This window comes from Deltaproteobacteria bacterium RBG_16_64_85 (assembly GCA_001798885.1).
GTDB lineage: Bacteria > Desulfobacterota > Deferrimicrobia > Deferrimicrobiales > Deferrimicrobiaceae > FEB-35.
In genome coordinates, this window is record MGQW01000092.1 from 1 (window position 1) to 86,283 (window position 86,283).

83 protein-coding genes, 3 tRNA genes and 2 pseudogenes are annotated in these 86,283 nt (G+C 62.5%); 73 read left to right on the top strand and 15 right to left on the bottom strand.

Annotated features, from left to right (window positions below; translation table 11 throughout):
- Positions 1 to 52: 52 nt before the first annotated feature.
- The 5 genes from A2Z13_05870 to A2Z13_05890 form a co-directional block, all read right to left on the bottom strand.
- Positions 53 to 128, bottom strand: a tRNA-Glu gene (locus A2Z13_05870).
- A gap of 9 nt (positions 129 to 137) precedes the next feature.
- Positions 138 to 211, bottom strand: a tRNA-Gln gene (locus A2Z13_05875).
- A gap of 52 nt (positions 212 to 263) precedes the next feature.
- On the bottom strand, positions 264 to 2,636 hold the full coding sequence (locus tag A2Z13_05880; GenBank protein ID OGP76022.1) for a glutamine--tRNA ligase: 2,373 nt from the start codon (positions 2,634 to 2,636) through the stop codon (positions 264 to 266).
- A gap of 13 nt (positions 2,637 to 2,649) precedes the next feature.
- The gene (locus A2Z13_05885; protein ID OGP76023.1) at positions 2,650 to 4,053 is read right to left on the bottom strand and encodes a glutamate--tRNA ligase; all 1,404 of its coding nucleotides are present in this window, start codon (positions 4,051 to 4,053) and stop codon (positions 2,650 to 2,652) included.
- Between the two features lie 41 nt (positions 4,054 to 4,094).
- Positions 4,095 to 4,898, bottom strand: coding sequence for an AmmeMemoRadiSam system protein B (locus A2Z13_05890; protein OGP76024.1), 804 nt, complete (start codon positions 4,896 to 4,898; stop codon positions 4,095 to 4,097).
- Between the two features lie 94 nt (positions 4,899 to 4,992).
- On the opposite strand from A2Z13_05890, the gene A2Z13_05895 reads away from it, so the two are divergent.
- The 19 genes from A2Z13_05895 to A2Z13_05985 all read left to right on the top strand — a co-directional run bounded on the left by A2Z13_05895 (position 4,993) and on the right by A2Z13_05985 (position 22,495).
- A complete protein-coding gene (locus A2Z13_05895) occupies positions 4,993 to 5,535 on the top strand; it encodes a hypothetical protein (protein ID OGP76025.1) in 543 nt (180 codons plus the stop codon).
- A 202-nt stretch (positions 5,536 to 5,737) separates the two neighbouring features.
- Complete coding sequence (locus tag A2Z13_05900) at positions 5,738 to 6,760, top strand: phosphate acyltransferase (GenBank protein ID OGP76026.1); 1,023 nt, start codon at positions 5,738 to 5,740, stop codon at positions 6,758 to 6,760.
- 5 nt (positions 6,761 to 6,765) lie between these two features.
- Positions 6,766 to 7,773 (top strand): 3-oxoacyl-ACP synthase, encoded by a 1,008-nt coding sequence (locus A2Z13_05905; GenBank protein OGP76027.1) that lies wholly within the window; start codon positions 6,766 to 6,768, stop codon positions 7,771 to 7,773.
- 59 nt (positions 7,774 to 7,832) lie between these two features.
- A complete protein-coding gene (locus A2Z13_05910) occupies positions 7,833 to 8,744 on the top strand; it encodes a [acyl-carrier-protein] S-malonyltransferase (GenBank protein ID OGP76094.1) in 912 nt (303 codons plus the stop codon).
- A 35-nt stretch (positions 8,745 to 8,779) separates the two neighbouring features.
- A complete protein-coding gene (locus tag A2Z13_05915) occupies positions 8,780 to 9,523 on the top strand; it encodes a 3-oxoacyl-[acyl-carrier-protein] reductase (GenBank protein ID OGP76028.1) in 744 nt (247 codons plus the stop codon).
- Between the two features lie 30 nt (positions 9,524 to 9,553).
- Positions 9,554 to 9,787: an acyl carrier protein gene (locus A2Z13_05920; GenBank protein OGP76029.1), complete on the top strand. Its 234-nt coding sequence runs from the start codon at positions 9,554 to 9,556 to the stop codon at positions 9,785 to 9,787.
- Between the two features lie 71 nt (positions 9,788 to 9,858).
- Positions 9,859 to 11,097, top strand: coding sequence for a beta-ketoacyl-[acyl-carrier-protein] synthase II (locus A2Z13_05925; protein OGP76095.1), 1,239 nt, complete (start codon positions 9,859 to 9,861; stop codon positions 11,095 to 11,097).
- A 13-nt stretch (positions 11,098 to 11,110) separates the two neighbouring features.
- Positions 11,111 to 11,572: a ribose 5-phosphate isomerase B gene (locus tag A2Z13_05930; protein ID OGP76030.1), complete on the top strand. Its 462-nt coding sequence runs from the start codon at positions 11,111 to 11,113 to the stop codon at positions 11,570 to 11,572.
- A 19-nt stretch (positions 11,573 to 11,591) separates the two neighbouring features.
- The gene (locus A2Z13_05935; GenBank protein OGP76031.1) at positions 11,592 to 12,854 is read left to right on the top strand and encodes a serine hydroxymethyltransferase; all 1,263 of its coding nucleotides are present in this window, start codon (positions 11,592 to 11,594) and stop codon (positions 12,852 to 12,854) included.
- A 48-nt stretch (positions 12,855 to 12,902) separates the two neighbouring features.
- Positions 12,903 to 13,328, top strand: a complete 426-nt coding sequence (locus A2Z13_05940; GenBank protein OGP76096.1) for a cytidine deaminase — start codon at positions 12,903 to 12,905, stop codon at positions 13,326 to 13,328.
- On the top strand, positions 13,325 to 13,801 hold the full coding sequence (locus tag A2Z13_05945) for a transcriptional regulator NrdR (GenBank protein ID OGP76032.1): 477 nt from the start codon (positions 13,325 to 13,327) through the stop codon (positions 13,799 to 13,801). The genes A2Z13_05940 and A2Z13_05945 overlap by 4 nt, the downstream gene beginning before the upstream one ends.
- Before the next feature lie 626 nt (positions 13,802 to 14,427).
- Positions 14,428 to 15,591: a riboflavin biosynthesis protein RibD gene (locus A2Z13_05950; protein ID OGP76033.1), complete on the top strand. Its 1,164-nt coding sequence runs from the start codon at positions 14,428 to 14,430 to the stop codon at positions 15,589 to 15,591.
- A 101-nt stretch (positions 15,592 to 15,692) separates the two neighbouring features.
- Positions 15,693 to 16,328, top strand: a complete 636-nt coding sequence (locus tag A2Z13_05955) for a riboflavin synthase subunit alpha (protein ID OGP76034.1) — start codon at positions 15,693 to 15,695, stop codon at positions 16,326 to 16,328.
- 13 nt (positions 16,329 to 16,341) lie between these two features.
- The gene (locus tag A2Z13_05960) at positions 16,342 to 17,547 is read left to right on the top strand and encodes a bifunctional 3,4-dihydroxy-2-butanone 4-phosphate synthase/GTP cyclohydrolase II (protein ID OGP76035.1); all 1,206 of its coding nucleotides are present in this window, start codon (positions 16,342 to 16,344) and stop codon (positions 17,545 to 17,547) included.
- A 12-nt stretch (positions 17,548 to 17,559) separates the two neighbouring features.
- A complete protein-coding gene (locus tag A2Z13_05965; GenBank protein ID OGP76036.1) occupies positions 17,560 to 18,021 on the top strand; it encodes a 6,7-dimethyl-8-ribityllumazine synthase in 462 nt (153 codons plus the stop codon).
- Positions 18,022 to 18,046: 25 nt separating this feature from the next.
- A complete protein-coding gene (locus tag A2Z13_05970; GenBank protein OGP76037.1) occupies positions 18,047 to 18,460 on the top strand; it encodes a transcription antitermination factor NusB in 414 nt (137 codons plus the stop codon).
- Entirely contained in the window at positions 18,457 to 21,039 is a 2,583-nt protein-coding gene (locus A2Z13_05975; protein ID OGP76038.1) for a leucine--tRNA ligase, read from the top strand. Before A2Z13_05970 ends, A2Z13_05975 begins: the two co-directional genes overlap by 4 nt.
- Positions 21,039 to 21,572, top strand: coding sequence for a hypothetical protein (locus A2Z13_05980; protein OGP76039.1), 534 nt, complete (start codon positions 21,039 to 21,041; stop codon positions 21,570 to 21,572). The genes A2Z13_05975 and A2Z13_05980 overlap by 1 nt, the downstream gene beginning before the upstream one ends.
- A complete protein-coding gene (locus A2Z13_05985; GenBank protein OGP76040.1) occupies positions 21,569 to 22,495 on the top strand; it encodes a hypothetical protein in 927 nt (308 codons plus the stop codon). Before A2Z13_05980 ends, A2Z13_05985 begins: the two co-directional genes overlap by 4 nt.
- A gap of 90 nt (positions 22,496 to 22,585) precedes the next feature.
- On the opposite strand, the gene A2Z13_05990 is transcribed toward A2Z13_05985, so the two are convergent.
- Complete coding sequence (locus tag A2Z13_05990) at positions 22,586 to 22,852, bottom strand: 30S ribosomal protein S20 (GenBank protein ID OGP76041.1); 267 nt, start codon at positions 22,850 to 22,852, stop codon at positions 22,586 to 22,588.
- A 66-nt stretch (positions 22,853 to 22,918) separates the two neighbouring features.
- Here A2Z13_05990 and A2Z13_05995 point away from each other — a divergent pair, with 66 nt between their 5' ends.
- Positions 22,919 to 23,107 (top strand): hypothetical protein, encoded by a 189-nt coding sequence (locus tag A2Z13_05995; GenBank protein OGP76042.1) that lies wholly within the window; start codon positions 22,919 to 22,921, stop codon positions 23,105 to 23,107.
- Between the two features lie 102 nt (positions 23,108 to 23,209).
- On the opposite strand, the gene A2Z13_06000 is transcribed toward A2Z13_05995, so the two are convergent.
- On the bottom strand, positions 23,210 to 23,998 hold the full coding sequence (locus A2Z13_06000; protein ID OGP76097.1) for a nucleoside triphosphate pyrophosphohydrolase: 789 nt from the start codon (positions 23,996 to 23,998) through the stop codon (positions 23,210 to 23,212).
- A 24-nt stretch (positions 23,999 to 24,022) separates the two neighbouring features.
- On the opposite strand from A2Z13_06000, the gene A2Z13_06005 reads away from it, so the two are divergent.
- The 30 genes and pseudogenes from A2Z13_06005 (at position 24,023) to A2Z13_06150 (ending at position 55,678) form a co-directional block, all read left to right on the top strand.
- A complete protein-coding gene (locus tag A2Z13_06005) occupies positions 24,023 to 25,933 on the top strand; it encodes a hypothetical protein (GenBank protein OGP76043.1) in 1,911 nt (636 codons plus the stop codon).
- A gap of 2 nt (positions 25,934 to 25,935) precedes the next feature.
- Positions 25,936 to 26,820: a hypothetical protein gene (locus A2Z13_06010; protein OGP76044.1), complete on the top strand. Its 885-nt coding sequence runs from the start codon at positions 25,936 to 25,938 to the stop codon at positions 26,818 to 26,820.
- A 25-nt stretch (positions 26,821 to 26,845) separates the two neighbouring features.
- A complete protein-coding gene (locus A2Z13_06015; protein OGP76045.1) occupies positions 26,846 to 27,817 on the top strand; it encodes a phosphate starvation-inducible protein PhoH in 972 nt (323 codons plus the stop codon).
- On the top strand, positions 27,792 to 29,303 hold the full coding sequence (locus A2Z13_06020) for a hypothetical protein (GenBank protein OGP76046.1): 1,512 nt from the start codon (positions 27,792 to 27,794) through the stop codon (positions 29,301 to 29,303). The genes A2Z13_06015 and A2Z13_06020 overlap by 26 nt, the downstream gene beginning before the upstream one ends.
- 160 nt (positions 29,304 to 29,463) lie before the next feature.
- Complete coding sequence (locus tag A2Z13_06025) at positions 29,464 to 29,784, top strand: rRNA maturation RNase YbeY (GenBank protein ID OGP76098.1); 321 nt, start codon at positions 29,464 to 29,466, stop codon at positions 29,782 to 29,784.
- A complete protein-coding gene (locus A2Z13_06030) occupies positions 29,781 to 31,349 on the top strand; it encodes an apolipoprotein N-acyltransferase (protein ID OGP76047.1) in 1,569 nt (522 codons plus the stop codon). Before A2Z13_06025 ends, A2Z13_06030 begins: the two co-directional genes overlap by 4 nt.
- Positions 31,321 to 32,434, top strand: a pseudogene (locus A2Z13_06035) (peptide chain release factor 2). The gene A2Z13_06030 and the pseudogene A2Z13_06035 overlap by 29 nt, the downstream one beginning before the upstream one ends.
- On the top strand, positions 32,431 to 33,918 hold the full coding sequence (locus A2Z13_06040) for a lysine--tRNA ligase (protein OGP76048.1): 1,488 nt from the start codon (positions 32,431 to 32,433) through the stop codon (positions 33,916 to 33,918). Before A2Z13_06035 ends, A2Z13_06040 begins: the two are co-directional and overlap by 4 nt.
- 7 nt (positions 33,919 to 33,925) lie before the next feature.
- A complete protein-coding gene (locus A2Z13_06045) occupies positions 33,926 to 35,161 on the top strand; it encodes an ABC transporter permease (protein ID OGP76049.1) in 1,236 nt (411 codons plus the stop codon).
- A gap of 10 nt (positions 35,162 to 35,171) precedes the next feature.
- On the top strand, positions 35,172 to 35,834 hold the full coding sequence (locus A2Z13_06050; protein OGP76099.1) for an ABC transporter ATP-binding protein: 663 nt from the start codon (positions 35,172 to 35,174) through the stop codon (positions 35,832 to 35,834).
- A complete protein-coding gene (locus A2Z13_06055; GenBank protein ID OGP76050.1) occupies positions 35,831 to 38,104 on the top strand; it encodes an outer membrane protein assembly factor BamA in 2,274 nt (757 codons plus the stop codon). The genes A2Z13_06050 and A2Z13_06055 overlap by 4 nt, the downstream gene beginning before the upstream one ends.
- Positions 38,105 to 38,122: 18 nt before the next feature.
- Positions 38,123 to 38,659, top strand: a complete 537-nt coding sequence (locus tag A2Z13_06060) for a hypothetical protein (GenBank protein ID OGP76051.1) — start codon at positions 38,123 to 38,125, stop codon at positions 38,657 to 38,659.
- A gap of 1 nt (position 38,660) precedes the next feature.
- A complete protein-coding gene (locus A2Z13_06065; GenBank protein ID OGP76100.1) occupies positions 38,661 to 39,683 on the top strand; it encodes a UDP-3-O-(3-hydroxymyristoyl)glucosamine N-acyltransferase in 1,023 nt (340 codons plus the stop codon).
- Between the two features lies 1 nt (position 39,684).
- Complete coding sequence (locus tag A2Z13_06070; protein ID OGP76052.1) at positions 39,685 to 40,146, top strand: 3-hydroxyacyl-[acyl-carrier-protein] dehydratase FabZ; 462 nt, start codon at positions 39,685 to 39,687, stop codon at positions 40,144 to 40,146.
- Positions 40,143 to 40,925 (top strand): acyl-[acyl-carrier-protein]--UDP-N-acetylglucosamine O-acyltransferase, encoded by a 783-nt coding sequence (locus A2Z13_06075; GenBank protein ID OGP76053.1) that lies wholly within the window; start codon positions 40,143 to 40,145, stop codon positions 40,923 to 40,925. The genes A2Z13_06070 and A2Z13_06075 overlap by 4 nt, the downstream gene beginning before the upstream one ends.
- A 6-nt stretch (positions 40,926 to 40,931) precedes the next feature.
- A complete protein-coding gene (locus A2Z13_06080; protein OGP76054.1) occupies positions 40,932 to 41,879 on the top strand; it encodes a hypothetical protein in 948 nt (315 codons plus the stop codon).
- Positions 41,876 to 43,030: a lipid-A-disaccharide synthase gene (locus A2Z13_06085; GenBank protein OGP76055.1), complete on the top strand. Its 1,155-nt coding sequence runs from the start codon at positions 41,876 to 41,878 to the stop codon at positions 43,028 to 43,030. The genes A2Z13_06080 and A2Z13_06085 overlap by 4 nt, the downstream gene beginning before the upstream one ends.
- Positions 43,027 to 44,787, top strand: coding sequence for a lipid A export permease/ATP-binding protein MsbA (locus A2Z13_06090; protein ID OGP76101.1), 1,761 nt, complete (start codon positions 43,027 to 43,029; stop codon positions 44,785 to 44,787). The genes A2Z13_06085 and A2Z13_06090 overlap by 4 nt, the downstream gene beginning before the upstream one ends.
- Before the next feature lie 7 nt (positions 44,788 to 44,794).
- Positions 44,795 to 46,129, top strand: coding sequence for a hypothetical protein (locus A2Z13_06095; GenBank protein OGP76056.1), 1,335 nt, complete (start codon positions 44,795 to 44,797; stop codon positions 46,127 to 46,129).
- On the top strand, positions 46,126 to 47,115 hold the full coding sequence (locus tag A2Z13_06100; GenBank protein OGP76057.1) for a tetraacyldisaccharide 4'-kinase: 990 nt from the start codon (positions 46,126 to 46,128) through the stop codon (positions 47,113 to 47,115). The genes A2Z13_06095 and A2Z13_06100 overlap by 4 nt, the downstream gene beginning before the upstream one ends.
- A complete protein-coding gene (locus tag A2Z13_06105) occupies positions 47,112 to 48,017 on the top strand; it encodes a hypothetical protein (GenBank protein ID OGP76058.1) in 906 nt (301 codons plus the stop codon). The genes A2Z13_06100 and A2Z13_06105 overlap by 4 nt, the downstream gene beginning before the upstream one ends.
- Complete coding sequence (locus A2Z13_06110; GenBank protein ID OGP76059.1) at positions 48,014 to 48,592, top strand: hypothetical protein; 579 nt, start codon at positions 48,014 to 48,016, stop codon at positions 48,590 to 48,592. Before A2Z13_06105 ends, A2Z13_06110 begins: the two co-directional genes overlap by 4 nt.
- Positions 48,593 to 48,975: 383 nt before the next feature.
- Positions 48,976 to 49,662: a hypothetical protein gene (locus A2Z13_06115; protein OGP76060.1), complete on the top strand. Its 687-nt coding sequence runs from the start codon at positions 48,976 to 48,978 to the stop codon at positions 49,660 to 49,662.
- Positions 49,663 to 49,823: 161 nt separating this feature from the next.
- Entirely contained in the window at positions 49,824 to 50,882 is a 1,059-nt protein-coding gene (locus A2Z13_06120) for a hypothetical protein (protein ID OGP76061.1), read from the top strand.
- A gap of 10 nt (positions 50,883 to 50,892) precedes the next feature.
- The gene (locus A2Z13_06125) at positions 50,893 to 51,441 is read left to right on the top strand and encodes a hypothetical protein (GenBank protein OGP76062.1); all 549 of its coding nucleotides are present in this window, start codon (positions 50,893 to 50,895) and stop codon (positions 51,439 to 51,441) included.
- A 2-nt stretch (positions 51,442 to 51,443) separates the two neighbouring features.
- A complete protein-coding gene (locus A2Z13_06130) occupies positions 51,444 to 52,316 on the top strand; it encodes a YicC family protein (GenBank protein ID OGP76063.1) in 873 nt (290 codons plus the stop codon).
- Positions 52,317 to 52,319: 3 nt separating this feature from the next.
- Positions 52,320 to 52,925, top strand: coding sequence for a guanylate kinase (locus tag A2Z13_06135; GenBank protein OGP76064.1), 606 nt, complete (start codon positions 52,320 to 52,322; stop codon positions 52,923 to 52,925).
- Between the two features lie 15 nt (positions 52,926 to 52,940).
- A complete protein-coding gene (locus tag A2Z13_06140) occupies positions 52,941 to 53,135 on the top strand; it encodes a DNA-directed RNA polymerase subunit omega (protein OGP76065.1) in 195 nt (64 codons plus the stop codon).
- Between the two features lie 14 nt (positions 53,136 to 53,149).
- Positions 53,150 to 55,294 (top strand): GTP pyrophosphokinase, encoded by a 2,145-nt coding sequence (locus A2Z13_06145; protein OGP76066.1) that lies wholly within the window; start codon positions 53,150 to 53,152, stop codon positions 55,292 to 55,294.
- Positions 55,295 to 55,297: 3 nt separating this feature from the next.
- On the top strand, positions 55,298 to 55,678 hold the full coding sequence (locus A2Z13_06150) for a reactive intermediate/imine deaminase (GenBank protein ID OGP76067.1): 381 nt from the start codon (positions 55,298 to 55,300) through the stop codon (positions 55,676 to 55,678).
- On the opposite strand, the gene A2Z13_06155 is transcribed toward A2Z13_06150, so the two are convergent.
- Positions 55,679 to 55,867, bottom strand: coding sequence for a 50S ribosomal protein L28 (locus A2Z13_06155; protein OGP76068.1), 189 nt, complete (start codon positions 55,865 to 55,867; stop codon positions 55,679 to 55,681).
- A 42-nt stretch (positions 55,868 to 55,909) separates the two neighbouring features.
- Between A2Z13_06155 and A2Z13_06160 the strand changes: the two genes are divergently transcribed.
- Positions 55,910 to 56,515 carry a hypothetical protein gene (locus A2Z13_06160; protein OGP76069.1) on the top strand — a complete coding sequence of 202 codons (606 nt, stop codon included), beginning with the start codon at positions 55,910 to 55,912 and terminating at the stop codon, positions 56,513 to 56,515.
- 1 nt (position 56,516) lies between these two features.
- Here A2Z13_06160 and A2Z13_06165 read toward each other — a convergent pair whose 3' ends face one another.
- Positions 56,517 to 57,173, bottom strand: a complete 657-nt coding sequence (locus A2Z13_06165; GenBank protein ID OGP76070.1) for a phosphoribosylglycinamide formyltransferase — start codon at positions 57,171 to 57,173, stop codon at positions 56,517 to 56,519.
- Entirely contained in the window at positions 57,170 to 58,228 is a 1,059-nt protein-coding gene (locus A2Z13_06170; protein OGP76071.1) for a phosphoribosylformylglycinamidine cyclo-ligase, read from the bottom strand. Before A2Z13_06170 ends, A2Z13_06165 begins: the two co-directional genes overlap by 4 nt.
- Before the next feature lie 127 nt (positions 58,229 to 58,355).
- Between A2Z13_06170 and A2Z13_06175 the strand changes: the two genes are divergently transcribed.
- Both A2Z13_06175 and A2Z13_06180 read left to right on the top strand, forming a co-directional pair.
- The gene (locus A2Z13_06175; protein ID OGP76072.1) at positions 58,356 to 59,114 is read left to right on the top strand and encodes a hypothetical protein; all 759 of its coding nucleotides are present in this window, start codon (positions 58,356 to 58,358) and stop codon (positions 59,112 to 59,114) included.
- Positions 59,101 to 59,820, top strand: a complete 720-nt coding sequence (locus A2Z13_06180) for a hypothetical protein (protein OGP76073.1) — start codon at positions 59,101 to 59,103, stop codon at positions 59,818 to 59,820. Before A2Z13_06175 ends, A2Z13_06180 begins: the two co-directional genes overlap by 14 nt.
- A gap of 13 nt (positions 59,821 to 59,833) precedes the next feature.
- On the opposite strand, the gene A2Z13_06185 is transcribed toward A2Z13_06180, so the two are convergent.
- Genes A2Z13_06185 through A2Z13_06200 form a run of 4 tightly spaced genes read right to left on the bottom strand, consistent with a single transcriptional unit; the run spans position 59,834 to position 64,478 of the window.
- On the bottom strand, positions 59,834 to 61,060 hold the full coding sequence (locus tag A2Z13_06185; GenBank protein OGP76074.1) for a multidrug ABC transporter substrate-binding protein: 1,227 nt from the start codon (positions 61,058 to 61,060) through the stop codon (positions 59,834 to 59,836).
- A complete protein-coding gene (locus A2Z13_06190; GenBank protein ID OGP76102.1) occupies positions 61,057 to 61,749 on the bottom strand; it encodes a macrolide ABC transporter ATP-binding protein in 693 nt (230 codons plus the stop codon). The genes A2Z13_06185 and A2Z13_06190 overlap by 4 nt, the downstream gene beginning before the upstream one ends.
- A gap of 9 nt (positions 61,750 to 61,758) precedes the next feature.
- Positions 61,759 to 62,943, bottom strand: coding sequence for an efflux transporter periplasmic adaptor subunit (locus tag A2Z13_06195; protein OGP76075.1), 1,185 nt, complete (start codon positions 62,941 to 62,943; stop codon positions 61,759 to 61,761).
- Complete coding sequence (locus tag A2Z13_06200; GenBank protein ID OGP76076.1) at positions 62,940 to 64,478, bottom strand: hypothetical protein; 1,539 nt, start codon at positions 64,476 to 64,478, stop codon at positions 62,940 to 62,942. The genes A2Z13_06195 and A2Z13_06200 overlap by 4 nt, the downstream gene beginning before the upstream one ends.
- A gap of 142 nt (positions 64,479 to 64,620) precedes the next feature.
- On the opposite strand from A2Z13_06200, the gene A2Z13_06205 reads away from it, so the two are divergent.
- The 3 genes from A2Z13_06205 to A2Z13_06215 all read left to right on the top strand — a co-directional run bounded on the left by A2Z13_06205 (position 64,621) and on the right by A2Z13_06215 (position 67,337).
- The gene (locus A2Z13_06205) at positions 64,621 to 65,211 is read left to right on the top strand and encodes a hypothetical protein (protein OGP76077.1); all 591 of its coding nucleotides are present in this window, start codon (positions 64,621 to 64,623) and stop codon (positions 65,209 to 65,211) included.
- Between the two features lie 338 nt (positions 65,212 to 65,549).
- Entirely contained in the window at positions 65,550 to 65,999 is a 450-nt protein-coding gene (locus tag A2Z13_06210) for a hypothetical protein (GenBank protein ID OGP76078.1), read from the top strand.
- A gap of 402 nt (positions 66,000 to 66,401) precedes the next feature.
- Positions 66,402 to 67,337 carry a hypothetical protein gene (locus A2Z13_06215; protein ID OGP76079.1) on the top strand — a complete coding sequence of 312 codons (936 nt, stop codon included), beginning with the start codon at positions 66,402 to 66,404 and terminating at the stop codon, positions 67,335 to 67,337.
- On the opposite strand, the gene A2Z13_06220 is transcribed toward A2Z13_06215, so the two are convergent.
- Positions 67,330 to 67,815 (bottom strand): hypothetical protein, encoded by a 486-nt coding sequence (locus tag A2Z13_06220; GenBank protein ID OGP76080.1) that lies wholly within the window; start codon positions 67,813 to 67,815, stop codon positions 67,330 to 67,332. The two genes, A2Z13_06215 and A2Z13_06220, sit on opposite strands and share 8 nt — an antisense overlap.
- A gap of 195 nt (positions 67,816 to 68,010) precedes the next feature.
- On the opposite strand from A2Z13_06220, the gene A2Z13_06225 reads away from it, so the two are divergent.
- The 17 genes and pseudogenes from A2Z13_06225 (at position 68,011) to A2Z13_06305 (ending at position 86,283) form a co-directional block, all read left to right on the top strand.
- Entirely contained in the window at positions 68,011 to 68,853 is an 843-nt protein-coding gene (locus tag A2Z13_06225; protein OGP76081.1) for an ABC transporter ATP-binding protein, read from the top strand.
- A 5-nt stretch (positions 68,854 to 68,858) separates the two neighbouring features.
- Entirely contained in the window at positions 68,859 to 70,766 is a 1,908-nt protein-coding gene (locus A2Z13_06230; GenBank protein OGP76103.1) for a long-chain fatty acid--CoA ligase, read from the top strand.
- 15 nt (positions 70,767 to 70,781) lie between these two features.
- Positions 70,782 to 71,672, top strand: a complete 891-nt coding sequence (locus tag A2Z13_06235) for an ABC transporter permease (protein ID OGP76082.1) — start codon at positions 70,782 to 70,784, stop codon at positions 71,670 to 71,672.
- Positions 71,673 to 71,704: 32 nt separating this feature from the next.
- A complete protein-coding gene (locus tag A2Z13_06240; GenBank protein OGP76083.1) occupies positions 71,705 to 72,751 on the top strand; it encodes an ABC transporter permease in 1,047 nt (348 codons plus the stop codon).
- Positions 72,752 to 72,891: 140 nt separating this feature from the next.
- On the top strand, positions 72,892 to 74,064 hold the full coding sequence (locus A2Z13_06245; GenBank protein ID OGP76084.1) for an ABC transporter substrate-binding protein: 1,173 nt from the start codon (positions 72,892 to 72,894) through the stop codon (positions 74,062 to 74,064).
- 72 nt (positions 74,065 to 74,136) lie between these two features.
- Positions 74,137 to 74,931, top strand: coding sequence for an ABC transporter ATP-binding protein (locus A2Z13_06250; GenBank protein ID OGP76085.1), 795 nt, complete (start codon positions 74,137 to 74,139; stop codon positions 74,929 to 74,931).
- A 53-nt stretch (positions 74,932 to 74,984) separates the two neighbouring features.
- On the top strand, positions 74,985 to 76,262 hold the full coding sequence (locus tag A2Z13_06255; protein OGP76086.1) for a hypothetical protein: 1,278 nt from the start codon (positions 74,985 to 74,987) through the stop codon (positions 76,260 to 76,262).
- A 20-nt stretch (positions 76,263 to 76,282) separates the two neighbouring features.
- The gene (locus A2Z13_06260; protein ID OGP76087.1) at positions 76,283 to 77,059 is read left to right on the top strand and encodes a hypothetical protein; all 777 of its coding nucleotides are present in this window, start codon (positions 76,283 to 76,285) and stop codon (positions 77,057 to 77,059) included.
- Positions 77,060 to 77,210: 151 nt separating this feature from the next.
- A complete protein-coding gene (locus tag A2Z13_06265) occupies positions 77,211 to 78,410 on the top strand; it encodes a hypothetical protein (GenBank protein ID OGP76088.1) in 1,200 nt (399 codons plus the stop codon).
- Positions 78,411 to 78,428: 18 nt separating this feature from the next.
- Positions 78,429 to 78,989, top strand: coding sequence for a hypothetical protein (locus tag A2Z13_06270; protein OGP76089.1), 561 nt, complete (start codon positions 78,429 to 78,431; stop codon positions 78,987 to 78,989).
- Positions 78,986 to 80,509 carry a hypothetical protein gene (locus A2Z13_06275; GenBank protein ID OGP76090.1) on the top strand — a complete coding sequence of 508 codons (1,524 nt, stop codon included), beginning with the start codon at positions 78,986 to 78,988 and terminating at the stop codon, positions 80,507 to 80,509. The genes A2Z13_06270 and A2Z13_06275 overlap by 4 nt, the downstream gene beginning before the upstream one ends.
- Before the next feature lie 31 nt (positions 80,510 to 80,540).
- A tRNA-Met gene (locus tag A2Z13_06280) sits at positions 80,541 to 80,617 on the top strand.
- A gap of 142 nt (positions 80,618 to 80,759) precedes the next feature.
- Positions 80,760 to 81,899, top strand: a complete 1,140-nt coding sequence (locus tag A2Z13_06285) for a hypothetical protein (protein OGP76091.1) — start codon at positions 80,760 to 80,762, stop codon at positions 81,897 to 81,899.
- Between the two features lie 237 nt (positions 81,900 to 82,136).
- Positions 82,137 to 83,609 carry a hypothetical protein gene (locus A2Z13_06290; GenBank protein OGP76104.1) on the top strand — a complete coding sequence of 491 codons (1,473 nt, stop codon included), beginning with the start codon at positions 82,137 to 82,139 and terminating at the stop codon, positions 83,607 to 83,609.
- 101 nt (positions 83,610 to 83,710) lie between these two features.
- Positions 83,711 to 84,325 (top strand): hypothetical protein, encoded by a 615-nt coding sequence (locus tag A2Z13_06295; GenBank protein OGP76092.1) that lies wholly within the window; start codon positions 83,711 to 83,713, stop codon positions 84,323 to 84,325.
- Positions 84,325 to 85,539: a hypothetical protein gene (locus tag A2Z13_06300; protein ID OGP76093.1), complete on the top strand. Its 1,215-nt coding sequence runs from the start codon at positions 84,325 to 84,327 to the stop codon at positions 85,537 to 85,539. Before A2Z13_06295 ends, A2Z13_06300 begins: the two co-directional genes overlap by 1 nt.
- A 27-nt stretch (positions 85,540 to 85,566) precedes the next feature.
- Positions 85,567 to 86,283: pseudogene (locus A2Z13_06305) on the top strand (hypothetical protein).

Below are 86,283 nucleotides of genomic sequence, written 5' to 3' on the forward strand. Positions count from 1 at the left end.
ATTGTGAAGCCGCCACGAATGAAAAGCCCCCTTGCGGGGGCTCGGGCATTCGTGGCGGTCCCAGCGGGGTTCGAACCCGCGTTTTCGCCGTGAGAGGGCGGTGTCCTGGGCCACTAGACGATGGGACCGCAAAAAGTTGGCTGAGGAGCCAGGATTCGAACCTGGAAAACCTGGTCCAGAGCCAGGTGTGATGCCGTTTCACTACTCCTCAACGGAAAAGCAGGTTAACCGATGCCGTGGCGGAGCGTCAAGAGCCAATCCGGCTAACCAAGCCTCTGTTTGAGCAGCTCCTGCACCGCGCGCGGAACGGCCTTGCCGCCCGTGGCTTTTATCACCTGTCCCATGAAAAGACCCAGCAGGCTGGTCTTCCCGGTGCGATACGCTTCCACCTTGTCCGGCAGCCTGGCCAGGACCGCGTCGACCGCTGCCGCCAATTCGGCGGCGGATAACGCCTGATCAAAACCAAGCCGCGCGACGATCTCTCGTGGCTTTCCGCCCCTGGTCAACATCTCCCCGAAGATGGTTTTTGCCGCCGGGTTCGTGATGGCCTGCCGATCGACCAGTTGGATCAGTTCCGCCAGCTCCGAAGCGGTAAACGGCAACTCGTCGATGCGGAGTCCCTTGAGCTCCCGCAGGACGTCGTTGGCCATCCAGTTGGCGACGGCCCTGGCGTTGGGGTAGGCCGCAACGGCCGCGTCGAAGAAATCGGCGACTGCCGATTCGCCCGTCAGCACATCGGCCAGCTCCGGGGTCAACCCAAGGACTTTGATGTAGTCGTCGTAACGGCGGGAGAGGGAAGCATTTGCGGCACGCGCACGCGAGCGCTCGTCCGAAATCGTGCCTGCGGCAACCGCGGGGGTGTCTTTCGCCTTCTCCGCCCGGCGGGCGGGCTTTGTGCCGCTCGTGATCCCACGGGGGGTATCGATGCCCTTGTCACTCTTGTAGGTGTCCCGCAGTTCGATGATGCGGTTGAACACGGGAGCGCCTGGTCTCGAGTCGACGGCATCGGCGATAAAGTAGCCGTGGCGCACGAACTGGAAGCGTTCGCCGGGCGGCGTGTCCGCCAGGCCGGGCTCGAGGAGGCAACCGCGTAAAATTTCCACCGAATCCGGATTCAGATAATCCTTGAAGGTCTTTCCATCCTCCGCCTCCTCGGGGTTGGCGACGGTGAACAACCGGTTATACAGGCGGATCTCGGCCGGCACGGCGTGCGCTGCCGACGCCCACTGGATGGCCGCGCTTTTCCTGCGCTTCGCTCCGGCCGCCTTGCCCAGCGAACCCGGATCGTATGTGCAGTGAAGTTCGATGACGTTCCCCGTGGCCGGGTCCTTGACGATCTCCTCGCACCGGATAAGGTATGCGCTCAACAGGCGCACCTCCCCCCCCGGCCGCAGCCGCATCCAATCGGCTGGAGGGTTCTCGCTGAAGTCGGTTCTTTCGATAAAAATCTCGCGGGTCAGCGGGAGACGGCGGGAGCCTTCCCGATCGATATCATGCGGCCAGTAGGGAGCTTCCAGCCACTCGACATTTCCCGCCGGGTAATTGGTGATCGTCACTTTCAGGGGCCGCAATACGGCCAAGACGCGCGGAGTGCGCGGGTTTAGGTCGTCGCGGATCGCGTCTTCGAACAGTTCCATGCTCACGCGGCTGTTGGCCTTGTCGACGCCGATGCGCGCCGCAAAAAGGCGGATGCCTTCCGGTGTGTAGCCCCGCCGTCGCATACCGGCGATCGTCGGCATGCGCGGGTCGTCCCAGCCGGAGACCAGGCCCTCTTCCACGAGCTGGAGCAACTTGCGCTTGCTCATGACCGTAAAGTCGAGGTTGAGCCGCGCGAATTCGTACTGGCGAGGCCGCGGTTCAGGGAACAGGTTGCCGACCAGCCATTCGTAGATCGCACGGTTGTTTTCGAACTCCAGCGTGCAGATCGAATGCGTGATGTTCTCGACGGCGTCCGACAGGGGGTGAGCGAAATCGTACATCGGATAGATGCACCAGGCTTCGCCTCTCCGGTAGTGCGACGCATGGCGGATCCGGTAGAGCAGCGGGTCGCGCATCTTCATGTTCCTGGCCGCCATGTCGATCTTGGCGCGAAGGACGTGCGCTCCGTCCGGAAACTCGCCTGCGCGCATGCGGGTAAAGAGGTCCAGGTTCTCCTCCACGGAACGGCTGCGCCAAGGGCTTTCGCGGCCCGGTTCGGTAATGGTGCCGCGGTAGCGGCGGATCTCCTCTTCGCTCTGGCTGTCCACGTAGGCATTGCCGTCCCGGATCAGCCGGATCGCAAACTCGTAGAGCTGCTCGTAGTAATCCGAAGCGAAAAAAAGCTTGTCCTGCCAGTCGAAGCCCAGCCAGCGCACGTCGCGCAGAATCGACTCGACGTACGACATGTCCTCGGTTTCCGGGTTCGTGTCGTCGAACCGCATGTGGCAGACGCCGCCGAACTCCCGCGCGATGCCGAAGTTCAGGCAGATGGATTTGGCATGGCCGATATGCAGATAGCCGTTCGGCTCTGGGGGGAAGCGCGTCACCACTCGGCCGTGGTAGAGGCCGGAGAGGGTGTCGCGTTTGACGATCTCACGGAGAAAATCGAGGTTCTCCCTGCCCTCGTGCCCCTGTGGATTCGATGTGGAATTCGGCATGGATGCGGCTTCCTCAGTGCACGCGGATCCATTTCGCCGCCGTGGAAAGGCGTTTGACCACCTCTTCTCGGCCGAGGACCTCCATGACGTCGAAGAGTCCGGGGGAGGCGGTGCCCCCCGTAAGTGCCACGCGCATCGGCTGGGCGATCTTTCCGAGTTTGCCCCCGACCCGCTCGACGACTCCGGCGATCGCCGCCTCCATGGCGGCGGGGGTGAACTCCTTCACCGGAGAAAGCGCCTCGATGATCTCCTCGAAGATGGGAGCCATTTCCGGGGTGAGGAATTTCGCTGCTGCTTTCGGGTCGACCTCCTTCTCCCGGAAGTAATACTCGGCCGAATCGGCCATCTCCACGAGGGTCCGGGAGCGCTCCTGCAGGGTCAGGACTGCCGAGACCAGCCAGGAGGAGTGGGTTGCCTCGATCCCTTTTCGCTTCAGGAAGGGAATGAGAAGGCGGGCCAGCCGGTCCGGATCTCCCGCCTTGATGTAATGGGCATTCAGGTGGAGCAGTTTGTCCGGGTTGAACTTCGAAGGGGATTTCCCCACGTTCTCCAGGGTGAAGATGCGCTGCAGTTCCTCGGCGGAGAAGATTTCCTGGTCGCCGTGCCCCCAGCCGAGACGGACCAGGTAGTTGATCATCGCCTCCGGCAGGAACCCCTTTTCCTGGTACGCAATCACGGACACGTCGTCCTGGCGCTTCGAGAGCTTCCCCCCCTCCATTCCGTGAATCAGCGGGAAGTGGCCGAACGCAGGCAAGGGAACCCCGAGCGCCTCGTAGAGAAGGACCTGCTTCGGGGTGTTGTTGAGGTGGTCATCCCCCCGCAGGACGTGGGTGATCCCCATCGCGGCGTCGTCGACGACAACGACGAAATTGTAGGTCGGGGAGCCGTCCGACCGAAGGAGGACGAGGTCGTCCAGCTCGGTATTCTCGTACGTCACATCCCCGCGGAGGATGTCGTGGACGGAGGTCTTGCCGGACTGCGGTGCCTTGAAGCGGACGACGTGGGTCTTCCCTTCGGTTTCCGCGGAAGGGAGGTTCCGGCACCGTCCGTCGTACCGGGGCTTCTCCCCCCGGGCTCTCATCGCCTCGCGGCGCGAATCGTGATTCACCGGATCGCAGACGCAGCGGTACGCCTTTCCTTCGAGCAGAAGACGCCCGGCCTCCTTGCGATAGAGCTCCGTGCGTTCGGTCTGGTAATAGGGGCCCTCATCCCACGTCATCCCGAGCCATCGCATCCCGTCCAGGATCGCCTGTACCGACTCCGGCGTCGACCGCTCCTGGTCGGTGTCCTCGATCCGCAGGATGAACTTACCCCCGGTCCGCCGCGCGTAGAGCCAATTGAAGAGGGCGGTGCGGGCGCCTCCGATGTGGAGGTAGCCCGTCGGGCTGGGGGCAAAACGGGTGACGACGGAAGACATTCTTGCCTCGTTTGCGGCCAACGAAGGTTGCGGATCTCCTGCTACAGGACGGCCAGGCCCGCGTATCCGACGACCTGACCGTAATCCCCGCTGACATCGCCGGAGGTGGCATATTTTATCAGACGGGCTTCGGTGGCGCCAAGGGAAAGGACGGCGAACAGCATCACCGTCGTGGGAATCGCCCCGCACATGGTGATCCGCTCCGAACGGACCGTCCGGTAGAGGCCCTCGGGGTCGAGTGCAAGGATCCGCGAAATGGCTCTCTCGTCCTTTTTCCGTGCGGTTGCGTAGGGCTCGTAATGGGTCATGTCCGAACTCGCGATCAGCAGGGGCGGCGAGGGGTCGTCCCGGATGACGTCCGCAACGGCCTCCCCCAGCGTCCGGCAGTCGATCAGGGAGAGGCGGCCGAGAGCGATGGGCACGAACCGGAATGCCCCCAGGAATCTCCTCAGGAACGGGAGCTGCACCTCGAGGGAATGTTCCCTGCTGTGCGCCGACCGGTCCTCCGTGAGGAGGGGGGAGGCGGCGAGGAGCCGCCCCGCCAGGTCCTCGGCGATCGGGACCTCTCCCCAGGGCATCCTCCATGCCCCCCGGGTCATGACGGCGGCCTCCGCTCCCATCCCCGTGTGATTGGGGCAGAAAATGATCTGGCGGTCGGGGATTTCCACCGAGGAGAACACTTCCCCCGCCACAGCGCCCGAATAGACATATCCAGCATGCGGGACGACGATCCCCCTGGCACGGATCTTTCCAGGGATGTCCCGGGTCAGGCGCCGGACTTCCAGGTCCAGCTCTCTCTGTGTGCCGGGGTAGAATTGGCCTGCGACAGCGGGGGCCCGTATCATATAAACATGTTACCATAACAAGGAATATTCGCGATTGACAGGCATCGGAGGGTTTTCTATAGTATCCTTTTGAATTTTCGGGGAAGTTCGTCCTTTGTACATAAAAATTTCCGAGATTCCCCGCAAGGGGCTCGACGTCGTAGCAAACAGGGGAAAGGCCTTTATTCCCCGGATCCTGGAGGGGATGGACCCGTATCCCCTGCGGACGTGCCGGTTGGTTTCCGCCGGCCTGATCCTGACGCCTGAGGGACGAAATCTTTTTGCAAACGGGTCGTTTGTGGCTGAGGGGGAGGCTTCCTGCGACCGCTGCGCCGAGGCGTTCACGGTCACGCTGGAGAAGGAGTTCTCCGCGATCCTCGTTCCCCGCGACAGGGGCCCCGCTGGGGCCTCGAACGTTGAACTGCACGAGGACGACCTCGACATCGGTTATTACGACGGGGCCGGGATCGAGTTGAACGATCTTATCTGGGAACAGGTTGCGCTGACCTTGCCGGTCAAGCTCCTTTGTTCGGAGGAATGCCGGGGGATTTGCCCGAAGTGCGGCGGCAACCGCAACCGGGAGGAGTGCAACTGCCCCGAACCTCAAGCCGCGGGGCTGTTCGATATTTTGAAGAGCCTGAAGAAAGAAAAGGAGTAGAGGATGCCGAATCCCAAACGACGGGGATCGAAATGCCGCAGGGACAAGCGGCGGACCCACAAGAAGCTCGCCAATCCCGCACGGAGCACGTGCCCACAGTGCAAGCAGGTCAAACGGCCCCACGCCGTGTGCCCGAATTGCGGGACCTACAACGGCCGGGAAGTCATTGCACAGGACTGACGGTCTTTAATACCATCCTCCGATGAAAATTGCCGTTGACGCGATGGGAGGGGATCACGCCCCGCTGGAGGTGATCCGGGGGGCGGTGCAGGCCTCGCAGGAGATGGACCTTCCGATCGTGCTGGTGGGCCGCGAAGAGCTGCTCCGGGACGAACTGCGTTCCCTCGGTGTCGGCATCGGCAAGATCGAGGTGGTGCATGCATCCGAGGTCGTCGAAATGTGCGATGTGCCGGGCGTGGCCTTCCGGAAGAAGAAACACTCCTCCATCCGCGTGGGGTTGAACCTGGTAGCGGAGGGGAAGGCCTCCGCATTCGTGAGCGCGGGGAATTCGGGGGCCGTGATGGCCGGAGCGCTCTATGTGTTACGGAAGATCCGGGGGATCGACCGGCCCGCGATCACGGCGACGATCCCCACCCCATCGGGGCCGATCGTCCTGATCGACGCGGGGGCGAACGTCGGCTGCAAGCCCGCTCACCTGCTGCAGTTCGGATTCATGGGGGATGCCTACGCCAAAAAGATTCTCGGAATTTCCCGTCCCCGGATCGGCCTGGTGAGCATTGGCGAGGAGGATTCGAAGGGGACGGACCTGACGCGCGAGACGGGCGCGCTCTTCCGCAGGACGGGCCTGAACTTCGTGGGAAACGTCGAGGGGCGCGACTTTTTCATCGGAAAGGCGGACGTCTTCGTCTGCGACGGATTCGTGGGGAACGTCGCCCTGAAGACGATGGAGGGGATGGCCTCCGCGCTGGGCCAATTTCTGAAAAACGAGATCGAAAAATCCGCCATGGCGAAGCTGGGGGTCCTCCTGGCGGGTGGGGCGATCCGCCAGGTAAAAAAGCGCATGGATTATACGGAGTACGGGGGGGCGCCGCTGCTCGGAGTGAAGGGAGGTGTGGTGATCTGCCACGGCTCATCCGACGCGAAGGCGATGAAGAACGCGATCCGATCCGCCGGATCGCTCCATCGGTGCGGCGTCGAAGAGGAGATCGCCGTTTTGGTCGCGCGGGGCGGTTACGTGCGGGACGAGGAAGCGGCCGCGGAATAGGGCGGATGCCCACGCGGCGGGAGGGGGAGAAAAAGGTGGGATCCAAGATCATCGGTGTGGGGGGCTACGCCCCGCCGAAAATCCTGAACAACGACGACTTCGAAAAGATGGTCGACACGAACGACGAGTGGATCTCGACGCGTACGGGGATCAAGGAGCGCCGGATCGCCGAACCGGGGTCGGCGACCTCCGACCTGTGCCTGGAGGCCTCCCGCTTGGCGCTGGCGGACGCCGGCGTGGACGCGGGGGAGCTGGACATCGTTGTGGTGGGGACCTGTACCCCCGATATGCCTTTGCCCTCCACGGCCTGCTTTCTCCAGATGAAACTGGGGGCAATCCGCGCGTTCGCGCTGGACCTCAACGCGGCGTGCTCCGGGTTCGTCTATTCCCTCACCGTGGCGGATGCCTTGATCCGGGCGGGGCGCGGGAAAAAGGTCCTGGTCGTGGGGGCGGAAATATTGTCTTCCCTCACGGACTACACCGACCGTTCCACGTGCATCCTCTTCGGGGACGGGGCGGGGGCGGTGGTGCTCTCCGAATGCGGCGACGGGGAGGGGGTCTTGAGCTGCCACCTCCACTCGGACGGGAACCTGTGGGAGATGATTCACTGCCCGGGCGGGGGAACCGTCGACCCCTGCGATCCGATGACGATGAAGAAACGGACGAACTTTATCCGGATGGCGGGCAACGAGACGTTCAAATGCGCCGTGAATCGGATGGCCGAGGTGAGCCAGGAAGCGCTGGCCCGGAACGGCTTCACGGTCGCGGATATCGACCTTTTCATTCCCCACCAGGCCAATCTGCGGATCATCACCGCGGTGGGGAAACGGCTGGGGGTCCCCGAGGGAAAGGTGTTCGTCAACCTGGAACGTTACGGAAACACCTCCGCGGCTTCGATCCCGATTGCGCTCGCGGAGGCGCGGGAGAAGGGGCGTTACTCGAAGGGCGACCTCGTGCTCCTGGCGGCGTTCGGCGGCGGGCTCACCTGGGGCTCCGCGCTTCTGCGGATGTGAGAGGGACGACGGTGGGGATCGGTCTCCTTTTTCCCGGGCAGGGCTCGCAGTTCGCGGGGATGGGGAAGGAGCTGCACGAGGCGTATCCGGCCGCTCGCGCCGTGTTCGAGGAAGCGTCCGACGCTGCTGGGATGGACTTGGCGGCGCTCTGCTTTCGCGGCACCGAGGAGGAATTGCGGCTGACCGAAAACACGCAACCGGCGATTTTCACCGTCAGCGTTGCGGCGTTCCGAGCGCTCGAGGCGGAAACCGGGATCCAGCCGCTCTGCGCCGCGGGGCACTCCCTGGGGGAGTACTCGGCTCTGGTTGCGTCGGGCGTGCTGTCCGTGGGAGATGCGGCGCGCGTCCTGCGTTCCCGGGGAAGGTACATGCAGGAGGCCGTGAAGGTGGGGGAGGGTGCGATGGCTGCTCTGATCGGCCTCGCTCCCGAGGGGGTGGCCGCGGCCTGCCGGTCGGGCGCCGCGAAGGGCGTCGTCGAGCCGGCGAACTTCAACGGCGGGGACCAGGTCGTGATTTCCGGGAGCGCGGAGGCGGTGTACGCCGCCTGCGAGGCGGCCAAATCGGCGGGCGCGAAGAGAGCGATGCCGCTGCCGGTCAGTGCGCCCTTTCACTGCTCCCTGATGCAACCGGCCGCCGATCGACTCGCCCCGGAGCTTCGCGCCCTGGCGCAGGGACCGTTCCGGTTCCCGGTGGTGGCGAACGTCACCGCGGATCCGTATCCTCCCGCCGCCCCGGCTGCCGAATGGCTCATCCGCCAGATCGTCGCCCCGGTCCGCTGGGAGGAATGCATCCGGAACATGCGGGGGATGGGCGTCGCCGCATTCCTGGAGGTGGGGCCGGGAAAAGTGCTCTCCGGGCTGCTCCGTCGGATCGATCGGGACGCTGTCGTGGCGGCTTTCTGTGCGCCCGTCGACTTGACCGGGGTCCGCGGCCTCCCCGGATGGAGTTTTCTCTTGAACGATTACCGGTAATGAGGATATGAACTTCGGGAAGGGGGGCTAAGGCGATGCGGCTTGCGGACAAGGTCGCTCTGGTCACCGGCTCTGCGCGGGGGATCGGGAAAGCCATTGTGGAGCGGTTCGCCGCCGAAGGGGCCGTCGTGGTGATCAGCGACGTGGCCAACGAGACCGCCGCCCGGGAAACCCTCGCCGGCCTCGAGAAGAACGGGAGCAAGGGGAGGGTGGAGATGTTCGACGTCGGGGACGCCGCCCAGGTCGATGCCGCCGTTGCCAATATCCTCGCTGCGCAGGGGAGGATCGACATCCTGGTGAACAACGCGGGGATCACCCGGGACAACCTCCTGATGCGGATGTCCGAGGAGGATTTCGACGCGGTCGTCCGGACCAACCTGAAAGGGACCTTTCTCCTCACCAAGGCCGTGTCACGGCACATGATCAAGCAGCGGGGCGGCCGGATCATCAACATGAGCTCGGTCGTCGGGTTGATGGGGAACGCGGGGCAGTCGAACTATTCGGCGGCGAAGGCGGGGATCGCGGGCTTCACCAAGTCGATGGCGCGCGAGCTCGGCTCGCGGGGGATCACGGTGAACGCCATCGCGCCCGGGTTCATCCAGACAGCCATGACGGCGAGCCTGCCGGAGGCGGTGCAGAAATCGTTCATGGAGCAGATTCCCCTGAAGAGGTTTGCCGCCCCGGAGGAAGTCGCGGAGCTTGCGCTTTACCTGGCAACGGATGGCGCGGGTTACGTCACCGGGCAGGTGATCGGGATCAACGGCGGGCTGTACATGTGAGAGTATATCAAAAGGAAGGGAGGACCACAGATGTCGGTTGAGAAAAAAGTGAAGGAGATCGTGGCGGAGCAACTGGGGAAGGACGTGAACGACGTTACGATCCAAGCGTCGTTCATCGACGACCTGGGTGCGGATTCGCTCGATATCGTGGAGCTGGTGATGAAGATGGAAGAGGAGTTCGGGATCGAGATCCCGGACGAGGATGCCGAGAAGATCAAGACCGTGAACGACGTCGTGGAGTACATCAAGGCCCACGCGAAATAACGATGGATCCGCGGGGTCCGGCGGCGGAAAGGACGCCTACGGAACGCGGTCCGCGATGGGAAGGGAACCGGATGCGGAGAGTGGTCGTAACTGGGTTGGGGGCGGTGACGCCGCTGGGGATCGGTGTGGAGCCGACGTGGGAGGCGCTCCTCGCCGGCCGGTCGGGCGTTTCGCTGATCACCAAGTTCGACGCGGCGGAATTCCCGACCAGGATTGCCGCCGAGGTCAAGGGGTTCGTCCCCGAGGACTTCGTCGACAGGAAAGAGATCAAGCGGATGGACCCGTTCATCCAGATCGCCATGGCGGCCGCCCATCTCGCCGTTACCGATTCCGGATTGACGATCGACGAGAGGCTCGGTCCCCGCATCGGGGTCTACGTGGGGAGCGGGCTGGGGGGGCTCACCACGCTCGAGCATTACCACAAGGCGTATCTCGAGGGGGGAGCCCGCAAGATCAGCCCCTTCTTCATCCCGATGCTGATCTCCAACCTGGCTCCCGGCCACATCGCGATGAAGTACGGGGCGAAGGGGCCGAACATCACGACCACCACGGCCTGCGCGGCCTCGAGCCACGCGGTCGGGGAGGCGCTCGAGGCGATCCGGCGGGGAGCCTGCGACGCGGTGATCGCGGGCGGGTCGGAGGCCACCATCACCGTGATGGGCCTCGGTGGATTCTGCGCCATGAAGGCGCTCTCCACCCGGAACGGAGACCCCGCCGCGGCGTCCCGGCCCTTCGACAAGGATCGCGACGGCTTCGTGATGGGGGAAGGCGCGGCCATGCTCATCCTGGAAGAGCTGGAATTTGCGAAGCGGCGCGGCGCGAAGATCTACGCGGAGCTGCTCGGCTACGGGGCATCGGCGGACGCCTACCACGTCACCGCCCCCGCTCCCGGCGGGGAAGGAGCGGTCCGCTGCATGCAGGCGGCGCTCGCGGACGGGCGGGTCAACCCCGAGGAGGTGGAGTACATCAACGCCCACGGGACCTCGACGCCCTACAACGACCTTTATGAAACGATGGCCATCAAGACCGTTTTCAAGGGTCACTCCTCCCGCCTGATGGTCAGCTCCACCAAGTCGATGACCGGCCACCTCCTGGGAGCGGCTGGCGCCATCGAGAGCGTCTTTTCCGTATTGGCGCTGCGCGACGGGATCGTCCCGCCGACGATCAACTACACGACGCCGGACCCGGAGTGCGACCTGGACTACGTGCCCAACACGTCGCGTAACCGGCCGATCCGTTATGTCCTTTCGAATTCGTTCGGGTTCGGCGGAACCAACTCGTGCCTGCTGTTCGGCAGGTTCCCTGGGTAGGCGGATGGACCGCATGACGCTGACCGTGGCGGTTGCGTCGGATCACGCCGGCCTGGAAATGAGACGGCGCCTCCGGGACGCTCTTGAGGAGTGGGGCTATGCCGTCCTGGACCTGGGCCCCGACGCCACCGACGCGGTGGACTACCCCGACTATGCGGAGGCGGTCGCCTTGCGCGTCTCCGGCGGCCAGGCGGCCCGGGGGGTCCTGGTCTGCGGGACCGGCGTCGGGATGTCGATCTCCGCCAACAAGTTCCCCAACGTCCGCGCGGCGCTGTTGTACGACGACTTCACGGCACGGCATGCCCGCCTGCACAACGACGCCAACGTGGCGGTCTTCGGCTCCCGGACGATGAAGGTCGACGCCGCGGTGGCCCGTCTCCGGATCTTTCTCTCCGAGCCTTTCGAGAAGGGGAGGCACGCCCGGAGGGTGGAGAAAATCAACGGCATCGAGAAACGCCTCGGCCTGCAGGCGTGAGATAAGGAGCGAAGCGCGCATGTCTATCCTGAAGACGGTGGATCCCGAGATCTACGAAGTCATCCGGCGGGAGACGGAGCGGCAGGCGTTCGGCTTGGAGCTGATCCCCTCCGAGAACTTCGTGAGCGAGGCCGTGCTGGAGGCGACCGGCTCCGTGCTGACGAACAAGTACGCGGAGGGGTACCCAGGGAAGCGGTACTACGGCGGATGCGAGTTCGTCGACCAGGCCGAGACGCTGGCCATCGAGCGGGCGAAGAAGATCTTCGGAGCCGAGCACGTAAACGTCCAGCCGCATTCCGGCTCCCAGGCCAACATGGCGGTCTACTTGGCCGCGATGACTCCCGGCGACACCATGCTGGGGATGAACCTCTCCCACGGCGGGCACCTGACGCACGGCAGCCCGGTCAACTTTTCCGGAAAGCTGTTCAACGTCGTTTCGTACGGCGTGCGGCCGGACACGGAGACGATCGACTTCGACCAGGTGCGCGACCTGGCGATTCAGCACAAGCCCAAGATGATCGTCATCGGCGCGTCCGCATATCCCAGGATCATCGACTTCGCCCCCTTCCGGAAGATCGCGGACGAGACGGGCGCAATGCTGATGGCGGACATTGCCCACGTGGCGGGGCTCGTGGCCGTCGGCCTGCACCCCAATCCCGTCCCCTACTGCGAGTTCGTGACCACCACAACGCACAAGACGCTGCGGGGGCCCCGGGCGGGGATCATCCTGTGTCGCGAGGAGATGGCCAAGAAGCTGAACTCGTCGATCTTTCCCGGCACCCAGGGCGGGCCGCTGATGCACGTCATCGCGGCGAAGGCGGTGGCGCTCAAGGAGGCGATGACTCCGGAGTTCAAGGTGTACCAGGCGCAGATCGTCCGCAACGCCCGGGCCATGGCGGGGGCGATCGCCGGGCGGGGTTTCCGGCTCGTTTCCGGCGGGACGGACACCCACCTGTTCCTCGTCAATCTCAAGGATACCCCCCTGACCGGGAAGGACGCGCAGGAGGCACTCGACCGGGTGGGGATCACCGTCAACAAGAACACCGTTCCGTTCGAGACGCGCAGTCCGTTCGTCACCAGCGGCATCCGGGCCGGGACACCGGCAGTTACCACGCGCGGGATGAAGGAGCGCGAGATGGAGCGGATCGGGAATATGATCGCCGATATCCTCACGGCGCCCGGCGACTTCACCGTGGAGAAACGGGTGATGGCGGCCGTCCGCGACATCTGCGAGGCGTTCCCCCTCTACCCCGAACGGCTGGCGGCTTATGCGGGAAGCTAAACGTTGAAGACGGCGGCGCGCGTGCGGCCTGACTGGGACACCTATTTCATGGACATGGCGAAGCTGGCGTCCCGGCGATCGTCCTGCCTGCGGCGCGCGGTGGGCGCGGTGCTGGTCAAGGACCGCCGTCTTTTGGCCACGGGGTACAACGGTGTCCCGTCCGGAGTCACCCATTGTGAGGTGACAGGATGCCTCCGGGAGAAGCTGAACGTCCCGTCGGGAGAGCGGCACGAGCTGTGCCGCGGGCTCCACGCGGAGCAGAACGCGATCATCCAGGCGGCGTTCCACGGCGTTTCGATCCGCGACGCCGTCCTCTACTGCACGAACCTTCCCTGCATCATCTGCGCAAAGATGCTGATCAACGCCGGCGTCCGGCGGATCGTCTACCTGGAAGGCTACGCCGACCCGCTCACCGAGGAGATGATCCGGGAGGTGGGCATGGAGCTGGTCCGCCTGGAGGAGCGCGATCCTTGAAGTGCCCCCGGTGTGGCCATGTCGACAACAAGGTGGTCGACTCCCGCGCGGGCAAGGAAGGAGACGTCATACGGAGGCGGCGGGAGTGCCTCTCCTGCCGCAAGCGGTTCACCACCTACGAACGGATCGAGGAGGAACTCCCCCTGGTTATCAAGCGCGACGGGCGCCGGGAGTCCTTCGACCGCCAGAAGATCCTCAGCGGCATCCTCAAGGCGTGCGAGAAGCGGCCGATCAGCTACGCCACCATCGAAAAAGTCGTGGAAACCCTGGAAGGGGAATTCCAGGCTTCCGGGGAGAAGGAGATCTCCTCGGTGGAGATCGGGGGGCGCGTCATGGCGGAGCTGTTGAAGCTGGATGACGTGGCGTACGTCCGGTTCGCCTCGGTGTACCGCCAGTTCAAGGATCTGAGCCAGTTCGTGGAGGAGATCAAGACGCTCATCTCCGAACCGACGGACCGCCCGACGAAGCCGTAAGGGGCCCGCGCGATGCGACACCGTCAATCGTCCGCTCAGATCTCCCTTCGGCTGCGCCGCCTCGGAGGGGGACTCCGTTCGTGGCTCGCCGTGCGGTGGATCCGCACGGCTGCGCACCGGCCTCCAGGGCTCCATTCCCTCAGATCCCGGCATTCGAGGGCCGCTGCATCCGCCCCGGCTTCGTTGCCCTCCCTCACCGTACCGCAGCGGTACGCTTCGGTCGGGCGCCTCGCCGGACGCGGCGCATCGACCCTCTCAGTGCACGGCCTCTGCGGGAACGGAACCCTGAAGGCCGGTCTCACTGCGCCCCCCTCCTGCGGCGGCTCCGCCGGACCTTCCCGCGGCGTGTGCCTTCCGTCGATGGCGCGTACCGCCCGCACGGAAGGTGCAGCCGAAGGGGGGCCTCGCGCAGCGAGCAGCCACAATCGCGGAACCGGCGTAGGCCACGCGTTCCTGGCAACGGAGAGCTTGGCGGTCGGTTACGGGAGACCGAAGGCCGGGGATAGGAAATTGGGGCACGTTTGCTGGACGAAGCCGGGGAGCCATGGCGGATCGCCAGCGAGGTCCCCCCTGAGGCGCAGCACCTTACGTGCCTGGCGTCTCGTTTCACCGGGGGAGGGCCTGACGTGACCTTCCCGCGGCCCGAGTTCATGCGGATGGCCCTCCGGCTCGCCCGAAAGGGCGTCGGGCGGACCTCGCCGAACCCCGCGGTGGGAGCGGTCCTCGTCCGGGGCGGGAAAGTCGTCGGCTGCGGTGTTCACCGGGCCGCTGGACTGCCCCACGCGGAAGTGGAGGCGATCCGGGACGCCGGATCCTTGGCTACGGGGGCCGACCTTTACGTGACCCTGGAGCCGTGCTGCCATGTCGGTCGCACGGGTCCGTGCACCGAGGCGATCCTGTCCGCGGGAATCCGGCGGGTCGCGGCCGCCATGAAGGACCCGAACCCGCTGGTCTCCGGCAAGGGGCTTTCGGCTCTCCGAAGGGCGGGTGTTGCGGTGGCCGACGGCCTTCTCGAGGAGGAGGCGCGGTCTCTCAACCGCCCCTATTGCCGGTGGGTGGTTTCCGGGAAGCCCTACGTCACCCTGAAACTCGCAATGTCGCTGGATGGACAGATTGCCTCCTCCACGGGAATGTCCCGATGGATCAGCGGGGAGGAGTCCCGCAAGAGGACCCACCGGATGCGTGCGGAAACCGACGCCGTGCTGGTCGGGGGGGGGACCTTCCGAAAGGACGATCCGCTGCTCTCTTCCCGCATCCCGGGAGGAAGAGATCCCCGGCGTGTTATCCTCACCTCGCGCCTGTCGGATATTTCCGGTCGTCGGCTTTTCCGACAGGGGCAGGGAAAGATCCTCTTTGTCTGCCCTCGGGGCGTTTCCGACCGCGACATGAAACGGGTTGTTTCCCTTGGGGGGAGGGTGCTCCGGCTCCCATCCCGGGGAGGGCGTATTCCCGCGGAGGTTTTCCTTCGGGCATTGGGGAAGGAAGGTGTGACGTCCCTCCTGGTGGAGGGAGGGGGGAGGACCGCCGGGTGGCTGGTCTCCGCCGGAGCCGTCGACCGGTTCGTATTCTTCCTCGCCCCGCTGCTGCTGGGGGAAGGGATGCGGGCGGTGACGGGATTCCGGGCACGATCTGTGGCCGGAGGCAGGAAACTGGCGATCACGGATGTCCGCCGCGCGGGGGACGATCTTGTGGTGACGGCGGAGCCCCAAGTGCCTCAGTTCACAAATACGGTCAGCACCGAGAGCGTCGATGCGCCGCTCCGGCAAGGCGCGCGACTGAGGCGTACTTAGATAGTACGGCGTAAGGAGCGCAACGCAGCAGGGGCGGATGCAGCGGCGTTCGAATGCGACTGTATTTGTGAATTGAGGTACTAAAGGGGACGGGGGGATAAATGTTTACGGGCATCGTGGAGGAAGTCGGAACGGTCGTTTCTTTCGCGCCCGAAGGGACCGGCGCCGTCCTGGAAGTGTCCACGGGGCTGCCTTTGGAGGAGATCCGGGCGGGCGACTCCATTTCGGTTTCCGGCGCCTGCCTTACGGTCACCGGAAAGGGGCCCGGACGGTTCCTGGCGGATGTCTCCCCAGAGACGCTGAACCGTACGACGTTCCGTTCGCTGGCGGTAGGGAGGCGGGTGAACCTGGAGCGGGCGATGGTAGTTTCCGGACGGCTGGACGGTCACCTGGTGTACGGCCACGTGGACGGCACCGGAACGGTCCGCGAAATGCGGCCCGCGGGGGATTCCCGGGTATTCCATATACGGACCGATTCCTCTATAATGAAATACGTTGTTTTCAAGGGAGCCGTGGCTGTGGACGGCGTGAGCCTCACGGTCAGCACGGTCCATCCGGACGGGTTCGAGGTGACGTTGATTCCGTTTACCCTGAATCGGACCACCTTTGGCGGTGCCCGACCTGGGGACAGGGTCAACGTGGAAACGGACATCGTCGGGAAATATGTCCTCCGGTTCCTGGAACGCAAGGATTCGGGGATCTCCAAGGATTTTCTCAAAAAACACGGGTTCGCGTGAAAAGGTCGTCCAGATGACGCTTGCCAGGATCGAGGACGCGCTCGAGGACATCCGGTCCGGGAAGATGGTGATCCTCGTCGATGACGAGGACCGCGAAAATGAAGGAGATCTGACCATCGCGGCCGACCATGTAACCCCCGACTCCATCAATTTCATGGCGCGGTATGGCCGGGGGCTCATCTGCCTGAGCATGACGGAAGAGCGGGCGCGCCAGCTCCAGCTTCCCCCCATGGTCCACGACAATTCCTCTCCCTTCGGGACCGCTTTTACCATTTCCATCGAGGCGCGCAGGGGGGTGACCACGGGAATCTCGGCCTACGACCGGTCCACCACCGTCCGCACGGCCATCGCGGAAAATGCCAGGCCCGAGGATCTCGTGCGGCCGGGGCATGTGTTTCCGATCGTTGCGAAGAAGGGCGGGGTCCTTGTCCGAACCGGCCAGACCGAGGGCTCCGTCGACCTCGCCCGGCTGGCGGGGTGCACTCCCGCGTGCGTGATCTGCGAGATCATGAAGGAAGACGGGACGATGGCCCGGATGCCCGACCTGAAGGTCTTCGCCGCCGAGCACGGCCTCAAGATCGTGTCGATCCAGGATCTTGTCGAGTATCGGATGATGAGGGAGCGCCTTGTCACGCGCGTCGCGGAGACCCGGATGCCGGTCCGGGAGGGCGGGGAATTCGTCGCGATCGCCTACCGGAACGAGATCAACGACGATACCCACATGGCCCTGGTCAAGGGAGAGATCAGGCCGGATGTCCCCGTACTGGTCCGCGTCCATTCCGAGTGCCTGACCGGCGACGTATTCCGGTCGCTACGGTGCGACTGCGGCGAGCAGCTCCGGAATGCCCTGCGGATGATCGAGAGGACAGGCGCGGGGGTCCTCCTCTACATGCGGCAGGAAGGGCGGGGGATCGGGCTGAAGAACAAGATCCGCGCCTACAACCTGCAGGACAAGGGGTTCGACACGGTGGAGGCAAACGAGCGTCTCGGGTTCAAATCGGACCTGCGGGATTACGGAGTGGGCGCGCAGATCCTGGTCGACCTCGGCATCCGGGACATCCGCCTTCTCACGAACAATCCGAAGAAGATCATCGGCCTGGAGGGATACGGCCTGCGGGTGGTCGAGCGGGTCCCGATCGAGGTGGCCCCGAACTCGGCGAACGTGAAGTACCTCAAAACCAAGAAGAAGAAGCTCGGACATATCCTGAACGTCGAGTGAGGGGGCGAAGCGATGGTGCGGATGATCGAGGGGGACCTCCAGGGACAGGGATTGAAGGTGACGATCGTCGTGGCGCGGTTCAACAGCTTCATCACCGACCGCTTGCTGGAAGGGGCGATGGACGCCCTCCGGCGGCATGGCGTGGAGGACAAGGACATCTCCGTGATGAAGGTTCCCGGCTCGTTCGAGCTCCCGTTGGGAGTCCGCAAGGCGGCCAAGGGCAAGGTGGATGCCGTGATCGCCCTGGGCGCGCTGATCCGCGGGGGGACTCCGCACTTCGATTACCTGAGCGCCGAAGTGACCAAGGGGGTTGCGCAAGTGACTCTCGACACGGGGATCCCCGTGGCCTTCGGCGTGCTCACCACCGATACGGTCGAGCAGGCGATCGAGCGCGCCGGTGCCAAGGCGGGAAACAAGGGGTTCGAAGCCGCGCTGTCGGCCATCGAGATGGCGAAGCTGCTGCGCCAGATGTAAGGGGGGCCCGGGGGCGAAAGAAGAAGTGCGCCGGGAATCGAGGGAAAAGGTCTTTCAAACGCTTTTCATGATGGATGTCCTGGGGGTTGGCCCTGACGAGGCCATCCCCCTTTTTGCATTGACGTCCGAGCCGCCCTCCGATCCGGAGTACTACGGCGATGCGGTGCGGGGTGTCTGGGAACACCGGGAGGAGGTCGACGGTTTCATCCGGCAGGCCGCCGAACACTGGCGACTGGAGCGGATGGCCCTGGTCGACCGGAACATCCTTCGCCTGGGCGCCTACGAGATCTGTCACTCCACCGACGTTCCTTACGTGGTGGCGATCAACGAGGCGGTGGACCTGGGAAAGAGGTACGGCTCGGAGGAATCCGGTGCTTTCATTAATGGAATACTTGATAAAATAGCTGAGATCTCGCTGAAAAAGAAGGAAATATCATGAAGTATCAACCGCAGGCGATCGAAGCCAAGTGGCAGATGCGGTGGGATGCGGCCGCGGTCTCCCGCTGCCCGGACGAGATCACCGCCCCCAAGTTCTACTGCATGGAGATGTTCCCTTATCCGTCGGGTCGCATTCACATGGGACACGTGCGCGTGTACACGATCGGGGATCTGCTCGCGCGGTTCAAGCGGATGCGGGGGTACCAGGTCCTTCACCCCATCGGATGGGACGCCTTCGGTCTTCCGGCGGAGAACGCCGCCCACCGTCACGGAACGCACCCCGCCAAGTGGACCTACGAAAACATCGGCTTCATGCGCCTGCAGCTAAAAGAGCTGGGGATCTCCTACGACTGGGACCGTGAGTTCGCCACCTGCTCCCCGGAGTATTACCGCTGGGAACAGCTCTTCTTCCTGTGGATGATCCGGGACGGACTCGCCTACCGGAAGAGGGCTCAACTCAACTGGTGCGAGGAGTGCCAGACCGTCCTTGCCAACGAACAGGTCAACCGGGACGGGACGTGCTTCATTCACGACCAGACGCGCGTCTCCCAACGCGAGCTGGAGCAGTGGTTCCTCGGCATCACGAAGTACGCGGACGAGCTTCTCTCCGGCCACGAGGAGCTGCGGGGGGGGTGGCCGGAAAACATCCTGGAGATGCAGCGGAACTGGATCGGGCGCAGCGAAGGGGCGGAGATCGACTTCCCGCTGGCCGATGGCGGCGGCAAGATCAAGGTGTTCACGACCCGGCCGGACACGGTCTACGGCGCCACCTTCATGAGCATGGCCCCGGAGCACCCCCTGGTGATGGAATTCGCGAAGGAATCGGGCCGCGAAAAGGAGGTTCGCGAGTTCGTCGACCGCGTAGCGGTGCAGGACAAGCTGGTCCGTTCGAGCGGGGAGATGGAAAAGGAGGGGATCTTCACCGGCGGATATTGCGTCAATCCGCTGACCGGCGGGAAGATTCCCATCTTCGCCGCGAACTTCGTCCTGTACGAGTACGGAACAGGCGCGGTGATGGCGGTCCCCGCGCACGACCAGCGGGATTTCGAGTTTGCGAAAAAGTACGACCTTCCCGTTGTGGTGGTCATCCAGCCGGAAGCGGAGGATGCGATTTCCGCCGGGTCGATGACCTGCGCGTACGAGGGAACAGGCCGGATGGTGAATTCGGGTCCTTTCACGGGGCGGGAGAGCGAAGCGGGAAAACGCGAGATCACCCGGTATTTCGAGAGGGAGGGGATCGGCCACGGGAAGGTTCGGTACCGCCTCCGCGACTGGGGGATCAGCCGCCAGCGCTACTGGGGATGCCCGATCCCTGTGATCCATTGCGGGAAGTGCGGCGTCGTGCCCGTCCCGGAAAAGGACCTCCCCGTGGTGCTTCCCGAAGACCTTCCCTATACCCGGGAGAAAGGGAATCCATTAGCGGCAGCCGAGGAATGGGCCTCCGTATCCTGTCCCTCCTGTGGGGCGAAGGCGCGTAGGGAAACCGACACCTTCGACACGTTCTTCGAGTCGAGCTGGTATTTCCTGCGGTACATCGATCCTCGGAACGACAGGGAACCGCTCGACCGGGGAAAAATTCGGGCGTGGATGCCGGTCGACCAATACATCGGCGGCGTCGAGCATGCGTGCATGCACCTGATCTACGCCCGGTTCTTCCATAAATATCTTCGCGACCGCGGCCTTGCCCCGGGGAACGAGCCGTTCCTGCGGCTCCTCTCCCAGGGGATGGTGTGCATGGCGACGCTGGAGTGCCCCAAGCACGGGTGGCGCTATCCCGAAGAAGTCGACGCCGAAGGGCGTTGCCGGCAGTGCGGCGAGAAGGTCGATGTGGGGCGTTCGATGAAGATGTCGAAGTCCAAGCGCAACGTCGTCGAGCCGTCCACGCTCGTCGAGCGGTACGGCGCCGACACGGCACGGCTTTTCTCCCTCTTCGCGGCACCTCCGGAGAAGGATCTCGACTGGAGCGAGCAGGGGGTGGAAGGAGCTTTCCGGTTCCTTGGCAGGGTATACCGCTTGATCGCGCAGAAGGGGAAAGCGATCTGCGCCGCCGGCCGAGTTTCCGGAAGACCCGGCGAAGCGGCAAGGAGGATCCGGCAGATTACCCATCGCACGCTGAAGAAGGTGACCGGAGACATCGAGGATCGGCATCACTTCAACACGGCCATTTCCGCCATCATGGAGATGGTGAATTTCCTCTATCTCGTCGAGGAATCCGCTTGGGAATCCCCGGAAACCGCCCCTGCGCTTCGCGAGGCGGTGGAGATCCTGCTCCTCATGCTTTCCCCTTTCGCGCCGCACGTTTCGGAGGAGCTTTGGGAGAAGATCGGCTGTACAGGCATGGTCTGTCGGCAGGCCTGGCCGAAAGCGGAGGAGGAAATGGCCCGCGCCGAAGAGATCCTGGTCGTCGTGCAGGTCAACGGGAAGCTTCGCTCGAGGATTACGGCAAACGCCGATGCGACCGAGGAGGAAATCCGGTCGATGGCGCTTGCCGATCCGCGTGTCAGGGAATATACGAAGGGGAAAATCCTGAAAAAATTGGTCGTTGTCCCCAAGAAGCTCGTGAGCATCGTCGTATCGTGATGGACTCTTTTGATCCTCGCTCGGGAAAGCGGATTGCGGCTTGTCTCCTGTTCGTGGTCCTTGCGTCCTGCGGCTATCGTTTCCAGTCGGAACCCGGGTCGCGGTTCGCCGATCCCTCCCTCCGCGTGGACCTTCGGCCCTTCGCCAACGCCTCCGTTGTCCCGGATGCGGGAGTTTTTCTCGCGGCGCGGCTGCGGGAGGAGTTCCGGCGCATGGGTTTCCGTGGCGTCTTCGAGCGGATCGGGGCGGATACCCTGATCGAGGGAACCGTCAAGGAGATCCGCGAGGAAGTCGTTTCCCACGGCACGGACCTCTTCGCTCTTGAACACCGGCTGACGCTGTTCGTCGACGTGCGGGTCGCGGAAGTCGTCCAGGGCCGTCTCCTATGGAAGGAAGAGGGAATGACCGAATCGGCCTCCTATTTCGCCGAGGCGGATTTCCAGTACGCGGAATCGAACCGCCGGGCGGCGATCGAAGAGGTGTGCCGAAGGATGGCACGAAGGATCGGCCAGACCGTACGGGTCGTCCTGTGAAACCGTTCCCCGTCCCTCCGCTGTTTCAGCCCTGGTTCTCCCATTCCCCTGCGCCGGCCTATCTCCTTTCCGGAGAAGGGGGAGGGCTTGCCGATCTCGTCGCGGAGCTCTGGCTGGACAGGTTCCGGGCGGAAGGGATCACGGCGGAGCTCATCCGGTGGACACCCGCGGACATCGAGCGGGAATCCATGGACGCCGTTTTCCGCACACCGTCCTTCTTCTTTCGTTTCCGCATGTTCATTCTTCCCGACCTCGGGGATCTGAAGAAAGGACCCCGGGATGTGCTCCTCGGCTACCTGGGCGCACCCGATCCGTCCGTGATCCTCGTTCTTCCCTGTTCGGACAAGGCAACGGCGAGGTCGTTTTCAGCCATCCCCGGCGTTCGGTCCACCGCTCCCAGGGAGGAGCAGGTGGTTTCCACATTGGCGCGGGCGGCCGTGTCGAGGATGCGGGAAACCGGGAAAGAGCTCTCCGAGGACGCCGCGGCTTTCCTGGTACGGTGGGTGGGGATGGACTTCGCGCGCGTAAAGGAGGAGCTGGGGAAATTGCTTTCTTATTCAGCCGGACTTCGAGAGATCGGGGAGGAGGAGATCCGGGCGGTCTGCATCTCGGGCGGCGCGGTGGATCCTTTCCGTCTCGCCGAGAAGCTGGTGCACAGGGATAAAAAAGGATGCCTGACCCTGTTCCGGCGATTCGCCGCCGGGGCGGAGGCTGCCGATTACCACGGACTGGTGGGCGCGATCGCGTGGTTCGTCCGGAGGCGGCTCGCGGACAAGGGGACGGCACTGGCCCCGCACCGGGGAGGAGAGATCCTCGCGGCGCTCTCCAGGATCGACAGGGGAATGAAAGGAGAGAGCAGGCTCTCCCCCGAGCAACTGTTCGAAATCCAGTTGTTGAAGCTCCTCAGGGACGGTCCTGGATAGGGACCTGGCAGGACCACAAATGGATCGCAGTTAAACAACCGAGGTTGACGGGACGAAAGAGGATGACAGGACCGTCCCTGTTTTTGACGGCTACTTCGCGGCCTTGTGGACGGCCTTGGAGAGGCGGGCCACTTTCCGGGCGACCGTCTTCTTGTGCAGCACGCCTTTGGATCCGGCCCGTGCGATGATCGATACCGCTTTCGAGAGCGTTTCCACGGCATGGGCGGCGGCACCCTCTGCCACGACCGCGCGGACTTCTTTGACGGCCGTCTTCACCGTCGAACGGATGTGCCGGTTCCTTATCCTTTTCTTCAGGCTCTGCTTGTGCCTTTTTGCGGCTGACTTCGACTTGCCCAACGGACTCCTCCCTGCAGGATTCTTAGTATTTACACGAATATAAAATGTTATACGGGAGGAATTCACATGTCAAAGGGAAAACGATTGGAAGCGGAAAGCGTGGAAACCACATCCGTTACCTTTCCTCTTCCGGTTTCCCTGCCCTTCGGATGGGCGAGCGTCGTAATTTCCGGCGGGCGGCTGGTCTCGGTGGGGTGGGAGAATACGAGCGGTTCGAGGTGCGGAACCTCCGGCTGCGGGAAAGTTGCACAATAAAAGGGCAAAATGTATAACCTGTAAAAACTACGCGAGGGGGGGAAGATATCCACAAGGACTTCCACAGCCTTTCCACAGCGGGTGTGGAGAAAGGGAGGAATCTTACGGGGTGGTCTTCTTCGCTCTTTCCCAGAAGTGGTCGAGCGTAGCGAGATCGGACTCTTCGATAGAACTCCCCGATTCCGCTGCGATTTTTTCCATAGCCTGAAATCGGCGTACGAAGCGCTCGTTGGCGGTCATCAGGGCTACCTCGGGGTTGATATTGAGGAATCGGGCCAGATTCACCAGCGCGAAGAGGACATCTCCCAGTTCGTGCTCCTTCTCTTCGGGGGTGCCCCGCGACACGGCCTCGGTTAGCTCCCTCATCTCCTCTTCGACCTTCGCCAGCACCTGTTCTGTGTTCTCCCAGTCGAACCCCACGCGCGCCGCCTTCTTGGTGAGCTTGGATGCCCTGAGAAGGGAGGGGAACTTTTTCGGGACTCCGCCGATCAACGAGGAGGGGTTTCTTTTTTCGATGTTTCGTTTGATGTGATCCCATTGCAGGGAGACGGCCTCCGGGGAGTCGGCCGTTGCACTGGAGAATACGTGCGGGTGCCTTCGAACCATCTTCTCCGAAATCGAGGAGATGACGTCGGAAATTTCGAAGTGTCCGTTCTCCTTGGCGATCTGGGCATGGAAAAGGATCTGGATCAGCAGGTCGCCAAGTTCCTCGCACAGGAAAGAGGGGTCCTTCCGGGTGATGGCGTCGAGGACTTCGTGCGTTTCCTCGAGCAGATACTGGCGGAGGGAGGCATGGGTCTGGGCCCGATCCCATTCGCATCCGCCTTCGGCCCGGAGACGGGCCATGATGCCGACCAGCTTGCGAAAATCGTCCATGGCGGTTTTTCCCATGAAGAATGATAACATGTAAGGTTGATGAGCCGGCGGATTCTCATTCGTTGCTGCTTTGGCCCCTCGGCGGCACTTGCGTTTTTCCTGTTGGTTCCGCTGGTGTTTCCACGGGCGGCCGACGCCGGGGGCCTGTTTCCCGGATATCCGGACGCCGTGCGGACGCAGGCGGAACGGGTAGTGGCCCTCGCGGGGCCGGGGAAGGAAACGGCCCTGGCGAAGGAGGTGCGGCTGCTTCGGATCCGGATGCATGGTCTGGGGATCCTGTCCATGAACGCTGTTCCCGAACTCCTTTTCGAGCGGGCCGTCCTGGAGGGGTGGAAAAAAGACCTGGGTCCTCTCATGCGGGCGGTGCGGGAGGTTGCCCCCTTTTCGGTTCCGATGTGGGTGTGGCTGGTAAAGGAGGACCTTCTCCACCTCAGTCTGCCTGAACTCACTCAGGATCTAAACGGTTTGTCGGGTTCGCTGGAGCGGTTCGCCCCGGCATTGATCGGGTACTCGGCATGGCTGATCTCGTTCTTTTCCGCCGCGGGCTGCTGGTTCGTCGTCTGGGGTTCCATCTCTCTTTTCCTCCGGGCGCGGCCGTCGCTGGAATCGGATTTTCTGCGGTTCCTCCGAGTTCCTTTCCGTGAATATCTCGCTCCCGTCCTGACCGTCCTCGTTTTTGTCGTGCCCCTCCTGGCGGGCTTCGGCCTTGCGGTTGCGGCCTGCATCTGGCTCATGTTGTCGGCGGGATATCTCCGCCGGGGCGAACTTGTCATCCTGTCAGCGGGAATCCTGATCCTTGGTGCACTGTTGCTGGGTGGCGGGATCCTCCACTCCCTGAGGATGTTCGGGGGAGACGGCGGACGCGGGGGATGGCTGGGGGGAGAGGGCAGCCTTGCCGTCGTGCGCCATAAGGAAGCGGAGGAAGCACAAGGCCTCCTCTTCGCCGGTACGCTTTCCTGGATGGTGCGATTCGAGAAGGCACGGACGGAGATGCAGGCCGGGCATGCCGCCGCTGCGGAAAGGCTGTGGACGTCGCTGGCCGAGGAGGGGAGGGATCTTCCCGCGGTCCTGAACAACCGGGGAATTGTCCGGGCGCAGCAGGGGAAGATGGACGAGGCCCTGTCGGATTTCGAGGCGGCGGTTTCGAAGCGTCCGCACGATGGGCCGGCCCTCTGGAACGCCTACCAGGTCCACCTGCAGGAGTTCAACCTGGAGCGGGCGAGGAAGATCCAGCCGGAGGCCTGGGAACGGGTCCAGAAGATGACGCCGTTCCTGTTCCGCCCTTTCGATATGGAGCAGGAGGAATGGATCGCAACCGCCCTTCCCGTGGGCGGGATCTGGAAGGCGATCTTCCAGTTCCGCGGGGAGTGGGTCCGGTCGGCGGGAGAGAGTGATTACTTCGGCCTGTTTTTCCACCCCCTTTCGCCCCGGGCCGCCCTCCTGTTCCTCGCCGTTGTCTGGCTGTCCTCGGGAGCCTGGAAACTTTTATCGAGAAAGCTTTGGGTCCACGGCACCTGCCGGGCCTGCGGGAGCCACGCGCTGGTCGTGCGCAGCAGGGAATCTTCTGACATCTGTACCCCGTGCCGGGTCAAGATCGGGGGAGGGATCCGTGCGGGAGCGGAGAGAAATCGCCGGGTGCAGGGCATCGTGATGCACCGTTGGTATGTAAAAGTCACCTCCCTGCTGGTGCCCGGGTCGGGGGCGTTATGGGCAGGGAAAGAGGTCCGAGCCCTGGTCTACGGGGTGGTGCTTTCAATAGCCCTCGGGGCCGTCACGGCGTCCCTGGGCGGAGCGCGCGCGGGGGATCCGCTCGTTTCCGAACTGCAGGCGACGATGGCCATCTGGGCGACGTTTCTGGCGGGATTGCTTTGGGCGGCAGGTGCGGCATGGGGGATGCGGTCCTTCTCCATGCTGCAGCGTGCCTATAACATTGCGGGAGAACGGATATAGGCATGCAGGGAAAGATTTCCGACTTCAGCATCCCCGACATCTTCCAGCTTATCGCCAGCCAAGGGAAAAGCGGCTCGCTCAATATTTGCGGCGAAGATCGGGAGACGATATTCCTTTTCGCGGAAGGCTTGATCGTGGATGTCCGTCCCGACCGGCGCGACCCGGCGGGGATGCTCGGCGCCATGCTGGTGGATGCGGGACTCCTCACCGGGGAGGAGTTGCGCCGGATCCTGGCAGGCCAGGAAAAGGGAGGGAAGAAGCTCGGGGAGTTCCTCGTGGAGAAAAGGGTGATCTCGGCGGAGACGCTCGCCCGTTATCTTGCCTTGCAGATCAAGGAAAGCCTTTTCGAGACCTTGAGACTCCAGGAAGGGGAATACCGGTTTGAGGGATTCGCCGTCCGGCCGCCCTCCTGGATGAAGGATCCGGTCCGTGCCGACGTGCTGTTGATGGAGGGAATGCAGTTCCTCGACGAATATCCCATTTACCGGGAAAAGTTCCCTCCGGGCGACTTCCGCATCGCCCGCACGCGCGGCGAGAGGGTCGACCCCACCGCCCTGTCCGCCGAGGAACGAAAGGTCTGGAAGGCGACGGAGTTCTCGACGGAGCCGCAGCGAATTTTCCGCAAGGCCTGCATGACCTGGTTCGAAGGGGTCAAGGCGTTGTGGCTTCTGGTCGACCGCGGCTTCGTGGAGATTTCCGTGGCGGAGGAGCGGCCCGAGGACCCGGAGCGTGGTATCAGGGAGGATTTCGTTCGGCGCAGGAAGGTCGGATATCTGCGGGCGGCGACCTGGTTGGTCGCAGCCGCCGTGACCGCTATTTGGGCTTACACGCTCCTGTTGTCCCCTGCCGCGACGAACGCATTCGCGGTTTGGGTCCGATTCTTCTAAAAGGAGGAGGTTCCGGGGAGGCGGGATGGAAGCGGTGGAAAAACGGGAAGAGGTGATCCGGTTCGACGATTCTTCCGTGCTGTCGGAGCTGTTCGGAAGTCACGACGACCAGCTGAAGATCGTGGAGCGGGCGCTCGGAGTGTCGGTTCACCCGAAAGGGAACGAGGCGACCGTGGCGGGAGACCCTCTGCAGGTGGAGCTGGCGGTCAAGGTCCTCGGGGGACTTTACCGGGTGCTGCGCAAGGGGATTCCGATCACGTCGAACGACGTGATCGCGGCGGTGCGGATCGTCTGCTCCGACAGGAACGCCGACGTCTTTACGGTGTTCCAGGACGTGGTCTTCAAGTCCTCTCGGAACAAGATCATCACGCCCAAGAGCGTCGCACAGAAACGGTACCTCGACGCCATGCGGGACTACGACATCGTCTTTGGCGTCGGACCGGCGGGGACGGGCAAGACATTCCTCGCGATGGCGATGGCCGTGGGCTTCCTCCTCCGAAAGGAGGTAAAGAGGATCATCCTCGCCAGGCCGGCGGTAGAGGCCGGCGAGAAACTGGGATTTCTGCCGGGGGACATGGCAGAGAAGGTCAACCCGTACCTGCGGCCGCTGCACGACGCGCTCTACACGATGCTGGAGTACGAGCAGGCCGCGAAGCTGATGGAGCGGGGCACGATCGAGGTGGCCCCCCTCGCTTTCATGCGGGGCCGGACGCTGAACGATTCGTTCGTCATCCTCGACGAGGCGCAGAACACGACCTCGGAGCAGATGAAGATGTTCCTTACACGGATCGGGTTTGGGTCCAAGGCAGTGATCACGGGAGACATTACGCAGACCGACCTGCCGTCGGGCCGCGTGTCGGGCCTGAACGAGGCGCTGTCGATTCTTGACGGGGTGGAGGGGATCCGGTTCAGCTACTTCACCGAGATCGACGTGGTGCGCCATCCGATCGTCCAGGAGATCATCAAGGCGTATGAACGTTACGAAAAACGCGGATAGGGAACCCCGCGGGCCGGAAACCGCGGAGGGACAGAAGGGTCGTTCCTTCCGGGAGGCCTCCATCGGCCTCCTCTCCGCCGCCGTCTTCGCGGTCCTGTTCTACCTGTGGGGGGAGGAGCTTCTTCCCCGTGCAGCGGGGCATCTGGGAGGCTACTTTCCCTTCGTCGGGGCGGTCGCGCTGACGCTTGCCGTTGCGCTGTTCCTCGTGGAATGGTTCCGTTTCGCCGGGCGCGAGGTGCGCAAGGTTCGCCTTGCCGCGAGGGATTTTCTCTTCCTTTGCACCCTCTCGTTCATCCTGTTTTTCCTGGCGAAGGGGGTTGTGGAGGTGCTTCCGGAGGTGCCGTCGTGGAACCGTGCGGTGCCCGCACGCCTCTACGTTTACCTGATTCCTCTCCCTGCGTTCGCCATGATCGTCCGCGTTCTCCTGAATTCGGAAGTCGCGATTCTCTTCACCGTCGCCGCATCGGTGCTTTCGGCCGCGGCGGCCTCCGGAAGATGGCCCGCGCTCCTGTTCCTGCTTCTTTCGGGGACGGCGGCTGCATCGCGTTCGGGGCGGGTCCAGGACCGGTACCGGATGCTTCTCGCGGGCGTCACCACGGCCCCCATCTGCGCGTTAGGCGCCATCGCGCTCGAGCTGGCGTTTCAGGGCGCGGATGGGATCTGGTGGGCCGGTCTTCTGGCGGCGATCAACGGCCTTGTTGCGGGTCCGATTGCACTGGCGCTCTTGCCGCTGGCGGAATATGTGTTCGGCTATGCGAGCGACATCCGGCTGATGGAGCTGGCCAGCACCGGCCACCCGCTGTTGCAGCGCCTGATGCTGGAGGCGCCGGGAACCTTCCACCACAGCGTCGTGGTCGGCACGCTGGCCGAGGCGGGCGCCGCCGCCATCCATGCAAACCCTCTGCTGTGCCGGGTCGCCTCGCTCTTCCACGACGTGGGGAAGGTCGGCAAGCCGCAATACTTCTCGGAGAACCAGGCGGGAACGGTGAATGTCCACGATATCCTTTCCCCCGGAATGAGCCGCGTCGTCATCCTCTCCCACGTCAAGGAAGGACTGAAGCTGGCACAGGAATACCGTCTCGGCGACCGGGTTGCGGAAATCATCGCCCAGCACCACGGGACCAGCCTCCTGTATTGTTTTCTCGAAAAGGCCCAGTCCCTCATTCAGGAGAGGCGGGCCTCGGAGGAGACCTTTCGGTACCCGGGACCGCGGCCAAGGACTCGGGAGGCGGCGATCATCATGCTGGCGGACACGGCCGAGGCGGCCGCCCGGAGCCTGAAGAATCCCACCCAGGGCGGTCTCGAGGAGTCGGTCACCCGGATCGTGAACCGCGCCTACCTGGATGGACAGCTGAATGAATGCGACATGACGTTGCGCGACCTCCACGCGGTCGAGCAGGCCTTCATCAGGGTCCTGTCGGCGGTGGTGCACGCCCGGGTCGATTATCCCGAGAGCGGGAGAGGCCCCCTGGGCCAGGTCCCGTGACGTGACCGCCCGACGGCACCTCCAGCGCATCAGCATTCTGCAGCACCTCCGCCCGGTCCCGTTTCGGAGGGACCGGTTGCAGGCGCTGGTTCGGAAGGCGCTGGCGCAGGTCGCCCCCGGCGCGGCGGACCTCCGGATCCTCGTGGTGGATGACGGGGACATGCGGGCATGGAACCGGCGGTTCCTCCATCGCTTCCGGACGACGAACGTCATCTCCTTCCCCGAGGATGAACTGCGCGATGCCGCTCCCGAAAGGCTCTCGGGAGATATCCTGATCTCCGCCCCGACCTGCCTTCGGCAGACGCGGGGCTGGCCGGGATCCCCCGAGGAACGGGTTTTCTTTTTTATCGTCCACGGTCTCCTTCACCTCGCGGGGTACGACCACGAACGCGGCGGGGAGGAGGCCAGGAGGATGCGCAGGGCGGAGATGAAAATATATCTTTCGGCCCTGGGCAGATCATCGGCGGGGGCACGCGGTTGAACCTGCCGGAACGGGCGGTACCCTGGGGTCTTGGCGCCCTTTTCGCGGCGTCGTATGCGCTGGGGATGCCGGGATACGACATCCCGGCGCTTCCCTTCTTTTGCTGGATACCGTTTTTCCTGCTCTCCGTTTCCGCGAAAAGTTTCCGGCGGGCTGCGATCCGGGGGTTCCTTGCCGGCATTGCGGCGAACCTGCTGCTTTTTTACTGGATCGCCTACACCGTGGCGGTGATGGGAAAACTCGGCTGGCCGCTGGGCTGCCTGGCCGCGCTTCTGGTGTCCGCCTACGTGGGGATGTATTTCTCCGCCGGCGGGTTCATCGCGTTGCGCCTGGTCCGACGGTTCGGGTTCGCCGGACTCTGGGCCTTTCCGTTCGCGTGGATCGGCCTGGAATTCGCCAGATCGGTCCTGTTGTCGGGTTTCCCCTGGGTGCTCTTCGGCTACAGTTTGGCCGGAAGTACGACCCTTATGCAGGCGGCGGACCTGGCAGGTGTTTTCGGATTGGGATTTCTCCTGGTCACGGCAAACGTCTCCCTGTACCGGGCCGGGGAATGTCTAATGCGGAGAGAATACCGCGTTGGAGCGATTTTTATCGCAGGTCTTGCCGCCATCCTGCTCTTCTTGGCCGCCTACGGAACGCATCGGATCGGCGAGCTGGGAGCGCGTCCTTCCGGCGGAAGCCTGCGCGTGGGAATTGCCCAGGGGGGGATCGACCAGAACAGGAAATGGGACCCCGACTTTCAGGGCGAGACATTGGCGATCTATAAGGAACTGTCCAGGGAGGCGAGGTCGAAAGGCGCCGAGGTGATCGTCTGGCCGGAAACCGCCGCGCCGTTTTTTTACGGATGGGAGCGAGAGCAGAGCCGGGAAGTCGATCGGGTCGCATTGGAAGGGGGGATCCCCCTGATTTTCGGCGCCCCGTGGTTCAGTCCCTCGGAAGGGGGAAAATATTACAACAGCGTCTTCATCCTGAACGGCAGAAGCGTTCCGGAGGGGCGCTACGACAAGCGGCACCTCGTTCCGTTCGGCGAGTACGTGCCGCTGAAATCCATCCTCTTTTTCGTACGGAAGCTGACGGAAGGAGGGGAAGACTTCTCGGCCGGGACGGTTCCCGCGCTGCTTCCCGTCGCGGGGGGGCTGGCAGGCGCCTCGGTCTGTTACGAGGCGGTCTTTCCGGGGATCATCCGGGAAAGCGTCCTTTCGGGGGCGCAGTGGCTGGTGAACGTCACCAATGATGCGTGGTTCGGTGACACGGTGGCTCCGCTCCAGCATCTGGCGATGGCCCGGATGCGCGCGGTGGAGTTCCGGCGACCGATCGTTCGGGCGGCCAACTCAGGGGTAAGCGCCCTGATCGACACACGAGGCGTGGCGACAGAAACCCTTGGCCTCTTCCGGGCAGGGACCTTGGTCGGGGAGATCGTTCCCCGGAGCGGGGAAACGCTGTATGCGAAAACAGGTGAAATCTTTGCAATATCTTGTACTATAATAGCTTTTTTAATTCTGTTGATCCCATTGCGAGGCTCTGATGGCGTCAGGAATGCTCGAAGAAAAATTCGCCGAACTTGAATCGCGCTGCCGCGCGCTCCGGGGTTACCTTTGAAGTAGAACGCAAGAAGTCCCGACTTGCCGAGCTCGAGGCCGCCGCCGCGCGGGAGGGGTTCTGGGATTCTCCGGAGAACGCCGAAACGCTCCTCAAAGAGCGGAAGGTCCTCGAAACGTTCCTTTTGAAATGGTCCGGCCTGGAGAGGTCCCTGGAGGACCTGCGGGCCTGCCTCGACTTGCACGACGAGTCGGGCGATTCCTCCCTGGTCTCGGAGATCGACTCGCACGCCCTGAAGGTCGCGAAGGACCTCGACGAGATCGAACTGGACCGGATGCTCTCGGGGGAGGACGACGAGCGCAATGCGATCCTGACGATCCACGCCGGCGCCGGAGGGACGGAATCCCAGGACTGGGCCGAGATGCTCCTGCGGATGTTCACGCGCTTCGCCGACCGGAACGGATTCGACGTGGAGCTCCTCGAGCAGCAGGAGGGCGAGGAAGCGGGGATCAAGAGTGCAACGATTCTCCTGAAGGGGGATCACCCCTATGGATATCTGAAGGCGGAGCGGGGGGTCCACCGCCTCGTCCGGATCTCCCCTTTCGACGCCAACAAACGGAGACACACCTCCTTCGCCTCGGTCCTCGTTTCCCCCGAGGTCGATGATGCCGTGGAGATCCAGATCAACGAGTCGGACCTCAAGGTGGACACCCTCCGTTCGGGGGGGGCCGGCGGCCAGCACGTGAACAAGGTCGAGTCCGCCGTCCGGATCGTCCATGTGCCTACCGGAATCACGGTCCTGTGCCAGCAGGAGCGTTCGCAGCACAAGAACCGCGCGACGGCGATGAAGATATTGCGGTCCAAGCTCTACGAGCTTGAAATGCGCCAGCGCGCCGAGAAAGCGGCCGAGGCGCATAAGACGAAGAAGGACATCGCCTGGGGGTCCCAGATCCGCTCCTATGTCCTGGCCCCATATCGGCTGGTGAAGGATCACCGGACGGGCTATGAAACCGGGAACGTGGATGCCGTCCTCGACGGGGACCTGATGGAGTTCATCCGGCGGTTCCTGCTCGCCGGAGGGGAAGAGGAAGCCAGGGGAGGAGCAGCGTGAACGAGGACTGGAACGATCTGATCCACGAGCGGATCCGAAAGGCCGAGGAGGCACGAAAGAGCGGAACGGACCCCTACCCCAATGACCAGAAGGTCGGATGGACGACGGCCGCTGCCCGCCGGGCGGCGGGAGAGTTGGGCGCCGAGGAGCTCGAGCGGAAGGGGATCCGCGTGGACGTCGCGGGGCGGATCGTGGCGGCGCGCAACTTCGGGAAGGCGACGTTCGTGGTGATCGCGGACCGCGCAGGCCGCCTGCAGGCCTACATCCGGAAAGACAGGGTGGGGGACGAGGCGTATTCCCTTTTCAAGAAGGCAACGGACGTCGGCGATATCGTCTGGGTCGAGGGGTTGCTCTTCATCACCCGGACGAAAGAGCTGACGGTACTGGCGGAGCGGTTCCGGCTCCTTTGCAAGGGGATCCGGCCGCTCCCCGAGAAGTGGCACGGCCTGGTCGACGTGGAGACGCGGTACCGCCAGCGGTATGTCGACCTGATCGTCAACGAGAAGGTCAGGGAGGTGTTCCGCCGCCGTGCCCGGATCATCGCGTACATCCGCTCCTTCCTCGCGGAGCGGGACTTCCTCGAGGTGGAGACCCCGATGATGCAGCCCGTAGCGGGGGGCGCCGCCGCAAAGCCGTTCGTGACCCACCACAACGCTCTGGACATGGACCTTTACCTGAGGATCGCTCCCGAGCTTTACTTGAAGCGGCTGCTTGTGGGGGGGTTCGAGCGCGTCTTCGAGATCAACCGGAACTTCCGGAACGAGGGGATCTCCACGCAGCACAACCCCGAGTTCACCATGGTGGAGTTTTATCAGGCCTATGCGACCTACGAGGACCTGATGCGGCTGACCGAAGAGATGATTTCCAGCCTCGCCCTCTCCCTCTTCGGGACGACGGCAGTGGAGGTCCAGGGGAAAACGATCGACTTTACGCCTCCGTGGGAGCGCATCACGGTGGCCGGGGCGGTCGCCCGGTACGCCGGCGTCCCGGAGGAAAAGCTTTCCGATCCGGAATTTCTCCGCCGGATGGCGATTTCGCTGGGCATCGCCACCAGGGAGGATTGGGCCCCGGGCCGGCTCCTGTTCGAGATTTTCGAGGAAGTCGCCGAAAGGAAGATCAAGGGACCGGCCTTCGTCACGGAATATCCCATCGAGGTGTCGCCGTTGTCGCGGAGAAACGATCTGCGTCCGGGGATCGTCGACCGGTTCGAGCTGATCGTCCTGGGCCGGGAGATCGCCAACGCGTTTTCCGAGCTGAACGACCCCCTGGACCAGAGGCGCCGGCTCGAGGAGCAGATGGTTCAGCGCGAACGGGGGGACGAGGAGGCCCACGCGATGGACGAGGATTTCCTCCGCGCGCTGGAGCATGGCATGCCGCCCGCCGCCGGGGAGGGAATCGGGATCGATCGGCTGGTGATGCTCTTCACCGATTCGCCCTCCATCCGGGACGTGATCCTTTTCCCCCAACTGCGGAAAGAGGGGTAGCTCCGCCTTGAGGCTTCCCGTCGAATATTACATCGCACTGAAATACCTCCTCGCCAAGCGCAAACAGACGTTCATCTCCATCATCTCCATCATCTCCGTTGCGGGGGTGGCCGTCGGCGTCACCGCGCTGATCATCGTCCTTGCCGTCATGAGCGGGTTCGAGAAGGAGCTCAAGGACCGCATCCTGGGCGCGACCGCCCATGTCCACGTGACGAGCCTCGACGGCAGCATCGCCGACCCGTTCTCCGTGGCGAAGCGCGTCCGGCAGGTTCCGGGCGTTGTCGGAGCCAGCCCTTACATCTTCTCCCAGATGATGATCTCCTCCGGGGTCACCGCGGCGGGCGGGGTGCTGCGAGGCGTGGACCTTGCGACCGTCGGGGACGTCACGCGGCTCCCGAGGGACATCCATCGGGGAAGCATCGAGGCATTGAGGGAAAAGGGTCCCGTCGGCATGCCAGGCGTGATCCTGGGGAAGGAACTGGCCGGCAACCTCGGGGTATCGGTCGGGGATGTCGTGGAGATCCTGGTGCCGGGGGGGAACGTGACACCGCTGGGGATGTTTCCGCGCGTTATGCGGTACCGCGTGGGGGGAATTTCCGAGTCGGGGATGTACGAGTACGATGCCACGTTCGCGTACGTTTCGTTCCCGGAAGCGGGCAAGCTGCTCGGGATGGACGGGAGGGGAACGGGGATCGAGGTGAAGGTCGACGACATCTATGCCGCCGGGAAGGTGGCCAACCGGATCCGATCGTCTCTCGGGTACCCCTTTTGGGCGAAGGACTGGATGCAGAGCAACCGCAACCTCTTCTCGGCGCTCAAGCTCGAAAAGGTGGTGATGTTCATCATCCTGGTCCTCATCGTGCTGGTCGCGGCCTTCAATATCATCAGCACGCTCATCATGGTCGTGATGGAGAAAACGAGGGACATCGCGGTCCTGATGACGATGGGGGCCACACGGAAGACGATCCGCAGGGTGTTCGCCCTCGAGGGGCTGCTGATCGGGATCACGGGGACAGCCTTGGGAACGGCGCTGGGCACGGTCCTGTGCGACCTTCTGCGCCGGTACCGGTTCATCCACCTCCCGAGCGACGTTTACTACATCACCACCCTCCCCGTTCTCCTGGATCCGTTGAACATTCTGCTGGTCAGCGGAAGTTCCGTCCTGATATGCTTCCTGGCGACCCTCTACCCGTCCAGGCAGGCAGCGCGCATCGATCCGGCGGAGGCGATCCGCTATGAATAGCGGCGAGCGGATCCGCGTCGAAAATCTCCGGAAGTCGTTCCACAAGCGGGGCGGATCGCTGGAGGTTCTCAAGGGAATCACCCTCTCCGTCGCGCGGGGCGAGACGCTTGGCGTGGTGGGGGTCTCGGGGGCGGGGAAGACCACTTTCCTTCAGATCATCGGGACTCTGGACCGGGCAACGTCGGGAACGGTATCCTACGACGGACACGAACTGACCGTCCTGCCGGAGGATCAATTGGCGTCTTTTCGCAACCGGACGATCGGGTTCGTCTTCCAGTTCCATCACCTTCTTTCGGAGTTCACCGCACGCGAAAACGTGATGCTTCCCTGTCTGATCTCCGGGATGGGCCGGTACGACGCGGGTCTTCGGGCGGACACGCTCCTATCGGAAGTGGGGCTTTCGGAGCGGCTCACCCACCGCATCGGGGAGCTCTCCGGCGGGGAGCAGCAGCGCGTGGCGATCTGCCGGGCCCTGGCGATGGAGCCCGCCGTCCTGCTCGCCGACGAGCCGACGGGGAATCTGGACAAGGAGACGGCGGGAGGCGTGATGGAGCTGATGCTCGCACTCAACCGGACGCGTGGACTCACCCTGGTGATGGTGACGCACAACGAGGAATTGGCCGGCCGACTGCACAGGGTCATCCGGATCGATGACGGGCGGGTCGTTTCTTGACGCACCGGGCAAGGGCCTCGGCCGTCGTTGCGGCGGTGTGGGTGCTTGCGGCGCTGTTTGCCGCCGGAGCCCTCTCCGCCGGTTTTCGCGTGGTGACCGTCGACGTGCAGGGGGCCCAACGGGTCGGTCCTGAAACCATCCGGGCGGCGATGAGCACCAAGGTCGGGGGGGAGTTCGACCTGGCGCGGATCCGGGAAGACGTCAAGGCGATCTACCGGATGGGATATTTCATCGACGTCAGGTTCGACGCCGAGGAGGTGCCTGGGGGGCACCGGCTCACCGTGATCGTGACGGAAAAGCCGATCGTCTCCTCGGTCAAGATCGAAGGGAACAAGGAGGTCGAGGCCGCCGACATCCGTCAGGCGATCACCCTCAAGGACCGGTCGCTTTTCAAGGAAGAGCAGGTGAAGGAGTCCTCCCGCAAGATTTTGGACCTGTATCAGAACAAGGGATTCTTCGACGCCACGGTGGACTCGAAAGTGGAGGAGGAGGCCGACGGCTCGATCCGGGTGGCTTTTCGCGTTGTGGAAGGGGAGAAGCTGAAGATCACGAAGATCCGCGTTACCGGGAATCTCTATCTCTCCGAAAAAGCTGTCCTGAAAGTGATGGACACCAACGAGAAAGGATTCTTCTCCTTCATCACCGATTCGGGAACCTTCAAGAAAGACGTCCTGGAAAACGACATCCGGAAGATCGAGGCGCTCTACCAGAACAGCGGATTCCTCGACTCGAAGGTGTCCGATCCGGAATTCCGGCGGGGCCCCAAGGGGCTCGAGATGACGATCCACGTGTTTGAAGGGCGGCAATACCGCGTGGGAAACCTGCGTTTCTCCGGCGAGAGCGATCTTCCGGAGGCGGAGCTCCGGAAAGCGATCCGGCTGAAGCGGGGAGAGATTCTCAACCGCGAGACGCTCCTGGCCGACCTCCTGGCATTGACGACGCTCCAGAACGACAAGGGGTACGCCCAGGCGCTGGTTTCCCCGATCGTGGAGAAGCGGAAGGAGTACCCGATCGCGGACGTGACCTACAGGACGGAGCGCGGCGGGAAGTTCCGGTTCGGGAAAGTGGAGATCACGGGGAACACCAAGACCCTCGACCGCATCATCCGCAGGGACCTCGAAGTCAAGGACGGCCAGATCTATACGGCGACCGGCCTGAAGGACAGCAAGGAAAACCTGGCCCGGCTCTCCTATTTCAAGGACGTCAAGATCACCACGGCTCCTTCCAGGATTCCGGGGGAGATGGACGTCAAGGTGGATGTGCAGGAGGGTCCAACGGGGACCTTGTCGGGGGGGGCTGGGTACAGTTCGCTGGACAAGATCTTCGGCGTCGTGCAGGTGAACGAGAACAACCTGTTCGGCAAGGGCTGGAAAGCGTCGCTCAGCTCGCAGTTCGGTGCGAGAAGGACGGTGTTCAGCCTGGATTTTCGAGATCCCCATTTCCTGGACACGGATTACAGCCTCCTCCTGAGCGCCTACAAGGTCGACACGAGATACACGGATTTCCATCGCAAGTCGACGGGGGGGAGGGCGGGCGTGGGGTACCAGTTCACGAAGTACACGTCCGCCAGCCTCATGCTGCGCATCGACGAAACCCGGATCACGGACGCGGGTGCGGCGATCTCCCAGATCCTGAAGGACGAGTTCAGCAAGGGGGTCCAGAAGACGCGAGGCGTTTCTTACGGCATCGTGCGGAACACGACGGACAAGCTGTTCGACCCCTCCAAGGGGTCGATCGGGTCCGCGACGGTGGAGTACGCGGGCGGGCCCCTGGGGGGGGACAGCCAGTTCGTGAAATACTTCCTGAACGCCAAGGGCTACTATCCGATCCTGGGATCGACGGTCCTGAGCGGGAACCTTCTTTGGGGGCACACGATCAGTACCGTGGGGGGAAGGGTGCCGATCTTCGAACGGTTCTTCCTGGGAGGGCCTTACAGCATCCGGGGGTTCCCGTCGCGCACCGTGTCGCCGAAGGATTCGAACACGGGGGAGCTCATCGGCGGCAACAAAGAACTGATCGCGAACATGGAATACATCTTTCCGCTGTTCAACGAGATCGGCTTCAAGGGGGTCGTGTTCTTCGACGCGGGCAACGCCTACCGCCAGGGGGATTGGCCCTGGAACGGTCCGCAGTTAAAATATTCCGCGGGGGTGGGAGTGCGGTGGTATTCGCCCATGGGCCCCCTCCGCTTCGAGTGGGGATGGAACCTCCATCCGGCGCCTGGAGAGAACCGGAGGGTGGCGGAGTTCACGATAGGGACGGCATTCTAAACCAGGGGGATAAGAAAAATGAAGAGCGGGAAAGCGTGGAGGATGGCGGCGGTTTTCACGACGGCGTTGATGATCACGGGCGCTGCCTATGCTTCGGACCTCAAGGTCGCGGTGATCGACGTGAACAAGATATTGAACGAGTCCGCCGCGGGAAAGGTCGCGAAGAAGAAGATCGAGGACCGCTATGAGGAGCTGAAGAGGAAGATCGAGGAGAAGCAGGAGGAGGCAAAGAAAATCAAGGACGAGATCGACAAGCAGAAGATCCTCCTGGGGAAGGAGAAGCTCAAGGAGAAGGAGGATGCATTGAACGGCAAGGTCGCCGAACTGCGCCAGCTGACCCAGGAAGCAGAGAAGGAGATGCAGACCCGGCAAGGGGAGCAGACGCGGGAGGTGCTCAAGATCGTCGAGGCCCAGCTGGACAAGATGGTGGCCACGGAGAAGATCGACCTGGTGCTGGACCGGACGCAGGGCGGCGTGGTCCACTTCAATCCCGCTCTCGACATTACCGACCGGGTGCTGGAAATGGTGAACAAGGAGAAGGCCGGTGGAAAATGAGATCCGTCTGTCCGACCTGGCGGCGCGCATAGGGGCGCGCTTGACGGGGGAAGGCGATGCGATGGTGACCGGGGTTGCACCCATCGAGGAGGCCGGGCCCGGGCAGGTGACGTTCCTCGCGAATCCGAAGTACATGCGCTTCGCCCGCGAGTCGATGGCTTCCGCGATCATCGCGAAAGACCGCGTCGAGGGGGCGCGTGCGGCCTTCCTCCTTTCCGAGAACCCGTATCTCACGTTTGCTTGCGTGGTTGAGCTGTTTCACCCCCCGGTACGCCGGCCCGCGGGGATTTCACCCGCTTCCAGCGTCCACTCCGGGGCGCGGCTGGGAAAGGACGTGACCGTTTCCCCCTTCGTCGTCGTGGAGGAGGGAGCCGTCGTCGGCGACCGGACCGTCCTGTACCCGGGCGTCATTGTGGGCGAAGGTGCTGTCGTGGGGGAGGATTGCCTGTTCTACCCGCACGTCGTTCTCTACCACGACGTGCGCGTAGGGTCCCGCGTGATCCTCCATGCGGGGTGTGTCATCGGGTGCGACGGGTTCGGTTTTGCACCTTCCCGTGAGGGATACCGGAAGATTCCCCAGGTAGGGACGGTGGAAATCGGGGACGACGTCGAGATCGGGGCCAACACCACCGTGGACCGGGCGGTCCTCGGCGTGACGCGAATCGGCAGGGGGACCAAGCTCGACAACCTGGTGCAGGTGGGGCACAACGTCACGATCGGGAAGGACACGGTGATCGCCGCGCTGACCGGAATCGCTGGCAGCTGCAGGATCGGCAACCGCGTGATGATCGGCGGCCAGGCGGGTCTGGCGGGGCACCTCGAGGTGGAGGACGGGATCCTGCTGGGAGCAAAGTGCGGAGTTGCACACACGCTACGCGCGTCGGAGGCGCGGGTCTGGTCGGGGATTCCCGCGATTCCGCATCCGACGTGGCTGCGGATGGCGATGCTGTTGCCGAAGCTGCCGGAGCTGTTCCGGCGGGTGAAGCGCCTGGAGGATGCCAAACTTCCGAAGGGGGAGAAATAAGATGTTCACCATCCAGGAGATCATGGATCTCTTACCGCATCGCTATCCGTTCCTTCTGGTGGACCGGATCGTCGAGTGGGAGCCCGGAAGGCGTATCGTAGGGCTCAAGAACGTCACGATCAACGAGCCGTTTTTCGTCGGCCATTTTCCCGGGCATCCGATCATGCCCGGCGTCCTGATCGTGGAGGCGCTGGCGCAGGCCGGGGGAATCCTCGCCCTGAAGGCGCTCGGCGGAGAAAAGAAGCTCGCCTACTTCGCCGGGATCGACAACTGCAGGTTCCGGCGGCCGGTGGTCCCAGGAGACCAGATCCTGCTGAACGTCACGATCACCGCCCACAAGGGGCCCGTGTGGAAGATCCACGGGGAAGCGCGGGTGGGGGACGCCCTGGTTGCCGAGGCCGACTTGACCGCAACGATCCGCGAGTCCTTCGGCGACCCCACCCAGGAGGGAGCGGTGAAATGATTCATCCCACGGCAATCATCGATCCGGATGCACGCCTGGGAGAAGGCGTGGAGGTGGGCCCCTACACCGTGATCGGCCCGAAGGTGACGATCGGCGACGGGTGCTCGATCAGCTCCCACGTCCAGATTGCCTCGCACGTCCGCATGGGGAAGAGGAACCGGGTGTCCTCGTTCGCATCGATCGGCGCCCCCCCGCAGGACCTGAAGTTCAAGGGAGAGGACACCTGGGTGGAGATCGGGGAAGGGACTACGGTCCGGGAGTATGTGACGGTGAACCGCGGGACTGCGCAGGGTGCGGGGGTGACCCGGGTCGGGAACAACACGCTGCTCATGGCCTACTGCCACCTCGCGCACGACTGCCAGGTGGGGAGCCGCGTGGTGATGGCGAACGCCGCCACGCTGGGCGGGCACGTGGAGGTCGGCGACGGGGCGATCATCGGCGGGCTCGTCGGGGTTCACCAGTTCGTCCGCATCGGGGAATATGCGATCGTGGGTGCGCTTTCCGGGATTCCGCAGGACGTTCCGCCGTACGTGATCGCCGTTGTTGCCCGCCCCCAGAAGGCGCCATCTCTCTACGGACTGAACCACATCGGCCTCAAGCGGAACCAGTTCACGGAAGAGGTCATCTCCGCGCTGAAGAAAGCCTATCGGATCCTGTTCCGTTCCGGGGCCCCGATGCGGGACGCCGTAGCGAAGGTGGAGGCGGAGGTGGAGCTCCTTCCCGAGGTGCGGCGCCTCCTCGACTTCATCCGGTCGAGCAAGCGCGGGGTCCTGAGGTAAACCGCCATGGCGGGGAGCGGGCCGATACGGGTCGGGGTCATCGGCGTGGGGTATCTTGGCCGCCTGCACGCGCAGAAGATCGCCTCGTTCTCCGACCATCGTTTCGTGGGGGTGTGCGACGCCGACCCCGGCCGCGGAAAGTCCGTGGCGGAAGAGTGCAGGACCGCCTTTTTCGCCGACCGCAAGGAGCTCCTGGCGGAAGTGGACGCCGTGTCCATCGCGGTCCCGACGACCGCCCATTACCGCGTGGCGATGGACGCCATGCGGGCCGACGTCCACGTTCTTCTGGAGAAGCCGATCACCGCGAACGTCCGCGAGGCGCGCGCCCTTGTCCGGGAAGCCGCGAAACGGAAGCTGGTGTTCCAGATCGGCCATGTGGAGCGGTTCAACCCGGCGGTCCGGGAGGCGGCGACTCTCCTCACGGAGCCCCGGTTCATCGAGTGCCATCGTTTGGGACCCTTCGGAGGACGCGGGACCGACGTCGACGTCGTTCTCGACCTGATGATCCATGACCTCGACCTGATTCTTTCCTTCGTCCGCTCGCCCGTCCTGCGCATCCACGCGGTCGGTATTCCGGTGATTTCCCCCAACATCGACATCGCCAACGCGCGGCTTTCCTTTGCCAACGGGTGCGTGGCCAACGTGACGGCGAGCCGGGTGTCGGCGCGCAAGCAGCGGAAGATCCGGATCTTCCAGAAGGACACCTACATGTCGATGGATTTCGTGGAGGGCACGATCCAGATCTTCCGGAGGACCTACCCCCAAGGCCTCCAGAGCCCTCCGGAAATATCCGGCGAGCTCCTGGAGACCGAAAAGGGGGATTCGCTAAGGGACGAGATCCGCTCCTTCCTGGACTGCGTCCGGGACGGGGCTGCGCCGCGGGTCTCCGGCGTGGAAGGGCTGGCGGCGCTGGAAGCCGCGTTTCGGATCCTGCGCAACATGAGGAGAAATTGAGCCCTGCGCCCAAGACCCTTTTCATTATCTGCGGCGAGCCGTCGGGAGAAACTTATGCGGCGAGCGTGGCGCGCGCTTTCCGCCGGCGCTTCCCGCTCGCCCCGATGGAGGGGATCGGAAGCTCCGGGCTCGCGTCGGAAGGAGTCCGGCTCCTGCTGGATTACGGGTCGATCTCGGTAGTCGGAATTCTCGAGGTGGCGCGGCATCTCCCGGCGGTCGTTTCCGCGCTGCGGGACGCGAAGCGCCGCGTCGGCCGTCCCGACGTGGGAGCGCTGCTCCTCGTCGATTTCCCGGACTTCAATTTCCGGGTCGGCAGGGAGGCGCATCGGAGGAACGTCCCGGTGATCTACTACATCCCCCCGCAGCTGTGGGCGTGGAGAAGGGGAAGGGCACGGGAACTCGCGGCCTTCACGAAAGGGGTCGTGGTCCCGTTTCCGTTCGAGGAAACGATCCTCAGGGAACAGGGAGTGAACGTCCGGTTCGCAGGACATCCGCTGCTGGAGGAGCTGGCTCCGTATCTGGACGCGGCGCCGGATCCCGCCCGGTTCGGCATCCCGGCGGGGAAAAGGGTCGTGGGGCTGCTGCCGGGGAGCCGGACCGGGGAGATCCGCGCCCATTTCCCGGTCCTGGCGGACGCGGCGCGGCGGATCGCGGGGGAATTTCCCGACGTCCATTTCGCGGTTCCCTTGGCGTCGCCTCGTTTTCGCGGCGCAATCGAGCAGGAGCTGCGCGGGGAAGAACTTCCCCTGACCGTCGTCGAGGACGGGCGCTATCTCCTTTTCCGCGGGATGGCCGCGGCCGTCGCCGCTTCCGGCACGGCGACGCTGGAACTCGCGCTCCTGGGCGTGCCGCACGTCATCGTGTACCGTACGTCGGAGGTCACTTACCGGATCGGGAAGCGCCTGGCGAAGGTCTCGTCCATCGGGCTGCCGAACATCGTCGCGGGCGAGCCGTTTCTGCCCGAGCTGATCCAGGGGGAGTTCCGCCCCGAACGGGTCGCGGCGGAGCTTCGCGCCCTGCTGTTGGAACCTGCGCGCAGGGAATCCCTGGCTGCCCGCTGCAGGTCCCTTCGGGAGAAGCTATCGGGCTCCGGCCCTTCGGAGGCGGTCGTCGATCTGCTGGCGAACGCAGCGGGGGAATCATGGGGATGACGATCTACCGGCGGATGCTGGAATACGTCCGTCCGTACACGCCGCGGCTGCTCCTGGCAATGCTGTTCATGGTGTGCGTGTCGGCATTCCACGGCTCGATCGCATTCCTCGTCAAACCCGCACTGGACGACATCTTTATCAAGAAGGACGCATCGCGGCTCGTCCTCATTCCCTTCCTGGTACTCGCGGTCTACCTCCTGAAGGCCGTTTTCGAGTTTTCCCAGGGCTATCTCATGAGCGGCGTCGGCCAGCGGGTCATCCGGGACATCCGGGAGCGCCTGTATCGGCACCTGCAGTCGCTCTCGCTGTCCTTCTACACGCGACACCCCACGGGCGTGCTCATGTCCCGCGTTCTGAACGACGTGGCGCTCATGCAGGGTGCGGTCACCGAGGCCGTCACGGGACTCATCAAGGACTTCTTCACGGGATTGTTCCTGATCGGGGTGGTCTTCTACCGGGACTGGCAGCTGGCCCTCATTGCCCTCGTGGCTTTCCCGCTGGCCTTCTGGCCGATCGCGAAATTCGGCCGGAAGCTGCGCAGGACCAGCATCAAGACCCAGGAGGTCACCGGCGTCTTGACGTCCCACCTCCAGGAGACGATCAGCGGGGCCAAGCTGGTGAAAGCGTTCGGCGCGGAGGAATACGAGGTGGAGCGTTTCGCCGCGCGGAACACCGACCTCTTCCGGCTGAGCATGAAGATCGTGAAAGTGCAGGCGCTCACCTCGCCGATGTCGGAAACCTTTGCCGGGATCGGTGCGGCCGCGGTGATCTTCTACGGCGGCTACAGCGTGGTGAACGGCCACAGCACCCCCGGAAACTTCTTCTCGTTCATGACGGCGCTCTTCATGTTGTACGAGCCCGTCAAGCGCCTCTCCCGCGTCAACAACGTCATCCAGCAGGGGATCGCCGCCGCGACGCGGGTCTTCGAGGTGATGGACACCCTGCCCGAGGTGGAGGAAAAGCCAAACGCATCGGCGCTTCCCCCCGTGAGCCGGGAAATCGAGTACGACCAGGTCGATTTCCGCTACCAGGGGGAAGGGGACTATATCCTGAAGGACATTACGCTGCGGGTGCCGGCGGGCACCATGGTGGCCATCGTCGGTTCCAGCGGCGCGGGCAAGACGACGCTCGTCGATCTCCTTCCCCGCTTCTACGATCCCCAGAACGGCGCGATCCGAATCGACGGCGTGGACATCCGGGACGTTTCGTTGTTGTCCCTGCGCGCGCGAATCGGCGTCGTGAGCCAGCACACGATCCTCTTCAACGACACGGTCCGGGCCAACATCGCATACGGCATGCCGGATGCACCTCTCTCGAAGGTCGAAGCAGCAGCGCGGCAGGCGAACGCGGACGGTTTCATCTCCCGGCTGCGCGACGGGTACGACACGGTGGTCGGGGAGCAGGGCCTGAAGCTCTCCGGGGGTGAGCGGCAGCGCTTGGCCATCGCCCGCGCCCTGCTGAAGGACGCCCCGATCCTCATCCTGGACGAGGCCACTTCCGCTCTCGATTCGGAGTCCGAAGGCGTCGTCCAGGAGGCGCTGGATACGCTCATGCGGGGTCGGACCACGTTTGTCATCGCCCACCGTCTCTCCACGGTCAGGAACGCGAGCATGATCGTCGTCGTGGAGGAGGGGAGGATCGTGGAGAAAGGGTCCCACGAGGAATTGCTCTCCGGGGATACGCGATACCGCTCGTTCTACCTGAAACAGTTCGAGGAGCGGAAGTCCGGGGCCGCGACCGGCGCCGGACCGGCTTGACCGTTTCATGAAGGCGTTCCTCCCCCGGACCGGGGCGCACCTTCTCTACAATCTGGCGCTGGGAAGCGCTCTCCTCCTTGCCGCGCCTGCCTGGGGCCCATGGGTTCTGGCATCCCGGAAGCGGAGGAAGAATTTCCTGGACCGGCTGGGGGTCCGGATGGACCGCGTGCCGCCCCCCTCCGGGAAAGAGAGAATCTGGATCCACGCGGTCTCCGTCGGCGAGACCCTTTCCTCCGCGCCGCTGGTCCGCCTGCTCCGCGGACATCTTCCCGAAGCCGAGCTTCTTCTTTCCACGGTGACGATCACCGGCCAGGAAACAGCGGAAAAAATCCTGAGCGGAGAGACGGACGCGCGATTCTACTTCCCCTTCGACCTCCCGGGAATCTCCGGGAGATTCCTCGATCGTGTCCGTCCCGACGTCGTGGTGATTCTCGAGACCGAGATCTGGCCGAACTTCCTTGCGGAATGCGCGGGACGGAAGATCCCCGCCATTCTTCTCAACGGAAGGATCTCGGAGCGCTCGTTCGGCGGGTATGGACGGCTCCGGTTCCTGTTTTCCAGGGCCCTCCGCTGCTTCACCGCCATCGCGGTTCAGACGGAAGAGGACGCCCGGCGGTTCCGCTTTCTCGGAGCGCCGCCCGGATCGGTCGCGGTGACGGGAAACATGAAGTTCGACGTCACCCCCCCCTCGCAGGATCTGTCGCCCCTGCACTCCTTTCTCATGGGGGAAAAGAACGGCGGGACGGCGTGGTTCGTCGCCGGGTCGACCCACGAGGGAGAAGAGGAGGAAGTGCTGCGCGCATTCGCGAAGGCAAGAGAAGTCAACGGTTCGGTGAAGCTGCTGCTGGCGCCGCGGCACCCCGAGCGGTTCGATTCGGTGGAGGAGTTGTGCCTTCGCGAGGGATGGGAGACGGTCCGGAAAACCCGCGCGGCCCGGGAGGGCGGCGCAAGGCTTCCTCCCGTGATCCTGCTCGACACGGTGGGGGAGCTCCGGTCAGCCTATGCAGCCGCTGATATCGCATTCGTCGGCGGCAGCCTGGTTCCCAAGGGGGGGCACAACATCCTGGAACCGGCCTTTTTCGGCGTACCGACGCTCGTAGGGCCCCACATGGAGAATTTCCGGGAGATCGCCGAGATCTTCGGGGACGCCGGGGCCGTCGTAAAGGTGAAGGACCCGGCGGAGCTTGCGGATCGGCTCGAGCGCTGGGCGGCGGACCCGTCGGGAATGTCGGAGACGGGTTTGCGGGCGAAGGAGCTTCTGGCCGCTTTCCGGGGAGCCACGGAGAGGAATGCGGCGATCGTGGAGCGCGAGCTAGCGCGGCGGCGGAGGATCGGATCGTGATTGGGCCGTTCTCGAGCCTGAGAAGGGCGATGTACAGGCGGGGGATCCTGCGGTCCGAATCGCTTCCCCGTCCCGTGGTGAGTGTCGGCAACCTCGCGGCGGGCGGATCCGGCAAGACGCCGCACGTCCGGTTTCTCGCGTCGTGGATGACCGGACTTGGCCTGAAGGTTGCGGTGCTGACCCGTGGATACGGGCGGGAGAGCCGGGGGATCGTCTGGGTCTCGCGCGGAGGCGGTCCGCTCGTTTCCGCGCGCATGGGCGGTGACGAGCCGGTCCTTCTTGCGGGATCCCTCCCGGGAGTCCCCGTGCTGGCCGGCGAGGCCCGCGTGCAGGCGGGGATGGAATGTCTCCGCAGGCAGGAGGTGGACGTCTTTCTCCTGGACGACGCTTTCCAGCATCTTTCCCTCCGGCGGGACGCCGACATCCTGCTGGTCGATGCCGGGCGAGGGCTGGGGAACCGACTTACCTTACCGCTCGGCCCTCTCCGCGAGCCGGCCGGGAACGCGCGCTTCGCCGACGCTCTCGTCGTGACCAAGTGCGCCGGCTTGGCGCAGGGGGAGGGCGTGGCGGCGACCGTCCCGTTTCCCGCAGATCGCCCCCGGGCATTCTCGCGCCTGGTCGCCCGGTCGCTGGTGGAACGCGGAGGAGCGGAATCGCCCCTTCCTTCTCCGGGGGTGGAAGTGGTCGCTTTTTGCGGGCTGGCCCGCAACGACCAGTTTTCGGCGACCCTGCGGGAGTCTGGATTCGTCATACGGAAATTCATGGGTTATGCCGACCACCACTGGTACCGGACCTCGGAGATCGGGAAGATCGCGTCGGCCGCGGGAGGCCTGACGGTGCTGACGACGGAGAAGGATCTCGTGCGGCTTCCCGATCGACTCCCCTTCGACGTAAAGGCGGTTCGCGTCGGCGTGGAGTTCCTGGCCGGCTGGGATTCCCTGTCGCGTTTCCTCCTTGAAAGGATGCGTTTCGCGGGGGGCGCATGAAGGAGAAGGTGATCCGGCTGTTCCTGAGGGTCCTCGAAGCGATTCCGCTGTCGTTGCGGGCCGCGATTTTCGAGGTGGCCATGCTGGGGGTCTGGGCGCTGGACGCGAAGCACCGGCGGATCGCGCGAATCAACCTCCGGATCGCGTTCCCGGAGATGGGGGACAAGGAAATGTCGCGGATCGTCCGGCTCTGCTTTACCCGTATGGGGACCTTCGCCGCGGAATTCATCCATATCCCCAAAATGGACGCCCGGTACATAGCGGAGCATTTCCGGATCGAGGGCGCGGAGCACGTCATAAAAGCGACGGAGGAGCGGGGGATCGCCCCTATCGGGATGACGGGGCATTTCGGGAACTGGGAGCTTTTCGCCTTCGTCCACGGGGTAGTCGTGGCCCCGATCGCGTTCATCGTGCGGCCGCTGAAAAACCCCGTTCTCGACCGCATCGTGACGGAGCGGAGGGAGTGGGCCGGCAACAGGGTGATACGGAAGGAGGACTCGGCAAAGCTCATAATGCGCGAGATCCGCAGGAAAACGCTCGTCGGGATCCTGATCGACCAGAACGTGGACACCTACAGGGGGGTGCTCGTCGATTTCTTCACCCGGAAGGCGTACACCACCTTCGGCATCGCACGGCTTGCCTTGGCGATGCAGGCAACCGTCCACCCGGGGTTCATCTTCCGTGACCCGGAAAGGAAATTTCACCATACCATCCGGTGGGGGCCGCCCATCCGGATGGACCCGGAGGCCCCGCGGGAGGAGGAGGTCCTCTGTCTGACCCGCAGATGCAACGAAGAACTGGAGAAGGCGATCCGTGAGGATCCGACGCAATGGTTCTGGTTCCACCGGCGGTGGAAGACCCGCCCACCGGGAGAGCCCGGCATTTACGGGGAGGCGCATTGAAAGGGATCGTCTTCCTGGACAGAGACGGCACTCTGATCGAGGAGATGGGGTATCTCTCCGACCCGTCGCTCTTGAAGGAAATCCCCGGGGCGGCGGAATCCCTCTATCGCCTGGCCCGGGAAGGCTATGTTCTTGCTGTGGTATCCAACCAGGCGGGGGTTGCCAGGGGGAAGTTCCGTGAAGACCAGATGGAAGCGGTCCACCGGGCGTTCGTCGAATATTTCCGGGCGCGTGGCGTCGAGTTCGACGCGGTGGAATATTGCCCCCATCACCCGGAAGGGGTCGTGGAACGGTACCGGAGGGTCTGCGGCTGCAGGAAGCCCGCCTCAGGAATGGCCGAGAAGGTTCTTCAAAGGCTTGGCATTTCGGCCTCCTGCAGAATTTGGGTGGTCGGTGATAAAATGTCGGATATATTGATGGGGAAACGGTTGCGGGCGACAACAATCCTGGTCGCGACCGGGCATGGAGAGGAAGAAAACCTGAAAGGCGAGCGTCTGGGGGAGCGCCCCGACAAGTTCCTTCCCAGCATCCGGGAGGCGACGGCGTGGATAGAGTCCAGGGGGAAGGTGGAGTGAGCCGGGAATCGGGACGCGGCACTCTCTCTTCCGGATTCTCCATTTTTTTCGCCTTGTCGGTTCTGCTGGTTTCGGGAGCAGGGTGCCTTTGGGGGGGAACGAAAAAGGGTCCTCCACCATTGCCGCCCGAATCCCAGGACTCGTTGGCGTCCGGCTCGGCGACAACCTCTTCGTCCGGCGCGGAAGAAAGACACGAGGAGACTGGGATTGCAGGCGACTCACCGGCAGGGGCCGAAGCCGTTGCCGCGCAGGAAAGCGCGCCCCCGTCTAGATCCGCCGGAGAGGCTCCACTCGCGGAATCCGGAGAACCCGCGCCCAAACCTAAACCGCCTGGCGCGGCACCGCCGGCCGGCGGGAAGATCTTCACTTCTCCCCCCACCGAAGTGCCCGCGTGGGCCGAAGGGAAAGAGGTGCTGGTCTACCGGGTCGAGTTTCTCGGCCTGACGATGGGGTATGCCCGCTTTACCTTCCAGGGGAAAGTGTCGCTGCACGGGAGGGAAACGTACCACTTGAATGTCCGGGCGTGGACATCGGATTTCCTCTCCGTGATCTACCCGATCAACGACAATATCGATTACTACCTGGATGTGAAGACGCTGGCCCCCCTCCGCCAGGAGTTCACCCACATCGGAAAAGGCAAGGACGACGTTGCCATCTTCGACCAGGAGAACGGGAAGATCGTTTACCGCTACAAGGATACGGGGAAAATCCGCAAACAGGTCGATGTGACCCCAGGTGTCCACGATCCGGTCTCTGCCGCCTACTATTTCCGGGTGCGGGACCTGGGTGTTGAGGAGCGCCCCCGCCACGTCTATGCCGGCCGCAAGCTGTGGCAGATCTCCTCGAGGCTGCTGGGACAGGAAAGGATCGACACCTCCGGAGGGCCGGTAGACACCGTCGTCATCCAGCCGGTCATCAAGCGGGAAGGCCAGCTGGAGAACAAGGGAGATCTGCGGATGTGGATGACCAACGATGCCCGGCACGTCCCCGTACGCCTCTACGCGAAGTTCAGGAAGATCAAGGATTGGACGCTGGTTGCGGAGCTGATGCCTCCGCGGGAAGGGGGATGACGCGATGGACGAGGAACTTCTGGAGATCCTGGCGTGCCCGAAGTGCAAGGGGGACCTCAAGATGACCACCGACGAAACCGAGCTGCGCTGCGAGAAGTGCCGCTTGAGCTACCGCATCGACGACGGGATTCCCATTCTCCTGATCGATGAGGCGTCCCCCCTTGATTGATCGAAGCTTCACCGCCCGCGCTTTCGAAATCCTGAAGAGGTTTCCGTCCTGCAGGATCCTCGTGGTCGGGGACATCATGCTGGATGAATACGTCTGGGGGGACGTGGGACGGATCTCCCCCGAAGCGCCCGTTCCCGTCGTCGCGGTGACGCGTGACACGCGGGCGCTGGGAGGGGCCGGAAACGTCGCGGTCAACCTCTCGGGGCTCGGGGCGGGCGTCGTCCTTGCCGGCCTCATCGGCGCGGACCCCCCGGGGCGGGAGATCGTCCGGATGCTTAAGGCGCACCGTATCGGCATCTCCGGCATCGTTATCGACCGGAATCGTCCCACGACGACCAAGACGCGCGTGGTTGCGCACAGCCAGCAGGTTGTCCGCGTCGACCGGGAGAAGAAGGAGCCCCCGGATGCACGCGCCAGCGACACCCTCAGGAAAAACGTCCGCTCCGCCATCCGGGAGGTCGACGGGGTGGTTCTTTCCGACTACCGGAAGGGAGCCTTGTCCCGAGAGCTGGTCGAGGACACTCTAGTTGCCGCGAGACGAAGCGGTGCTTTCGTCGTCGTCGATCCGAAGCAAACCGACTTTTCCTTTTATCGCGGATGCACGCTGATCACCCCCAACAAGCCGGAAGCGGAGGCGGCCCTCGGGGGCCGGGAACTGTCCGGGGACACGGAGATCATGGAAGGGGGGAAAGCGCTTCTCCGCAAGAGCAACGCGAGGGCCATCCTGATCACGAGGGGGAAGGAGGGGATGAGCCTGGTCGAACGCGGGCGCAAGGCCTTCTTCCACATTCCGGCGCAGGCCCGGCAGGTCTTCGACGTCACCGGCGCCGGGGACACGGTGATCGGGACGGTCGCGGCGGGGATGGGGGCGGGGGCTTCGCTGCGCGACGCGGCCCTTCTGGCCAACCTTGCCGCCGGCGTTGTCGTCGGGGAGGTCGGCACCGCCCCGATTACGCGCGAGAAGCTCGCGCGGGCCCTCCGCCTCCAGGAGCGGGAGAGGGATGTTGCGAAGGAAGAGCGGCAGGTCCCGCGTCTCCGGGGGAAGCGATGAGCCCTGCAGGATGAGCTCTCGGAAGATTCCTCCGTCCGCCAGGCTTCTGGTTTCCGCGATCTACCGGGAGGAGGGACGCTTCGAGGAAGTCCTGTCGAATCTTGGGACGCGGCTTGGCCCCGTGGAGCGGACAAGCGGGCCGTTCCTCTTCGATCGGACGGATTACTACGAGAGGGAGATGGGCGCACCCCTGTACCGGCGTTTCGTGGTGATGGAGCGGCTGGTTCCCCGCGATCAGCTGGCGGCCGTGAAGATCGAAGCCGAGGAATTGGAAAGGATGTTTTCCGTGAACGGAATGCGCACGGTGAATCTCGATCCGGGCATCCTAACGGAGGAGAGCTTTCTTCTCGCCACGGGAAAGAATTACAGCCACCGGGTGTACCTGCGGGACGGGGTGTTCGCGGACCTGACCCTGGTGTACCGAAAAGGGGAGTACCGTCCGCTGCCCTGGACCTACCCCGATTTCACCGCTCCGGGGGTCCGAGCGTTCCTGGCGGAGGTGCGGGAAGAGCTTCGGAAGGCCAGGAAAAGGGAAGGGAGGCAGTCCCGATGTGGATGAGCATGACGGGATTCGGCCGGGGCGAGGCACACCGGGAGGATGTCGCCGTCACGGCGGAGATCCGGTCGATCAACCACCGGTTCCTGGATGTCCACGTCCGCTGCCCAGCGAAATTCCTTTCCTGGGAGCCCCGGATCCGCGGGCTGGTCCGGGAGTCGCTGAGGCGGGGGAAAGTGGACGTCTTCCTGAACGTCCGGGAGTGGGGGAAAACCGGTACGGTCGTCCGGGTGAACCGCCCCGTCCTGGATTCCTTCCTGGCGGAAGCCGCACGCATCCGGGAGGATTGCGGCATACCGCTCGAGTTGACGTTTCGGGACCTGCTGGGGGTCCCGGACATTTTCGTATTTGTCTCGGAGGGGGCTGATCCCGCAGAGGAACACTGGGGTATTGCCGAGGCCACCATGCGAAACGCCCTCTCCATGCTGCAGGCGTCCAGGCGGGAAGAGGGAGAGAGGCTCCGCCAGCACATCGGGGAAGCGGTCGCGGGGCTGGCATCGGTCGCGGAGCAGATTGAAGGCTTATTCAAAGAAAACAAGGAACTTGCAATTGCCAAATTCAAGGAAAGGATTCAGTCTCTTTCGGGTGAGCCCGGCGTGGATCCGATCCGCATTCAGCAGGAAGTGGCTTTTCTTATTGACCGGCTCGACATCACGGAGGAATGCGTCCGCCTGCGCTCCCACCTTGCGGGTCTGGCGAAATTGCTGGGTGGGCACGGTGAGGCGGTCGGGAAGCGGTTCGATTTTCTCGTCCAGGAAACCTTCCGGGAGCTGACCACCGCATCCAACAAGTCCGCCCATGCTGGGATTTCGGAGCTGGCGGTGACGGCGAAGACCGAGATGGAAAAGATCCGGGAACAGATACAGAACGTGGAGTAGGTGATGGAACAAGGCGACGTGTTCGTGATATCGGCCCCTTCGGGCTCGGGGAAGACCACCATCTGCCGTTATCTCCTTCAAAGGGTGGAAGGCCTCGAGCTTTCCATCTCCTATACGACGCGCCCTCGGAAACCGGGTGAGACGGACGGGAAGGATTATTTCTTCATAAACGAGGAAAAATTTGATAGTATGTTAATTTTGAAGGAGTTTTTAGAATACGCCTCGGTCTACGGCAACCGGTACGGCACCTCGCGAGCGGGGGTGCGGTCCATCGTATCCCGCGGGGTCGACGCCGTGCTGGAAATCGACGTGCAGGGGGGGGCGAAGGTCAAGGAGACGCTCCCCGAAGCCATCCTCGTGGGGATCTTCCCGCCTGACTGGGAGACGTTGGCACGGCGCCTGACCGGAAGGGGACGCGACAGCCGCGAGGAGATGGAGACACGCCTCGAGGCGGCGGGCCGGGAAATGCGGGAGCTCCTGGCCTACGACTACCTCTTGGTCAACGACGACCTCGAAAAGGCGGTCACACAGGCGGAATGGATCGTGCGGGCACATCGCCTCCGCAGGGAGCGCGTCCGAGCGCGGATGGAAAAGATTCTCAATCGGTAATAGGAGAGGGGAACAATGGCGCGAGTAACGGTGGAAGATTGTCTGCGTCACGTTGGCAGCCATTTCGAGCTGACCGTGGTGGCGGCAAAACGGGCCATGCAGCTCCTGGGCGGAGCGGGCGCGTCGATCGACACGTCCCAGCGAAGGGATAAACCGACCGTAGTGGCGCTCCGGGAGATCGCACAGGGGACGGTGCGGGTCAAACACTAATCCCGGAGCGTTTCATGCTCCGCCTCAATGACATCGTTGAGCGGGTCCAGGCCGGAAGGCCTTCCGCCAACATCGAGCTCATCCACAAAGCCTACGTCTTCACGGCGAAGGTACATCACGGACAGCTGCGCCAGTCGGGGGAACCCTACCTCATCCACCCCCTGAACGTGGCATTCCTCCTTGCCGAATGGAACCTCGACGAGGAGACCGTGGTTACCGGGCTGCTCCACGACACGGTGGAGGACACGGTGGCGACCTCCAGCGAGCTCCGGGAGCTGTTCGGGGACACCGTGTCCCAGATGGTGGACGGCGTCACGAAGATCAGCCGCGTCGTGATCTCCGACGTCGCCGACCAGAAGGCCGAGTCCCTGAGGAAGATGATCCTCGCCATGGGGAAGGACCTCCGGGTCATTCTCGTGAAGCTGGCCGACCGGCTCCACAACCTGAGGACGATCGGCCACCTCCCCCCGGACAAGCAGGGTTCCGTCGCCCGCGAGACCCAGGAGATCTACATCCCCATCGCCAGCCGCCTCGGCATGTCCCGCGTCAAGATGGAGCTCGAGGACCGGTGCCTCGAGGTGCTCCACCCCGAAGACTACCGGGAGCTGGCCCGGCTCGCCGACGAACGGAAGCGCGACCGGGAGAGCCACATCCGGGGCGTCGTCGAGCTGCTGGAAAAGAAACTTTCGGAAGCCGGAGTCGACGCGACGGTGACCGGCCGGTCGAAGCACATCGCGGGCGTTTTCCAGAAGATGGCCCGCCAGGGGATCGAGTTCGCCCACGTCTACGATTTCATCGGGTTCCGCATCATCGCCCGGTCGATTCGGGATTGCTACGAGGCTCTGGGCATCGTGCACAGCCTGTGGAGGCCCGTCCCCGGGCGGTTCAAGGACTACGTCGCGATGCCGAAGCCGAATCTCTACCAGTCCCTGCACACGACGGTGTTCGGGCCGAGCGCGGAGCTGATGGAAATCCAGATCCGGACGGAGGAGATGCACGCCATCGCGGAATACGGCGTGGCGGCCCACTGGAAATACAAGGAGGGGCGCCCGGTGATCGGGAAGGGCGATCAGATGTTCCTCTGGCTGCGACAGATCCTCGAGCTCCAGCAGGAAATGAAGGATCCCCGGGAGTTCCTTAACACGGTCAAGGTAGAGCTCTTTCCGGAGGAGGTCTACGTCTTCACCCCGCGGGGCGACGTAAAGGAGCTGCCGCAGGGCGCGACGACCATCGATTTCGCCTATGCCATCCACTCGGAGGTGGGGAACCACTGCGTGGGGGCGAAAGTGAACGGGAAGATGGTCCCCCTGAAGACCGTTTTGAAGAACGGCGACGTGGTCGAGATCATCACCCATCCTTCCCACAAGCCGAGCAGGGACTGGCTCAAGATCGCAAAGACAAGTCGTGCCCTGAACAAGATCCGCGTTTACGTGCGGCAGGAGCAGCAGGAACATAGCCTCGCCCTCGGGCGCCAGATCCTGGAGCGGGAGCTCCGGAAGTACGCCCTGTCCGTGAACAAGGTCCTCAAGGCCAAGGAGTTCGAGGAGGTCCTCCAGGAAACCCGGCTGAAGACAGCGGACGATTACTGCATCGCGCTGGGTTACGGGAAGATGTCGCTCCTGCCCCTTTTGCGGCGCCTGGTCCCGCCCGAGCAGCTTGAAGAGAAGGTCAAGGAAACCCGGCTGGGGGCGCTGATCAAGCGCGTCACCACCAAAAAGCCGAGTGCGGTCGTCGTGAAGGGGATGGACGACATCTTCATCCGGCTGGGGAACTGCTGTCACCCGGTGCCCGGGGACCCGATCGTCGGGTTCATCACCCGCGGGAGGGGGGTGACGATCCACGCGAAGGATTGCCCGAAAGCGCTGGAAAACGATCCCGCCCGCGCGATCGAGGTGGCGTGGGAAGCGGGGAGCAAGGCCGTTCACCCGGTCAAGCTGAAGGTGGTGTGCGCCGACAAGCCCGGACTTCTTGCCGATATCTCCCGAACGATCACCGCCAGCGACGTCGACATCCGCCGGGCGGTCGTCATGACCACCCGGGACCAGCGGGCGATCTGCAACTTCGAGGTTTCGGTCAACGACGCGCAGCACCTGGCGGTGCTGATCAAGTCGATCGAGAAGGTGAAGAACGTCTATTCCGTGGAGAGAGGGAAGGGCTAAGCGATGCGAGAGACGGTGAAGACCGACAAGGCTCCGGCGGCCATCGGGCCGTATTCCCAGGCGGTCCGGTCGGGAGGCTTCCTGTTCTGCTCGGGGCAGATCCCCCTGGATCCCGAGACGGGAAAGATGGTGGAAGGAGGGATCGAGGCGCAGGCGGAACGGGTCCTGAAGAATCTCGAGGCGGTGCTTGCGGCAGGGGGCGCGTCTCTCACCGCGGTGGTAAAGACCACCGTCTACCTGGCGGACCTGGGCGACTTTCCCGTGATGAACGCGGTTTACGGAAGGTTTTTCCCGGGAAGCCCGCCGGCCCGGGCCACCGTCCAGGTTGCGAAGCTGCCGGCGGGGGCGCTGGTGGAGATCGACGCGATCGCGAAAGCGGACTGATTAGACGGCTTTGACGACTCGCCCGGACTTGATGCACTGCGTGCAGACCTGGAGGTGCCGCACGGTGCCGCCCTGGATCGCCTTTACGCGCTTGATGTTGGGCTTCCAGACCTTCCTGGTCTTGTTGTTGGCGTGGGAAACATTGTGTCCGAAGTTGGGTCCCTTGCCGCAGATTGTACACTTGGCCATGCGTTCCTCCGTAAAAATAACCTATAATATCTATCACGTTTCATGAAGATCAAGCAAGATCAAAATCTTTTCCGGCCGCGGAAGAGGAAGGGTCTGCGAAACGCGGCGCTGGTCCTTTCCCTGCTCCTGGCGGGGGGGGCAGGGATTCCGCATCTTCTCGCGAATAGGCTGCCGGGACCGCAGCAGGCGCAGGCCGACGCTATCCTCGTCCTGACCGGCGACGAGAACCGGATTCCCGAAGGGTACCGCGCCTGGAAAGAGGGGAAGGCAAGGGAGTTGTTCATTCTCGGGGCGGGAGGGGGCGCGAGGATCGAGAGGATCCTGCCGGGACGCCCGGCTCTCTCTCCGGCGGAACTCCGCCTGCTTCATGTCGAAGGATGGTCCGAAAACACCCTGGAGAACGCCTTTTCCGCTAAAGGCGTGGTCGCGGAAGGGCAATTCCGCAAAGTGATCCTCGTAACCTCGGATTACCACATGCCGCGGGCGCACCTGGCCGTCCGGACGGTCCTCCCGGCGCCGGTCTCGATCGAAGTGATCGCCGTGCGGTCGGAATGGAAAGAGCTCGGCGCTTTTCTCCGCACGCTCCGGCTTTTCTTCGTAGAAAGCTGGAAATACTGGGGATACCGGATCTTTCTCTATTGGGAATAGGTCATGCGTCGGGGTTCCGGTGAAAGAACTCCGGAATCCTCGGCTCTCCCTCGACCCGGACGCGCCTCCCCTCGACCTTGAGCCTTCCCTGAAAGAACAGCCGGATCGCCATAGGGTAGATCCTGTGCTCCTGGACCAGGATCCGCGCAGCGAGCGTCTCCTCCGTGTCGTCGCCGTACACCGGGACCACCGCCTGGACGACGATCGGGCCGGTGTCCACCCCCTCGTCGAGGAAATGGACGCTGCACCCGGAGAAACGGACGCCGTAGTCCAGCGCTTGCTTCGGCCCGTGCGTCCCCGGGAAGGAGGGGAGCAGCGCCGGGTGGATGTTGAGGATCCGGTTCGGGAACGCGCGGACGAACACCGGCGTAAGCACCCGCATGAACCCGGCCAGGCAGACAAGCGCCGCCCCGCTCTTCCGGAGGATCTCCACGAGCCGCTGGTCGAACTCCTCCCTGCTGGAAAAATCCCGGTGGCTGATCACCTCGGTAGGGATGCCGTGCTTCTTCGCGCGGACGAGGCCGTAGGCGTCCGCCTTGTTGCTGATGACGAGCCCGACGCGGCAGGGGATCTCTCTCTTCTCCGACGCGTCGATGATGGCCTGCAGGTTGGATCCGCTCCCAGAGACGAGAACCGCGATGACCGGTCGATCGCTCATGATTTTCCTCCCGTCAGCAGCACTTGCGGGGCGCTTCTGCGCCTTTTTTGCACTTCCCCGATGAGACTGGCCGGCTGACCGGCCTTCCGGAGGAGACGGAGGGCCCGATCGGCGTCCGCAGCTCTCACGACGAGAACCATTCCGATCCCCATGTTGAACGTTCGGAAGGCTTCACCCTCCGGAAGCCTGGCTGCCCGGACGAGCGTCCCGAACACCGGCGGCACCGGCCACGTCCCTTTCCGGATCACGGCGGCCACTCCGACCGGCAGCGTCCGCGGGACGTTCCCGGTAATCCCGCCCCCGGTGATGTGCGCCATAGCGCGGATCTTAACCTTCCTCGCGAGAGACAGCACCGGGCGGACGTAGATCCGGGTGGGACGGAGCAGCTCCTCGCCTACCGTCGCTCCCCACTCGGGCATGCTCGAGCCCACCTTTTTTTTAAGGAGTTCGAATACGACCTTGCGCGCCAGCGAATAACCGTTGCTGTGCAGCCCCGAGGAGGGAAGCCCCAGGAGGACGTCGCCAGGCCGCACGGTTCGCCCGTCGACGATTTCGCGGCGGTCGACGGCGCCCACCGCGAACCCCGCCAGGTCGAACTCCCCGGGGGCGTACACCGAGGGCATTTCGGCGGTTTCGCCGCCGAGAAGGGCGCACCCGGCCTGCCGGCAGCCCTCCACGATCCCCGATACAACCTCGGCGCCCTCCTTTGCGGACAACTTTCCCGTTGCGTAGTAGTCGAGAAAGAACAGAGGCTCGGCGCAATGGACCAGGATGTCGTTCACGCACATCGCCACCAGGTCGATCCCGATCGTGCCGAGATTCCCCGTCATGGAAGCGACCTTGACCTTCGTCCCCACCCCGTCGGTCCCAGCCACGAGCACGGGATCGCGGTACCGGTGCGCCGGGAAGCGGAAGAACCCGGCGAACGATCCGATGTCGCCCAGGACCTCCTTCCGGTGGGTGGCGCGGACCATCGGCCGGATGAGGAAGACCATCCGGTCCCCTTCGCGGATGTCCACTCCGGCGGCGGCGTAGGTGATGGTTTTTCTCACGATGATTCTCCGGTTCGGAATCCGATCCCATGTTACTTGTAACTTATCTGTGTACGGTTATGCCAATGATTTTTCCCCCCGCATCCGCTAATATAGTTTCGCCGCGGCCCGCAGATAGGAAGGGAAACGGATGGCAAAAAGGGTGGGGGTCGTGATCCTCGGCGACGAGGTCCTCAAAGCCGAGATCCGGGAGTCCAATCTCGCCTTCCTCCTGCCGCTCCTCAACGAGTGGGGGGCGGAGGTCGCTTTGTGCGCCATCCTTCCGGACGACATCGATGTGGTGGTCCGGCACCTCCGGGCCTATCTCAAGGAGGTGGACCTCCTGGTGCTCACCGGCGGAATCGGGCCCACCCCGGACGACATCACCCGGGAGGCGGTAGCGAAGGCGGCGGGCGTTCCTCTGATCGTTCATCCGGAAGCGAAGGCCCAGCTCTCGGAGTATTACAAGGACCGGATGAACGAGCATCGGATGCGGATGGCCCAGGTCCCCGAGGGAGCCGTGCTGATCCCCAACCCGATCAGCGTTGCGCCGGGATTCTGCATCGCGAGGATGGCCGCCTTTCCGGGAATTCCCCGCCTCCTCCACGAGATGATCGGGTGGCTCCGACCCCTCGTGGAAGGAAGGAGGAAGAGCCGCGTGACGCTGTACAGCAAGACGCCCGAGTCTTCCTACGCCGGCATCATGAAGGAGGCCATGGACGCCTTCCCGGACGTGAGCGTGGGGTCGTACCCGATGATCGAGGAGGAATACCGCGTCCGGGTCGTTTTCCGGGCCGACGGTTTCTCGCGCGCGTCCGGCTGCGCGGATTTCTTCGCCGCCGGACTGCTAACGGCCGGCTGGGACGTTTTCCGGAGGGAAGAGGAAAGGGGAGAAGATGAAAAAAGCTGACGCCCGCCACCCGATCCTTCACGCGCTTCTCGTAGCGTTCTTCCTGCTGGTCCTTCCCGTTCCCTCGCCCGGAGCGGACCCCGCAAGCCCCCTCACTGCCGCCGGATGGGAAGAATCCACGCACGGGAGGTGGAACAGCCTTCCGGAGCGAAAAGTGGAAGCGCGGGACAAGGTGCTGTCGGCCGGGTTCGTCCTTTTTCCGGGGAGCGGTGTGGCCTGGGAGAAGAAGGGGACCTGGGACCTGGCCGCTAGGGCTCTGTTGTCGTTCGAGTTCAGCTCCGACGGCACGAACCTGTCGTCGGAGGACTACCGGGAGTTCGATGCCCGCTTTCCGATCTCCGTGACCGCGGTATTCGGAAGGGACTCGCAGGATCTGACGTGGAAGAGGAGGTTGGCCGATTTTTTCCGGAGGATATGGAGCGGATTTCCCCCCGCCGGGATCCGGCTGACCTACGCTTACGGCAACCGCGTGCCGGTAGGGTCGATGTACCGAACGGACGAGGAGGAAACCGTCTTCATCCTGGCAGGGGAGGAAGAGAAGGGGAAAAAGATCCAGGCAAAAAGGGATTTAAAGGAGGATTTCCTCGCTGCATACAGCCGTTCTCCAAAGGGCCCCGTGACCCGGATCATCGTCCGGGCGGAGCGACCCTCGAAGGAGAAAGGAAATTTGAAGGGCAGCATCTCCCTCACCCTGCCGGGGGCGTAAAGGAGCGGCGGGGCTATTCGTGCCGGAGCGCCTCGATGGGGTCCAGGCGAGACGCCTTGCGGGCCGGGTAGAAACCGAAAAAGATCCCGACGGCGGCGGAAAAACCGAAGGCGAGAAAGACGGCGCCGGGCGAGATCAGCGTCGACCATTTCGCAAACAGGGAAATCAGCGAGGATCCTCCCACTCCCACCAGGATGCCGATGGCGCCCCCCGTCACCGCCAGGACCAGCGCCTCGATCAGGAACTGCAGAAGGATGTCCTTCTCCCTGGCCCCGACCGCCATCCGGATTCCGATTTCGCGCGTTCGCTCGGTGACGGAGACGAGCATGATGTTCATGATGCCGATCCCTCCCACGAGGAGCGAGACGGAGGCGATGGCGCCGAGCAGGAGGCTCATGATTCGAGTGGAGGCTTCCGCCACGGCGAGCATCTCCGAAAGATTGCGCACGGAAAAGTCGTTCTCCTGCCCCGGCCCGATCCGGTGCCGCTGCCGGAGCAGTTCGTTGATCTGGTTCTCGGCTTCTTTGACAGACTCCCCGTCGACGGCCTGGGTGAGAATGACCCCCACCGTTCCGATGTGGGCGCTGCCGAAGAGTTTCTTCTGGGCGGTGGTCACCGGAACGATGATGATGTCGTCCTGGTCCTGCCCCTGCGGCGACTGCCCCTTTCGCTCCAAGAGCCCGACGATCGTAAACGGCACCCGCTTGATGCGGATGACCTTTCCGATCGGGCTCTCCTCTCCGAAGAGATTGCCCGCGACGGTCTGCCCCAGCACCGCGACCTTGGACGAGGCCTCCACGTCCGCGCCGGTGAAGTACCGTCCGGCGGTCAGCATCCAGTCGCGGATCTGAAAGAACTCCGGGGTCACCCCCTGGATGATCGTGCTCCAGTTCTGGTTCCCGTAGACGACCTGGGCGGTGGAGCGGACCGACGGGGTGGACAGGCGCACCGCCGGCAGTTCCTTTCCGATGGCCTTGGCGTCTCCCATCGTCAGGGTGGGGACTCCGCCGAACCCCGACCGCAAGCCTCCCGACGTCGTGCTCCCGGGAAGGATGAGGATCAGGTTGGAGCCGACGGAGGCGATCTGCGCGGAGATCCGCTCGTTGGCGCCGGCGCCGATCGCCACCATGGCGATCACCGCCGCGACGCCGATGATCATCCCCAGCATCGTGAGGATGGAGCGCATCTTGTTCGCCCGGAGCGAACGGTAGGCGACCTTGGACGCGGCGTAGAGATTCATGGCGTACGGACGGGGTCGTCCGCGATGATGCGGCCGTCGCGGAACCGCACGATCCGTTTGGAATACCGTGCGATGTCGGTTTCGTGAGTCACCAGCACCAGCGTGATCCCCCGTTCGTCGGCAAGTCCCTGGAAGATCCGCATGATTTCGATGCTGGTGGCCGAGTCGAGGTTACCGGTCGGCTCATCGGCAAGCAGAAGGGAAGGGGTGTTGACGATGGCCCGCGCGATGGCCACTCGCTGCTGCTCCCCTCCGGACATCTGGTTGGGGAGGTGGCGCTCCCGGTCCAGGAGACCGACGGAGCGGAGGGCCTCCAGTGCGCGCGCCCTGCGTACGGAAGAAGCGATGTTCTCGTAGATCATGGGGAGTTCGACGTTCTCCAGCGCGGTCATCCGGGAAAGCAGATTGAATCCCTGGAAAACGAACCCGATCTTCTTCCTCCGGATGCCGGCCAGGGCGTCCCTGGGGAGGATTCCGACGTCGTCGCCGTCCAGGCGGTACGTTCCGCTGGTGGGCCGGTCCAGGCACCCCAGGAGGTTCATGAGCGTCGATTTCCCGGATCCGGATGGGCCCATGACGGCGATGAACTCCCCCCGTTCGATGGTGAGAGTGACGTCCCGCAGGGCTTCCACGTTCACCTCGCCCAGCCGGTACGTCTTGCAAAGGTTTTCGATTTCGATCGCGGGAATTCCCACGAGTTACCGGAAGCCCCCCATCCCTGGCGGACTTCCTCCCCCTGTCGCACCCTGGTTCTTCCGGATTTCTGCGACGATGAGGGCGTCTCCCGCCTTCAGGTTCCCGTCCACGAGCTGGGTAAATGTCCCGTCGCTGGTCCCGGTCTTTACACGGACCGCCTCGGGCTTCCCGTCCTTGCCGACGACGTAGACGCGTGCCCCCGCAGGCTCCTTTTCCCCCTCGGTTTTTTTCTTCTCCGTGGAAGGCCGGTACCGAAGGGCGGCGTTGGGGATCTTCAAAACGTCCTTGAAGTCCCGGATCCGGATCGACACGTTGGCGGTCATCCCGGGCTTGAGCGAGAGGTCCTTGTTGTCCACCTGGATGACGACGTCGTACGTCACGACGTTCTGCGTCACGATCGGCGAGTTCCGTACCTGGATGACCGTGCCGGCGAAGGACTTCCCGGGATACGCGTCCACGGTGAAAGTGGCCTCCTGCCCGGCCTTCGTCCTGCCGATGTCGGACTCGTCGACGTTGGTGTCGATCTGCATCTTCGTCAAGTCCTGCGCGATGGTGAAGAGAGTCGGGGTCTGGAAGCTGGCCGCCACCGTCTGGCCGACGTCCACGTTCCGGGAGATCACGATCCCGTCGACCGGGGAGACGATCGTCGTGTATCGGAGGTTCGTTTCCGCGACGGAGAGCGCCCCCCTGGTCTGATCGAGCTGGGCCTCCGCGCTTTTCTGCTGCGACGCCGCGGAATCGTACGCCGTCTCCGCAGCGTCGACGTCCGCCTGTGCCACGTACCCGTCCTTGATGAGCTCCTGGTTCCGCCTCAAGGTCCGCAAGGCATCCGCCGTGACGATCTTCGCCTTCTCCACCACGGCGGTTGCGTTCGCCACGCTCCCCCTGGCCTGGACGACCGACGCTTCGAAGATCTGGGGGTCGATCTTCGCGATCACCTCCCCCTTTCGCACGCGGGAGTTGAAATCCGCGTAGATTTGCTGGATCGTCCCCGACACCTGGCTCCCCACCTGCACGGTGGTCACGGCATTGATGTTCCCCGTCGCGGAAACGGTGTCGGAGATTTCTCCCTTCTCCACCTTCACGGTCCGGTACGGGGGAGCCTTTCCATTGCTTCCCGCGAAGTAGAAATAACCTGCAGCGCCGAGCACTGCGACCACGAGGGCGGCGATGAGGATACGCTTCATCGGAGTTCCTTCCAGGCCAGGGTTTCGATTTCGTTATCCTCGATCCGGATTCCGTGCCGCTCGAGGAGTTCGCCGGTGCTCTTCCAGAACTGGGTGATGGCGACCTGGAAGTCGGACCGGGCGCCGGAGAGGCCCTCCCGGGCAACGGTCAGGTCCGATTCCACTTGCAGGATGTCCTTGGTGGTGGCCAACCCCAGCTTGCCCCGTTTCACGTAGGAGTCGAAACGCGCTTCCGCCAGCTCCACCCCGCGCGTGGTGACGCCGATCTGCTTTTCACGGGTCTCCAGGTTGCGGATCGCGGAGCGGACATCCAGGCCCGCGACCTCTTCCAGGCTTTGGATCTGTACCCTGGACTGGCCGGCCTGCAGGCGGTTTTTCGCCAGATCGGCCTCCGCGACGTCGTTCCCCAGCGGGTAGGACAGCTCGAGACCGATCGACCACGAAGGGGACTTCCCGGACTTCAAGTCGTCGATCGCGTTCCCGTAATCGGGTGCCAGCCCGGTGAGTCCCGCGCTCCCTTTGAGAGAGAGGGATGGGAGCAGGAGGTTCCTGCCGACCTTTGCGCTGAACTCCTGGCTCTTCAGGCTGGTCCTCGCCTGCTGGAGGTCGGGCCGCATCGAGAGCGCTTTCCGGACCGCATTTTCCTCCGACCGGTCGATCGCCGCTTCGGGGAAGGACCGGGAAAGGACCAGCTCTGTATGGGGTGGCAGGTGGAGCAGCACGAGAAGCTTGTCCGCCTCGTCGAGGGCGTTTTTCTCCGCATCCAGAAGGTCTTTTTCCCGCTGGGCGACCCCGAGCTGGGAATCTAGCAGCTCGACGGACGCCAGCACGCCCGCTCGTACCCGGGCTTCGTTGCCGGCGTGGATTTCCCGCGCCAGGGCCAGGGAAGCCCTGCGCGTCTGCAGATTATCACGCGCCTTGATCACGGCGTAGTACTGGTCCCGCGTGTTCCCGGCAACGGAAAGTGCTTGCGCGCGCCAGCCGGCCAGTGCCGATTCCGTCGCGAAGGAGGCCACCGTGATTCCCCGTTCCGTGACCTCCCTGCCGAGCCCCTGAAGCAACGGCTGCGAGAAGGAGAGCGTGAGGTTCGGCTGCGCGAATCTGGACAGGGGTCCCCCCGAGTTGTCCTGCGTCCACAGGTTGGTGAAGGAGGCGGATGCCGTCGCGCCGATGGGGAGGAGAACCTCCGTGGAGACATTGGCGTCGAAGAACCGCTCGCGGGTGGCGGAGGAGGATGTCGGAAGCGTCGATGAAGCCTGGACCGTCTGGGAGGTCCCGGAGTTTGCCCCGCGGTGGTCGAGCAGGAGGTCGAGGCGCGGGTTGTAGATCGCGCGGGCGCGCCTCACGTCGGTCCACGAGATCGCCGGGTTGAACGTATCCGCGCGGAGCGAGAGGTTGTTCTCCATCGCCATCCGGACGGCGTCATCGAGAGAGAGGTGAAGTTCCGCCGCGAAGGAGGGGAGGGCTCCCGCAAGCAGTGCGGCGGCAAGGGACATCCGGAGAAGGTTGACCGTAAGTGCCTCCTGGATCCGCAAAATGGGCGGGTTAAACTTATTTATTCTATTCACAAGTATGCCTCGAGTATAGATGGCAGTCGATATTTCAACGGTCTTGCTTTAAAGAAACCCGGGAGTGGCGTAAAATGTTTCGTCAAATCCAAGCAAACGGAGGTGTCCGTTGCGCAAAGTCTTCGCATTTGCCTTCATCCTGTTAGTATCCTTCGGATTCGCCATTGCCGCGGACACCGCGAAAAAAGGAGGGAACCCGGTGGTTCTTCTGGAAACCAGCATGGGGAACATCAAGGTCGAGCTGTATCCCGACAAGGCGCCGATCACCGTAAAAAACTTTCTCGAGTACGTCAAGGAGGTTCATTACGACGGCCTTGTTTTCCATCGCGTCATCCGTGAATTCATGATCCAGGGGGGCGGGTTCACCCCCGACATGAAAGAGAAGCGTCCGGCCCATCCCCCGATCAGGAACGAGGCGGGCAACGGGCTGCGGAACGACCGGGGGACGATCGCCATGGCCAGAACCGCCGTGGTCGATTCGGCGACGGCTCAGTTCTTCATCAACGTCGTGAACAACGATTTTCTCAACCATGCGAGTAAAACGCCGCAGGGGTTCGGGTATGCCGTGTTCGGGAAAGTGATCGAAGGGATGGACGTCGTCGACAAGGTCCGTAATGTCCCCACCGGAAACGTCAGGATGTTCCAGGATGTCCCCAAGGAACCCGTGACGATCCGCAAGGCCTCGGTCGTCGGACAGTAGTACCGCTTCCCCCGCCAGGGGGAATCTCCGGAAAGAGAAGGCGCTCGGCCGGTTCAGGACCGGCCGGGCGTGTATGCTTTTTTGATTTGACTTGCATAGCTCGCTTTTGAAAAGCGGATTTCAAAATCGAATTTAGAGCCTTGGCTTCTTCCTAGTCGTAATCATTCCCATATAAGAGTAATCCTTCTATTTCCTTTTCATTCAAGGAGATGCATCGGCATTCCCCGTAAGGAAACACGTTCGTTCTCATTGGCACGAGCTATGAACATGTACATGTTCATGCAATAGACGAAAGCGGTTATTCGTCAAGCCGGGACCCATGGGAAGGGGCAAACGAGATGAGGCTTAAAAGGTTCCACCTCCTGTTCGCATTGTCATTCCTCCTCGGAGGCTTGTTGATCGGATGTGGTGGAGGCGACGAGAAGACTCAGTCCCAATCTACGGGCACCGGCTCTCCTACATCGACTCTGGCTTGGGACCCGCCCCAAACCTATATCGACAACACCCCGCTGGATCCCTACCGGGACCTCGATTATTACGAATTCTATGTAAGCAGCGATACGAACTTCACCGAAAACGATGTGCCGGTCGCCCAGGTGGCAGCGGTCTCGAACGTACTTGCCACGGACGGGCATTCCTACACCCAGACGTTGACGAAGGAATTCTTGCTGGCCAACCTCCTCCCGTTTACCCAGCCAGGGGGGGTCTGCTACATCAGCATCCGGTCGGTTGGCGTAGACGGTCTCAAGTCGAATTTCTCGGCACCGGTTGCCTGGAACCTCACTTGAAATATCCATTCTCCTTCCTCCCCGGCCAACTTGAGGCTTCCGTGATTTAGGCGACCCTGCGTACCACGGAAGAGATAGGGCGGCCTTCGGGTCGCCCTATCCATTTTGTACGCCTTGATGGCCGCACCAAACGGAAGCGCCCGGCAGGTGGGGACCTGCCGGGCGCTTCGGCGCGCGGGTGGAAGTGGGGGTGCGCTCCGGCAGCTCCGGAGGAGGGGGGACCCCCGCAGAGTTGCGGCTTCAGTGCGCGCTTTGTACTGTATACAGTATACACAACACCGGGGGGTGTCAACCACGGATTCAACACCACGGATTCCACACCGCGGATTCCCACCGCGGATTCCCAATATTCCCGCCCGGACTTCCCTTTCCCCCGTTCCCGGCGGCGGGGTACAATGTGCGGTGAATTCAGCGATCGATCAGAGGGTGTTCGTGAGGGAAGGGCTGGTCTACACGGTCCCGCGCAGGCTGGAAGGATGCCGGCTGGACCGGTTTCTTCGGAAGATGATGCACGACCTGCCTGCAAAGAGCGTCCGGTTTGCGATCGATGCCGGGGACGTTGCCGTGGGCCTGGAGGAGGGGAAGAAAGGGTGCTCCCTCCAGGCCGGGGACGAGGTCGTCGTCCGGAAGATCGCGGAACGGGAGGACTGGCTTCCCGTTCCCGGAAATCTCCCCGGCGCCTCCGTTCTTTACGCCGACGCCGATGTTGCGGTGCTCTCCAAGCCCGCTGACGTGCACACCGAGCCGCAGCGTCCGATGGAGATGGGGACCCTTGCGGGAGTTCTCCGGTTCCTCTATCCGATCGTGGCAGAAATCTCGAAGGAGCCGGGCCTCACGCTCCTTACCCGTCTCGACTACGCTACGAGCGGTGCGGTGCCGGCGGCGCTTTCCCCGGAGGCGTTCAAGTTCCTCGCAAGGGAGAGGGAAAAGGGGCGGATCGTAAAAACGTATGCCTGCCTCGTGAAGGGACGGCTGGAAAAGGAGATGTCGCTGTCCTACCTGCTGGAGACTGCAGGAGGGGAGAAGGTCAGGGTCCGGAGAGAACGGAACGAGGAAGACCCTCACTACTGGACCGCCGTCCTGCCGGTCCGTCCGGCGGGTGAATGTACCTTCGTTCGGGCGGTCATTTCCAAGGGGAAGCGCCACCAGATACGTGCGCACCTGGCGGCAGCGGGTTTTCCGATCGTGGGGGACAGGCGCTACGGCGCGGTTCCCCCGGAGGGGCCGGGGAAATGCCGGCTGATGCTGCACGCGGAGGAAGTCCGGTTCGCCCGCCCGGCGACGAAAGAGCTTCTCCGGGTGGTTGCGCCCTTGCCGGTGGAATTCGAGGCTATTTGAGGAGTTCGAGGCGGGATTCGAGATCCTGCAGCATCTGCCGGTCCTCGGGAAGTTCCGCCTGGTATTTCCTGACCAGCTCCAGGTCTCCCGGGTCGATGACGCGCCTGCGGTCCGGATTCAGGGCCAGGTTCTGCCGGTCCTCGACGAACCGGATCAGCTTTTCCTTGGCTGCGATCTTGGCTTTCAACTGCTCCGCCTGGGAGGCCAGTGCTTCCTTCCCCATTGCCGCCTCGGCGGCTTCGTCTTTCGGGGACGGCGCGGGAGCAGGAGGGGGCGGAACGGAAGGGAGCGGTTCCGCCGTGCGGGGAGCCTCGCGGATCACCATCGTTGCCTTGCCTCGGGACCCGGAGGGAATATTCGAGAGATCGTCGGTGAAATGGATCGCGCCCGTCTCGTCTTCCCACTTGTAGATGTCGGCCCGGGAGTCGGCGGCGATCAGCATCAGAAGGGCCATGGCGACGATCGCGCAGCGTCTCATTTGTAATGAACCTCCGTACCGACGCATCCATACCTGATCTGATAATACAATAGGCGATCCGGTGAAATCCACCGGAGGGGCGGGTGCGCCGGCAGGATCGAAAATGATTTTTGGTTCGGATTCCTGTTAGGGACCTAACCCGATGATAAATAAGGTTCGGTCTCCAATGCGAAAATTCCAAACAATGGTTTGCAAATGAGCGGGGGATTGCCTATAGTGCTTTCTGATCATCTCGAGGGAAACCCATTGCCATTGCTTAGGATCGACGAAATCCATCTGTCGTTCGGCGGCGTCAAAGCCATCAATGGCTTCTCTACCGGCGTCGAGAAGGGAAAGATCCACGCTATCATAGGTCCCAACGGTGCGGGCAAGACGTCGATCTTCAACTGCATCTCCTGCGTCTACAAGCCGCAGCAAGGGGCGATCTACTTCGAGGGCAGCAAGATCACCGGGATGCACCCGGACCGGATCGCCCGGCTCGGCATCGCCCGGACGTTCCAGAACATCGCGCTCTTCCATCACATGACGGTGCTCGACAACCTGATGCTCGGCCGGCACCTGTTCCTGAAGCGTGGCTTCTTCGCCGGCGGGATCTACCTGGGACCGGCACGGACCGAGGAGATCGAAAACCGCAAGGCGGTCGAGGACATCGTCGATTTCCTGGAGATCGAGAACATCCGCAAGAAGCCGGTCGGGACGCTGGCCTACGGGCTGCGCAAGCGCGTGGAGCTCGCCCGCGCCCTCTCCCTCAAGCCGAAGCTCCTCCTGCTCGACGAGCCGATGGCCGGAATGAACCTGGAGGAGAAGGAAGACATGGCGCGGTTCATCCTCGACATCAACGAGGAGTGGGGCGTGACGATCCTCCTGATCGAGCACGACCTCGGGGTGGTGATGGACATCAGCCAACGCGTGAGCGTACTGGACTTCGGCGTGAAGATCTCCGAAGGAGTGCCGGCCGAGGTGGCGAAGGACCCCCACGTGATCCGCGCCTACATCGGCGAGGAAGACGACTTCCTCCGGAAACTGGAGGAGCGGTGACCGCGATGAAGGAGGTCCTGGCCCGGTTCGACACCTTTCCCAAGCTCCTGGCCCACAACGCGGAGCGTTTCGGGAACCGCAAGGTAGCCATGCGCGAGAAAGAGTTCGGAATCTGGCAGGAGTTCACCTGGAAGGAATACCACGACCACGTCAAATACTTCTCGCTGGGGCTGGTGTCGCTTGGGCTCGCTCCCGGCGACAAGGTCGCCATCATCGGGGACAACCGGCCGGAGTGGGTCTGGGCGGAGGTGGCGGCGCAGGCGGCAGGCGCCGTCCCGCTGGGGCTTTACCAGGACTCCACCCTGAAGGAGGTCGGCTACGTCATCGACCACTCCGACTCCACGTTCGTGGTGGCCGAAGACCAGGAGCAGGTGGACAAGATCCTCGACATGAAGGAGCAGCTCCCCAAGGTACGATACATCGTTTATACCGACCCTCGCGGGATGCGCAGCTACAAGGAGCCGTTTCTCCTCGACTTCAAGGAGGTGGAGAACTTCGGCCGGGAGCTCGAGCAGAGGGAGCCGGAGCTCTATGAAAAGAAGGTCGCGGCGTCGAAGCTCGAGGACCTCGCCCTCATCTGCTACACCTCCGGGACGACCGGCTTCCCGAAGGGGGCGATGCTTTCTTTCCGGAACCTCCTCACGATGGCGGCGAACCTGATGGAGGTCGACCCCAAGGGGGAAAAGGATGAGTTCGTCTCCTTCCTCCCGCTGGCCTGGATCGGGGAGCAGATGATGTGCCTCTCCAGCGCTCTCCTGACCGGGTTCACCGTGAACTTCCCGGAGAAGCCCGAAACCGTGCAGGAGAACATCCGCGAGGTCGGCCCCACCATCATGTTCTCCCCGCCCCGGATCTGGGAAAACATGACCTCCACGGTCCAGGTGAAAGTCATGGACGCCTCCCGGCTGAAGCGGGCGATGTACAACTGGGCGGTCCCCGTGGGATACGAGTACGCCGACACGATCTTCCGGAAGCGGACCCCCTCGTTCGGGCTGCTCCTGCGGCACCGGCTGGCCTATTACCTCGTGTTCCGGGCGCTGAAGGACCGGCTCGGCCTGCTGCGGATCCGGACCGCATCGACCGGCGGCGCGGCGCTGGGGCCCGACGTCTTCAAGTTCTTCAACGCGATGGGGGTCAACCTCAAGCAGATCTACGGGCAGACGGAGATCTCCGGCATTTCCTGCATCCACCGGGAGGGGGACATCAACTTCGACTCCGTGGGCAAGCCGATCCCCGAGACCGAGGTCACCCTCTCCGAGACGGGGGAGATCCTCTCCCGCAGCCCGTCGGTGTTCCTGGGCTACTATAAGAACCCGGAGGAGACGGAGAAGACGCTTGCGGGCGGCTGGCTGCACTCGGGCGACGCCGGCTACTTCACGGAAGACGGGCACCTGATCGTCATCGACCGCGTCAAGGACGTGATGCACCTGAACGACGGCACCCGGTTCTCCCCCCAGTTCATCGAGAACAAGCTGAAATTCTCACCCTACATCAAGGAGTGCGTCTGCCTGGGGAACGAGCGGGACTTCATCGCCTCGATGATCTGCATCGACTACCCCAATGTCGGAAAGTGGGCGGAGAACCGGAGGATCAACTACACGACCTACACGGATCTTGCGGGGAAGCCCGAAGTCGTCGACCTGATCGCGAAAGAGATAGCCAAGGTCAACGAGACGCTTCCGGCGACGACGAGGATCCGGAAATTTCTTCTCCTGTACAAGGAGCTGGATGCCGACGACGACGAACTGACGCGCACGCGGAAAGTGCGGCGGGCCTTCGTCGGGGATCGGTACAAGCACGTGATCGAGGAGATGTACGCCGGACAGACGGCGATCCCGATCGACGCCGTGATCAAGTACCAGGACGGCAAGACGTCGAACATCAAGACGACGCTCGTCGTCAAGGACATGTAGGGGGCGACGATGACAATGCAATACCTGCTGCAGCTCGTCATCAGCGGCCTGGTCATCGGCAGCATCTACTCGGCGGTAGCGCTGGGGTTCACCATCATCTACAAGTCGACGCGCGTCGTGAACTTCGCGCAGGGCGAGCTGCTGATGGTGGGAGCCTACGTCTGCTTCGCCTTCGTCGTGCAGATGGGAGTGCCGTTCTGGGCGGCCCTCCTGCTGACGGTCCTGTTCGGGATGGTCCTGGCCCTCTTCGTGGAACGGTTGATCCTTCGGCCGATGATCGGGGAGCCGATCATTTCCATCATCATGGTCACCATCGGGCTCGCGCTGGTGTTCCGTTCGATCGTCTCGGCAGTCTGGGGAACCGAGATCCTTGTCTACGAGCCGAAGCTGTTTCCCCAGGAGATGCTGACGATCGCGGGGCTCCCCGTCTCCCTCGAGTTCGTGTGGTGCTTCGTCCTGTCGCTGTTCCTCCTGGCGGTGTTCTCCGTGTTCTTCAAATATTCCAAGGCGGGCGTCGCGATGCGGGCCACCGCCTTCAGCCAGCAGGTCGCGCAGTCGATGGGGATCTCGGTCAAGCAGATATTCGCCCTCTCCTGGATCATCTCCGCGGTCGTCTCCGGGATCGGAGGGGTGCTCATCGGGAACATCAACGGGATCAACAGCTCCCTCTACCACTTCGGGCTCAAGGTCTTCCCCGCGACGATCCTCGGCGGGCTGGACTCCATCCTGGGCGCCGCCCTGGGAGGGCTGATCGTCGGTGTCCTGGAAAACCTGTCCGACGGGTTCTGCAAAGCATATTTCGATTTGAGCGGAGTCAAGGAGGTCGCGCCGTACGTCTTTCTGGTCATCATCCTCATGATCAAGCCTTACGGGCTGTTCGGGACGAAGGAAATCGAGCGCGTCTGAAGATGCCGGCGCGACGGTAAGGAAAGGAACGGATGCATTACTGCGGCGACTATCGAACTTCCTATGTGAAGGACGTCGAGATATTCCAGACGCCGTTTGTCAGGGTTTGCATGGCGCTGTTTCTCGTGTTCCTGCTGGTGCTTCCGTTCCTGCTGAAGGGGGAATACCAGTGGATCCTCCTTCAGATCCTGATCGCCTCGATCGGCGCCGTCGGCATCAACATTTTGACTGGTTTCACCGGCCAGATCTCCCTGGGCCAGGGGGCGTTCCTCGGCGTGGGCGCCTATACCTCGGCCTACATCACGGCGAAAATGGGGCTGTCGTTCTGGGTCGGGGTCCCCGCGGCCGGCATCGTAACCGCCCTGTGCGGGATGGTGTTCGGCATCCCGTCGCTGCGGCTCAAGGGCCTGTATCTTGCCATCGCGACACTTGCCTCGCAGTTCATCCTGGAATGGATCTTCGTCCGGTGGGAGCCGGTGACGGGTGGAAGCTACGGCATCACGATCCCCCGTCCCACCCTCGCCGGTTTCACGTTCGCCTCCGACCGTTCGTACTACTTCCTCGTCCTCGTCATCGCCGTCGCGATGATCCTTTTTGCGTCCAATCTCATGCGGACCAAGACGGGGAGGGCCTTCATGGCCGTCCGGGACCATTACATCTCGGCGGAGATCATGGGGATCAGCCTGTACAAGTACCGGCTCCTCTCCTTCGGCATCTCCTCGTTCTATGCAGGGGTGGCGGGGGCCCTCTACGGACATTCGCTGAAGTTCGTGACCTCGGAGCAGTTCAACATCGAGGTTTCAGTGGTCTATCTCGCCATGATCATCATCGGGGGGCTGGGGAGCGTTCTCGGCTCCATCTACGGCGCGATTTTCATGATCCTGCTGCCGAAGGTCCTCTCGGCGCTCACGGAGGTGGTGCAGGCCGATCTGCCGAGCATCGCACGGCTCGCCATCGCCTTCGAGCACGGGATTTTCGGCCTGATCATCGTCCTGTTCCTGATCTTCGAGCCCGACGGGCTGGCCCACCGCTGGAAGATGGTCAAGGCCTATTGGAAGCTTTATCCGTTCTCGTACTGAAGGGTTGTAGTTGTGCTGGCTGCGACAGCGAACGACGGGAAAATCGTGATGAAAGGAGGTGGGATGGCGGGGAAGGGGAGATCGGAGGGCATGGGAAACGGACCAATAACGATGGAAAAACAATTCTCAAGGAGGAAAGAATGGGGAAGAACGTGATCCGGGTTGCCGCCCTTGCGGCGTGCGCACTGTTCCTAATGGCGGGCGGAACCCTCGCCGCCGACATCAAGGTCGGGCATCTGGCCGACCTTACGGGCCCGACGTCGTCGGTCGGGAACCCCTATGCCAAGGCTGTTCAGGACTACAAGGAGTACATCAACTCGAAGGGCGGGATCAACGGCAAGAAGATCGACATGCCGATGTACGACTACGCCTACGACAAGAACAAGGCGATCAACCAGTACAAGAAATACCTGGAAGAGAAGGTCGTGGCGGTCCAGGGATGGGGATCGGGGGACACCGAGGCGCTTACCGGGTTTCTGGCCCAGGACAAGATCCCCTACCTCTCCGCGTCCTACTCGGCGCACTTGACCGACATCAACAAGGCGCCCTACAACTTCTTCATCGCCGCAGACTACACGACCCAGCTCAGGGCGGGCCTGAAGTACATCAAGGACAACTGGAAGGAGAAGAGGGCCCCGAAGGTGGCCTTCATCTACCCGAACGTCCCGTACGGAATTGCGCCCATCAAAGGGGGAAAGGAGTACGCAAAGGAGCTCGGGTTCGAGATCGTGGGGGACGAGAACGTGGATCTCAAGGCGATCGAAGCGAACTCGCAGATGCTGTCGCTCAAGAGCAAGAACGCCGATTTCGCGTGGATCGGCGGGACGACGCCCTCCACGGCCGTCGTCCTCAAGGACGCGAAGAAACTGGGACTCAAGACTAAATTCTTCGTGAACCTGTGGGGGAACGACGAGGACCTCGTCAAGATGGCGGGTGACGCGGCCGATGGCTTGATGGGCCTCCAGGCCGCCTCGATCTACGGAGAGAACGTCCCCGGCATGAAGCTGATCAAGGAGATCACCAAGGGGCAGCACCAGAACACCCACTATATTCGCGGCTGGGTGTCCATGATGGTGTTGTGCGAGGCACTGAAGATCGCGGACAAGAAGGGGGAGCTGAACGGTCCCGGTGTCAAGGCGGCCCTCGAGACGATCAAGGATTACGACACGGGCGGGCTGACCTCCAAGATCACCTTTACCCCGGCCGATCACCGGCCGAACATGTCGGCGAAGATCTACGAATACGAGAAAGGCAAGATGATCCTGAAAAAGACGATCGAGCTCGAGCGCAAGAAGGAGTGGCTCGGTCTGTAAGGCGGGCGGGAGCGGGCGGGGGGGTGAAGATCCCCTCGCCCTTTTCGCAAATTCAACCGAAGGCGGGAACGCATGCTCCAGGTGAACAACATCGAGGTGATCTACTCGGACGTCATCCTCGTGCTGAAGGGGCTGTCCCTCGTCGTTCCCAAGGGGCAGATCGTGGCGTTGCTCGGGGCCAACGGGGCGGGGAAGAGCACCACGCTCAAGGCGATCTCGGGACTCCTCAAGTCCGAGGAAGGCGAAGTGACCGACGGCGAGATCCTCTTCGAAGGGGAGAAGATCAATGGCCGGGACCCCGAGGAGATCGTCCGGCGGGGAGTCTTCCAGGTGATGGAGGGCCGGCGGGTGTTCGAGGACCTGAGCGTGGGGGAGAACCTCCGTTGTGGGGCGCACACCCGGAAGGACTCCGCGAACGTTAAGGCGGATTACGAGCGGGTCTACGCGTACTTTCCCAGGCTCAAGGACCGTCGCAAAGGGCTGGCAGGGTATCTTTCGGGCGGGGAGCAGCAGATGCTTGCGATCGGGCGCGCGCTCATGGCCCGGCCGAAGCTGATGCTCCTGGACGAGCCGTCGCTGGGGCTTTCCCCGCTGCTGGTCAAGGAGATCTTCGGGATCATCAAGGACATCAACGAAAAGGAAAAGACTACGATCCTCCTGGTGGAGCAGAACGCCCGGGTGGCGCTATCCATCTCCAGCTACGGCTACATCATGGAGAACGGGAAGGTCGTGCTCGACGGCGAAACGGAAAAGCTCGCCAACAACGAGGATGTCAAGGAATTCTACCTGGGGATGAACGAGGTCGGCGCGCGAAAGTCCTACCGCGAGGTCAAGCACTACAAGCGCCGCAAGCGCTGGCTTTCTTAATACCGGGGACGTTCTTAAACTTTTTGATCCACCTGTTTTTCGAGGAGTGATCGATGGTCGACCGGAAGCGCGGGTTCTACGACGAGGAGCAGGAGAAGATGTCCTCAAGGGAACGGGCGGGATTCTTGCGGCGCATCCTCCGGGAGACGGTTCAGTACGCCTACGAGAAGGCGCCCGCAGCACGAAGGAAGATGGACGAGGCAGGCGTCCACCCGAACGACATCCAGGACGTCGCAGACCTGGCGAAGATCCCCCTCACGCGGAAGGCCGACCTGAAGAACATCCAGAAAACGGAGCTGCCCTTCGGGGGACTGGCGGCAGTCCCGCCCCGCGGAATGCGCCGGATCTACGTCTCACCGGGCCCGACCTTCGACCCGGAAGGTCGGGAGGAGACCCACTGGCGGTGGGAGAAGGCGTTCGTAGCGGCGGGATTCCGCCAGGGCGACATCGTCCAGAACACCTTCATGTATCACTTTTCCCCAGCGGGCCTGATGTTCGACGAGGCGCTGATCCGGATCGGCTGCACGGTGATTCCCGCCGGCGTCGGGAACACCGAAATGCAGGTACAGGTCCTTCGGGACTTGTGCGTCTCCGGCTATGTCGGCACCCCCTCCTTCCTGATGACCATCCTCGAGAAGGCCAAGGAGATGGGAGTCGTCCCTGGAGACGGACTCCAGCTCCTGGTGGCGCTGGTCGCCGCGGAGATGCTGCCGGAAACTCTGCGAAAGCGGTTCCAGGAGGAATTCGGAATCCAGGTCCGCCAGGCCTACGGGACGGCTGACGTCGGATCGCTCGGATACGAGTGCTTCGAGGCGAAGGGGATGCACGTCAACGACGAGATCGTGATGGAGCTGCTCGACCCGGCTACCGGAAAGCAGGTTGCTCCCGGCGAGATCGGGGAAGTTGTCGTCACCCTGCCCAACACCACCTATCCGCTCGTGCGCTTTGCCACGGGAGACCTCTCCATCTATACGAACGACCCCTGCCCCTGCGGGCGGACCTCCGCACGGCTCCTGCGGATCGTGGGAAGAGTGGACCAGGTAACAAAGGTCAAAGGGATGTTCGTCCACCCCGAGCAGGTGGTCCAGCTCGAGAAGAAGGTCCCTGAGGTCTTCGCCGTCCAGTTGATGATCTCCCGCACCGGCCACGAGGACCGGATGGGGATCCGCGCGATCCTGGGCGAGGGAGTCCTGCCCTCCGATGCGCTTCGGGAGAAAATTGCGGAAACGGCCCGCGAACTGACGCGCCTGCGGGGGGAAGTCGTCTTCGTGCAGGAGGCGGAGATGACCGAAAAGGAGAAGAAGATCCTCGACTCGCGGAAATGGGATTAAACGGACAAGGGGGACCCACAATGGAGGCTGCGACACTTAACGCACATCTCGAGAAGCACCTTCGCGTGCACACGTTTCCACTGGGGATCAAGTCCTTTAAGAAGGGAGAGCAGCTCCCCGAGAAAGTGAAAGTTCCATCTAAGCATCTTGGGATTAAGATGGCGATCTGCCAAGCGATTTCCATCGCTCGGCGCTACGGATGGGCCATGGCGTTCTCGGGGGAGGACCTTTCCTGCCCGATCGCAAAGGCTGCGTTCGGGTTCGAGGAGCGCAACGAATATTACACCTCGGGAGGCCTGGCCGACGGGATGTACGCCTCCTGCAAGGAAGCGGGGGCTCGCTTCGAAGAGGCGCTGGCCAAGTACGACACGGGCGAATACGCCTTCGTGGTCGCGGGCCCCCTGGGCCGCGTGAACTTCATCCCCGACACGGTCCTCGTCTACGGAAATTCTGCCCAGGTGGTTCGGATCCTCAGCGCTTGCCTCTATAAAAAAGGGGGGAGCCTGAAGAGCGATTTTTCCGGTCGCGGAGACTGCACCGACATCATCATCAAGGGGAAGAAGACCGGAGAACCGCAGGTCATCCTGCCGTGCCACGGCGACCGCATCTTCGGGTTGACGGCCGACGACGAAATGGCCTTCACCTTCCCCTACGCGATGGCGCAAGAAGTGGTCGAGGGACTCGAGAAAACGCACGCAGGCGGCGTCCGCTACCCGGTCCCCATCTACCTGCGCTTCCAGGCCGAATTCCCGAAGTCCTACCAGGAACTCGAAAAACTCTGGGAAAAAACCAAATAACTTAATTCCGGGGACGTTCTTAAACTTTTTAAGCATGTCCCATTTTTTTTAAGTATCTTATGAATACCAGACGTTTCCCCATGGTAAAAGGGTTAAAAGTGTGCACAGACATTAAAAAGTTTAAGAACGTCCCTGGGCTTAAGTAAATTTTATGTATCGACTGACGCCGAAAGAAGAAATCAGCGCGAGGATCGGCGCGCTGCGGGTGAAACTGACGCAGGCTGGCCTGGACGGGGCGGTCATCGTCCAGAACCCCGACCTGTTCTACTTCGCCGGCTCCATCCAGCAGGGAATCCTCGTCATTCCCGCCGCCAAGGAACCGGTCTACTTCGTCCGCAAGGTGTACGAGAGGGCGGTCGCCGAGTCGCCGGTCGAGATCATCGTAAAGATCTCCGGCTTGAAGGATATTCCGGCCTGGCTCGGGAAGAAGGGGATTTCCTTCCGATCATTGGGTTTCGAGATGGACGTGATGCCCGTCCTGACCTTCAACCGCTACGCGGCGCTCTTCCCCGGCGTCAGGACGGAGGACATTTCCGGCGCCGTCCGGGAGATCCGTGCCGTCAAGGGGCCCTCCGAGATCGAAGCCATGCGGAGCTGCGGGAAGATGCTCTCCGCGCTGCTTTCCGAGGCGCGGAAGCAGATCCGGCCCGGAATGACCGAGATGGAGCTCCAGGGGATCCTGCAGGGAAAGGCGATCGCGGGCGGTCATACGACCATCACCCGGATGCGCGCCTGGAACCAGGAGGTGGGCCTGGGATGCGTCATCTCCGGCCCCGATGCGGCCGTGCCGTCCTACGCCGACTTCCCCACCGCCGGAAAGGGGACATCCCCGTACGTCCCGACAGGGCAGGGATACCGCGCTTTCGGGAAAAACGAGCCGATCATCGTCGACGTCATGTGGGCCCAGGGCGGCTACCTGGTCGACATGGCCAGGACGTACGTCATCGGGGCCCTGCCGGAGAAGATGACGATGGCCCACGCGCTGGCGGTCAAGGTTCTGCGGAACATCGAAAGCGCGATCCGCCCGGGGGCCGCGGCGGGGGACCTTTATGAAATCGGAATGGAGATGGCCTCCCACAGTCCGTTTGCCGCTAACTTCATGGGCCCGCCGGGGTACAATGTCAAGTTCATCGGGCACGGCATCGGCATCGAGGCGGACGAGTTCCCCTTCATCGCGAAGGGATCGAAGACCGTCCTGGCGCAAGGGATGACGTTTGCCATGGAGCCCAAGTTCGTCTTCCCCGGAGAGGGGGCGGTGGGGCTGGAAAACGCCTATCTCGTCACCGAAACCGGGTTCGAGAAACTGACTCCGATGGAGGAAGAGGTCCTTGCCTGCGCCGTCGGGGCTTGAAGAAGGGAGAGAAACGCCGTGGCCGATTTCCTGAACCGTGAGAATGCACTTCTCCTCGTGGTGGACGTGCAGGAGAAGCTTGTGCCGGCGATCCACAAGGATCTGTACCCGCCGGCCCTTAGAAACATGCAGGTCATGATCGAGACGGCGGGCACGCTTGGGCTGCCGATCCTCCTGACGGAGCAGTATCCGAAGGGCCTGGGCCCGACAGTGTCGGAGATCCTGCGCCCCCTGGAAGGAAAGCGGTACCAAAGGATCGAGAAGGTAACCTTCAGCTGCGCCCGGGACGAGGGGTTCCTGCAGGCGGTGGCGGCCGCAGGACGGAAGCAGGTGGTGATCGTCGGGATGGAGACCCACGTCTGCGTCTACCAGACGTCGGTGGACCTGACCCGTGCGGGGTATTCCGTCTTCGTCCTGGACGACGCGGTCTCCTCGCGTTTCCTGCACAACTACCAAAGCGGCCTTCAGGCGCTTCGCGACGCCGGCTGCACCGTCTTCAGCACGGAAACGGCAGTTTTCCAGCTGCTCAAAGTGGCGGCGACGCCCGAATTCAAGAAGGTGGTGTCGCTGATTCGATGAGGGCGCGTCTTCTTCTCGCCGCCGCCGTTGCGGCTTCCTGCCTGCTGGCGATCGGCACAGCGCGAGGGGCGCGCCAGACAGTTGCGTTTTTTCCCCTGCAGAACCTGTCCGACAACACAGCCGCGGACGATATCTCCCGCCTCGGACAGGCGCTGAAGGAAAGGCTTCAGGACCGGCTCGACGTTCAAGCGGTCCCCATCGAGGGAGCGCAGGACCCCTCCCGAATCCGGAAGAGAGCCCGCAGCCTCGGCGCCACTTACATCCTGACCGGCGCGGTTTCGCGCATCGGGCGGACGATCACACTGGACCTCACCCTCGCCGCGACGGAAGATCCGGGCAAGGGAAGGACCGTCGTGGTCAATGCCGTGGACAACGGAGCGCAGGCCGGAACGGAATTGCGACCTGCCATTAACCGGTTGGCCATCGAAGCCGCATCGAAGCTTAAATACCTGTTCTTCGGGGATGAAGTGATCGGGGAGGGCAAGGAGCGGCGCAAGATCCCCAAGCTCACAGGGACAATCTCCCGCAGCCGGAACGTTCCCGGCGACGTTGTCTCGGTCGCCTGGGGAGACACGGACCGCAACGGAAAAATGGAGGTGATCGCCGCGACCACGGACGGGATCGCGGTATACGGCGTGGAAGGGGACGACCTGGTCGAGAAAGCCCGCATCCCCGATGCGGGGGAAGGCTTCATCCACGTGGACACAGCTGACCTTAACCGGAACGGCGTGGCCGAGATTATCGCGGTCCGGTACGTGACAGGGAAGGCATTGTCCGACATCTGGGAGTACGACGGCAAACAATACCAACGGATCGCCCGCGACATCCCTTATTTCCTTCGGGCGTTGGATATCGGAAAGGAAGGGATCGTCCTCGTCGGGCAGGAGTCCGACCCCGTCGCGATTTTCAAGGGGCCCGTCTATCGCCTGGCGCTCTCCCAGCTCGGGCCTGGGGGACGCAAAGAAAAAGGGACCCCCCTCCCGCTGATCGAGGGGACGTGGATCTATTCCTTCACCACCCTCAAGAAGGGCGGGAGCGTAAGATTCGTCACACTTGGAGACAGAGACCGCCTGGTCCTGCTGGATGGGAACGGGAAAAAGCTGTGGGAGAGCGTCGATGCCGTTTCCGGAACGGAAACGGCCCTGGACGCCCTGCTCAGCCCCTCCGGCAAACCGGAGCTGGCGGTGGGAACGAAACGGCTCTATCTCCCCAACCGCCTCTTCGGCGTCGACCTTCTTGGCGACAAGAACGACGAGCTCATCGTTCTCAATAACCTCGTCACGGCCGGGGGATTCTTCGAGAACCTCCGCGTTTTCTCAAACGCCGAGGCATTGTGTTTCGCACAGGACGGCGACTCTCTGCAGCTCGCATGGCGGACACCGCAGACCGGCAGCTCCGCCCGGGACGCCTTCATCGACTTTTCGCAGGGCGGCAAGCCGTTCCGGATCGGCGTCGCCTCCATCGACAAGGGGAAGATCCTCGGAAAGTTCGGGGAGTGGCGCGTACTATGGCTGAAATGAGTATGGTATAATTTAAAGTTACTGCCAGCGTGGCGGTGTAGCTCAGATGGTGAGAGCATGCGGCTCATATCCGCAGTGTCCGGGGTTCAAGTCCCTGCACCGCCACCAGTCTTTTCTCATTGGCACACATTAGGGAATTGAACCCGGTTTCCCCCTACCCTATTTGATTCTTCCTGATTAATGGTTCTTGATACGATGTAATGCGGAATCGTTCCCATTTTCGGAGATACCTATGGTATTATTTTCCCATATGAATTGTCTTCGCGTTCTCCTCATCGACGACGATGCGAAATTTCTTGCCCAGACAAAGGAAATACTTTCCCGGGAGAAATATTCCGTAACCACTGTGAACAATTATGAAAAGGCTGCGGCACACCTTCGCAGGGCAAAGGGGAAGACCGTCATCCTTTCGGAATTGAACGTCGGGAAGCAATCCGGGCTGACCTTCCTGGAAGACACTCTCCGAAAGTACCCGTATCTTCCATTCATCTTTGTGTCCAAATCGCCAACGCTGGAATCGGTTATCGAAGCTTTGAAGCAGGGGGCCTACGATTTTCTGAGGAAGCCGATCGCCTCGGACATCCTGCGGCACTCGGTCGCGCGGTCCGTCGAGAAACTTAATTTGAGCCTGGAGACCGAAAAGCTCGAGAAGGAAGCGCGCGACCGGCTCTCCCGCCTGCAGGCCGAGCTGAAAGATGGCAGGCTCCAGAGCTCCTACAAGGGGTTCCTGATCTCCATGGCGGGACACGATTTCCAGTCGATCCTGACGGTCCTTGACGGGTATTTCCAGATCCTCAAGGAAAAGTGTGGCGACTGCCAGAAAGCCGATTCCATACAATTCCAGGACCAGGCTGTCCGCACAATCCTTCGTCTGAAGACGATGGCCAATACGCTGCTGGATTACGAGGCCGCGGAGAGAGGACAGATCCGGATCCAATCGAAGCCATTCGAGCTCGATACGCTCCTCCAGGAATGCGCTGCGTTTTACCGCCCTTATGCCGCACAGAAGCAGGTCAGAATCTCCATGGAAGGTGAGTTGCCGAGGCTCAAGGCAAAGGGGGACTCGGAAAGGGTGTTTCAGATCCTGGACAACTTGCTTTATAACGCCATCAAGTTCACCCCTCCGAACGGAGAGGTCCGGATAGGAGCGAGGGCGGAGGATAACAAGTCCGTCACTTTCTGGATACAAGACACCGGAGTCGGAATCCACAAGTCACAACTGGAAAAGATCTTCACCGAGAAGCAGATCGTGGCCAGCAAGGACGCCAGCGCAAGGATCGGACTGGGGCTGAGCATCTGCCGAAAATTAATCGAGATCCAGAACGGGAAGATTTGGTTGGAAAGCGCGCCAGGGAAGGGAACCAAAGTTTTGCTCTCTCTTCTTGTATAATTATTTTCCCACCAAAAGGAAATAATTTCCACACTTTGGCCTTTTTATTCTACTCTTTAGGGCAATAACATCTCAAGCGGAGATTTCCTTGGGGAAATCACACCCCGCAATAACTCTTTTAATAATGGCGCGATATGTGAATTTGTGAAAGTTATTTGCCGATATGGGTAAGGGAGGCACGAGGTTTGCTGAGGTTAGGCTAGACTCGGGAGGGAACGCGGGAGGGAACGAATGACAATATCGAATATCCTCGTCGTTGACGACGACCCTGTATTCACCCAATTTACCCAGAATCTTCTCATCGAGAAGGGGATGAAGGTAACCACCGCCTTCAACAAGGCAACGGCGATGGAATACCTCGACAATCATCATTTTTCCTGCGTCATCCTCGATATTTTCCTCCCCGATGGGAACGGGGTGGACCTCGTCAAGCCATTCCGGGCCAAAGGCATGAACATTCCCATCATCATGGTATCTGGGCAAGGCGACGTCGAGGAGGTCGTACGCGCGATGAAAGACGGTGCGAACGATTACATCAAGAAGCCTTTCCGTCGCGAGGAGCTGCTGCTCAAAATCCAGATGGTACTCGAAAACACACAGGCCAAATGGGAGCTCGAGGAACTGAAAACCAAGATCCAGGTCGAGGACGAGTACAAGCTTCTCTTTTCCATGAGCGACAAGATGAGCAAGGTTCAGGCAATCCTGGACCAGGTCGCCAATACGGACATCACGGTCCTCATCACGGGGGAGAGCGGGACCGGAAAAGACCTGGTCGCCAAGGCTCTTCACAAGGCATCCGATCGTGCGGGGGAGCCGTTCATCAAGGTCAACTGCGCCGCCCTCCCGCGGGAACTCCTGGAAAGCGAGCTCTTCGGATTCGAAAGGGGGGCCTTCACCGGAGCTCACCGGAGGAAATATGGCCGGTTCGAAATCGCGCAAAACGGGACGATCTTCTTGGACGAAATCAGTGAAATGCACATGGACCTCCAATCGAAACTCCTCAATGTTCTCCAGGAGAAACAGTTTTTCCGGATCGGCGGCGAAAAGGAAGTGAAGGTCAACTGCAGGATCCTGGCCGCGACGAATAAAAATCTTGAACGGATGGTGGAGGAGAACCGCTTCCGCCGGGATCTCTACTATCGGATCAACGTGGTGAATATCTTTCTTCCTCCGCTGCGGGAACGCAAGGAGGACATCCCTCTCCTCGTCGATTATTTCCTGAAAAGATATTCCGAAATGTACAACCGGGAGCGCGTGAAAATATCCCCCCGCTTGATGGAACTGTTCCTGAACTACGGCTGGCAGGGAAACATACGGGAAGTCGAGAACAACATCAAACGACTGGTCATCCTGGGCAATGAATCCCAACTCATTGCGGAACTCATGAGAAAAAAGGATAATAGTAATTTTACGCGCTCCAAGGAGGAGCTGGACGAGTATGGCAAGCCCGCAAATTCTCATTCAGGGCCGGCTGTCAACGAGCAACTCCAGTCTTCTTCTGTGCGGGGAGGATCGGGTGAGTCCTCCCTTCCCGAGAAGGGAACCCTCAAAGAGGTCGCCAAAATCGCCCAGCGCAAGGCGGAACGGGAACTGATCGACCGCGTGTTGAGGCAGACGAGATGGAATCGACGGAAGGCCGCGCATATATTGGACATCAGTTACAAGGCGTTGCTATACAAAATCAAGGAGTGCGGGCTGAACCAGGATTAGTTTTTTCTGTTTGTTTTAGAGTGTTTGCGCTGCAAATGCGGTTGAAAAGCGAGACAATAGGAGGAGGAAAGGTGAAGAGACTATGGGCGGTAGCCTGCGCGATGCTTGTAATTTGGATGCTCCTGGTGGCCTGCGGGGGAGACGAGGCGATCGCGGATAACACGGTTCTCGTTGCTCCCCCCAAGCCGTCGCCGAATCTCCGTCAACCGAAGGATCATCCTCCCTCTGTGGCAAGTTCGAATTACAAGATTGGCCCGGAGGACGTTCTCCATATTTCCGTATGGGAGAACAAGGATTTGACCCTGGATGTCGTTGTTCGTCCGGACGGAATGATCTCGGTCCCACTGGTGCAGGACGTCCAGGCGGAAGGCCTTACTGCTGCCGAACTGGCCGATGTCATCTATCAGAAGCTTTTGGTATATTTGAAGGAACCCCAGGTATCCGTCATCGTAACGCAGGTGAATGCTCCGAAGATCTTCGTTCTCGGAAACGTGGTCAAACCCGGACCTTACCCATTGCGAAGCGACATGTCTGTACTACAGGCTCTTTCGCTGGCGGGAGGGTTCACGCAGTTCGCCGCCCCGCGGAGCATCAAGCTCGTTCGCGGCCTGGGGCTCAAGCAGGAAGTCCGGAGGATAAATTATTACAGGCTGATCGATAACGTGGGAGAAGGGAACTATCTATTGCAGCCCGGCGATACCATCGTGGTGCCGTGATGAAGCGGAAACGGGGGGGGAAAATACGGTTCGCGGTTTTCTTTGCGGTTCTCTCGATTACCGTCATATCGCCGGCGATGTCCGCCAACCTGATCGCCACCCCGAAAATCACGATCGAAGAGAGTTGGGACAGCAACATCTTCAGCACTTCGGATAATACGATCTCCGATTACATCACACGGGCGACTCCCGGTCTCGCGCTCTCGCTGGAAACATTGCAAACCACGATCATTCTCAGCGGCAGTTTGGAATACACTCGTTACTCCAGCCATACTGAATTGAACAATCGGGGGACAACAAGGTACAGTTTGAGTGTCGAAAAACCCCTTCAGTTTTCCCCGCGGCTATCTTTACAACCGACGGTTCGTTTCGTGGAATCCAGCGACTCGTATCGCCGCAACCAATTGATCGCGAGTCCTGTCCCGGGGCTTCCCCCCTCGGAAGTCGTAATCACCGCGCCTACCAAGACAAGGGATCTTACGGGATCGTTGCAACTGACTTATCTTCTGAACCCCAAGGTCGACCTAGGACTCACAGCGGGGGGCACGAAGCGAACGTTTCTGGATAATAACGCGGCCGGGGTCGATTCCGATACGGTGACCGGGGGTGCCTCGATCTCCTACCATTTCACTCCGCGTTTCTCCTCGGGAATTTCCATAAATGCCAGTTACAACACGTTCGCAGACAACACGGACTCCCGGTCCAATGCAGCCGGGATCACTGCAAAATACATCATATCCGAATATTACACGTTCGATGCAACCGCCGGCGTCGATTATCTGAGGGAGACCACGCTTACGGGCAAAGACACCAACTCCTCCCCCTCCGGCCAATTTTCCTTGACTTATGCGCGGAAGGATTTTCGAGCCTCCTTGATCGGATCGTACGGGTTGACCGGTGGAGGAAGCTTCGGCGTCACCACCCACAGGGGGAATATCCAGTTTACGCTCACGGACCAGTTTGCCAAGGGTTGGTGGGGGGACCTCACCGGCTCCTACCAGATCAACCAGTCGCTCGATACCCCCAGGACGGAAGACATAAGAACGTGGAATGGAAATGTGGGTCTTCGCTACCAGGCGGCCGAATGGGCATCTTTTCGCCTGTCCGGAAACATGAATCGACAAAGAGCAAGAAACAGCATCGTAGGAGCGGATCTGGATCGAAGTTCCGTTTTGCTGGGCCTGGATTTGAGCAAGGACTACAAACTCTTTTAAGGATAATACATGCCGCTTCGACCCGACATGGAGCCTCTCGAATACCTGGAAGTTTTCCTCAGGAAGAAATGGCTGATCCTCTTTTCGATCGTTCTCGTCATGCTCGCGGCTGCCGTCTATTGCGTCGCGATACCAGACCAATACAAATCAACCACTACCATATTGGTCATACCGCCCCGCGTTTCGGAGAAATACATCACCGCCATGACGAATTACAGAATCCAGGATCGTGTCCCAGCGATCGAGCAGCAGGTCCTCAGCCGGACACGGCTGGTGGCGGTAATGGACGAGATTGGACTCTTCCGGGAGGAGAGGAAAAATATTCCGGTGGAGACAGTGGTCGAAATGATGCAGAACCGGATCGATATCAAGGTAATCCGGGACAAAGACGCTTTTTCCTTGTCCTTCGAGCATGAGAGCCCCAAGGTCGCCATGTTGACGGCTTCAAGGCTCGCCTCCCTCTTCATTGAAGAAAACGTCCAGATCAGGGAACAACAGGCCGTTTCCACCTCCGAATTCCTGGAGACCCAGCTGAAGGAAACAAAGGAGAGGCTCGAGGTGCAGGAGGAGAAGGTCAAGCGCTACAAGTTGCTGTACATGGGAGAACTTCCCCAGGAGATGCAGGCGAATCTGAACGCGATGACGCGAATGCAGGATCAGCTTCGAACCAACGCCGATGCGATCTCGAGATTGGAAGACCGCAAGATGTTCCTCGAATCGAAGGTCAGCGATCTGCAGAAAGAG

Coding starts and splice junctions, on each gene's coding strand:
- A2Z13_06145 (OGP76066.1), top strand. CDS start 53,150: ATGCTCCGCCTCAATGACATCGTTGAGCGGGTCCAGGCCGGAAGGCCT.
- A2Z13_05995 (OGP76042.1), top strand. CDS start 22,919: ATGTCAAAGGGAAAACGATTGGAAGCGGAAAGCGTGGAAACCACATCC.
- A2Z13_06195 (OGP76075.1), bottom strand. CDS start 62,943: ATGAAGCGTATCCTCATCGCCGCCCTCGTGGTCGCAGTGCTCGGCGCT.
- A2Z13_06095 (OGP76056.1), top strand. CDS start 44,795: ATGAAGGCGTTCCTCCCCCGGACCGGGGCGCACCTTCTCTACAATCTG.
- A2Z13_06025 (OGP76098.1), top strand. CDS start 29,464: ATGCGGGCATGGAACCGGCGGTTCCTCCATCGCTTCCGGACGACGAAC.
- A2Z13_05980 (OGP76039.1), top strand. CDS start 21,039: ATGGACTCTTTTGATCCTCGCTCGGGAAAGCGGATTGCGGCTTGTCTC.
- A2Z13_06265 (OGP76088.1), top strand. CDS start 77,211: ATGTATCGACTGACGCCGAAAGAAGAAATCAGCGCGAGGATCGGCGCG.
- A2Z13_06125 (OGP76062.1), top strand. CDS start 50,893: ATGAGCTCTCGGAAGATTCCTCCGTCCGCCAGGCTTCTGGTTTCCGCG.
- A2Z13_06285 (OGP76091.1), top strand. CDS start 80,760: ATGAATTGTCTTCGCGTTCTCCTCATCGACGACGATGCGAAATTTCTT.
- A2Z13_06235 (OGP76082.1), top strand. CDS start 70,782: ATGCAATACCTGCTGCAGCTCGTCATCAGCGGCCTGGTCATCGGCAGC.
- A2Z13_05965 (OGP76036.1), top strand. CDS start 17,560: ATGGTGCGGATGATCGAGGGGGACCTCCAGGGACAGGGATTGAAGGTG.
- A2Z13_05975 (OGP76038.1), top strand. CDS start 18,457: ATGAAGTATCAACCGCAGGCGATCGAAGCCAAGTGGCAGATGCGGTGG.
- A2Z13_06255 (OGP76086.1), top strand. CDS start 74,985: ATGGTCGACCGGAAGCGCGGGTTCTACGACGAGGAGCAGGAGAAGATG.
- A2Z13_06135 (OGP76064.1), top strand. CDS start 52,320: ATGGAACAAGGCGACGTGTTCGTGATATCGGCCCCTTCGGGCTCGGGG.
- A2Z13_06295 (OGP76092.1), top strand. CDS start 83,711: ATGCTTGTAATTTGGATGCTCCTGGTGGCCTGCGGGGGAGACGAGGCG.
- A2Z13_05880 (OGP76022.1), bottom strand. CDS start 2,636: ATGCCGAATTCCACATCGAATCCACAGGGGCACGAGGGCAGGGAGAAC.
- A2Z13_06155 (OGP76068.1), bottom strand. CDS start 55,867: ATGGCCAAGTGTACAATCTGCGGCAAGGGACCCAACTTCGGACACAAT.
- A2Z13_06010 (OGP76044.1), top strand. CDS start 25,936: ATGCAGGGAAAGATTTCCGACTTCAGCATCCCCGACATCTTCCAGCTT.
- A2Z13_06150 (OGP76067.1), top strand. CDS start 55,298: ATGCGAGAGACGGTGAAGACCGACAAGGCTCCGGCGGCCATCGGGCCG.
- A2Z13_06250 (OGP76085.1), top strand. CDS start 74,137: ATGCTCCAGGTGAACAACATCGAGGTGATCTACTCGGACGTCATCCTC.
- A2Z13_05940 (OGP76096.1), top strand. CDS start 12,903: ATGGACATGGCGAAGCTGGCGTCCCGGCGATCGTCCTGCCTGCGGCGC.
- A2Z13_06000 (OGP76097.1), bottom strand. CDS start 23,998: ATGGGAAAAACCGCCATGGACGATTTTCGCAAGCTGGTCGGCATCATG.
- A2Z13_06230 (OGP76103.1), top strand. CDS start 68,859: ATGAAGGAGGTCCTGGCCCGGTTCGACACCTTTCCCAAGCTCCTGGCC.
- A2Z13_05905 (OGP76027.1), top strand. CDS start 6,766: ATGCCCACGCGGCGGGAGGGGGAGAAAAAGGTGGGATCCAAGATCATC.
- A2Z13_05930 (OGP76030.1), top strand. CDS start 11,111: ATGACGCTGACCGTGGCGGTTGCGTCGGATCACGCCGGCCTGGAAATG.
- A2Z13_06075 (OGP76053.1), top strand. CDS start 40,143: ATGATTCATCCCACGGCAATCATCGATCCGGATGCACGCCTGGGAGAA.
- A2Z13_05920 (OGP76029.1), top strand. CDS start 9,554: ATGTCGGTTGAGAAAAAAGTGAAGGAGATCGTGGCGGAGCAACTGGGG.
- A2Z13_05955 (OGP76034.1), top strand. CDS start 15,693: ATGTTTACGGGCATCGTGGAGGAAGTCGGAACGGTCGTTTCTTTCGCG.
- A2Z13_05900 (OGP76026.1), top strand. CDS start 5,738: ATGAAAATTGCCGTTGACGCGATGGGAGGGGATCACGCCCCGCTGGAG.
- A2Z13_06140 (OGP76065.1), top strand. CDS start 52,941: ATGGCGCGAGTAACGGTGGAAGATTGTCTGCGTCACGTTGGCAGCCAT.
- A2Z13_06225 (OGP76081.1), top strand. CDS start 68,011: ATGAGCGGGGGATTGCCTATAGTGCTTTCTGATCATCTCGAGGGAAAC.
- A2Z13_06300 (OGP76093.1), top strand. CDS start 84,325: ATGAAGCGGAAACGGGGGGGGAAAATACGGTTCGCGGTTTTCTTTGCG.
- A2Z13_06130 (OGP76063.1), top strand. CDS start 51,444: ATGACGGGATTCGGCCGGGGCGAGGCACACCGGGAGGATGTCGCCGTC.
- A2Z13_06210 (OGP76078.1), top strand. CDS start 65,550: ATGAGGCTTAAAAGGTTCCACCTCCTGTTCGCATTGTCATTCCTCCTC.
- A2Z13_05960 (OGP76035.1), top strand. CDS start 16,342: ATGACGCTTGCCAGGATCGAGGACGCGCTCGAGGACATCCGGTCCGGG.
- A2Z13_06220 (OGP76080.1), bottom strand. CDS start 67,815: ATGAGACGCTGCGCGATCGTCGCCATGGCCCTTCTGATGCTGATCGCC.
- A2Z13_06165 (OGP76070.1), bottom strand. CDS start 57,173: ATGAGCGATCGACCGGTCATCGCGGTTCTCGTCTCTGGGAGCGGATCC.
- A2Z13_05935 (OGP76031.1), top strand. CDS start 11,592: ATGTCTATCCTGAAGACGGTGGATCCCGAGATCTACGAAGTCATCCGG.
- A2Z13_06175 (OGP76072.1), top strand. CDS start 58,356: ATGGCAAAAAGGGTGGGGGTCGTGATCCTCGGCGACGAGGTCCTCAAA.
- A2Z13_06260 (OGP76087.1), top strand. CDS start 76,283: ATGGAGGCTGCGACACTTAACGCACATCTCGAGAAGCACCTTCGCGTG.
- A2Z13_06090 (OGP76101.1), top strand. CDS start 43,027: ATGACGATCTACCGGCGGATGCTGGAATACGTCCGTCCGTACACGCCG.
- A2Z13_06005 (OGP76043.1), top strand. CDS start 24,023: ATGAGCCGGCGGATTCTCATTCGTTGCTGCTTTGGCCCCTCGGCGGCA.
- A2Z13_06275 (OGP76090.1), top strand. CDS start 78,986: ATGAGGGCGCGTCTTCTTCTCGCCGCCGCCGTTGCGGCTTCCTGCCTG.
- A2Z13_06245 (OGP76084.1), top strand. CDS start 72,892: ATGGGGAAGAACGTGATCCGGGTTGCCGCCCTTGCGGCGTGCGCACTG.
- A2Z13_06060 (OGP76051.1), top strand. CDS start 38,123: ATGAAGAGCGGGAAAGCGTGGAGGATGGCGGCGGTTTTCACGACGGCG.
- A2Z13_06080 (OGP76054.1), top strand. CDS start 40,932: ATGGCGGGGAGCGGGCCGATACGGGTCGGGGTCATCGGCGTGGGGTAT.
- A2Z13_05885 (OGP76023.1), bottom strand. CDS start 4,053: ATGTCTTCCGTCGTCACCCGTTTTGCCCCCAGCCCGACGGGCTACCTC.
- A2Z13_05910 (OGP76094.1), top strand. CDS start 7,833: ATGGGGAAGGAGCTGCACGAGGCGTATCCGGCCGCTCGCGCCGTGTTC.
- A2Z13_06180 (OGP76073.1), top strand. CDS start 59,101: ATGAAAAAAGCTGACGCCCGCCACCCGATCCTTCACGCGCTTCTCGTA.
- A2Z13_06185 (OGP76074.1), bottom strand. CDS start 61,060: ATGAATCTCTACGCCGCGTCCAAGGTCGCCTACCGTTCGCTCCGGGCG.
- A2Z13_05925 (OGP76095.1), top strand. CDS start 9,859: ATGCGGAGAGTGGTCGTAACTGGGTTGGGGGCGGTGACGCCGCTGGGG.
- A2Z13_05915 (OGP76028.1), top strand. CDS start 8,780: ATGCGGCTTGCGGACAAGGTCGCTCTGGTCACCGGCTCTGCGCGGGGG.
- A2Z13_06020 (OGP76046.1), top strand. CDS start 27,792: ATGAACGTTACGAAAAACGCGGATAGGGAACCCCGCGGGCCGGAAACC.
- A2Z13_05890 (OGP76024.1), bottom strand. CDS start 4,898: ATGATACGGGCCCCCGCTGTCGCAGGCCAATTCTACCCCGGCACACAG.
- A2Z13_06160 (OGP76069.1), top strand. CDS start 55,910: ATGAAGATCAAGCAAGATCAAAATCTTTTCCGGCCGCGGAAGAGGAAG.
- A2Z13_06105 (OGP76058.1), top strand. CDS start 47,112: ATGAAGGAGAAGGTGATCCGGCTGTTCCTGAGGGTCCTCGAAGCGATT.
- A2Z13_06240 (OGP76083.1), top strand. CDS start 71,705: ATGCATTACTGCGGCGACTATCGAACTTCCTATGTGAAGGACGTCGAG.
- A2Z13_06070 (OGP76052.1), top strand. CDS start 39,685: ATGTTCACCATCCAGGAGATCATGGATCTCTTACCGCATCGCTATCCG.
- A2Z13_06015 (OGP76045.1), top strand. CDS start 26,846: ATGGAAGCGGTGGAAAAACGGGAAGAGGTGATCCGGTTCGACGATTCT.